Annotated in this window: 99 protein-coding genes, 2 pseudogenes and 1 riboswitch (2 of these 102 cut by a window edge); of the genes and pseudogenes, 63 read left to right on the top strand and 38 right to left on the bottom strand. The window is 69.8% G+C overall.

Annotated features, from left to right (window positions below):
* Nucleotides 1-610 carry the start of an MFS transporter gene (locus tag AC3ENX_RS06615; RefSeq protein ID WP_434811072.1) on the bottom strand. 824 nt of this gene lie to the left of the window's left edge, so the window shows 610 of its 1,434 coding nt (coding positions 1-610); its start codon is at nt 608-610; the stop codon falls past the left edge of the window.
* 4 nt (nt 611-614) lie between these two features.
* A complete protein-coding gene (locus AC3ENX_RS06610; RefSeq protein WP_434811071.1) occupies nt 615-1,928 on the bottom strand; it encodes a peptide synthetase in 1,314 nt (437 codons plus the stop codon).
* A 51-nt stretch (nt 1,929-1,979) separates the two neighbouring features.
* Between AC3ENX_RS06610 and AC3ENX_RS06605 the strand changes: the two genes are divergently transcribed.
* The 6 genes from AC3ENX_RS06605 (at nt 1,980) to AC3ENX_RS06580 (ending at nt 9,230) form a co-directional block, all read left to right on the top strand.
* Complete coding sequence (locus AC3ENX_RS06605; protein ID WP_434811070.1) at nt 1,980-3,524, top strand: alpha/beta fold hydrolase; 1,545 nt, start codon at nt 1,980-1,982, stop codon at nt 3,522-3,524.
* A 94-nt stretch (nt 3,525-3,618) separates the two neighbouring features.
* On the top strand, nt 3,619-4,746 hold the full coding sequence (gene menC / locus AC3ENX_RS06600) for an o-succinylbenzoate synthase (RefSeq protein WP_434811069.1): 1,128 nt from the start codon (nt 3,619-3,621) through the stop codon (nt 4,744-4,746).
* Nucleotides 4,747-4,939: 193 nt separating this feature from the next.
* The gene (locus tag AC3ENX_RS06595; protein WP_434811068.1) at nt 4,940-6,274 is read left to right on the top strand and encodes an ABC transporter substrate-binding protein; all 1,335 of its coding nucleotides are present in this window, start codon (nt 4,940-4,942) and stop codon (nt 6,272-6,274) included.
* 63 nt (nt 6,275-6,337) lie between these two features.
* Entirely contained in the window at nt 6,338-7,180 is an 843-nt protein-coding gene (locus AC3ENX_RS06590) for a carbohydrate ABC transporter permease (protein ID WP_434811067.1), read from the top strand.
* Nucleotides 7,177-8,013, top strand: coding sequence for a carbohydrate ABC transporter permease (locus AC3ENX_RS06585; protein ID WP_434811066.1), 837 nt, complete (start codon nt 7,177-7,179; stop codon nt 8,011-8,013). The genes AC3ENX_RS06590 and AC3ENX_RS06585 overlap by 4 nt, the downstream gene beginning before the upstream one ends.
* A gap of 50 nt (nt 8,014-8,063) precedes the next feature.
* Nucleotides 8,064-9,230, top strand: coding sequence for a LacI family DNA-binding transcriptional regulator (locus tag AC3ENX_RS06580; RefSeq protein WP_434811065.1), 1,167 nt, complete (start codon nt 8,064-8,066; stop codon nt 9,228-9,230).
* On the opposite strand, the gene AC3ENX_RS06575 is transcribed toward AC3ENX_RS06580, so the two are convergent.
* The gene (locus tag AC3ENX_RS06575) at nt 9,143-9,769 is read right to left on the bottom strand and encodes a YesL family protein (protein WP_434811064.1); all 627 of its coding nucleotides are present in this window, start codon (nt 9,767-9,769) and stop codon (nt 9,143-9,145) included. The two genes, AC3ENX_RS06580 and AC3ENX_RS06575, sit on opposite strands and share 88 nt — an antisense overlap.
* A gap of 59 nt (nt 9,770-9,828) precedes the next feature.
* Complete coding sequence (locus AC3ENX_RS06570) at nt 9,829-11,307, bottom strand: SPFH domain-containing protein (RefSeq protein ID WP_434811063.1); 1,479 nt, start codon at nt 11,305-11,307, stop codon at nt 9,829-9,831.
* A 209-nt stretch (nt 11,308-11,516) separates the two neighbouring features.
* Here AC3ENX_RS06570 and AC3ENX_RS06565 point away from each other — a divergent pair, with 209 nt between their 5' ends.
* Nucleotides 11,517-12,905: a glycine--tRNA ligase gene (locus AC3ENX_RS06565; protein ID WP_434811062.1), complete on the top strand. Its 1,389-nt coding sequence runs from the start codon at nt 11,517-11,519 to the stop codon at nt 12,903-12,905.
* A 177-nt stretch (nt 12,906-13,082) separates the two neighbouring features.
* Here AC3ENX_RS06565 and AC3ENX_RS06560 read toward each other — a convergent pair whose 3' ends face one another.
* A complete protein-coding gene (locus AC3ENX_RS06560) occupies nt 13,083-13,508 on the bottom strand; it encodes a DUF1801 domain-containing protein (protein ID WP_434811061.1) in 426 nt (141 codons plus the stop codon).
* 3 nt (nt 13,509-13,511) lie between these two features.
* A complete protein-coding gene (locus AC3ENX_RS06555; RefSeq protein WP_434811060.1) occupies nt 13,512-14,087 on the bottom strand; it encodes an HhH-GPD-type base excision DNA repair protein in 576 nt (191 codons plus the stop codon).
* 146 nt (nt 14,088-14,233) lie between these two features.
* Between AC3ENX_RS06555 and AC3ENX_RS06550 the strand changes: the two genes are divergently transcribed.
* The 6 genes from AC3ENX_RS06550 (at nt 14,234) to AC3ENX_RS06525 (ending at nt 18,271) form a co-directional block, all read left to right on the top strand.
* The gene (locus AC3ENX_RS06550) at nt 14,234-15,637 is read left to right on the top strand and encodes a protoporphyrinogen/coproporphyrinogen oxidase (protein ID WP_434811059.1); all 1,404 of its coding nucleotides are present in this window, start codon (nt 14,234-14,236) and stop codon (nt 15,635-15,637) included.
* 89 nt (nt 15,638-15,726) lie between these two features.
* Nucleotides 15,727-16,092: a hypothetical protein gene (locus AC3ENX_RS06545; RefSeq protein ID WP_434811058.1), complete on the top strand. Its 366-nt coding sequence runs from the start codon at nt 15,727-15,729 to the stop codon at nt 16,090-16,092.
* Nucleotide 16,093: 1 nt separating this feature from the next.
* Nucleotides 16,094-16,504, top strand: a complete 411-nt coding sequence (locus AC3ENX_RS06540) for a phage holin family protein (protein WP_434811057.1) — start codon at nt 16,094-16,096, stop codon at nt 16,502-16,504.
* The gene (locus tag AC3ENX_RS06535; RefSeq protein ID WP_434811056.1) at nt 16,494-16,766 is read left to right on the top strand and encodes a hypothetical protein; all 273 of its coding nucleotides are present in this window, start codon (nt 16,494-16,496) and stop codon (nt 16,764-16,766) included. Before AC3ENX_RS06540 ends, AC3ENX_RS06535 begins: the two co-directional genes overlap by 11 nt.
* A gap of 185 nt (nt 16,767-16,951) precedes the next feature.
* Nucleotides 16,952-17,758, top strand: coding sequence for a uroporphyrinogen-III synthase (locus tag AC3ENX_RS06530; RefSeq protein WP_434811055.1), 807 nt, complete (start codon nt 16,952-16,954; stop codon nt 17,756-17,758).
* Nucleotides 17,759-17,818: 60 nt separating this feature from the next.
* Nucleotides 17,819-18,271 carry a hypothetical protein gene (locus AC3ENX_RS06525; protein ID WP_434811054.1) on the top strand — a complete coding sequence of 151 codons (453 nt, stop codon included), beginning with the start codon at nt 17,819-17,821 and terminating at the stop codon, nt 18,269-18,271.
* A 23-nt stretch (nt 18,272-18,294) separates the two neighbouring features.
* Here AC3ENX_RS06525 and AC3ENX_RS06520 read toward each other — a convergent pair whose 3' ends face one another.
* Entirely contained in the window at nt 18,295-19,125 is an 831-nt protein-coding gene (locus tag AC3ENX_RS06520; RefSeq protein WP_434811053.1) for an ABC transporter permease, read from the bottom strand.
* Nucleotides 19,122-20,315, bottom strand: a complete 1,194-nt coding sequence (locus AC3ENX_RS06515; RefSeq protein ID WP_434811052.1) for an ATP-binding cassette domain-containing protein — start codon at nt 20,313-20,315, stop codon at nt 19,122-19,124. Before AC3ENX_RS06515 ends, AC3ENX_RS06520 begins: the two co-directional genes overlap by 4 nt.
* A gap of 91 nt (nt 20,316-20,406) precedes the next feature.
* Between AC3ENX_RS06515 and AC3ENX_RS06510 the strand changes: the two genes are divergently transcribed.
* From AC3ENX_RS06510 to AC3ENX_RS06500, 3 genes are all read left to right on the top strand, one after another.
* Complete coding sequence (locus AC3ENX_RS06510) at nt 20,407-21,471, top strand: enoyl-CoA hydratase/isomerase family protein (protein ID WP_434811051.1); 1,065 nt, start codon at nt 20,407-20,409, stop codon at nt 21,469-21,471.
* 3 nt (nt 21,472-21,474) lie between these two features.
* Nucleotides 21,475-22,395: a DnaJ domain-containing protein gene (locus tag AC3ENX_RS06505; protein WP_434811050.1), complete on the top strand. Its 921-nt coding sequence runs from the start codon at nt 21,475-21,477 to the stop codon at nt 22,393-22,395.
* A gap of 222 nt (nt 22,396-22,617) precedes the next feature.
* Nucleotides 22,618-24,213, top strand: coding sequence for an SLC13 family permease (locus tag AC3ENX_RS06500; RefSeq protein ID WP_434811049.1), 1,596 nt, complete (start codon nt 22,618-22,620; stop codon nt 24,211-24,213).
* Between the two features lie 151 nt (nt 24,214-24,364).
* On the opposite strand, the gene AC3ENX_RS06495 is transcribed toward AC3ENX_RS06500, so the two are convergent.
* Complete coding sequence (locus AC3ENX_RS06495; RefSeq protein ID WP_434811048.1) at nt 24,365-25,738, bottom strand: D-alanyl-D-alanine carboxypeptidase family protein; 1,374 nt, start codon at nt 25,736-25,738, stop codon at nt 24,365-24,367.
* A 37-nt stretch (nt 25,739-25,775) separates the two neighbouring features.
* A riboswitch (TPP riboswitch) is annotated at nt 25,776-25,887 on the top strand.
* Here AC3ENX_RS06495 and AC3ENX_RS06490 point away from each other — a divergent pair.
* From AC3ENX_RS06490 to AC3ENX_RS06480, 3 genes are all read left to right on the top strand, one after another.
* Complete coding sequence (locus tag AC3ENX_RS06490; protein WP_434811047.1) at nt 25,878-26,513, top strand: ECF transporter S component; 636 nt, start codon at nt 25,878-25,880, stop codon at nt 26,511-26,513. (Overlaps the previous riboswitch by 10 nt.)
* Nucleotides 26,514-26,515: 2 nt before the next feature.
* Nucleotides 26,516-27,979 (top strand): ABC transporter ATP-binding protein, encoded by a 1,464-nt coding sequence (locus tag AC3ENX_RS06485; protein ID WP_434811046.1) that lies wholly within the window; start codon nt 26,516-26,518, stop codon nt 27,977-27,979.
* On the top strand, nt 27,976-28,770 hold the full coding sequence (locus AC3ENX_RS06480; protein WP_434811045.1) for an energy-coupling factor transporter transmembrane component T family protein: 795 nt from the start codon (nt 27,976-27,978) through the stop codon (nt 28,768-28,770). Before AC3ENX_RS06485 ends, AC3ENX_RS06480 begins: the two co-directional genes overlap by 4 nt.
* 194 nt (nt 28,771-28,964) lie before the next feature.
* Here the strand turns inward: AC3ENX_RS06480 and AC3ENX_RS06475 are convergent, their stop codons facing one another.
* Nucleotides 28,965-29,690 (bottom strand): phosphotransferase, encoded by a 726-nt coding sequence (locus AC3ENX_RS06475; RefSeq protein ID WP_434811044.1) that lies wholly within the window; start codon nt 29,688-29,690, stop codon nt 28,965-28,967.
* Nucleotides 29,691-29,870: 180 nt separating this feature from the next.
* On the opposite strand from AC3ENX_RS06475, the gene AC3ENX_RS06470 reads away from it, so the two are divergent.
* Genes AC3ENX_RS06470 through AC3ENX_RS06460 form a run of 3 tightly spaced genes read left to right on the top strand, consistent with a single transcriptional unit; the run spans nt 29,871 to nt 32,267 of the window.
* Nucleotides 29,871-30,632: an SDR family NAD(P)-dependent oxidoreductase gene (locus AC3ENX_RS06470; protein WP_434811043.1), complete on the top strand. Its 762-nt coding sequence runs from the start codon at nt 29,871-29,873 to the stop codon at nt 30,630-30,632.
* A gap of 7 nt (nt 30,633-30,639) precedes the next feature.
* Nucleotides 30,640-31,410: an enoyl-CoA hydratase/isomerase family protein gene (locus AC3ENX_RS06465; protein WP_434811042.1), complete on the top strand. Its 771-nt coding sequence runs from the start codon at nt 30,640-30,642 to the stop codon at nt 31,408-31,410.
* 26 nt (nt 31,411-31,436) lie between these two features.
* Nucleotides 31,437-32,267 carry an SDR family oxidoreductase gene (locus AC3ENX_RS06460; protein WP_434811041.1) on the top strand — a complete coding sequence of 277 codons (831 nt, stop codon included), beginning with the start codon at nt 31,437-31,439 and terminating at the stop codon, nt 32,265-32,267.
* Here the strand turns inward: AC3ENX_RS06460 and AC3ENX_RS06455 are convergent, their stop codons facing one another.
* Nucleotides 32,268-32,834: a dihydrofolate reductase family protein gene (locus AC3ENX_RS06455; RefSeq protein ID WP_434811040.1), complete on the bottom strand. Its 567-nt coding sequence runs from the start codon at nt 32,832-32,834 to the stop codon at nt 32,268-32,270. It abuts the gene before it with no gap.
* A gap of 75 nt (nt 32,835-32,909) precedes the next feature.
* Here AC3ENX_RS06455 and AC3ENX_RS06450 point away from each other — a divergent pair, with 75 nt between their 5' ends.
* Entirely contained in the window at nt 32,910-33,479 is a 570-nt protein-coding gene (locus AC3ENX_RS06450; protein ID WP_434811039.1) for a TetR/AcrR family transcriptional regulator, read from the top strand.
* Between the two features lie 6 nt (nt 33,480-33,485).
* Here AC3ENX_RS06450 and AC3ENX_RS06445 read toward each other — a convergent pair whose 3' ends face one another.
* Nucleotides 33,486-34,316 (bottom strand): hypothetical protein, encoded by an 831-nt coding sequence (locus AC3ENX_RS06445; protein WP_434811038.1) that lies wholly within the window; start codon nt 34,314-34,316, stop codon nt 33,486-33,488.
* A gap of 24 nt (nt 34,317-34,340) precedes the next feature.
* Nucleotides 34,341-35,216: a Cof-type HAD-IIB family hydrolase gene (locus AC3ENX_RS06440; protein WP_434811037.1), complete on the bottom strand. Its 876-nt coding sequence runs from the start codon at nt 35,214-35,216 to the stop codon at nt 34,341-34,343.
* A gap of 151 nt (nt 35,217-35,367) precedes the next feature.
* Here AC3ENX_RS06440 and rlmN point away from each other — a divergent pair, with 151 nt between their 5' ends.
* From rlmN to AC3ENX_RS06425, 3 genes are read left to right on the top strand one after another with little or no spacing between them, the layout of a single operon-like run.
* Nucleotides 35,368-36,651, top strand: a complete 1,284-nt coding sequence (gene rlmN, locus AC3ENX_RS06435; protein WP_434811036.1) for a dual-specificity RNA methyltransferase RlmN — start codon at nt 35,368-35,370, stop codon at nt 36,649-36,651.
* A gap of 39 nt (nt 36,652-36,690) precedes the next feature.
* Nucleotides 36,691-37,704 (top strand): aldo/keto reductase family protein, encoded by a 1,014-nt coding sequence (locus AC3ENX_RS06430; protein WP_434811035.1) that lies wholly within the window; start codon nt 36,691-36,693, stop codon nt 37,702-37,704.
* Between the two features lie 12 nt (nt 37,705-37,716).
* Entirely contained in the window at nt 37,717-38,196 is a 480-nt protein-coding gene (locus AC3ENX_RS06425) for an NUDIX hydrolase (RefSeq protein ID WP_434811034.1), read from the top strand.
* Between the two features lie 9 nt (nt 38,197-38,205).
* On the opposite strand, the gene AC3ENX_RS06420 is transcribed toward AC3ENX_RS06425, so the two are convergent.
* Nucleotides 38,206-38,733 carry a ribonuclease H family protein gene (locus tag AC3ENX_RS06420; protein ID WP_434811033.1) on the bottom strand — a complete coding sequence of 176 codons (528 nt, stop codon included), beginning with the start codon at nt 38,731-38,733 and terminating at the stop codon, nt 38,206-38,208.
* A 101-nt stretch (nt 38,734-38,834) separates the two neighbouring features.
* On the opposite strand from AC3ENX_RS06420, the gene AC3ENX_RS06415 reads away from it, so the two are divergent.
* The 8 genes and pseudogenes from AC3ENX_RS06415 to AC3ENX_RS06380 form a co-directional block, all read left to right on the top strand.
* On the top strand, nt 38,835-39,206 hold the full coding sequence (locus AC3ENX_RS06415) for a VOC family protein (protein ID WP_434811032.1): 372 nt from the start codon (nt 38,835-38,837) through the stop codon (nt 39,204-39,206).
* 101 nt (nt 39,207-39,307) lie between these two features.
* A complete protein-coding gene (locus AC3ENX_RS06410) occupies nt 39,308-39,937 on the top strand; it encodes a GntR family transcriptional regulator (protein ID WP_434811145.1) in 630 nt (209 codons plus the stop codon).
* Nucleotides 39,934-41,460, top strand: a complete 1,527-nt coding sequence (locus tag AC3ENX_RS06405; protein WP_434811031.1) for an MmgE/PrpD family protein — start codon at nt 39,934-39,936, stop codon at nt 41,458-41,460. Before AC3ENX_RS06410 ends, AC3ENX_RS06405 begins: the two co-directional genes overlap by 4 nt.
* Nucleotides 41,460-42,359, top strand: coding sequence for a methylisocitrate lyase (prpB, locus tag AC3ENX_RS06400; protein WP_434811030.1), 900 nt, complete (start codon nt 41,460-41,462; stop codon nt 42,357-42,359). Before AC3ENX_RS06405 ends, prpB begins: the two co-directional genes overlap by 1 nt.
* A 16-nt stretch (nt 42,360-42,375) precedes the next feature.
* Nucleotides 42,376-43,557 (top strand): bifunctional 2-methylcitrate synthase/citrate synthase, encoded by a 1,182-nt coding sequence (locus AC3ENX_RS06395; protein WP_434811029.1) that lies wholly within the window; start codon nt 42,376-42,378, stop codon nt 43,555-43,557.
* A gap of 3 nt (nt 43,558-43,560) precedes the next feature.
* Nucleotides 43,561-44,733 (top strand): thiolase family protein, encoded by a 1,173-nt coding sequence (locus tag AC3ENX_RS06390; RefSeq protein WP_434811028.1) that lies wholly within the window; start codon nt 43,561-43,563, stop codon nt 44,731-44,733.
* Nucleotides 44,734-44,888: 155 nt separating this feature from the next.
* Entirely contained in the window at nt 44,889-51,089 is a 6,201-nt protein-coding gene (gene pulA, locus AC3ENX_RS06385; protein WP_434811027.1) for a pullulanase-type alpha-1,6-glucosidase, read from the top strand.
* 46 nt (nt 51,090-51,135) lie between these two features.
* Nucleotides 51,136-51,271 (top strand): annotated as a pseudogene (locus AC3ENX_RS06380) (TauD/TfdA family dioxygenase); the annotation flags it as partial.
* A gap of 65 nt (nt 51,272-51,336) precedes the next feature.
* Here AC3ENX_RS06380 and AC3ENX_RS06375 read toward each other — a convergent pair.
* Nucleotides 51,337-54,777: a choice-of-anchor I family protein gene (locus AC3ENX_RS06375; protein ID WP_434811025.1), complete on the bottom strand. Its 3,441-nt coding sequence runs from the start codon at nt 54,775-54,777 to the stop codon at nt 51,337-51,339.
* A 206-nt stretch (nt 54,778-54,983) separates the two neighbouring features.
* On the opposite strand from AC3ENX_RS06375, the gene AC3ENX_RS06370 reads away from it, so the two are divergent.
* Together AC3ENX_RS06370 and AC3ENX_RS06365 are read left to right on the top strand one after the other, a co-directional pair.
* Nucleotides 54,984-56,141 carry an acyl-CoA dehydrogenase family protein gene (locus AC3ENX_RS06370; protein ID WP_488184907.1) on the top strand — a complete coding sequence of 386 codons (1,158 nt, stop codon included), beginning with the start codon at nt 54,984-54,986 and terminating at the stop codon, nt 56,139-56,141.
* Between the two features lie 19 nt (nt 56,142-56,160).
* Nucleotides 56,161-56,937 (top strand): enoyl-CoA hydratase, encoded by a 777-nt coding sequence (locus tag AC3ENX_RS06365; RefSeq protein WP_434811021.1) that lies wholly within the window; start codon nt 56,161-56,163, stop codon nt 56,935-56,937.
* 6 nt (nt 56,938-56,943) lie between these two features.
* Here AC3ENX_RS06365 and AC3ENX_RS06360 read toward each other — a convergent pair whose 3' ends face one another.
* A complete protein-coding gene (locus AC3ENX_RS06360; RefSeq protein WP_434811020.1) occupies nt 56,944-57,462 on the bottom strand; it encodes a MarR family transcriptional regulator in 519 nt (172 codons plus the stop codon).
* Nucleotides 57,463-57,565: 103 nt separating this feature from the next.
* Between AC3ENX_RS06360 and AC3ENX_RS06355 the strand changes: the two genes are divergently transcribed.
* From AC3ENX_RS06355 to AC3ENX_RS06345, 3 genes are read left to right on the top strand one after another with little or no spacing between them, the layout of a single operon-like run.
* On the top strand, nt 57,566-58,342 hold the full coding sequence (locus AC3ENX_RS06355) for an electron transfer flavoprotein subunit beta/FixA family protein (protein ID WP_434811019.1): 777 nt from the start codon (nt 57,566-57,568) through the stop codon (nt 58,340-58,342).
* Between the two features lie 11 nt (nt 58,343-58,353).
* Nucleotides 58,354-59,343 carry an electron transfer flavoprotein subunit alpha/FixB family protein gene (locus AC3ENX_RS06350; RefSeq protein ID WP_434811018.1) on the top strand — a complete coding sequence of 330 codons (990 nt, stop codon included), beginning with the start codon at nt 58,354-58,356 and terminating at the stop codon, nt 59,341-59,343.
* On the top strand, nt 59,343-61,052 hold the full coding sequence (locus AC3ENX_RS06345; protein WP_434811016.1) for a cytochrome b/b6 domain-containing protein: 1,710 nt from the start codon (nt 59,343-59,345) through the stop codon (nt 61,050-61,052). Before AC3ENX_RS06350 ends, AC3ENX_RS06345 begins: the two co-directional genes overlap by 1 nt.
* A gap of 73 nt (nt 61,053-61,125) precedes the next feature.
* Here the strand turns inward: AC3ENX_RS06345 and AC3ENX_RS06340 are convergent, their stop codons facing one another.
* On the bottom strand, nt 61,126-61,632 hold the full coding sequence (locus AC3ENX_RS06340; RefSeq protein WP_434811015.1) for a GNAT family N-acetyltransferase: 507 nt from the start codon (nt 61,630-61,632) through the stop codon (nt 61,126-61,128).
* Between the two features lie 131 nt (nt 61,633-61,763).
* On the opposite strand from AC3ENX_RS06340, the gene AC3ENX_RS06335 reads away from it, so the two are divergent.
* Together AC3ENX_RS06335 and AC3ENX_RS06330 are read left to right on the top strand one after the other, a co-directional pair.
* Nucleotides 61,764-62,324, top strand: coding sequence for an acyl-CoA thioesterase (locus tag AC3ENX_RS06335; protein ID WP_434811014.1), 561 nt, complete (start codon nt 61,764-61,766; stop codon nt 62,322-62,324).
* A 41-nt stretch (nt 62,325-62,365) separates the two neighbouring features.
* Nucleotides 62,366-63,694 carry a hypothetical protein gene (locus AC3ENX_RS06330; RefSeq protein WP_434811013.1) on the top strand — a complete coding sequence of 443 codons (1,329 nt, stop codon included), beginning with the start codon at nt 62,366-62,368 and terminating at the stop codon, nt 63,692-63,694.
* Between the two features lie 380 nt (nt 63,695-64,074).
* Here AC3ENX_RS06330 and AC3ENX_RS06325 read toward each other — a convergent pair whose 3' ends face one another.
* Together AC3ENX_RS06325 and AC3ENX_RS06320 are read right to left on the bottom strand one after the other, a co-directional pair.
* Entirely contained in the window at nt 64,075-64,626 is a 552-nt protein-coding gene (locus AC3ENX_RS06325) for a hypothetical protein (protein WP_434811012.1), read from the bottom strand.
* Nucleotides 64,627-64,634: 8 nt separating this feature from the next.
* Nucleotides 64,635-65,324: a hypothetical protein gene (locus AC3ENX_RS06320; RefSeq protein ID WP_434811010.1), complete on the bottom strand. Its 690-nt coding sequence runs from the start codon at nt 65,322-65,324 to the stop codon at nt 64,635-64,637.
* A gap of 101 nt (nt 65,325-65,425) precedes the next feature.
* On the opposite strand from AC3ENX_RS06320, the gene AC3ENX_RS06315 reads away from it, so the two are divergent.
* The 4 genes from AC3ENX_RS06315 (at nt 65,426) to AC3ENX_RS06300 (ending at nt 70,876) form a co-directional block, all read left to right on the top strand.
* A complete protein-coding gene (locus tag AC3ENX_RS06315; RefSeq protein WP_434811009.1) occupies nt 65,426-69,157 on the top strand; it encodes a proline dehydrogenase family protein in 3,732 nt (1,243 codons plus the stop codon).
* A gap of 89 nt (nt 69,158-69,246) precedes the next feature.
* A complete protein-coding gene (locus AC3ENX_RS06310; RefSeq protein ID WP_434811007.1) occupies nt 69,247-69,684 on the top strand; it encodes a hypothetical protein in 438 nt (145 codons plus the stop codon).
* Complete coding sequence (locus AC3ENX_RS06305; protein ID WP_434811006.1) at nt 69,684-69,902, top strand: helix-turn-helix transcriptional regulator; 219 nt, start codon at nt 69,684-69,686, stop codon at nt 69,900-69,902. The genes AC3ENX_RS06310 and AC3ENX_RS06305 overlap by 1 nt, the downstream gene beginning before the upstream one ends.
* Nucleotides 69,899-70,876, top strand: a complete 978-nt coding sequence (locus tag AC3ENX_RS06300) for a quinone oxidoreductase family protein (RefSeq protein WP_434811004.1) — start codon at nt 69,899-69,901, stop codon at nt 70,874-70,876. Before AC3ENX_RS06305 ends, AC3ENX_RS06300 begins: the two co-directional genes overlap by 4 nt.
* A 255-nt stretch (nt 70,877-71,131) precedes the next feature.
* On the opposite strand, the gene AC3ENX_RS06295 is transcribed toward AC3ENX_RS06300, so the two are convergent.
* Complete coding sequence (locus AC3ENX_RS06295) at nt 71,132-71,848, bottom strand: hypothetical protein (protein WP_434811003.1); 717 nt, start codon at nt 71,846-71,848, stop codon at nt 71,132-71,134.
* Between the two features lie 152 nt (nt 71,849-72,000).
* On the opposite strand from AC3ENX_RS06295, the gene ddaH reads away from it, so the two are divergent.
* Genes ddaH through AC3ENX_RS06280 form a run of 3 tightly spaced genes read left to right on the top strand, consistent with a single transcriptional unit; the run spans nt 72,001 to nt 74,861 of the window.
* A complete protein-coding gene (ddaH, locus tag AC3ENX_RS06290; protein ID WP_434811002.1) occupies nt 72,001-72,888 on the top strand; it encodes a dimethylargininase in 888 nt (295 codons plus the stop codon).
* A complete protein-coding gene (gene rocD, locus AC3ENX_RS06285; RefSeq protein ID WP_434811001.1) occupies nt 72,885-74,111 on the top strand; it encodes an ornithine--oxo-acid transaminase in 1,227 nt (408 codons plus the stop codon). The genes ddaH and rocD overlap by 4 nt, the downstream gene beginning before the upstream one ends.
* 6 nt (nt 74,112-74,117) lie before the next feature.
* On the top strand, nt 74,118-74,861 hold the full coding sequence (locus AC3ENX_RS06280; RefSeq protein WP_434811000.1) for a sulfite exporter TauE/SafE family protein: 744 nt from the start codon (nt 74,118-74,120) through the stop codon (nt 74,859-74,861).
* A 443-nt stretch (nt 74,862-75,304) separates the two neighbouring features.
* Here AC3ENX_RS06280 and AC3ENX_RS06275 read toward each other — a convergent pair whose 3' ends face one another.
* Nucleotides 75,305-76,657, bottom strand: coding sequence for an HNH endonuclease signature motif containing protein (locus AC3ENX_RS06275; protein WP_434810998.1), 1,353 nt, complete (start codon nt 76,655-76,657; stop codon nt 75,305-75,307).
* A 288-nt stretch (nt 76,658-76,945) separates the two neighbouring features.
* Between AC3ENX_RS06275 and AC3ENX_RS06270 the strand changes: the two genes are divergently transcribed.
* From AC3ENX_RS06270 to AC3ENX_RS06245, 6 genes are all read left to right on the top strand, one after another.
* On the top strand, nt 76,946-78,391 hold the full coding sequence (locus tag AC3ENX_RS06270; protein WP_434810997.1) for an alpha-N-arabinofuranosidase: 1,446 nt from the start codon (nt 76,946-76,948) through the stop codon (nt 78,389-78,391).
* Between the two features lie 64 nt (nt 78,392-78,455).
* Nucleotides 78,456-79,463: a LacI family DNA-binding transcriptional regulator gene (locus tag AC3ENX_RS06265; RefSeq protein WP_434810996.1), complete on the top strand. Its 1,008-nt coding sequence runs from the start codon at nt 78,456-78,458 to the stop codon at nt 79,461-79,463.
* Nucleotides 79,464-79,564: 101 nt separating this feature from the next.
* The gene (locus tag AC3ENX_RS06260) at nt 79,565-81,235 is read left to right on the top strand and encodes a circularly permuted type 2 ATP-grasp protein (protein ID WP_434810995.1); all 1,671 of its coding nucleotides are present in this window, start codon (nt 79,565-79,567) and stop codon (nt 81,233-81,235) included.
* On the top strand, nt 81,229-82,161 hold the full coding sequence (locus tag AC3ENX_RS06255; RefSeq protein WP_434810994.1) for an alpha-E domain-containing protein: 933 nt from the start codon (nt 81,229-81,231) through the stop codon (nt 82,159-82,161). The genes AC3ENX_RS06260 and AC3ENX_RS06255 overlap by 7 nt, the downstream gene beginning before the upstream one ends.
* Nucleotides 82,158-83,003 (top strand): transglutaminase family protein, encoded by an 846-nt coding sequence (locus AC3ENX_RS06250; RefSeq protein WP_434810993.1) that lies wholly within the window; start codon nt 82,158-82,160, stop codon nt 83,001-83,003. The genes AC3ENX_RS06255 and AC3ENX_RS06250 overlap by 4 nt, the downstream gene beginning before the upstream one ends.
* Nucleotides 83,004-83,014: 11 nt before the next feature.
* Entirely contained in the window at nt 83,015-83,398 is a 384-nt protein-coding gene (locus AC3ENX_RS06245) for a VanZ family protein (protein ID WP_434810991.1), read from the top strand.
* A 109-nt stretch (nt 83,399-83,507) separates the two neighbouring features.
* Here AC3ENX_RS06245 and AC3ENX_RS06240 read toward each other — a convergent pair.
* The 7 genes and pseudogenes from AC3ENX_RS06240 to AC3ENX_RS06210 all read right to left on the bottom strand — a co-directional run bounded on the left by AC3ENX_RS06240 (nt 83,508) and on the right by AC3ENX_RS06210 (nt 91,084).
* Nucleotides 83,508-84,484 (bottom strand): annotated as a pseudogene (locus AC3ENX_RS06240) (NAD(P)H-dependent flavin oxidoreductase).
* Between the two features lie 110 nt (nt 84,485-84,594).
* Nucleotides 84,595-84,939, bottom strand: a complete 345-nt coding sequence (locus tag AC3ENX_RS06235) for a hypothetical protein (RefSeq protein ID WP_434810990.1) — start codon at nt 84,937-84,939, stop codon at nt 84,595-84,597.
* A gap of 59 nt (nt 84,940-84,998) precedes the next feature.
* The gene (locus tag AC3ENX_RS06230) at nt 84,999-86,420 is read right to left on the bottom strand and encodes a rhamnulokinase (protein WP_434810989.1); all 1,422 of its coding nucleotides are present in this window, start codon (nt 86,418-86,420) and stop codon (nt 84,999-85,001) included.
* Between the two features lie 118 nt (nt 86,421-86,538).
* On the bottom strand, nt 86,539-88,575 hold the full coding sequence (locus AC3ENX_RS06225) for a bifunctional aldolase/short-chain dehydrogenase (protein ID WP_434810988.1): 2,037 nt from the start codon (nt 88,573-88,575) through the stop codon (nt 86,539-86,541).
* Between the two features lie 43 nt (nt 88,576-88,618).
* Nucleotides 88,619-89,539, bottom strand: a complete 921-nt coding sequence (locus AC3ENX_RS06220) for an alpha/beta hydrolase fold domain-containing protein (RefSeq protein WP_434810987.1) — start codon at nt 89,537-89,539, stop codon at nt 88,619-88,621.
* A gap of 1 nt (nt 89,540) precedes the next feature.
* Nucleotides 89,541-90,707, bottom strand: coding sequence for an L-rhamnose isomerase (rhaI, locus tag AC3ENX_RS06215; RefSeq protein WP_434810986.1), 1,167 nt, complete (start codon nt 90,705-90,707; stop codon nt 89,541-89,543).
* Nucleotides 90,704-91,084, bottom strand: coding sequence for an L-rhamnose mutarotase (locus AC3ENX_RS06210; protein ID WP_434810985.1), 381 nt, complete (start codon nt 91,082-91,084; stop codon nt 90,704-90,706). The genes rhaI and AC3ENX_RS06210 overlap by 4 nt, the downstream gene beginning before the upstream one ends.
* 134 nt (nt 91,085-91,218) lie before the next feature.
* On the opposite strand from AC3ENX_RS06210, the gene AC3ENX_RS06205 reads away from it, so the two are divergent.
* Entirely contained in the window at nt 91,219-92,217 is a 999-nt protein-coding gene (locus AC3ENX_RS06205; RefSeq protein ID WP_434810984.1) for a LacI family DNA-binding transcriptional regulator, read from the top strand.
* Nucleotides 92,218-92,232: 15 nt separating this feature from the next.
* On the opposite strand, the gene AC3ENX_RS06200 is transcribed toward AC3ENX_RS06205, so the two are convergent.
* The gene (locus AC3ENX_RS06200; protein ID WP_434810983.1) at nt 92,233-92,559 is read right to left on the bottom strand and encodes a hypothetical protein; all 327 of its coding nucleotides are present in this window, start codon (nt 92,557-92,559) and stop codon (nt 92,233-92,235) included.
* A 199-nt stretch (nt 92,560-92,758) separates the two neighbouring features.
* On the opposite strand from AC3ENX_RS06200, the gene AC3ENX_RS06195 reads away from it, so the two are divergent.
* The 4 genes from AC3ENX_RS06195 to AC3ENX_RS06180 all read left to right on the top strand — a co-directional run bounded on the left by AC3ENX_RS06195 (nt 92,759) and on the right by AC3ENX_RS06180 (nt 96,459).
* Nucleotides 92,759-93,025, top strand: coding sequence for a hypothetical protein (locus tag AC3ENX_RS06195; protein ID WP_434810982.1), 267 nt, complete (start codon nt 92,759-92,761; stop codon nt 93,023-93,025).
* A gap of 67 nt (nt 93,026-93,092) precedes the next feature.
* The gene (locus AC3ENX_RS06190; protein WP_434810981.1) at nt 93,093-93,797 is read left to right on the top strand and encodes a TetR/AcrR family transcriptional regulator; all 705 of its coding nucleotides are present in this window, start codon (nt 93,093-93,095) and stop codon (nt 93,795-93,797) included.
* Between the two features lie 11 nt (nt 93,798-93,808).
* On the top strand, nt 93,809-94,795 hold the full coding sequence (locus tag AC3ENX_RS06185) for an ABC transporter ATP-binding protein (RefSeq protein ID WP_434810980.1): 987 nt from the start codon (nt 93,809-93,811) through the stop codon (nt 94,793-94,795).
* Nucleotides 94,792-96,459, top strand: coding sequence for an ABC transporter permease (locus AC3ENX_RS06180; RefSeq protein ID WP_434810979.1), 1,668 nt, complete (start codon nt 94,792-94,794; stop codon nt 96,457-96,459). Before AC3ENX_RS06185 ends, AC3ENX_RS06180 begins: the two co-directional genes overlap by 4 nt.
* Nucleotide 96,460: 1 nt before the next feature.
* Here the strand turns inward: AC3ENX_RS06180 and AC3ENX_RS06175 are convergent, their stop codons facing one another.
* On the bottom strand, nt 96,461-97,789 hold the full coding sequence (locus tag AC3ENX_RS06175; RefSeq protein ID WP_434811144.1) for an MFS transporter: 1,329 nt from the start codon (nt 97,787-97,789) through the stop codon (nt 96,461-96,463).
* Between the two features lie 5 nt (nt 97,790-97,794).
* The gene (locus AC3ENX_RS06170) at nt 97,795-98,256 is read right to left on the bottom strand and encodes a MarR family winged helix-turn-helix transcriptional regulator (RefSeq protein WP_434810978.1); all 462 of its coding nucleotides are present in this window, start codon (nt 98,254-98,256) and stop codon (nt 97,795-97,797) included.
* A 61-nt stretch (nt 98,257-98,317) separates the two neighbouring features.
* Here AC3ENX_RS06170 and AC3ENX_RS06165 point away from each other — a divergent pair, with 61 nt between their 5' ends.
* Genes AC3ENX_RS06165 through AC3ENX_RS06155 form a run of 3 tightly spaced genes read left to right on the top strand, consistent with a single transcriptional unit; the run spans nt 98,318 to nt 101,212 of the window.
* Nucleotides 98,318-99,205 (top strand): alpha/beta hydrolase, encoded by an 888-nt coding sequence (locus tag AC3ENX_RS06165; protein ID WP_434810977.1) that lies wholly within the window; start codon nt 98,318-98,320, stop codon nt 99,203-99,205.
* 16 nt (nt 99,206-99,221) lie between these two features.
* Nucleotides 99,222-100,271: a lipoate-protein ligase LplAB gene (lplAB, locus tag AC3ENX_RS06160; RefSeq protein ID WP_434810976.1), complete on the top strand. Its 1,050-nt coding sequence runs from the start codon at nt 99,222-99,224 to the stop codon at nt 100,269-100,271.
* Entirely contained in the window at nt 100,268-101,212 is a 945-nt protein-coding gene (locus AC3ENX_RS06155; protein WP_434810975.1) for a DNA-methyltransferase, read from the top strand. Before lplAB ends, AC3ENX_RS06155 begins: the two co-directional genes overlap by 4 nt.
* Here the strand turns inward: AC3ENX_RS06155 and AC3ENX_RS06150 are convergent.
* The 4 genes from AC3ENX_RS06150 to galT all read right to left on the bottom strand — a co-directional run bounded on the left by AC3ENX_RS06150 (nt 101,175) and on the right by galT (nt 105,117).
* A complete protein-coding gene (locus AC3ENX_RS06150) occupies nt 101,175-101,813 on the bottom strand; it encodes a YdcF family protein (protein ID WP_434810974.1) in 639 nt (212 codons plus the stop codon). The genes AC3ENX_RS06155 and AC3ENX_RS06150 overlap by 38 nt on opposite strands.
* 47 nt (nt 101,814-101,860) lie before the next feature.
* A complete protein-coding gene (locus AC3ENX_RS06145; RefSeq protein WP_434810973.1) occupies nt 101,861-102,697 on the bottom strand; it encodes an alpha/beta fold hydrolase in 837 nt (278 codons plus the stop codon).
* Between the two features lie 144 nt (nt 102,698-102,841).
* Nucleotides 102,842-104,017 (bottom strand): galactokinase, encoded by a 1,176-nt coding sequence (galK, locus tag AC3ENX_RS06140; RefSeq protein WP_434810971.1) that lies wholly within the window; start codon nt 104,015-104,017, stop codon nt 102,842-102,844.
* Nucleotides 104,014-105,117, bottom strand: coding sequence for a galactose-1-phosphate uridylyltransferase (gene galT, locus AC3ENX_RS06135; RefSeq protein ID WP_434811143.1), 1,104 nt, complete (start codon nt 105,115-105,117; stop codon nt 104,014-104,016). Before galT ends, galK begins: the two co-directional genes overlap by 4 nt.
* A gap of 222 nt (nt 105,118-105,339) precedes the next feature.
* On the opposite strand from galT, the gene AC3ENX_RS06130 reads away from it, so the two are divergent.
* On the top strand, nt 105,340-106,299 hold the full coding sequence (locus AC3ENX_RS06130; RefSeq protein WP_434811142.1) for a LacI family DNA-binding transcriptional regulator: 960 nt from the start codon (nt 105,340-105,342) through the stop codon (nt 106,297-106,299).
* A 260-nt stretch (nt 106,300-106,559) separates the two neighbouring features.
* Here AC3ENX_RS06130 and galE read toward each other — a convergent pair whose 3' ends face one another.
* The 3 genes from galE to AC3ENX_RS06115 all read right to left on the bottom strand — a co-directional run.
* Entirely contained in the window at nt 106,560-107,537 is a 978-nt protein-coding gene (gene galE, locus AC3ENX_RS06125) for a UDP-glucose 4-epimerase GalE (protein ID WP_434810970.1), read from the bottom strand.
* Between the two features lie 254 nt (nt 107,538-107,791).
* Entirely contained in the window at nt 107,792-114,049 is a 6,258-nt protein-coding gene (locus AC3ENX_RS06120) for a rhamnogalacturonan lyase family protein (protein ID WP_434810969.1), read from the bottom strand.
* A 554-nt stretch (nt 114,050-114,603) separates the two neighbouring features.
* On the bottom strand, nt 114,604-115,051 hold the 3' portion of the coding sequence (locus AC3ENX_RS06115; protein ID WP_434810968.1) for a serine hydrolase domain-containing protein. It continues 521 nt past the right edge of the window; the window shows 448 of its 969 coding nt (coding positions 522-969); its start codon lies off the right edge, out of view; the stop codon is at nt 114,604-114,606.

Below are 115,051 nucleotides of genomic sequence, written 5' to 3'. Positions count from 1 at the left end.
AGCGGCCCGCGGTGCGCAGCACACTCACCGGCACGATCCACAGCACGAGGGCGAACACGACAGCGCCCATGCCGGCCGCCATCCAGAACAGTGCGTGCCAGTCGGCGTACTGCGTGACGAGCGCTGACAGCGGCATCCCGAGTGCACCGCCGACGCCCATCGTCGCGCTGATGAGCGCGATCGCGCTGTCGACGCGGTCGCTGTGCAGCACGTCCCGCAGGATCGAGATGCCGAGGGGCACGACGCCGGTGACGGCGCCTTGCAGTGCGCGGCCGATGATGACCCCGACGATGTCGGTCGACAGCGCGGCGATCACCGAGCCGACGACGAGCACTGCGAGCAGCACGAGCACGATGCGCCGTTTGCCGTACATGTCGCCCAGGCGGCCCGAGATCGGGGTGATGACCGCTGCGGCCAGCAGTGTCGCGGTGACGACCCACGCGGTGTCTTCGCGGCTCGCGTGCAGCAGTTCGGGCAGTTTCGCCTGGATCGGCACGACGAGCGTGAACATGAACGACGACGCGAGCCCGGCGATCGCGAGCACGGCGACGATGGCGCCCTGGGGCGGTACCCGGGTGAGTCTGCTGCGCTCGTCGTCCGGGTGTCCCACTGCCTCAGGCTACCGGCGTGACAACCCCCCGAGGGCCGAGCCGGGCGGCCTCCTGCAGGGCGGCGGTGACGGCGTCGAGCCAGCGGCCGACGTGCACGCGGGCCTCGGAGGTGTCGGGGAAGCGGATGCGAAGGTGCAGCCCGTCGTCGCCGGCGAGGAACCAGATCATGACCCCGTCGGTCTGCGTCGCCGCCGACACCCACTGCACCTCGGTCGCGCCCGGCACCTCGATCGGGATGCGGCGGGCGTCCAACCACGACACGGCGAACATGCCGGGGGTCGCCGGCATCCCTCCCCACGGCGCGAGGATCGGGGCGAGCGGATGCGAGCCGAGCGCGAGCGCACGCTTGACGGCCGCGGCACCGGATGCCGGGTCGTCGGCGTCGCAGTCGATCACCGCGTTCGTGATGAACCATCCGACGCCCTCGTGCCACCGCGGCTCGAACCGACTGTGCACGGGGAAGACGGCGCGCAGCGGGGCATCGGCGACGCGACGGGTCACTTCGGTCAGCAGCGAGACCGCGAGGGCGGCCACACGCACACCCGCGGCGTCGGCGCGCGCACCGAGTCGGGCATAGCCGTCGGCGTCGAGCACGTCGCGCACCACGACGATCTCGTCGCGCGGCGAGGAGAGGTCGCCGAGCGGCAGCGGAAAGACGGGCATGAGTCCGCCGCCGTCGGCCATGATCCGCTCCCACTGCGCCGTGACGTCGGCGGGGGCGGGCGGCGCGGCCTCGAGGAGGCGTGTGTGCTCGGCGAAGGCGGGCGCCTCCGCGAGCGGGCCGCTGTTTTTCAGGGCATCAACGAGATCGCGGGCGAGGATGAGCAGTGACCACATGTCGAGGTGGGAGTGGTCCGACGCGATCACCACCACGGGCGGTTCGTCGCCGGTCTCGAGCAGCGCGACCCGGTGGCTGGGTGCACCGAACGGCCGACATGCGGCATCCAGCACGCCACGCAGCACCGCCCGCGGGTCGTCGGTGATCGCGTGCTCCTGCCACTCGGGATCGCCGGGCGTCGCCTCGTGCAGGGTCAGGCCGTCGGCATCCGCCGAGACGACCGTGCGGAGCGTCCCGTGGCGCGCGACGACGGCCGCCCATGCCCGCCCGATCGCCTCGCGCTCAACCGGGCCCGGCAGGCGGAACGACAGGGCCATCCACGACCCGGCGCGGTCGCCGGCTTCGAGGTGCCGGCGCTGGTCGAACGAGATCGGCAGCGGCCGCCGCGGGTCGGGCGTCAGGGGAATCGTGCACGTCGACAGGCGCCCCGTCGAAGCGCCTTCGGGCAGCGCCAGCTGCAGCACATGTGTCAGTCGCATTGCGCCGTAGTGTAGGGCCACGGGATTTCCACTCTGCGACAGGGAGGCGTCGTGCACACACTCGACCTCGGCACCGCGCAACTCGCCTACGATCTCGCCGGCGAATCCGGCCCGCTCGTCGTGCAGCTGCACGGCCTCACCTCCAGTCGTGAACGCGACGCGCTGCTGGGCCTCGACCTCGGCCGGTCGCTGCGGTCGCACCGCATCCTGCGCTATGACGCGCGGGGTCACGGCGCTTCGACGGGCAGCCCGGGTGCCGCCGACTACGGCTGGGACCACCTCGCTGACGACCTGCTGGCCTTGCTCGACCACGTCGCGCCGGGCGAGAAGGTGCACGGGGTCGGCGCATCGATGGGCGCTGCCACGCTGCTGCACGCCGCGGTGAAGGATGCCGGGCGCTTCGCGACGCTCACCCTCGTCACGCCGCCGACCGCGTGGAAGACCCGTGCCGCGCAGGCCGGGCACTACCTCGAGGGCGCATCGCTCATCGAGGCGAAGGGCATCGCCGCGTTCGAAGAGATCGGCAGCACCGCACCGGTACCGCCGGCCCTCGCCGATGCACCCGCGACCCGGCCCTCCGTGGCCGAAGCGCTGCTGCCCACGGTGCTGCGCGGAGCCGCGGCGACGGACTTTCCCGCGGCCGATGCGGTGCGCGGCATCCGCGTGCCGACGCTCATCCTCGCGTGGGCGCAGGACCCCACCCACCCGCTGCGGACGGCCCGGCGCCTGGGCGAACTGATCGACGACAGCAACGTCGTCGTCGCCCGCACCCCGTACGGCGTGACGGCATGGCCCGGACTATTCGCCGAGCACGTGCTGACGGTCGGTGCCGGCGCACCCGAGACGGGCGCGATCGCGCTGCCCGGCGCGGTGTCGCAGGCCGCCATCCCAGCGCCGGGTTCGGGTGAGATCGAGATCCGCCCACTCGACACGGCAGACCTGTGCGCTGCGGGGGCGGCGGTGCTCGACGCGGTGTGGTCGGATCGCGGTTCGATGCCCGCGAACCTGCTGCGCGCGCTCGAACACTCCGGCAACTATGTCGTCGGACTGTTCGACGGCGACCGCATGATCGGCGCCTCCGCGGCGTTCTTCGCCGGCCCCACAGAGCGGTCGATGCACTCGCACATCACCGGCATCCTGCCCGGCTACCAGGCGAAGGGCCTCGGGCGCGTGCTGAAGCAGCACCAGCGCGAGTGGGCCCTCGCGAGGTCGGTCGGACACATCACCTGGACCTTCGATCCGCTCGTGGCCCGCAACGCGCACTTCAACCTGATCGTGCTCGGCGCGCGTGCCACCGAGTACCTCGTCGACCACTATGGGCCCATGACCGACGGCGTCAACCGCGGCGACGAGACCGACCGGCTGCTCGTGTCGTGGGCGGTTGCCGCCGCACGCCCGCACACCCCCGCCGAAAGCGACATCGTCGACACCGTGCCGCTGCCGCGCGACATCGAAGCGCTGCGGCGCACCGACCAGGCCGAGGCGGAGGTGTGGCGGCGACGCGTGCGCGAACGGTTCCAGCAGCTGTACGCCGAGGGCCTCGTCGTCGGCGGCTACCGCGACAACGCAGGCTACCTGTTCGTCCGCCGGGCATGATCGGCGCGCGTGAGGGCAGTGCGGCATCCGCGGTGAGCGTGCGCGACGGGGTCTCCATGCCGCCATCCTGACCCGCCGTCGCTAGCCTGGCGGCATGCCGATCACGAGTCCCGCTTCCGCCGTCCGCCTCGAGGGCTTCGAGCTGCTCGTGCTGCACCTGCCGCTCGTCTCACCATTCACGACCTCGTTCGGCACCGAGACGGTGCGAGAGGTCATCGTCGTGCGGGCGCGCACGGCCGACGGCGACGGGTGGGGCGAGATCGTGACACAGCAGGCCCCCCTTTACTCCAGCGAATACACGCAGGGCGCGTGGGACGTCGCGCAGCGCTTCCTCGCGCCGGCGCTGCTCGACCGCGGCACGGTCGCCCCGCATGAGGTCGCGGGCGTGCTCGAACCGTTCGTCGGCCACCGCATGGTCAAGGCAGGTCTCGAGCTGGCGGTTCTCGACGCCGCGCTCCGCGCCGACGGCATCTCACTGGCGACCCACCTCGGCGCGACGACCGACCGCATTCCGAGCGGGGTGTCGGTCGGCATCCAGCGCGATCCTGCGGCACTCGTCGACGCCGTCGCCGGCTACCTGGATGCCGGGTACGTGCGGATCAAGATCAAGATCAAGCCCGGTCGTGACGTCGACGACACCGCGGCGGTGCGGGCCGCGTTCGGCGAGATTCCGCTGCAGGTGGATGCGAACTCGGCGTACACACTCGCCGACGCCGACACGCTCGCCGAACTCGACCGGTTCGACCTGCTGCTGATCGAGCAGCCGTTGCAGGAGGATGACATCGTCGACCACGCGACGCTCGCGAAGCGCCTGCAGACGCCGGTATGCCTCGACGAGTCGATCGTCTCGCGCAAGGCCGCGGCCGACGCCCTCGCACTCGGGTCGGCGTCGATCATCAACATCAAGGCCGGCCGGGTCGGCGGATACCTCGAGGCCGTCGCGATCCATGACCTCTGTCGTGATGCAGGGGTGCCGGTGTGGTGCGGCGGCATGCTCGAGACCGGCATCGGCCGGGCCGCGAACGCCGCGCTCGCCGCCCTGCCCGGCTTCACACTGCCCGGTGACGTCTCGGCATCGGACCGCTTCTACACGCGAGACATCGTCACCGAGCCCGTCGTGCTCGAGGACGGCCACGTCCGGGTGCCGACCGCACCGGGCCTTGGCGTCGAAATCGATTCCGACGCGTTGGAGGGGTTCACGGTCGAGGCCGTCACGGTGTGATTTCGCCCTGAAATCAAGGGTTTCAGCCTCATCGGGCAGACACGCCGTCGGTGCGTGTTGCATCTCGCTCCATGTCGAGCGTATGATCGCGCTCGGAAGCGAACGGAATCGTTTCCGGAACCCGAATGCAAGGCCGAACAGCGATGTCGTGCCTGCACGTGTCCTCGATCCAATGAAGGAAGGCCCCAGGACCATGAACAAGCGCAGGATGGCGACCGTCGTCGCCGCCGGCATCACCGTGACCGCGCTCGCCGGCGCACTGACCGCATGCGGCACCACCGAGGGTGGCACGGGCGACGCTGACGGCAAGGTCTACTACCTCAACTTCAAGCCGGAGCAGGCGGAGGACTGGGTGGCGCTCGCCGAGCAGTACACCGATGAGACCGGTGTCGAGGTCGAGGTGCAGACGGCAGCTGCCGGCACCTACGAGACGACGCTGAAGTCGGAGATGGCCAAGAGCAACGCCCCCACCCTGTTCCAGGTGAACGGCCCCGTGGGGCTCGCCAACTGGAAAGACTATGCGGCCGACCTGACTGAGACCGCCATCTACGAGCACCTCAACGACCAGTCGGTCGCGCTCACGGGTGACGACGACGCCGTGCTGGCGATCCCGTACGTGCAAGAGACCTACGGCCTGATCTACAACAAGAAGATCGTCAACGACTACATCGCCCTGCCGGGCGCGGCAGTGTCGTCGATCGAAGAGATCACGAACTTCGACACGCTCAAGGCCGTCGTCGAAGGCATCCAGGAGAACAAGGACGAGCTCGGCATCGACGGCGCGTTCACCTCTGCTGGGTTCGACCCGTCTTCGGACTGGCGCTTCAAGACGCACCTCGCGAACCTGCCCCTGTACTACCAGTTCCAGGCTAATGGCGTGACCGGGCAGCCCGAGACGATCACCGACGAGTACCTCGACGGCTACCAGCGCATCTTCGACCTGTACATCGACAACTCCACCACCGAGCGCACGCTGCTCTCAAGCAAGACCGGTGAAGACGCCAATGCCGAGTTCGCGCTCGGAAAGGCCGCGTTCTACCAGAACGGCACGTGGGCGTACAACGACATCAAGGGCCAGGCCGTCGCCGACGAAGATCTCGGCATGCTGCCGATCTACATCGGCGCCGAAGGTGAAGAGAACCAGGGTCTGACCACCGGTTCGGAGAACTACTGGGTCATCAACAACGAGGCTTCGGACGCGGACCAGCAGGCGACGCAGGAGTTCCTCGAGTGGGTCATCTCGTCGGACGAGGGCCGTGACAGCCTCGCCAACACCATGGGATTCGTGACGCCCTTCGACACGTTCGCCGACTACCTGCCTTCGAACCCGTTCATCCAGGCTGACGCGGAGTACACCGCGGCAGGCAAGACCGCGGTCACGTGGAACTTCACCGTCATGCCTTCGGAGGAGTGGAAGAACGGCGTCGGCCAGGCGCTGCTGCAGTACGCACAGGAGACCGGTGACTGGAGCGGCGTCGAGACCGCCTTCGTCGACGGCTGGGCCAGCGAGTACGCGCTGACGCACTGATCCAATCGGTGTGCCGTGGGGACGTGACGTCCCCACGGCACACCGCTGTCGAGGAGCATCCACATGAAGAAGTCACTCCGCCGCTGGGGCTGGCTGTTCACCGGTCCGACGGTGGCGGCCTTCATCATCGGATTCATCGTTCCCTTCGCGCTCGGCGTGTACCTGTCGTTCACGGAGTTCCGTACGGTCACGCGAAGCGAGTGGGTCGGCCTCGACAACTACGTCGCGCTGTTCTCCGATGCGACGTTCCTGCATTCGCTCTGGTACACCGCAGCGTTCGCGATCGTCACGACGATCATCATCAACGTCGCCGCGTTCGCGATCGCGTACCTGCTGGTCAAGACGTTCCGCGGGCGAAACCTGTTCCGCTCCGTGTTCTTCATGCCGAACCTGATCGGCGGCATCGTCCTCGGCTACATCTGGCTGCTGCTCCTGAACGGTGTGTTGGGGATGTGGGCGCGCTCGATCACCTATGACGCCTCATACGGGTTCTGGGGCATGGTCATCCTCATGTGCTGGCAGCAGATCGGCTACATGATGGTCATCTACATCGCCGGGCTGCAGTCGATCCCGTCCGAGTTGATCGAGGCTGCCGAGATGGACGGCGCTTCGCGCGCCCGCAGTCTGCGCAGCGTGATCATCCCGCTGGTCATGCCGTCGATCACGGTGTGCACGTTCTTGACCATCACCAATGGCTTCAAGATGTTCGATCAGAACCTTGCGCTCACGAACGGTGCGCCGGCTCGTGAGTCCGAGTTGCTTGCGCTGAACATCTTCAACACGTTCTACGGTCGCGCCGGCTTCGAGGGTGTCGGGCAGGCGAAGGCCGTGATCTTCTTGATCATCGTCGCGATCATCGCGCTCGTGCAGAACCGCTACGCGCGCTCGAAGGAGTCGATCTCGTGAACGACAACCCGCGTCGCCCCTGGCTGTGGACGACCGTCTTCACGGTCATCGCGCTCGCCTACCTGTATCCGATCGTTCTCGTTGTCATCAACTCCTTCAAGAACAAGGTCTACATCGCGTCGGAGCCGTTCGCGTTCCCGACGGCGGAGTCGTTCGTGGGGTGGGAGAACTACGTCCGCGGTATCGAGCTGACCGACTTCATCGCGTCGTTCATGTGGTCGCTCGTGATCACGGTGGGAGCTGCCGCGCTCATCCTCGCCGGAACGTCGATGACGGCGTGGTGGATCGTTCGAGCCGACAACCGCTACGCGAAGACGCTCTACACGACGTTCCTGTTCAACCTCGTCGTGCCGTTCCAGATGGTGATGTTCACCCTGTCGTGGCTCGCCGATTACCTCGGTCTCAGCAACCCCTTCGGACTGTGGATCATCTACCTCGGGTTCGGGGCGGGGCTGGCCGTGTTCATCTTCACGGGCTTCGTGAAGGGCATTCCGTACGAGATCGAAGAAGCGGCGACAATCGATGGATGCGGCCCGGTCCGCACCTTCTTCCTCGTTGTGCTGCCGATCATGAAGCCGGCGGTGATCACGGTCGCGATCCTCGAGGTCATGTGGCTGTGGAACGACTACCTGCTGCCGTATCTCACCCTTGATCTGAAGGATTTCAAGACCATTCCCATCGCGGTCCAGTACCTCAAGGGCGGCTACGGGTCGGTCGACATGGGAGCTATGATGGGCGTGCTCGTGCTCGCCATGGTTCCGGTCATCGCTTTCTACCTGGTGAGCCAGAAGCACATCATCAAGGGCGTCGTTGCCGGCGCGGTCAAGGGATAGCTTCGCGTTCGGCGGCAGTATCCCCATCCGCGGGCAAGGAGGCTCGTTCGGTGTCCGAGATCACCATCAAGGAACTCGCTCGCATCTGCGGGGTGGCCGTGTCGACGGTCTCTCGCGCGATGAACGACCGCTCCGATGTGAACCCTGCGACGCGTGCGCGGATCGTTGCTGCGGCGCAGGCGCATGGGTATGTGCCGAACAGCATGGCTCGACGGTTGAAGATCGGTTCCAGCGACACGATCGCGGTGTTCATCCAGGGTGAGTTCGGTCAGATGCTCATGGAGATCTTCGAGCGTCTCGAAGTCGAGCTGGGCAAGCGCGGTTTCGACACCACGATCGCGCACATCTCCGAACAGCAGCACGATCATGCGTCGGCCGTCGAGCGGGTCGTGCGCGGTGGACGGTTTGCGGGTGTCGTGTTCCTGGGTCGCTACGGCAGCGCTGACCGCGAGGCCTCAGCGCAGCTCAGCCGAAGGCTGGCCGAGATCGATGTTCCGATGGTCTTCTGCACGACGTCTGACTATTCCGGTGTCGAGGTGCAGCGATCGTGGGTGTCTGTCGATGACGCGTCGGGGGCGCGCGACCTGACGGCGCATCTCATCGCGCGCGGTCATCGAAGGATCGGCTTCATCGGCGCGGGTCGTGAACGTGATCACGAACACGCATGGGCGTTGCGTCTTTCGGGCTATGGGGCTGCCCTTCGTGATGCCGAGATCGAGAGCGATGATTCGCTCATCGTCGAGTCGGTGATCGAGTCGCAGGTGTACACGATGCGCAATGGCTATGAGTCGTTGCGACGTTGGCTTCGTCGTGACCCTGATTCGGCACGGGGCGTGACCGCGTTCGTGGCGGCGTGTGACGCGGTGGCGATCGGTGCCGCACGGGCGCTCGACGAGGCGGGGTTGTCGGTGCCGGGCGATGTGTCGCTCGTCGGTTTCGATGGGCTGGATGTCGCAGAGTATTCGCGGCCGCGGCTGACAACGCTCGAGCAGCCGATTGAGGCGATCGCCCAGACCACGGCGCGACTCCTGGTCGAGACGATCAGATCGCCGCGCCGACACGTCGAGCAGGTGTGGATTCGTGGGCGGTTGATCGAGCGCGAGTCAGTTCGAACGATCGATGACGACGTTCAGGCGACGCTGTCCGCTTCGGTCGGCAGCAGCGGTGAGATCGCACGCTCCAAGAGCGGTGACGCCGCGAACACTACGAGCGCGTAGCCGAGGAGCAGCAGAAACGCGACCGCCTGCGGCAGATAGATCCAGGTGGCGACGATCACCGCGGCGACCACGACCTGAATGAGGGCGACGCCTGCGGTGTAGGGGAGGCGCCCGATGGCGATGATGGCTGCATTGCGCAGTGTGCCTGCGACGGAGTTCTCGAAGCGAGCCTGCAGCACCCACACGTACGGAAAGACGAGGGCGTAGACAATCGTGAGCAGAACCTTCAGCACGACGAGTTCTTCTGCGCGAACGAACAGCCAGGTTGAAAGGATCGCTGCGCCGACCAGCCCGACGATGAGCCAGAGGGCTGTCGCCTGCTTGAAGTTCGTGCGGAACGACGTCCAGAACAGGCGGGCGGCGCCGGAGTCGTCGTCTTGAAGGCGTCGAGCCGTGTCGTACGCGGCGGTGAGTCCCGCGCCGAAGGTCACGATCGGAATGGCCGAAAGCACGAGCAGGACGTTGACGACGATGATGTCGCCCAGCGTCTCGGCTGCCCGCCACAGTGGCGCAGCACGATCGAACAGGCGCGAGAACACGTCTCAAGGCTACGCGGCTCCGGCGCTGGTCAACGCCGGAGCCGCGGAACGAGGGTCGATCAGGCCTGCGCGCCGTCGCCGGCGGCGAACTCCTGGCCGATCTCGACGGCACGCGCCACCGACGCGTCGGCGACGGGCTCCTCCGCGGATGCCGAGGCAGTCGCGGCGCGACGCGACGCGCGGGTGGGTGCGGGCTCGTCCTGCAGGCCCTGCGCCATGCCGCGGCCGGTCGCCTGGCCCTGGATGATCTGGCGCAGGTCGATGCCGGTGGCGGCCTCGACGGCGTCGAAGGTGGCGCGCATGCCGGATGCCGACTCCGACGCGATGTGGGATGACGCACCCTCGCCGCCGAGCACCGTGATCGACCCGACCTTGTCGAAGCCGCGGGCGAACTCGGTCATCATCGGCACGAGCGCTTCGAGGGCGCGCTGGGCGAGGAGGGCCTGCTGGTTGCGCGAGAGCGCGTCGGCTTCGGCCTCGATCGCCGTCGCACGGGCTTCACCTTCGACGCGCACGGCGTCGGCGTCGGCCTGGGCGCGAAGGCGCGTGGCCTCTGCTTCCTGTGCCGCGATCTGTGCGCGCGCCTCGGCCGCCTTCACCTGGGCGTAGGCCTCGGCGTCGGCGGCGCGCTGGCGCTGGTACAGGTCGGCGTCGGCGACCTTCTTGATGTCGGCGTCGAGTCGGGCCTGCTTGTTCTCGGCCTGCTGCAGCAGCACCGCCTGCTCGCGCTCTGCGCGGGCCAGGGCTTCGGCCTGCTCGGCCTCGGCGCGGGCGCGGCCGACCTCGGCGGAGGCGGCTGCGGTGTTCTTGTCGTACGCGGTCTGCTCGATGAGGGTCGCCTCGTCGGTCGCGATCTGGCGGGCCTTGACCTCGCGGGCCGCGTTGATGCGGGCGACGTCGGCCTCACGGCGCACACGCTCGACCTCGCTGGCGCCCAGCGCGTCGATGTAGCCGTTCTTGTCGGTCACACCCTGGATCTGGAACGAGTCGAGGATGAGGCCCTGCGAGAGCAGGTCGCTCTTGATGCCTTCGGCGATCTGGTCCGACAGCTTCTGCCGGTCGTTCATGAGCTGCTCGACCGTCAGGGTCGCGACGACACCACGCAGGGCGCCTTCGAGCTGTTCGGTGGTGAACTGCTCGATCGCGCCGTCCTGCGAGAGGAATCGCTCCGCGGCGCGGCGCACGAGCTCGGGCTCGGAGCCGATCTTCACGAGGGCGACACCGCTGACGTTGACCGTGACACCGGTCGAGGACTGCGCGGTCGGCTCCATCTTGATCTGACGTGCGCGCAGCGAGATCATCTCGGCGCGCTGCGTGAGCGGGTTGACGAGTGCGCCGCCGCCGGTGATGACCGAGATGCGAGACGATTCGCCGCTCGCGTTCTTCTGGCTCTTACCGACGATCACGAGTGCCTGGTCGGCCTTGGCGACCTTGTACCAGGCGCGCACGACGATGAGCGCGATGACGAGAACGATGACCAGCGCCACGACGCCGACGCCGATGAGCACGAACAATCCGCCGGCAGTGAGGATATCCACTCCGAACCTGCTTTCCCCTGAGTTGTGGATGACCCTTCGACCGTATCGTGCGGTGACACCGGCCGATGCGCGTCCGAGTTCGAAGCGCACCCTGCAGGCGGTCGCTCAATCCGGCGCCCGACAGCGGCACGACTAGACTGGACGGATGCCGGGGTCTCCGGCATCCGCGCCATCGCGCACCGCACGAAAACGACCATTTGGAGCCACCTGTGGCCGAGCAGTCTCGCCTCGACAAAGTCATCGCCCTCGCCCGTCACCGCGGGTTCGTGTTCCAGGCCGGTGAGATCTACGGCGGATCGCGGTCGGCGTGGGACTACGGCCCCCTCGGCACTGAGCTGAAGGAGAACATCCGCCGCCAGTGGTGGCAGACGTTCGTCCGCGGACGCGGCGACATGGTGGGGCTGGACTCGTCGGTGATCCTGCCCAAGCGCGTGTGGGAGGCGTCGGGCCACGTCGCGACGTTCAGCGACCCGCTCGTGGAGTGCCTGCAGTGTCACAAGCGGTTCCGCGAAGACACGCTCATCGAGGACTTCGAGGCGCGCAAGGGCCGAAAGGCCGAGAACGGTCTCGGCGACGTGCCGTGCCCGAACTGCGGCACGAAGGGCCAGTACACCGAGCCGAAGGCGTTCTCGGGCCTCGTGAAGACCTACCTCGGCGTCGTCGACGACGAGTCGGGCCTGCACTTCCTGCGCCCCGAGACCGCGCAGGGCATCTTCGTGAACTTCTCGAACGTGCTCACCGCGAGCCGCAAGAAGCCGCCGTTCGGCATCGGGCAGGTCGGCAAGGCGTTCCGCAACGAGATCACCCCAGGCAACTTCATCTTCCGCACGCGCGAGTTCGAGCAGATGGAGATCGAGTTCTTCACGCCGCCGGCAGAGGCCGGCGAGTGGTTCGAGCACTGGGTGCAGGCGTGCTGGGACTGGTTCATCGAGCTCGGCATCGACCCCGAGAACATGCGCCAGTTCGACGTGCCCGAAGACGAGCGTGCGCACTACTCAGCGGGCACGATCGACGTTGAGTACCGCTTCGGCTTCCCTGGCAAGGAGTGGGGCGAGCTCATGGGCATCGCCAACCGCACAGACTTCGACCTGTCGAGCCACATCGAGGCCTCGGGCCAGAAGCTCACGTACTTCGACCAGGCATCCGGCGAGACGTACGTGCCGTACGTCATCGAGCCCTCGTTCGGCCTCACCCGGTCCATGATGGCGTTCCTCGTGGATGCCTATCGAGAGGAAGAGGTGCCCAACGCCAAGGGCGGCACCGACACCCGCACCGTGCTGAGTCTCGACCCACGCCTGGCGCCGGTGAAGGTCGCGGTGCTGCCGCTGTCGCGCAACGAGCGCCTGTCGCCGCTTGCGCGTGAGACCGCCGACCGCCTGCGCGGCCGCGGCTGGAACGTCGACTTCGACGACGCCGGCGCGATCGGCCGCCGTTACCGCCGTCAGGACGAGATCGGTACGCCGTTCTGCGTCACGGTCGACTTCGACTCGCTCGACGACAACGCCGTCACCATCCGCGACCGCGACGCGATGGCCCAGGAGCGCGTCGGCCTCGACGCGCTCGAGACCTACCTCGCCGAGCGCCTGCGCGGCGCCTGAGCGTCGCGCGACCGGCGCGACCGTCTCGAGCGGGCGCCGGTCGCGTTCAACATTCAGGCTCCGCGGCATCCGTTCGGGGACCGTCCCGCGGGATTCCGGGCGGGCGCGGCGCGCCGCGCAGCGCGCAGACTGAATATTGAACGGCGCCGTCCGCGACGGGAGTCCTGGACGGCGCCGTCAGTCGGTGACGGTGATCTTCGCGTAGTCGTTGCCGCCGCCGAGCGTGAAGTCGTACGCCTTCTGCACGATCGTGCGCAGCACGTCGTGGTCGACGAGTTCGACGTCTTTGATGTAGACGCAGCCGACGCTCGCGGTGTGCGGGCCGAGCCGGGCGAGTTCGGCCGGGTGCTCGCCGGTGCCGTCGAGCACGTAGAGGGTGGATGCCGCCTTCCTCGGCGCGAACGCGATGAGCGGCATGTCGCCCTCATTGCCCGTCGGGTAGCGGTAGTGGCAGCTGCCGAAGCCGATGATCGTGCCCCACAGTTCGGGCTCGCGACCGCTCACGTCTCGCATGAGTGCGATGAGCGTCTCGGCATCCCGCCTGCGCTTCGCTGGGGTCACTCCGGCGACGAATGCGGCGACGCTGCCTCCGGTGGGTTCCATGGTTCAGCCCTTCGCAGCTTTTGCAGCGGCTTTCGCGGCCTTCTTGTACTCCCGCACCTTCGTCAGCGACTCGGGCGAGACGATGTCGGCCACCGAACGGAACGAGCCTTCGTCGCCGTACAAGCCGGCGGCCTCGCGCCAGCCCGCGCCGGTGTACCCGTACTGTTTGCCGAGCAGCGCGAGGAAAATCTTCGCCTTCTGCTCGCCGAAGCCGGGCAGCGCCTTCAATCGCTTCAGCACGGTGGCGCCGTCGGGGTCGCCCTGCGTCCAGATGGCGGATGCGTCGCCGCCCCAGTCGTCTGCGATCGCGGTGCACAGCGCCTGCGTGCGCGCGGCCATCGATCCGGGAAAGCGGTGGACGGCGGGCGTCTGCGAGAACGCGGCCGCGAACTGCTCCGGGTCGTACCCGCCGATCGCGGCCGCATCGAGCGTGCCGATGCGGTCGGCGATCTTCAAGGGACCTGCGAACGCGGTCTCCATCGCCACCTGCTGGTCGAGCAGCATACCGATCAGCAGCGCCAGCGGGTCGTCGGTGAGCAGCTGGTCGGCGGCCGGGTCGTCGGTGATGCGCAGCGTCATAGCACCAGTGTTCCACTTCGCCCCCGTGTATAACGTCGCACATCCGCGCCGGATCGGGCCGCGCACGCCGATTCCGCGCCGCAGTGGCGCGGATCGGCGACGTTGTGCACGGGTCATCGACAGGTGCCGGGTGAAAGGATGAAGGCATGTCCGACGCGCCCGACCTCGTCCGCCACGCCCGAGAGACCCGCATCGCGGTGATCGGCGGCGGCATCGCGGGGCTCGTCGCCGCGTACGAATGCGCGAAGGTCGGCGTCTCGGTGACGCTGTTCGAGGCGTCCGACCGGCTCGGCGGCACGATCGACGCTGCTGAGTTCGACGGCATCCGCGTCGACGCCGGCGCCGACCGTTGGGCGGCATCGTCCGAAGTGATGCGCGAACTCGTCGACCACCTCAGCCTCGCGGGCGAGGTCGTTGCACCATTGCCGGGTGGGCGGTGGATCGCGGGCCTGCCCTCGACGCCGAATGCCGCGCCGCTGCCGAGTGACAGCGTGCTCGGCATCCCCGCGAACCCGTGGGGCGACGACGCCCGACGCTTCATCGGCTGGTCGGGTGCATGGCGCGCCTACCTCGACCGGCTGCGTCCGCCGCTCACGATCGGGCACGCGCAGGCGCTCGGCGAGTTGGTGCGCGGTCGCATGGGAGCGAAGATCGTCGACCGCATGGTCGCGCCCCTGTCGCTGGGCGTGTTCGGCGTGCACCCCGACGACATCGACGTGCAGGACGCGGCGCCGGGCCTGAGCTCAGCCCTCACCCGCACCGGATCCCTCGCCGGCGCCGTCGGCGAGCTCGGGTCGCAGACACCCGACCCGGCCGTGCTGTCGCTGCGCGGCGGGCTCGTGACACTCGTCGACGCGCTCGCCGCGGCCCTCGACGACCTCGCCGCCGACGTCCGGCTCGGCGCGCCCGTCACGGCGCTGCACGCCGACGGCGACCGGTGGCGACTCGAGGTCGGTGGCGAGACGGCCGAGACGGCCGAGGCGGATGCCGTGATCGTCGCCGCCGACGGACCGTCGGCCCGGTCGCTGCTGCACGGCATCGTCACCCTGCCCGCATCGCACCATGGCGATGAGCTCGACGTCACGACGCTGCTCGTCGACGCACCCGCTCTCGACGATGCGCCGCGCGGCCACGAGGTGCACGCGTTCGACGGCTCGGCATCGGTCGTGCACGCCACGGCGGTGTGGGAGTGGCTCGCCGGCGCGCTGCCCGCGGGACACCACGTGCTGCGCGTCACCCTGCCCGCTCAGCGCGCCGGCGGCGACCGGACCGAGCGGGCTCGGGCCGCGGCGGCGGCGCTGCTCGGTGTCGAAGAACTGCGCGTCGTCAGCGCCGCCTCCGCACGCCGATACCGCGCCGCGCCTGCGGCAGTCCGCGGCCACGCGCAGACCGTCGATACGGTCCGGGCGGCCCTCGAACCCCACCCGACCCTCGCGGTCGTCGGCGCCTGGATCGCCGGCAGCGGGCTCGCGCGCACTGTTGCCGCCGGCATCCGCACGGCCGACTCGGTACGCAGCCGCGCGCTGTGGAGCGACTCGGGAGCGGTGTGACCCCTCGATGTCAACCCCGGATGCCGGAATCGGAATATGCGGCTACCCTGGACGGACAGCGACACCGACAACGAGCGTGAGGAGACCCCATGAAGGGGAAGATTGGCATCGTCGTCGGACTCGCCGCGGGCTATGTGCTCGGCGCGCGGGCCGGCCGTGAGCGCTACGAGCAGATCAAGACCGGCTTCTTGAAGGTCTGGAACACCGACCCCGTGCAGCACCAGGTCGACAAGGTCAAGGACCTCGGCAAGTCGGCCGCGCTCGCGCTGCCGAGCGCTGTCTGGGACGGCGCCGTCAAGGTCACCAAGGCGGCAGCGAAGAAGGGCGCGACGCCCGGGCAGAAGCTCGACGCGGCGATCAAGGCCGGCAAAGAATCGGCCGACGACGTCGCCGAGGCTGCCGACAAGACCGCCGACGGCGTGAAGAAGGCCGTCGACGACGCGAAGAAGAAGTGACATGAGCACGCCTCGCGGCTTCCGCGATCGCAACGACGACAGCCTGTTCACGCTGCTCGGCGAAGTGCCCGAGCTGGTGCGCAACCTCGTCGTCGCAGAGATCGACTCGGCCAAGAAGTGGGCCAAGAGCGCCGGCAAGGACGTCGGCATGGGCGGCGTCTGGTTCATCGTCGCGCTGTTCTTCTTGTTCTGGTTCATCCCGGCCGCCGGTGCGTTCACCATCATCGGGCTGTCGTCGTGGATGCCGGCCTGGCTCGCCTCGCTCATCGTCGCGGGCATCGGGCTGCTGCTCGCGGTGATCTTCGCGCTGCTGGGCGTCGCCCGCATCCGACACCTCTCCCGTTCCGAGAACCCGGCGAAGGCGCTCAGCACCGACGCCGCCATCGTGAAGGACGTCGCCGATGAGTTCTGAGCTTCCCGTTCCCCGCACCGCCGTGCCCGTCGGCATCACCGACCCGGTCGAGAAGGCCCGCGCCGAATTGAAGGCGGCGCTGTTCGCGATCGAAGAGAAGGCGAACGTGCCCAAGCGGGTCGCGGTCGCTGCCGATCAGGGCATCACGAGTGCGCGGCGCTTCAGCCGCGAGAGCCCCGCGATCGCAGCGGCTGCCGTCGTGGGCGTTGCCGTCGCGGTGGGCGCAGCCGTCTGGGGCATCGTCCGGCTCTACACGCGCTGATCCGCTGCCCCCGCCGCCGCCGGCACCGCCGCCCGGGGGTATGCTCGTCTGCAAGCAGCGGCAAAGACGCAGACGCTGCCGATGACGTTTCTCGCACCTCGTCGCCCCGGTGACGAGTGGGGAGGGCGTGCATCGGTTGCTCGAACGCCGGGCGACCGATGATGCAGCATCACGAGAGTCGACCCATGAACACAAAGCCCCTCGCTTCGGACCAGAAGGCCAAGCCCCTCAAAGGCTGGCGCGTCCTGGTGCCCCGCGGCGGCCCCTGGGGTGACGGTGTGGCGGCGACCCTGCGTGCGCAGGGAGCGACGCCCGTCATCGCACCGCTCATCAACTTCGCACCGTCTCGTGATCAGGCGACGCTCGAGCAGTCGCTCGCCGACCTCGCCGCAGGCGCCTTCGACTGGCTGACCGTCACCAGCGCGACCACTGTCGACGTGCTCTACGCCTACCGGGCCGTGATCCCCGCATCCACGCAGATCGCCGCCGTCGGTGAGACCACGGCCGCCGCGCTCACCGCCGTCGGATACCGCGTCGATCTGGTGCCCGAAGACGACAACTCCGCCGCGGGCATGGCTGCGCAGCTCATCGCGCTCGAGTCCGAGCCCCGCCGCATCCTCACGCTGCGCAGCGAGATCGCCAAGCCCGTGCTCACCCGAAAACTCAGCGAGGCCGGGCACGATGTGCGCAGCGTCGTCGCCTACCGCACCGTCGGCGTGCCCGCGACCGAGCGCATCGCCGAAGACGTCCGCTCAGGTCGCATCAACGCGATCCTCGTCACGAGCGGCTCGGTCGCCGAACAGGTCCACGCGCAGTTCCCCGAGATTCCCACCGAGACCGTCATCGCGGCGATCGGCCCGCGTACCGCGAAAGACGCCCGCAAGGCGGGCCTGGGCATCAAGGTCATTGCCCGTGAACAGACCGTCGACGGGCTCATCGAAGCGGTCTCGCGCTTCGCGTTGCCCCACGCGAGCGACGAATTCGCGATCTGACACCGGATCGTTGCCGCACGGTGACCGTCTCGTGAGGCCGACGCTGGCAGACTGAGGGCCATGGTCACCTTGCTGCTCGACTCGACCCGACTCGAAGTGCGGCTCTCGGTGACCGAGCGCGCCCTGTCGCTGCACCGAGGCGACGTGCACGTCGAACGCTCCGGCATCCGAAAGGTGCAGCTCGTCGACGATGCGTGGACGTGGCTGCGCGGCGTCGCGAGCCCCGGCACGCACCTGCGGGGCGTGCTCGCGATGGGCACGTGGAAGTCGGCCGCCGGGTCGGACTTCGTGATCGTCCGACGCGGCCGCCCAGCTGTCGTCATCGACATGGCCGAGGATGCGGAGTTCTCGCGTCTCGTGCTGTCGACCCGCCACGGCCTCGCACTCGTGCAAGCCCTGCGGGTCGATGCCGCAGGGGAGCCGACCGATGTGGTCTCGCTCGCGACGGGGGCTGTTCCGGTGCACCGCCCGTCGCCGGCACCGGCACCGGCACCGCGACCCGCGACGGCGTGACCGGGCCTGCCGCGTGACCGGCGTCAGTTGACGTCGCGCCGCCAGCTCACCAGGTGGCCGAGTACGACGAGCACGACGCCGTAGCCGAGCAGCACGAGGCCGCCGATCCACCACTCGAGGGCCGCGACGTCTGTGGTCGCACCGGTGAGGCCGGTGAAGATGCTCGCGCCGACGAGCGCGTCGGAGGCGGCGCCCGGCAGATACTGGGTCGCCTCGGACACGCCGTCGACGAACCCACCGATCATCCGCAGGATCGGTTCCAAGAACTGTGTGAAGGCGATCACGCCCACGACCGCGGCGACCTGGTTGCGCACGAGGGTTCCGATGCCGAAGCCGACGATCACCCAGATGATCATGGCCAGCAGCATCCGCCCGATCATCGCCCACGTCTCGGTTTCGCCCAGCAGCGGGTCGACGCCGAATGCGGCCAGGAGCGCCGCGCCGGGTCCGACGGTGATGACGACGGAGATCACGCCGTACAGCGCCCCCATGACGACACCGGCGAGCAGCTTGCCGCCGAGCGCGATGCCGCGCCGCGGCACGGCGAGGAACGTCGGGGTGAGCGTGAGGTGACGGAACTCGCCCGTCACCAGCAGCGTGCCGATCAGCAGGGGGAAGACATAGCCGATCGCGGTCGCGAGGCTGTAGACCATCGCCGGCAGCATGTCGGCGGGCAGCGGCGGCATGCCGCCGCCGGCCTGGTCCAGCGACCCGTCGACGTTCAACGCGAACACGGCGGCAAGACCCGCCGCGGTCGGCCCGATGTACACGACGAGCACGACCGCGAGAATCCACCACATCGACGTCGTGAACTGCTTCGTCAGCTCAGACCGGGTCGCACGTGCGAGGCTCATGCTCGTCCCCCTTCGTCGTTGTCGTCGAAGTCGGGCGGGATCACGAAGATAGCCTCGGTGATGGCCGGCTCATAGGGCTCGTCGTGCGCGGCACCCGGCGCGGCGGTCCGGGCCGTGGGCGCCGCGGGCTCGAGTTCGGCGGGCGCTGCGGTGCCGGCATCCGCCGTTGCGGCAGGTTCGGATGCCGGGGTCGCCGCGGGCTCGGTGGCGGCGTCGTCGGTGCGCAGCGCGGGTGCGGCCTCCTGATCTCCGCCATCGGCCTCGGCACCGGCATCGGCGTGCACCGACGCGTGCACACGGACGCCGTTGACGAGGTCGAGGAACACCTCCTCCAGCGCCGGACCGCGACGCTGCAGCGTCGACAGCGCGACCCCGGCGGCCGCCGCGACCGCACCGACCGTGGCGGTGTCGGCGCCGTGCACCGTGAGCCCTGAGCGCATCGCATCGTGCGACAGGTCGGCGTCGGTCAGCGCCGTGATCAGGGCCGCGCGGTCGGGCGCGTCGACGACGGTCGCGAATTCGTCGGCATCCGTCAGTTCGTGCAGCGCACCCTGAAAGACGAGGCGGCCACGACTGATGATCAGCAGGGCGTCGACCGACTGCTGGATTTCGGCGAGGATGTGCGACGAGACGAGCACGGTGCGGCCCTCCGACGCCAGCTGCCGCAGGAACCCCCGCATCCATTTGATGCCTTCGGGGTCGAGCCCGTTCGACGGTTCGTCGAGCACGAGCACGCCGGGGTCGCCCAGCAGCGTGTAGGCGAGGCCGAGGCGTTGGCGCATGCCGAGCGAGAAGCCGCCCACCTTGCGCCCGGCGGCATCGGCGAGCCCGACCTGTCCGAGCACCTCGTCGACCCGCGAGCGTGCGATGCCGGCGGCCTGCGCGTACACCGTGAGGTGGTTCGCCGCGGTGCGTCCGGGGTGAAAGCTCGAGGCTTCGAGGGCTGCCCCGACCGACTGCAGCGGAAACCGCAGGTCGGCGTAGCGCTGTCCGCCGATCGTGGCGCTGCCCGATGTTGCGCGCACGAGCCCGAGCAGAATGCGCAGGCTCGTCGTCTTGCCGGCGCCGTTCGGACCGAGGAAGCCGGTCACCACGCCCGGCTGCACCTCGGCGGTGAGCCCGTCGACGGCCGTGATGGCGCCGAATCGCTTGGTGACGTCGGTGAAGCGAAGGACGTGTCCCTCGGGCATTGCGCGGCCTCTCGTCGTCGGGCGGTCCTCACCATCCTGACGGACGAGACCCGTCCGCGCCGCCAGCAACGCCGCAGGGGATAATGACGGAATGAGCAGTGCGCCCCCGTCGTCCCAGGTCATGGTCCGCACCGAGGGGAGCGTCGGCAGGCTCACGCTTGACAGGCCCAAGGCCATCAACGCGCTCGACCTCGGCATGATCCGAGACCTCGCCGCTGCGCTCGATCGCTGGGAGCATGACGCTGACGTGCAGATCGTGCTGCTCGACGGCGCCGGCGACCGGGGACTGTGCGCCGGGGGAGATGTGCGTGGCCTCTACGACCTCATCGTCGATGGGCGGGCAGACCAGACCGGCGAGTTCTTCCGGGCCGAGTACGCACTCAACGCGCGCATCGCCGAGTATCCGAAGCCGGTGGTCGTCTTCGCCGACGGCATCACGATGGGTGGTGGCATCGGCCTGGCCGGGCACGCCGCCGTCCGTGTCGTGACCGAGCGTTCGAAGCTCGCCATGCCCGAGACCCGCATCGGATTCACCCCCGATGTCGGCGGCACCTGGCTGCTCGCACATGCACCGGGCCGCCTGGGGGAGTACCTCGCGCTGACGGGGGCGACGATGGATGCCGCCGATGCGATCGCCACCGGATTCGCCGACCACATGGTGCCGTCGGATCGGCTCGACGACCTGCGCGACGCGCTCGTGACCCGCGCCGACCCGCAGACGCCGACCGAGCTCGTGCTGCTGTTCGACGAGACGCCCGAACCGTCGCGGCTCATCGCGCAGCGTGCGTGGATCGACGACGCGTTCGCCGCCGACTCCGTCGCCGAGATCATCGCCCGGCTCGACGCACGCAGCGAACCCGAGGCGCACGCCGCCGCCCAGACCCTGCGCGAGCTGTCGCCGACGGGTCTTGCCGTGACCCTCGCCGCCGTCCGCGCTGCCCGCGACCTGCCGAACCTGCGCGCCGCGCTCGAGCAGGAGTACGGCCTCGTCATGTGGTTCGCGACGAGCCGGCCCGACCTCGTCGAAGGGATCCGCGCGCAGCTGGTCGACAAGGATCGCAACCCGGCATGGCAGCCGGCATCCGTCGACGACCTGCCCGACGGACTCGGCGCCGAAGCGCTCGCCGCGACGCCCTCGACCCCGCTCTGGAGCTGACGCGTGTTCGACAGTCCCCTGTCGGCGTCGGCCTACGAGGTGCTCACCGTCGCGCCCGACGCCTCCGACGAGGAGCTGCGCCGCGCCTACCGGCTGCGGCTGCGTCAGACCCATCCCGACACCGGCGGTGACGCGGCGCTGTTCGTGCAGGTGCAACGGGCGTGGGAGCTCGTCGGCACGCCCGAGGCCCGTGCCGCCTACGACCGTGGGCACGGGTTCGGCGCATCGTACGAGCCCGACACCCCGCAGTGGCGCCCACCGCACGCGCCGAACGACACCCGCCCGCGCGCCCGCTCGTTCGGTCAGCCCGGCGGCTGGCGTCGCGAGCGGTACCTCACCCTCATGCGCGAGTGGAGCGGTCGCGGCACGACGCTCGAGAACCCCTACGACCCGGCGCTCGTGCGGCGTGCGCCCCGCGAGATTCGGCGGCTGCTGGCAGACGCGATCGCCGAGGAGGCGACGGCACGCATCGTCGGCGAACTCGGCATGGGCTACACGGTCTGGCACGACGTCGCCGTCGACCCCCGAGACCCCGACGCGAAGCTCGATCACATCGTGCTCGGCCCGAGCGGGCTCTACGGGCTGCTGTCAGAAGACGTCGGTGGGCCGATCCGGCTGCGCCGCGGTGAGATCATCGGCGACGGCGTCGACGGCACACCGGTGGCGACCCTCGTCGCACGCACTCGCGCGATGGCGCGCTTCGCCCGTGTGAAGTTCAGCGGTGTCATCGTCGTGGTGCCCGACGACGACATCGCCACGGCGATCGAAGAACTCGGCAAGGTCAAGGGTGTGCCGGTCGCGGTCGTCGCGCAGTCGGCGCTGTCGACCGTGTTGCGCCGCGGCGTCGCCGGCGCCCGCGACATCGGCGGCAACGAACTCTTCGACATCCGCACCCGTCTGCAGCAGGTCGTGCAGTTCGCCTGACCGGGCCTCCCCGCCGCCGCCACCCTCTTGCCGCCCCTGCCGTCCGGGTTGTGCACAACTGCGGGGATGCGGGGCGACACGCCGCCGCATCCGGTCGTCGGCCCGGCGTGTCGGGTGTCAGGCCCGCAGTTGTTCACGGGCTTGGACTATGGACACGGGCGGAGATGGGGTGACAGTGGGGTGGGGTCGGGTGACCCCGCCCGGGGTCACTAGGGTGGGACCATGGACCCCGCGGTGTGGACTTTCATCGTGCTGGGGCTGGCGATCTTCGCGTTCGTCAGCAACCGCGTGCCGCTCGCGGTGATCGCGGTCGGCGTCGTCCTGGCGCTGTGGGCGACGGGCACGCTCACCCTCGCGCAGGCGCTCGCCGGATTCGGCGATCCGACGGTGCTGTTCATCGCGTCCCTGTTCGTCGTGAGCGAGGCGCTGGATGCCACGGGCGTGACGGCCTGGGCGGGTCACCAGGTGATCAGCCGGGCCGGCACCGACCGGCGGCGGCTCACCGCCATCATCGCCCTGCTCGCCGCCGCACTGTCGGCGTTCATCAGCATCAACGGCGCCGTCGCGGCCCTGCTCCCCGTGGTCGTCGTGGTCGCCGTGCGTGCCGGCCTCGTCCCGTCGAAGCTGCTGATCCCGCTCGCCTTCGCCGCGAGCGCGGGGTCGCTGCTCACCCTCACCGGCACGCCCGTGAACATCGTCGTCTCGGATGCCGCCGCCGCGGCCGGCGGTCGCGCCTTCGGGTTCTTCGAGTTCGCCCTCGCCGGCATCCCGCTGGTCGCCCTCACGGTGCTGGTCGTCGTGCTGGGTGGCGACCGGCTGCTGCCGGACCGGGTGCCCGACCGGGTCGCCGACGTCGCGCCCGACCCCCGCGCGCACGCCCGCGCCCTGCGGGAGAGCTACGCGGTGAGCCTCGACACCGGGGTGCTGTTCGGCGCACGCGACGGCGCGGCCGAGGTGCTGGTCGCACCGCGCTCGGCCCTCATCGGCACCACCGTCTGCGCGGGCATGACCACCAGCGACGAGAGCATCGTCATCCTCGCGGTGCGCCGCGGCGCCGAGGCGCCCGACCCGGCGCATCCCGCCCGCGACATCGCCGGTGCCCTCACCCTGCAGGCCGGCGACGCCCTCCTCGTGCAGGGCCCCTGGGAGTCGCTCACCCGCTACACCGCCTCGCCCGACGTGATCGCCGTCACCTCGCCGCAGGCGCTGCAGCGGGCGGTCCCGCTCGGCCGCGGTGCCCGCCGAGCCCTCGTGATCCTCGGCGTCATGGTCGTGCTGCTGGCGACCGGGCTCGTGCCCCCGGCGGTGGCGGGACTGCTCGCCGCCGGTGCGCTGATCGTCACCCGCGTGCTGACGGTGCCGCAGACCTACCGCGCGATCTCGTGGACCACCGTCATCCTCATCGCCGGCATGATGGCACTGTCGGCCGCCTTCACCTCCACGGGAGCCGCGGACCTCGTCGCCGACGGCGTGCTCGCCCTCATCGGCCGCGCGTCGCCGCACCTCGCGCTGCTGGTGCTGTGCGTGCTGACGATGGTGCTCGGGCAGTTCATCTCCAATGTCGCCACCGTGCTGGTGGTCGCCCCCATCGCGGTGGCGATCGCCGCCACGCTGGACGTCAGCATCCAGCCGTTCATGATGGCCCTCACCGTCGCCGGGGCGGCGGCCTTCCTCACCCCGGTCGCCACGCCCGCCAACGTGATGGTCATGCAGCCCGGCGGCTACCGCTTCGGCGACTACTGGCGCCTCGGGGCCCCGCTCACGGTCGGGTTCCTCGCCGTCGCGGTGCTGTACGTGCCGGTGATTTGGCCTTTCTAGCCCCTGGCGCCGCGCGCTCGGGAGGAACTCTGCACTCGGGAGGCTGATCGCCGCCGCCGCGGCCCTCCCGAACGCCGTTCCCCTCCCGAACGCGCGCCGAACCGTGCGCTCGAAGGATGCCGGGAGCCGGCGCTCAACTGCACCCCGGCACTCACCCCAGCCCGAACAGCTCGAGCGGGTGGGTGAGTCGCCACCACCCGTCGGGGTCGGTGATCGTCGCCGTGAGCGCAAGCGGTGCCGTCTGCGCGTTCACCGGACCCTCGAATGACACGGTCCCGGCCGGGTCGCCGTCCTCGCGATCGGCCGCCGCCTCGCCCAGGTCGAGCGCAGGGGTGGATGCCGCAGACGCGCCGTTCCACGCGAGCACCGACACGTCTTCGGTGGTGACGATGTCTGCTGAGTCGCCCCAGAGGGTCGTCACAGAACCGGCGACCGTTCCCGCAGGAAGGGTGACCGGGGTCTCGGCTTCGGCGACGACCTCATCGAGCAGCCGCTCCGCTTCGTCGAAGCGGGCGTCGTTGCCGATCTGGCCGAGCACGACGGCGTAGACGGTGACGACCGCGTCGGTGGCGTCGATGTCGCGGGCCGCGAGCAGGTTGTAGTCGCCGTACAGGGTGCCGGTCTTGAGCCCCACCGCGCCGTCGTCGAGCAGTTCGTTCGTGTTCTCGACCTCGCCGGCGCCGGGCAGCTCCACCGATTCGGTGGCGACGATCTCGGCGAGTACCGGATTGTCGAGGGCGGCTTCGCCGAGGTCGATGAGCGCGGCAGGTGTCGCAACGTTCTCCTGGCTGATGCCACTCGGGTCGACCACGACGATGTCGTTCAGGCCGTTGGCGTCGAGCCACTCGGTCGCGGCGGCGGAGAACTCGGCATCCGTCGGCCAGGTGTCGGCGGTCAGCAGCTCGGCGTAGTTGCCCGCGGAGCCCATGAGCATGCCCTGCAGCAGCTGGTAGGTCGTGAGGGTGCCGTCGACGGGCACGTCGAGCGCCGACTCGCCGCGCGCAAGGTACTCCCAGTAGCGGTAGCGATCGGCCCACGTGATCTCGCGCTCGGGACCCTGCTCGCCAACCTCGAGCGGCGTCTCGTCGAGCACCATGAGTGCGGTCACGAGCTTCGTGATGCTCGCCATCGGCACGGCCTCGTCATCGGATGCCGCGACCGTCTCCAGCCCGTCGACCCCGACCGCGGCGCTGCCGTTCTCCGGCCAGCTGACGGCGGTCTCGGGTGCCGCCACGGTCGCGATCTCGGCCGCCGTCACGGTGGGCTGCACGTTGTGCAGCGGCCACAGCAGTGCTGCGCCGGTGTACGCGCAGGCCAGCACAAGCACCGTCGCGATCGGCACGAGGAAGAACGTGGGTGGGATCCGTCGTCGCGGCCGACGGGCCAGCAGGTCGGGCGCGCGTCCGCGAGCGGGCACGGTGGGCTGGGCGCCCGACATGATGCGTTCCTCGTCCACCCACGCGAGCGCCGTCGTGCCGGTCGAGGGGTTGCGAGGTGCGCCGTCGGGGTCGCGCGCATCATCCACGCGACAAAACTACCGTGACCGTCGGCGCTATACTCGACGCGACAACCACGGGAGTCCGGTGAGCCGGGCTGAGAGGAAGCGAACCACGCTTCGACCGTCGAACCTGATCCGGGTCATGCCGGCGCAGGGAGGAGTAGATATGCACGCGTCCGCGTCGTCCACCACCGTCCGTTCTGCCACCGCGAATCGCTTCGCGTGGCGCCCCGTCGACATCATCGTCGCGAGCGTCCTGGGTGTCGCGATCGGTCTGGTCTTCTCGGGCTGGAACACCGTCGGGTACGCCTGGTGGGGTGCGATGGATGCACTCACCCCGGGCCTCGGCGGCGTCGCGCTCGGCATCTGGCTGCTCGGCGGCGTCGTGGGCGGGCTCGTGATCCGCAAGCCCGGCGCGGCGCTGTTCGTCGAGCTCGTCGCGGCGACCGTCTCAGCGCTGCTCGGCAACCAGTGGGGCGTCGGCACGATCATGTCGGGCCTGGCGCAGGGGCTCGGCGCCGAACTGGTCTTCCTCGCCTTCTTCTACCGTCGCTTCACGCTGCCGGTCTCGATCCTCGCCGGTGTCGGCGCGGCACTCGGCGCAGTGGTGCTCGAGCTGTTCTACGGAACGACGCCGAACATCCTCAAGACCCTCGAATACAACCTCATCTACCTCGGCGTCGCGGTCGCCTCGGGCATCGTGCTCGCCGGCATCGTCGGCTGGCTGCTGGTTCGGGCGCTGGCGGCGACCGGCGCGCTGAGTCGCTTCGCCGCCGGACGCGAAGCCCGCACCGAGGTCTGAGCGTGCACCGTCCGACACGTGTCACGGCGTCGGGCTGGGGGTGGCGCTACGCCGGCCGGCGCGCCGCGGCCGTGACCGATGTGACCTTCACGATCGAGCCGGGTGAGCGTGTGCTGCTGCTCGGCGCCTCGGGTGCGGGCAAGTCGACGCTGCTCGCCGGTCTCGCAGGCCTGCTCGGCGGCGCCGACGAGGGGGAGACCACCGGCGAGATCCGCCTGGACGGCCAGGCGCCCGATGCCTGCCGCGGGCAGGTGGGCCTCGTGCTGCAAGACCCAGACGCCGGCGTCGTGCTGTCCACGGTCGGCGACGACGTCGCGTTCGGCTGCGAGAACTTGGGCGTCCCGCCGAGCGAGATCCCGAGCCGCGTCGCTGCCGCCCTCGACGCCGTCGGTCTTGACGTACCCCGCGATCGCCCGACGAAGCACCTCTCCGGCGGGCAGAAGCAGCGGCTCGCGATCGCCGGCATCCTCGCGATGCAGCCGGGACTTCTGCTGCTCGACGAGCCGACGGCGAACCTCGATCCGGCCGGTGTCGGCGAAGTCCGGCGCGCGGTCGAACGGGCAGTCGCCGGTCGAGGTGCGACCCTGATCGTGATCGAGCACCGCACCGACGTGTGGGTCGACCTCATGGACCGGGTCATCGTGCTGGATGCCGAGGGCGGACTGCTCGCGGACGGCCCGCCCGCCGAGGTCTTCACCTCGCACGGCGTCGCACTCGCCGCCGCGGGTGTGTGGGTGCCCGGTCGCGCCATCGACCTTCCGGCATTGCCGCGGGGTGGCGGTGGCAGCGATGTGCTCCGGGCGCGCGGGCTCGCCGTCTCGCGCGACGGGCGCAATGCGGTGCAGACTCGCCTCGGCCTGGCGGTGCCGAGCGGGGCCGCCACGGTCATCACCGGCGTGAACGGCAGTGGAAAGTCGACGCTCGCGCTGACGCTCGCCGGGCTGCTGCCGGAGCTTCGCGGCGTCGTCGAGGCCGCGCCGGCGCTCGCCGGTCGCAAGGGTCGTCGCCCGGCGAAGTGGACCTCACGCGAGCTCCTCAGTCGGATCGGCGTGGTCTTCCAAGACCCCGAGCACCAATTCCTGGCCAAGACGGTGCGCGACGAGCTCGCCGTCGGCCCGCGCGCTGCGGGCTTCGACTTGGCGCGGATGGCGATCGTTGACGAGCTGCTCGAGCGCCTGCACCTGGCACCATTGGCGCGCGCGAATCCGTTCACCCTCTCGGGGGGCCAGAAGCGGCGGCTGTCGGTAGGGACGGCGCTCGCGACGGCGCCGCCGGTCCTCGTCCTCGACGAGCCCACCTTCGGGCAGGACCGTCGCGGGTGGATCGAACTCGTGCAGCTGCTGCAGGAGCAGATCGCCGGCGGCGGCACGGTGATCGCCGTCACGCACGACGCCGACGTGGAGAGTCATCTGGGCGGCCACCGCATCGAGCTGTCGCTGCCGCACGCCGGGGAGGTCGCAGCATGAGCGTGCTGCAGCGCACCGAGCCGGCCGTCACCCGCACCGCGTGGCTCGACGGCGTGAACCCCGCCACCAGACTGCTGCTGGCCGTGCTGCTGTCGCTGCCGCTGTTCGCCTCGATCGACGTGGTCAGCGGCATCCTCGCGGTCGTGCTCCAACTGCTGTGCCTGCCGCTGACGGGCCTGCGCCTGTCGACGGTGCTGCGACGACTCCTGCCCGTGCTGCTGGTCGCACCGATCGCCGGGATGAGCGTGCTGCTGTACGGCAAGCCCGGCGGCGAGGTGTACTGGACGTTCGGGCTGGCTACGATCAGCGACGCCTCGATCGCGACTGCGGTGGCCGTCGGCATCCGGGTGCTCGCCCTCGCGGTGCCGACCGTGCTGCTGTTTGGTCGCGTCGACCCGAACGAGCTCGCGGCAGCGTTGGCGCAGATCGTGCGCCTGCCCACGAACTTCGTGTTGGGGGTGCTCGCCGGCACCCGCACGCTCGGGCTGTTCGTCGACGACTGGCGGTCGATGACCCTCGCACGTCGCGCGCGTGGCGTGGGCGATCGCGGCGCGCTGCGCAGGTTTTTCTCGATGGCGTTCGTGCTGCTGGTGTTCGCCGTGCGTCGCGGCACGAAACTGTCGATGGCGATGGAGGCCCGCGGGTTCGGGGCGCCGGGGGAGCGTACCTGGCTTCGCCGGTCACGGCTCACGTCGCGCGACGCCGTCGCCGTCGTCGGCGCGCTCGCGATCGTCGCCGTGGCCCTCGGTACCGCCGTCGCCGTCGGGTTGTTCCGCTTCGTCTGGTCCTGACGCCGCCGTCCCTGGAGCCGCCGTCCCCGGAGCCGCCGTCCCTGGAGTCGCCGTCCCTGGAGCCGCGGTCCCTGAAAAGGGGGACGCGTATCGTCGCTTCGAGCGCGCCGCGACGACAACATGCGTCCCCTTTTCCGCCAGCTCGTGCCGATGCCGCGGCAGCGGATCGTCGTCGTCGAACATCTGCGGGTAGCTCATGTCGCGTTCCAGAGGTCGCGGTAGAAGGAGAGGCGCTCCCGATCGGGCTCGACGCCGTATGCGGCGATGAGCTCGTCCTCCCAGCCGGGGCCGTAGTTCCACTCGGTGCTCATCGACGCGACCGCGATGTCGGCCCAGCGGTCGGCGACGCCCAACGCGCCGAGGTCGACGTGGGCGGACCACCGGCCGTCGTCGCCGACCAGCGTGTTGGGGCAGCACGCATCCCCGTGGCAAACGACGAGGCGGTCGATCGGCGGCGTCTCGTGCCGGCGCACGTCGACACGGATGCCGCGGGCTGCCGCGTTCCGGATGCGACCCGGTACGCCCCAATCGAACGGGCAGTCCGCGACGGGGAGCGCATCGTGCAGCGCCCGCAGCCCTTCGCCGACCGCGCGCACCGCGACGGCGGGCTCGGCGATCCAGCGCGGATCCACCGCAGAGCGTCCGTCGAGGGTCGCTGTCACGAGCCATTCGTGGGTCGCGTCGGCACCAGCATCCAGCACCTGCGGCACCCGTGTGAACCGGCCCGCCCACCGCAGCCGTTCCGCCTCGTCGGCCATCGAGGTCTCGGTGTTGCGGGGTCCGTATTTGATGTGCCGGCCGTCGTCGGCGCGAAAGGTCACGCCGCCGAGCTCGTTGCGCCACACCGGCGTGAGCGCCGCGCCGCCGGCGAGCGCCCGCACCGTCGCCGGGACGTCGAGATCGGCCGCCGGAATGCTCATGCGAGCGCCCGGAACCCATCGTCGGGGGCGGGCTCGTTGTACACGCGTCGCAGCCGGAGATCCATCCCGAACAGTCTGCCGCGCGCGAGCGGCCGCCGGTAGCCTGGACGCGTCCCGGTTCGCGACTGGCACGCAGTGCCGCGTATGGTGGGACGCAGGACCAGTTCGAAGGAGAACGCAATGGACATCGCAGGAGCGTCCGCCCTCGTCACGGGCGGTGCCAGCGGCCTGGGTCTCGCCACCGCGCGACGGCTCGCGGATGCCGGTGCGCACGTCGTGATCGTCGACCTGCCGACCTCGGCCGGCGCCGACATCGCCGCCGAGCTCGGCGGCACGTTCGCGCCCGCAGACGTGACCGACGCTGACCAGGTCGCCGCCGCCGTGCAGGCAGCCACCGCGGCCGGTCCGCTGCGTGTCGTCGTCAACTGCGCCGGCATCGCCCCGCCCGCAAAGGTGCTCGACCGTGACGGCACCCCGTCGCCGCTCGCCGGGTTCGAGAAGATCATCCGCATCAACCTCATCGGCACCTACAACGTCATCGCACAGGCCTCCGCCGCCATCGCGCAGACCGAGCCGACGGCATCCGGCGACCGCGGTGTCATCATCAACACCGCCTCCGTCGCCGCGTTCGACGGACAGATCGGCCAGCCCGCCTACTCGGCCAGCAAGGGTGGCGTGCACGCCATGACACTGCCGATCGCCCGCGAACTGGCCCGCTACGGCATCCGCGTCTGCACGATCGCCCCCGGCATCATGGAGACCCCCATGCTCGCGGGGCTCCCCGAAGCGGCGCAGGCCTCCCTCGGCGAGCAGGTGCCCTACCCGGCACGCCTCGGCCGCCCCGACGAGTACGCGTCGCTGGCCCTGCACATCATCGACAACGGCTACCTCAACGGCGAGACGATCCGCATGGACGGCGCAATCCGCATGGCCCCGAAGTAAGGAACCCATGAGCGACACGATCCTGCTGCAGCGCGACGGCGCCCTCGCGCGGCTCACCTTCAACCGTCCCGCGTTCCTGAACGCGATGGACTTCGAGATGGGCACCCGCTGGCGCGACCTCGCGCACGAGCTGACCGCCGACCCTTCCGTCGGAGCGATCATCCTGGATGCCGCGGGCCCCGCGTTCTGCGCCGGCGGCGACGTCGTCGCGATGGCCTCGTCGGGTGCCGGTGGCGACGCGATCACCGAGATGGCGCACACGATCCACGACGGCATCCGCACGTTCGTCACCTCCGACAAGCCGATCGTCGCGGCCGTGCAGGGCGCGGTCGCCGGCGGTGGCCTCGGGCTCATGCTCGCCGCCGACTACATCGTCGCCGCGCCGCAGGCGAAGTTCGTCAGCAAGTACGCCAACATCGGCCTCACCCCCGACCTCGGCGTCTCGACCCTGCTGCCCGCCGCAATCGGGGAGCGCCGTGCGCTGCGGATGCTGCTGCAAGACGTCACGATCGACGCCGACACCGCGCTGGACTGGGGGCTCGTCAACGAGGTCTCCGACGACCCCGCCGCGCGCACCGCAGAGGTCGCCGCGTTCTGGCTCGAGAACGCGACCGCCGCATTCGGGCAGGCCAAGCGCCTCGTCCGCACCGGCGCCGAACGCTCCTTCGCCGACAACCTCGCCGACGAGGCGCGCACGATCGGCGCCGCCTTCGGCACCGACGCGTCGAAGGTGCGCGTCGCCGCTTTCGCCGCGGCATCCCGCAAGTCCGCCCGCTGACCCCCTACGTCCAACCTGGAGGCACCATGTCCCTCGCCGGCAAGACCATCCTGATGTCGGGCGGCAGCCGCGGCATCGGCCTCGCGATCGCCCTGCGCGCCGCGCGCGACGGCGCCAACGTCGCGCTGCTCGCCAAGACCGACACCCCGCACCCGAAGCTCGAGGGCACCGTGCAGTCCGCGGCCGAGCAGATCCGCGCGGCCGGTGGTCAGGCGCTGCCGATCGTCGGCGACGTGCGCAACGACGACGACATCACCGAGGCCGTGCTGACGACCCAGGGTGAGTTCGGTGGCATCGACATCGTCGTCAACAACGCCTCCGTCATCGACCTGTCGGGTTCGCTCGACCTCGCCGCGAAGAAGTACGACCTCATGCAGGACGTCAACGTGCGTGGCACGTTCATGCTCTCGCGGGCTGCCGCGCCGATCCTGAAGGATGCCGAGAACCCCCACATCCTCTCCCTCTCGCCGCCGTTGAACCTCTCGCCGAAGTGGCTCGGTGCGCACACCGGCTACACGATGGCGAAGTACGGCATGTCGATGGCGACGCTCGGCATGGCCGCCGAATTCGCGAAGGACGGCATCGCGGCCAACACGCTGTGGCCGGCGACGACCATCGCGACCGCCGCCGTGCAGTTCGCGCTCGGCGGCGACCGGATGATGAAGGTCAGCCGCACGCCCGAGATCTACGCCGACGCCGCCTACCAGGTGCTGCTGCAGCCGGCCGCGTCGTACACCGGCCAGACGCTCATCGTCGAGGACGTGCTGGCGGCCTCCGGCGTCACCGACTTCTCGGGCTACGCCGCGACCCCGGGCACCCCCGACAACGAGCTGTACCCCGACATCTTTTTGGACTGATCACCCGCGCGCGTACTCGCTGATCACGACACCCGACTCGAACGTGCGGGTGCGCTCGTGCGCGAACGGCACGACCCGATAGGGGTGGTGACCGAACAGCGGGATGCCGGTGCCGAACGCCATCGGGTTGCGCTTGATGACGAGTTCGTCGATTTCGTCGATGAGCTGACCGGCGAGATCGCCACCGCCCGCCAGGTAGATGTCGAGGCCGTCCTCCGCCTTCAGTGCCCGCACGGTCGTGAGGGGATCGTCGGTGAGCTCGATCTCGTCGGGCACGTCGCGCGCGGAACGGCTCGCGATCACCTGGCGCAGATGTGCGTAGGGGCTGGGGAAGCCGGCATCCAGGCCCGGCAGATAGGTGTTCCAGCCCATGACGACGGTGTCGAACCGCTGCGGGGTGTCGGGCAGCCCGACCGCCTTTCGGAACTCGCTCGGGATGGCGTCGCCGAACTCCCCGAACAGCACCGTGGCGTGGTCGCCCTCGGCGAGGAACGCGTCGAACTGGTGCCCGGGGCCGGCGATGAAGCCGTCGAGGCTGACGGCGACGTAGTAGACGAGCTTTCGCATGGACTCTCCCATTCACGACAGATGTAGTGGTTCTTGAGAGTACAACATGTGTCGTGGTTATGCCATGGTGGCGGTATGGCGAAGAACGACGACCGGCGTACCGCGCTCGCCGATGCCGGGCTGCGGGTGCTCGCGACCGAGGGTGCTCGCGGGCTCACCCACCGGGCAGTGGATGCCGCGGCCGACGTCCCGAAGGGCACGGCGTCGAACTACTTCGCCTCACGCGATGCGCTGATCGACGCCCTCGTCACGCGTATCGGTGAGCGGCTGACGCCCGATCCCGCCGTGCACGCCGCCCTCGCCGAGCGTTCGCCAGACCGCGCCCTGTTCGCCGACTACACCCGCGACATCGTGCGCCGACTGCTCGCGGCGCCCGACGTCACGCTCGCGCTCATCGAACTGCGGCTCGAAGCAGCCCGCCGCCCCGCCGTCGCCGAGCGACTGGGCGCGTGGTTCCGGGCCGGTTTCGCCGCCGACGTCGCCTTCAATGCCGCGGCCGGGCTGCCCGGCGGGGCCGACGAGATCGCTCTGCTCCACTACGCGATCGACGGTCTCGTGCTCGATGCCCTGACCGTGCGCATCGACCCGGACCGCGACATCGAGGCGGCCGCCGACGCCCTCGTCGAACGACTCCTGCCGCGCTGAAGGCGCCTACTGCACGATCGGCGCCCGGATGACGTACACCGACGCGTCGCCGGTCCACCAGAAGCCGAGCCGTTCGTCGACGGTCATGCCCTCGGGTCGTTCGGCTTCGGGGATGAGCTCATACGGCAGTGTCGCGACGAGGGCGCTCTCACCGCGCAGCACCGCGACGACGCACCGCCCGCGCGCATCGCCGTCGCGTTCGATGACGATGCACTGCTCCGGCTGCAGGGCGCCGTCGGCATCCGCAATCCACACGTTCCAGCCGTACAGCGTCGCGAGGTGTCGGGCGACCCTGATCTCGCCGCTCGTCGGAAATCTCGGCACGAGCGCACCGTCCGCAACGTCGACGTCTTGCCAGCCGTGTTCGACGGGTATGCGCTGCAGCACCTCGCCGCCGGAGTGGGCGAGACTGTAGGCCTCGCGCGTCGTGGTCTCGGTGAGCGTGCCGGATGCCGTGTCGACGAGTCTCAGCACGAAGAACCCGATGGCGACCGCGAGGACGACGGCGACGATCGCAGTCCACACGGCACGGCGACGACGCTTCGGCGAGGACCGCAGCGGAGACGGGGCGGAAGCGGCCTGCGCGTCGACGGATTCGGTGGGCTTGGGCTCGGGCTCCGGTACGGGTGGCGGTTCAGCGAAGACCTCCGGCGGTTCAGTGAAGTCGGCCGCGGGTCGCGCAAGCGTCCGCGCAGCCGCGGCGACGGCTTCGCGCTCCCGGTGGGCCATCTCTTCGAGCGCACGCAGGCGCGCGACATCGGCCGCGGTCAGCGCCGCGTCGTCGGCGTAGGCACGGCGGCGAAGCTCGTCGAGCTCAGCCTGCTCCGCGGCGTGCATGGCGCCACGGTACCGCCCGCGCGCTCAGCCGTCGATGAGGCCGAGGCGCACGAAAGCGTTCCAGACGCCGTCGTCGAGGACGGCCGTCGTGACCATGTCGGCGCGCTCCCGCAGCGCAGGGTCGGCCTGCCCCATCGCGACCGATGTGCCCACGACGTCGAACATCTCGCGGTCGTTCCAGCTGTCGCCGATGCCGATCGTGTCGGCGGCGTCGGCCCCCAGGTGGGTGAGCATCCCGCGAATGCCACTGCCCTTGTCGGTGCCGAGCACACTGATCTCGCCGTTGGAGCCGCCGGGGAGCGGCATGCTTCCGGGGATCACGAGGTAACGGTCGCCGAGGTCGCGCTGGGCGATGTCGAGGCTGTCGGAGGCGGTGCTGATGAAGACGGCTTTCGCGACGGCGTCGAGGTCGGCCTCCTCGACGGGCCGGTACTTCGCGTCGAGCACGGCGACCGCGACGTCGTCGGTGATGCCGAGCTTCTGCATGTCGGCGGCGTGCTGCGCACGGCGATGGGCCAAGAAGTCGGCGGCGAACGCGCGGATGCCCGCGCTGGCGAACACGGCCTCGTGCGTCTGCAAGAAGTAGTGCAGGCCGTGCTGCCCGAAGTAGGCGACCAGATGCTCGGCGGCATCCCTCGGCATGGGTTTCGACACGACGAGGTCGTCGCCGTCGGTCGCGAACGCCCCGCCGTTGGTGATCGCGCCGTCGACGCCGATCGCCCGCACGTCGGGGTGGATGTCGCCGTCGGCGCGCCCCGTGCACAGATACACGCGGTGCCCCGCCGCGCGGGCCGAGCGGATGGCCGCCACGGTCGAAGGCGCGATGACCGAGCCGTGCTCGAGGATCGTCCCGTCGACGTCGATGAACACGATGCGCTGCGCGAATGCCGGTGAACTCACGCATCCATCCTCCCCCGCCGCGGCTGTGCGCTGACCGGCCAAGAGAGGACGCGTGCTGTCGCATCAGGCACGGCGACACGGCAACACGCGTCCCGTATTCGCCGCGCCGCGGCTCGGCATCCGCCCAGCGGTGGGGCTCTACCCTGGATGCATGACCGAATCCACTCCCGTGCGCGCCACCAAGCCGCGCCAGGCGCGCCCCGCCACGGCGCCCGCGGCCTCGAGCGCGCCGCAGGTGCGCCCTCGGACTGAGGGGTGGACGCAGGCGAAGGATGCCGAGGGGCGTCCGCTGCTGCAATTCGCGAGCCCGAAGCGCGGCAAGCCGCCGGTGCACCTGGCCGACCTGACGTCGGAACAGCGCGTCGAGAAGGTGAAGGAGCTCGGGATGCCGGGGTTCCGCGCCAAGCAGCTCGAGAAGCACTGGTTCACGCACTACACCGACGACCCGGCCACGATGACCGACCTGCCCGCCGCCGGTCGTGAGGAGCTCGTTGCGGGCCTGCTGCCGCCGCTGCTCACCGAGGTGCGGCGCCTGGAGACCGACCGCGGCGACACGATCAAGTTCCTGTGGAAGCTGCACGACGGCGCGCTCGTCGAGTCGGTGCTCATGCGCTACACGGGCCGCATCACACTGTGCGTGTCGAGCCAGGCCGGCTGCGGCATGAACTGTCCGTTCTGCGCCACCGGCCAGGCGGGCCTCACCCGCAACATGTCGGCCGCCGAGATCGTCGCGCAGGTCATCGCCGCCAACCGCCTCATCCGCGACGGCGGCTTGAAGGATCCGCGCAAGGTCGGTCACGCCGATGAGCGCGTCACGAACATCGTGTTCATGGGCATGGGTGAGCCGCTCGCGAACTACGCCCGCCTCATGCAGGCCGTCCGCGTCATGGTCGACAAGGACCACGGCATCGGCATGAGCGCGCGCGGCATCACGGTCTCGACGGTGGGTCTCGTGCCGGCGATCCGCAAGCTCGCCGACGAAGAGATCCCGGTGACGTTCGCGCTGTCGCTGCATGCACCCGACGACACGCTGCGCGACGAGCTCATTCCGGTGAACTCGCGCTGGAAGGTCGACGAGGCGCTCGATGCCGCCCGTGCGTACTTCGACAAGACCGGCCGCCGGGTGTCGATCGAGTACGCCCTCATCAAAGACATGAACGACCACGCCTGGCGCGCCGACCTGCTCGCAGACAAGCTCAATGCGCGCGGCCGTGGCTGGGTGCACGTCAACCCGATTCCGCTGAACCCGACACCGGGGTCGATCTGGACGGCCTCCGAGGTCGACGTGCAGAACGAGTTCGTCCGCAGGCTCAACGACGCCGGCATCCCGACGACCCTCCGCGACACCCGCGGCAAAGAGATCGACGGCGCCTGCGGCCAGCTCGTGGCGACCGAAGAGGATGCCGCCGCCGCGACCGCGATGCCTCTTCCCTGAGGCGGCCCCGGGTCGTTCGCCCGCCGGTAGCGTTGAGACATGGTCAACTATCGCTACCTCGGCAACAGCGGCTTCAAGGTCTCGGAGATCACCTACGGCAACTGGGTGACCCACGCGTCGCAGGTCGACGACTCGGCCGCGATCGCGACCGTGCACAAGGCGCTCGACCTCGGCATCACGACCTTCGACACCGCCGACACGTACGCGAACACGGCGGCTGAGGTCGTGCTCGGCAAGGCCCTCGACGGGCAGCCGCGCGAATCGCTCGAGATCTTCACGAAGGTCTACTGGCCGATCGGTCGCAAGGGTCCGAACGACGTGGGACTGAGCCGCAAGCACATCTTCGACGGCATCCACGGGTCGCTCAAGCGGCTGAACGTCGACTACGTCGACCTGTACCAGGCGCACCGCTACGACTACGAGACCCCGATCGAAGAGACGATGCAGGCGTTCGCCGACATCGTGCGACAGGGCAAGGCGCTCTACATCGGTGTGAGCGAGTGGACCGCCGAGCAGCTGCGCGAGGGCCACGCGCTCGCCAAGGAGCTCGGCGTGCAGCTCGTGTCGAACCAGCCCCAGTACTCGGCCCTGTGGCGGGTCATCGAGGGCACCGTCGTGCCCACCTCGCAGGCGCTCGGCATTTCACAGATCGTGTGGTCGCCGATGGCGCAGGGCGTGCTCAGCGGCAAGTACCTGCCCGGTCAGCCCGTGCCTGCGGGCTCGCGCGCGACCGACGACAAGAGCGGCGCGAACTTCATCAAGCGCTTCATGGAAGACGACGTGCTCACGGCCGTGCAGAAGCTCACGCCGATCGCCGCTGAGGCCGGGCTCTCGATGCCGCAGCTCGCGATCGCCTGGGTGCTGCAGAACCCGAACGTCGCTGCCGCGCTCGTCGGCGCCTCGCGCCCCGAGCAGCTCGAAGACAACGTGAAGGCCTCCGGCGTCGTGCTCGACGCCGACACGATGGCCGCGATCGATGCAGCCCTGTCGCCGGTGGCGGTCACCGACCCGCAAGAGACCTACAAGGTCTCGCCGGCGGCGCGTCCCGCCTGAGCCGGTGATGTCATGGGGGTGACGAGCGCCGGCATCCTGCTGTTCCGTCTTGCGGACGGCAACGTCGAGGTGCTCGTCGCCCACATGGGCGGCCCGTTCTGGGCGTCGAAGGATGCCGGGGCGTGGTCGATCCCGAAGGGCGAGCTCGACGCTGACGACGAGGGCGCACTGGATGCCGCCAAGCGAGAGTTCACCGAAGAACTCGGCCTCACGCCGCCCGATGTCGACTACGCCGAGCTCGGCACGTTCGCCTACTCGTCGGGCAAGCGGGTGACGGTCTTCGTCGCCGATGGCGCCGGGTTCACGGTCGACGGGGCCACGTTCGGCGAGTTCGAGATGGAGTGGCCGCCGCGCTCTGGCACGCGACAGTCGTTCCCCGAGGTCGACCGCGTCGAATGGATGCCGCTCGCCGACGCCCGCGAATGCCTCGTCGCCGGCCAACGTCCAGCCCTGGATCGCCTCGCCGAGCACCTCGACGCAGTGACCGGCTGAGGCTCCGCGTCAGCGCTTCTTCGACGGTGCCGCGGAGACGTCGAGCACGGGATGGGTGCCGCCCAGCGACGACCAGGCGCTCTCCTTACCGGCCGCGGCGTGCTCGGAGGCGCGGACGGCGCGCTCGTCGGCCCACTCGTTGAGCACGTGGCCACGGTGACCGCGGACGTGCTCGAGCACGACATCCGGCATCCCCGCCTCGCGGCGGGCGTCGCGCACCTCGATGAGCTGCTCGAGGATCTCGCGGTTCTTCGTGGGGGAGCCGGTCGAGGTCTTCCAGCCGCGGCGACGGTGCCCGTCCATCCACGACTGGTAGGTGTCGATCGCGTACTTCGAGTCGGCCTGCACGATCAGTTCTTCGACGTCGCGGTGGTCGTCGATCGCGTGCAGCAGTCCGAGCAGTTCGCCGATGTTGTTCGTGCCGCTCGGCAGCGAACCCGCCGCCCACTGGCCGTCTTCGCCGACCCAGGCCCAGCCGGCCGGCCCGGGGTTGCCCTTGCAGGCGCCGTCAGTTGCCACGACATAGCGATCCGTCACCCTCCGACGCTACCCGCTCGACGGGCACCATTCATCGCCGTCCCCGTTGTGCGTGTCGGAGGGGAGGGTGAGACTGGGCGCACAACCGGAAGGAGCGCACCATGGCGCACGGAGACATCACCCACATCGACATCCCGGTCAGCGACTTCGGACGCGCGACGGAGTTCTATTCGAGCCTGTTCGGGTGGCAGATCGCCGAGATCCCCGGCTTCGAGGGCTACCCGATGTGGCAGGCCCCAAACAAGATCTCCGGCGGCGGGCTCGCACCCCGCAGCGACGGCTTCACCCACCCGCGCTCGTACGTCGAGGTCGACTCGATCGACGACACCGTCGCGAAGGCCACGGCGGCCGGTGCCGAGGTGCTGATGGAGAAGTCGCCGATCACCGAGACGAGTTGGTGGGCGGTCATCAGCGACCACGACGGCAATCCGATCGGGCTGTACGAGGGGACGACCGACCCCGAGGGCGCCTGACGCGCTTGTATACCAAAGAGGGGTAGCCCCGCACTCGGTCGCACTAGAACGCGCTTTATGTATACAATAGGCGCGTTCGAGGGCGACGAGGAGGTGCGATGATGAGAGCCGGTGACCGCGCCTACACCACCCTCCTCGATGAGATCCAGTCCGGCGCACTCGCACCCGGCACAGTGCTCGGCGAGGTCGAGCAGTCGACCCGCCTCGGTGTCAGCCGCACGCCGCTGCGCGAAGCGCTCGGCCGCCTCGCCGCCGACGGCCTCGTCGCACAGGCATCCCCGCGCGTCACGGTCGTGACCGACATTGACGCAGGCGACATCCGCGAACTGTTCGAGGTGCGCCGGGCCCTCGAAGAGTCCGCCGCGCGCCTGGCCGCCGCCCGCGGGGACGACACGGTGTTCGCCGCGCTCGCCGCGGAGTTCGCAGGGATCGCGCCGGGTGAGGATGCCGACGGCTACTACGCACTCATCGCCCGCTTCGATGCGGCGCTCGACGCCGCCGTCGCGAACGACTACCTCACCCAGGCGCTGCGCAACGTCCGCACCCACCTCGTGCGGGTGCGCCGTCTCGCGCGCGACAACCCCGACCGGCTCGCGGCATCCGTCGGCGAGCACCGCGTCATCGCATCCGCGATCGCCGCCCGCGACGCAGACCTCGCCGCCCACGCCACCCACGTCCATCTGCACAACGCTCTGACGAGCATCCTCGACTCCCTGGAGGCCTCCGCATGACCGTCACCCACCACGTCCGCGTGTACCGCAGCGAAGAAGAGCTCGCCCGTGAGGACCAGCTCGCCTACAAGATCGCCCAGGTCGCCATCGACCCGGTCGCGGTCGACGCCGACGTCGTCGACATGATCATCAACCGCATCATCGACAACGCGTCGGTCGCGGCGGCATCCCTCACCCGCGCACCCGTCAGCGCCGCGCGCTCGCAGGCGCTCGACCACCCCGTCTCCCGTGGAGGTGCCGGTGCGACCGTCTACGGCGTCGACAACGCCGAGACCACCAGCCCCGAATGGGCCGCCTGGGCCAACGGCGTCGCGGTGCGCGAACTCGACTACCACGACACGTTCCTGGCCGCGGAGTACTCCCACCCCGCCGACAACGTGCCGCCGATCCTCGCGGTCGCCCAGCACACCGGTGCCGACGGCGCCGCGCTCGTGCGCGGACTCGCGACCGGCTGGGAGATCCAGATCGACCTCGTGCGTGCCATCTGCCTGCACAAGCACAAGATCGACCATGTCGCCCACCTCGGCCCGTCGGCCGCTGCCGGCATCGGCACACTCCTCGGTCTCGACGTCGACACGATCTACCAGGCCGTCGGTCAGGCCCTGCACACCACGACCGCGACCCGCCAGTCGCGCAAGGGCGAGATCTCCACCTGGAAGGCGCACGCCCCCGCCTTCGCCGGCAAGATGGCCGTCGAAGCCGTCGACCGTGCCATGCGCGGCGAGACCTCGCCGAGCCCCATCTACGAAGGCGAAGACGGCGTCATCGCCTGGATGCTCGACGGCAAGGATGCCTCGTACGACGTGCCGCTGCCGGCGGCGGGGGAGTCCAAGCGCGGCATCCTCGACTCGTACACGAAGGAGCACTCCGCCGAGTACCAGGCGCAGGCGTGGATCGACCTGGCCCGCAAGCTGCACGGTGAGCGGCCCGAGCTGGCAGACCCCGCGAACATCGAGAAGATCGTGCTGCACACCAGCCACCACACCCACTACGTGATCGGCTCGGGCGCGAACGACCCGCAGAAGTACGACCCGACCGCCTCGCGCGAGACGCTCGACCACTCGATCCCGTACATCTTCGCCGTCGCGCTGCAGGACGGCGGCTGGCACCACGTCGACTCGTACACCCCCGAGCGCGCCGGCCGCGAAGACACCGTCGCGCTGTGGCACAAGGTGACCACGGCAGAGGATGCCGAGTGGACGCGCCGCTACCACTCCGAAGACCCGAACGAGAAGGCCTTCGGCGGTCGCGTCGAGATCTCACTGACCGACGGTTCGACGGTCGTCGACGAGATCGCCGTCGCCGACGCCCACCCGCTCGGTGCCCGTCCCTTCGCCCGCGAGGACTACATCCGCAAGTTCCGGCTACTCGCCGATTCCGTGCTCGAGCCGGCCGAGATCGAGCGGTTCCTCGAACTCGTCCAGCGCCTGCCCGAACTGACCGCCGCCGAGGTGCGTGAGCTGAACATCGTCGCGAAGGCGGGTGTGCTGGCATCCGCCCCCGCCCCGAAGGGCCTGTTCTGATGCTGTACAGCCAGACCCCGGCGGCCGAGAAGCGGCGCCTGTTCCGCGAGCGGCTCGCCTCGGGTGAGCTGCTGCGGTTTCCCGGCGCGTTCAACCCGCTGTCGGCGCGGCTCATCGAACGCAAGGGCTTCGAGGGCGTCTACATCTCGGGTGCCGTGCTGTCGGCCGACCTGGGGCTGCCCGACATCGGCCTCACCACCCTCACCGAGGTCGCTGGCCGCGGGCAGCAGATCGCGCGCATGACCGAGCTGCCGGCGATCATCGACGCCGACACCGGGTTCGGCGAGCCGATGAACGTCGCCCGTACGATCCAGACCCTCGAAGACGCGGGCCTTGCCGGCACGCACATCGAGGACCAGGTCAACCCGAAGCGGTGCGGGCACCTCGACGGCAAGGCCGTCGTCGACGAAGACACCGCCGTCAAGCGCATCCGCGCCGCCGTCGACGCCCGCCGCGACCCGAACTTCCTGATCATGGCGCGCACCGACATCCGTGCGGCAGAGGGTATGGATGCCGCAGTCGACCGCGCGAAGGCGCTCGTCGACGCGGGGGCCGACGCCGTCTTTCCCGAGGCGATGCGCACCCTCGAAGAGTTCGAGGCGATGGCATCCGCCCTCGACGTGCCGATCCTGGCGAACATGACCGAGTTCGGCAAGAGCGACCTGTTCTCCACCTCCCAACTGCGCGATGCGGGCGTGAACATCGTCATCTGGCCGGTGTCGATGCTGCGGATCGCGATGGGTGCGACCGGGCGTGCGCTCGATACGCTGACCGAAGAGGGGCACCTGACCTCGCAGCTGGACCAGATGCAGCACCGTGCCGACCTGTACGACCTCATCGACTACGAGGACTACAACCACTTCGACACGAACGTCTTCAACTTCCACATCTCCCGGTGACGCGAAGGAGCACACCATGACCGACATCAAGAAGGGCCTCGCCGGGGTCATCGCCGACGAGACCGCCATCTCTAAGGTCAACCCCGAGACCAACTCGCTGCTGTACCGCGGCTACCCGGTGCAGGAGCTCGCCGCGACGCAGTCGTTCGAGGCGGTCGCCTACCTGCTGTGGCACGGCGAACTGCCCATGGCCGATCAGCTCGGCGAACTGCGCGCGATCGAACGTGCGAACCGGGCGCTGTCGGAGTCGGTCGTCGCGCTCATCGACGCGCTCCCGGTCGACGCGCACCCGATGGACGAGGCGCGCACGGTTGTGAGTGCCATCGGCGCGACCGAGACCGCCGGCATCCTCAACGTGCTCGATGCTGCAGGCACCCACGCCGAGAATCTCGACCGCAGCATGCGGCTGTTCGCGGTGCTGCCGGCGATCGTCGCGTACGGCCAGCGTCGTCGCCGCGGCGAGGCGATGATCGAGCCGCGCGAAGACCTCGATTACGCCGCGAACTTCCTCTGGATGACCTTCGGCGAAGAGCCCGATCCGGTCGTCGTCGACGCGTTCAACCGCTCGATGATCCTGTACGCCGAGCACTCGTTCAATGCGTCGACGTTCACCGCGCGCGTCATCACGTCGACCCTCAGCGACCTGTACTCCGCGGTCGTCGGTGCGATCGGCGCCCTGAAGGGGCCGCTGCACGGCGGTGCCAACGAGGCCGTGCTGCACATCTTCGACGAGATCGGATCCGCCGAGAACGTCGTGCCCTGGCTCGACGAGGCGCTCGCCGCCAAGCGCAAGATCATGGGCTTCGGCCACCGCGTGTACAAGAAGGGCGACTCGCGCGTGCCGACGATGAAGAAGGCCCTCGACACGCTCGTCGAGCACTACGACCGGCCCGAGGTCGCCGCCCTCTACGACACCCTCGAGTCAGAGTTCGTGCAGCGCAAGGGCATCTACCCGAACCTCGACTACCCCTCGGGTCCGGCGTACAACCTCATCGGGTTCGACACGCTCACCTTCACGCCGCTGTTCATCGCGGCGCGCGTGACCGGCTGGACGGCGCACGTCATGGAGCAGCAGGCATCGAACGCGCTCATCCGCCCGCTGTCGGCCTACAACGGTCCCGACGAGCGTCACATCGACGGCTACGAGCCGGATGCCGCCGATCTTGAGGCGCTCGAGCGCGCCGAAGAGGCGGGCTGAGCCATGCTCCGCACCGCCGTCATCGTCGACGCGGTCCGGACCCCGTCGGGGCGCGGCAAGCCCGGCGGCGCGCTGAGTGAGGTGCACCCGGTCGACCTCGCGGCGTACACGCTGCGGGCCGTCCTCGAGCGCAACGGGCTCGAGTCCGATCAGATCGACGACGTGCTGCTGGGCTGCGTCAGCCAGGTCGGCGAGCAGACGTTCAACATCGCGCGGCAGGCGGTGCTGGCTGCGGGGTTCGACGAGTCGGTTCCCGGTACGACGATCGACCGGCAGTGCGGGTCGAGCCAGCAGGCCGCGCACTTCGCTGCCCAGGGCGTGATCGCGGGGCAGTACGACATCGTCATCGCGGGCGGCGTCGAGTCGATGAGTCGCGTGCCGCTGGGTGTTTCGGCATCCGTCGCGGGGTCGCCCTTCTCGGAGGCGATGCTGGAGCGCTACCCCGAGGGGCTCGTGAATCAGGGAGTCTCGGCCGAGCTGATCGCGCAGCGGTGGGGCTTCGACCGTGAGACCCTCGACGCATTCGCCGCGCAGTCGCACGCCCGCGCTGCGACAGCCCAGGATGCCGGCGCGTTCGCCCGCGAACTCCTGCCGATGGCCGGCGTGGAGGCCGACGAGACCGTCCGCGCGGGCACGACGGCTGAGAAGCTCGCGGGCCTTCCGGCGTCGTTCCGCACCGATGCGATGGCCGCGCGGTTCCCCGATCTCGATTGGCGGATCACGCCCGGCAACTCGTCGCCGCTGACTGACGGCGCATCGGCGGTGCTCATCATGAGCGAGGAGAAGGCGAACGAACTGGGCCTCACCCCGCGGGCTCGATTTCACGCCTTCTCGGTCGTCGGCGATGATCCGCTGCTCATGCTGACGGGGCCGATCCCGGCGACCCGCCGCATCTTGGAGCGCAGCGGCCTGTCGATCGACGATCTCGACGCCTACGAGGTGAACGAGGCGTTCGCGCCGGTGCCGCTCGCGTGGGCGGCGGAGGTCGGCGCCGATCTCGCGAAGCTGAACCCGTGGGGTGGGGCCATCGCGCTCGGTCACGCGCTCGGCTCATCGGGCACGAGGCTCCTCGGCACCCTGTTGTCGTACATGGAGGCGACCGGCGGCCGGTACGGCCTGCAGGCGATGTGCGAGGGCGGCGGCATGGCCAACGCCACGATCATCGAACGTCTCTGACCTCGCCCGCGGGGTCGTTCGCGGCCACGCTCCGGTCGCGCGGTGAGATTTCGCTCATCCATCGTTGCAAGCGGTTGCGCAGTCGGGCTCGAACCCGCTAACGTCTGCGGTACCCCGGGCACATTGCTGTGCCGTCACACATCCCAGGAGCGCTCGTGTCACAGCCGACCCCCGCCCCCTTCCGCCGCGCAGCTGCCGCGGCGGTCTCAGCCACGCTCGTCGTCTCGGGTGGCATCGCCCTCGCGGCGACGCCGGTGGCTGCCGCCGATCACACCTATGCGATCGTCGGCAGCCTGCAGGACGAGCTCGGCTGCTCTGACGACTGGCAGCCCGAGTGCGCCGCGACCGAACTGGTCGAGACGGAGACGGCGGGCGTCTTCGCGGCAGAGTTCGAGGTGCCCGCAGGCACCTACGAGTACAAGGTCGCGCTCGACGACACCTGGGACGTCTCCTACGGCCTCGACGGCGGCGGCGACAACATCCCGCTGACGGTCGCCGGCGACGCGACGCTGCGCTTCGTCTTCGATTCCGCGACGAACCGCGTCGGACTCGAAGCGATCGACCTGGCCGGCGGCTACGAGGACGCCGATGCCGCGCTCCTGGCGGACCCGGTGCGCCAGGCCGGCGACGGCGAGCAGTTCTACTTCGTCATGACCGACCGCTTCGCCAACGGCGACACGTCGAACGACGAGGGCGGCCTCACCGGCGACCGCCTCGCGACCGGCTTCGACCCCACAGACAAGGGCTTCTTCAACGGTGGTGACCTGGCCGGTCTCCGCGAGAACCTCGACTACATCGAAGGTCTCGGCACGACCGCCATCTGGCTGACCCCGAGCTTCAAGAACAAGCCCGTGCAGGGCACCGGAGCCGACGCCAGCGCCGGCTACCACGGCTACTGGGTGACCGACTTCACGCAGATCGACCCGCACCTGGGCACGAACGCCGAACTCGAGGCGCTCATCGCCGACGCCCACGACCGTGGCATCAAGGTCTACTTCGACATCATCACCAACCACACCGCCGACGTCATCTCGTACGAAGAGGGCGAGTACGCCTACATCGACCAGGCGACGTCTCCGTACACCGATGCCGACGGCACCGCGTTCGACCCGAGTGACTACGCAGGCACGGGAGACTTCCCCGCGCTCGACGCCGCGACCTCGTTCCCGTACACGCCCCAGGTCGACGAGAGCGAAGCCGACGTCAAGGTGCCGGCGTGGCTCAACGACGTCACGCTGTACCACAACCGCGGTGACTCGACCTACAGCGGTGAGTCCACCACCTACGGCGACTTCTCGGGCCTCGATGACCTGATGACCGAGCACCCCGACGTCGTCAGCGGGTTCGTCGACGTGTACCAGGACTGGATCGACCTCGGCATCGACGGCTTCCGCATCGACACCGCCAAGCACGTGAACTTCGAGTTCTGGCAGGAGTGGTCCACCGAGGTGCTCGACTACGCGCACGCCGCGGGCAAGCCCGACTTCTTCATGTTCGGCGAGGTCTACGACGCCGACCCGGCGCTGCTGTCGCCGTATGTACGCAAGACCGACATGAGCTCGGTGCTCGACTTCGCGTTCCAGTCGGCGGCGACGAGCTTCGCCAAGGGCGGCAAGTCGACCGTGCTGCAGAACCTGTTCGCAGGCGACGACCGCTACACGACGCCCGACTCGTCGGCGACCGCCCTGCCGACCTTCCTCGGCAACCACGATATGGGCCGCATCGGCTATTACCTGAAGGATGCCGACAACGCCGAGGCGCGCGACCTCCTGGCCCACGAGCTCATGTTCCTCACCCGCGGCCAGCCGGTCGTCTACTACGGCGACGAGCAGGGCTTCACCGGCGTTTCGCCCGGCAACGACAAGAGCGCCCGCCAGACGCTGTTCGCCAGCCAGGTCGAGGAGTACCAGAACCAGACGCTCATTGATGGCGAGACCGTCGGCTCTGTCGACCGGTTCGACACAGACACGGCGATCTACACCCGCATCGCCGAGCTGTCGCAGTTGCGCGAGCAGCATCCCGCGCTCGTTGACGGCGCGCAGATCGAACGCCTCGCGGGCGACGGCGTGTACGCCTTCTCACGGGTCGACCGCGACGAGCAGGTCGAGTACCTCGTCGCGCTCAACAACACCGACAGCGAGCAGACGGTCGACGTCACGACGCTGACGGCCGACGCCTCGTTCAGCCCTGTCTACGGCGGCGGCGCTGCGACCGAGTCCGGTGCGGATGCCATCGCCTCCGTCACCGTGCCCGCACTGGGTGCGGTCGTGCTGCGGGCCGACGCGACCGTCACGGCGCCCGAGACCGCGGCCGAGCTGGCCGTGACCGTGCCCGAGGCAGGTGCCGGGCTCAGCGGTTCGGTGGCCGTCGCCGCGACCGCCGACCAGGCCTGGCGCGAGACCAGCTTCTCTTGGCGCGTCGTCGGCGACGACGAGTGGACGCCGCTGGGCACTGCCGAAGACACCGAGCCGCGCGTCTTCCACGACGTCGACGGCCTGGCCGCCGGAACGCTCATCGAGTACCGAGCCGTGTCGACGGATGCTGCGGGCAACCGCTCTGCCGCCTCGACCTACGCATCGGTCGGCAACCGCGTCGCAGTGGCTGCCGAGGCCGAAGAGCCGGAAGAGCCCGAAGAGGTCACGAACTACGACGCCGTCAGCATTCCCGGCAGCCTCAACTCCGAGATGGGCTGCGCCGGAGACTGGGCGCCCGATTGCGACCAGGCGCAGATGACCCTCGTCGACGGCATCTGGACCCTCACGGTCGACCTGCCCGCGGGCGACTACGAATACAAGGTCGCCACCGAGCGCAGCTGGGACGAGAACTACGGCGCCGGCGGCGTCGCGGGCGGTTCGAACATCGCGCTCAGCCACGAGGGCGGCCCCATCACGTTCTACTTCGACCCGCGCACCAAGCTCGTGCAGTCGACCGCAGACGGCCCCATCGTGACCCTGCCCGGTTCGTTCCAGGCATCGCTCGGCTGTGCCGGCGACTGGGCGCCCGACTGCCTGCGCAGTCTCATGTTCGACGGTGACGGTGACGGCGTCTACGAGTTTTCGACCAGCAGCATCCCGACCGGCTCCTACGAGCTGAAGGTCGCGCACGGACTCAGCTGGACCGAGAACTACGGTCAGGACGGTGCGCGTGACGGCGTGAACATCGCGTTCAGCGCCACCGAGGGCGAGCGTGTCGTGTTCCGCTACACCCTCGAGACCCACGTGCTCGAGATCGAGGTCGCCGACCCGCCGCTGGAGGGTATCGGCGAGTCGCGCGCGCACTGGATCGACGCAGACACCATCGCCTGGCCCGCCGACCTCGGCGAGGGCACGGCGTGGCAGCTGTACGGCTCGCAGGCGGCCGAACTGGCGATCGCCGACGGCGATGTCGCGGGCGGCGAGCCGGTCGAGCTGACCGTCGTCGACGGCGGTCTGAGCGACGAGCAGAAGGAGCGCTTCCCGGCGCTGGCGTCGTACACGGCGCTGCGCGTCGACGGGCTCGACCGTGCCGCCGTCGCGGAACTGCTGCGCGGCCAGCTGATGGTCGCCCAGCGCGCCGACGACGGTTCGCTCACCGCCTTCACGGGCGTGCAGGTGCCGGGGGTGCTCGACGACCTCTACGCCGACGCCGTCGCCGACACCGACCTCGGTGTCACGTTCAAGGGCAACAAGCCCACCTTCCGCCTGTGGGCCCCGACCGCGCAGCAGGCGACCCTGCTCACGTGGGACGCCGGTTCGGAGGGCGACCCGCAGCGCCACGAAGCCGCCTTCGATGCCGCATCGGGTGTGTGGGCTGTCGCGGGCAAGAACGCGCTGAAGGGCGACGAGTACCGCTGGGAGGTCGTCGTATACGCGCCGTCGACCGGTGCGATCGAGACGAACGAGGTCACCGACCCGTACTCGCTGGGTCTCACCGAGAACTCGGTGCGCTCGGTCGCGATCGACCTCGACGACAAGGCGTGGCAGCCGGAGCAGTGGCGCAAGACCGAGTCGCCCGAGGTGGCCCGTCCGGTTGACCGTGCGATCTACGAGCTCAACATCCGCGACTTCTCGATCACCGACGAGACGGTGCCCGAGGAAGAGCGCGGCACGTACCTGGCCTTTACGCGCGACAGCGCCGGAACCGAGCAGCTGCGCGAGCTGGTGGATGCCGGCATCAACACGGTGCACCTGCTTCCCTCGTTCGACATCGCGACGATCGAAGAGAACCGCGCCGCGCAGGCGACCCCCGACTGCGACCTGGCCTCGATGGCGCCCGACAGCGACCAGCAGCAGGCGTGCGTCGAAGCAGTCGTGGATGCCGACGGCTTCAACTGGGGCTACGACCCGTACCACTTCTCGACCCCCGAGGGCTCGTACGCGACCGACCCCGAGGGCGGGGCGCGCGTGGGCGAGTTCCGCTCGATGGTGGGTGCACTGCACGACATGGGCCTCCAGGTCGTGCTCGACCAGGTCTTCAACCACACGGCGCAGTCCGGTCAGGGTGAGAAGTCGGTGCTCGACCAGATCGTGCCCGGCTACTACCACCGCCTCAACGCCGCCGGCGCCGTCGAGACCTCGACGTGCTGCGAGAACGTGGCGACCGAGCACAAGGTGGCTGAGAAGCTCATGGTCGACTCCGTGGTCACGTGGGCACGCGACTACAAGGTCGACGGTTTCCGGTTCGACCTCATGGGGCACCACTCGAAGGAGAACATGCTCGCCGTCCGCGAGGCGCTCGACGAGCTGACGCTCAAGAAGGACGGCGTCGACGGTTCGCAGATCTACCTGTACGGCGAGGGCTGGGACTTCGGCGAGGTCGCCGGCGGCGCTCTGTTCGAGCAGGCGACGCAGGGCAACCTCGGCGGCACCGGCATCGGCACCTTCAGCGACCGGCTGCGCGACGCCGTGCACGGCGGCAGCCCGGTCGACAGCGGGTCGACGTTCGTACAGGGCTTCGGCACCGGCCGCGGCACCGACCCCAACGGCGACCCGATCAACGGCACGGCCGAAGAGGCGCTCGAGGCGCTCGGTCACCAGACCGATCTGGTCAAGCTGGGTCTTGCCGGCAACCTCAGCGGGTTCTCGCTGACCGATCACACCGGCGCCGAGAAGACGGGCGCAGAGCTCGACTACAACGGCCAGTCGGCCGGCTACGCCGATCAGCCTGACGAGGTCATCACCTACGTCGACGCGCACGACAACGAGACGCTGTACGACCTGTCGGTGCTCAAGCTTCCGCGCGAGACCTCGATGGCCGACCGTGTGCGCATGAACACGCTGTCGCTGGCGACCGCGACCCTGTCGCAGACCCCGTCGTTCTGGCACGCGGGCACCGAGCTGCTTCGCTCGAAGTCGCTCGACCGCAACAGCTACAACTCGGGAGACTGGTTCAACCGCATCGACTGGACCGGGCAGGAGTCGACCTTCGGGTCGGGTCTGCCGCGCGAGGCCGACAACGGCGAGAAGTGGTCGATCATGCAGCCGCTGCTGGCCGACCCGGCGCTGAAGCCCGCGGCATCCGACATCGCCACGGCCGAGGCGCAGGCCCTCGACCTGCTGCGCGTGCGCTCCGAGGTGGGGCTGCTGCGTCTGGGATCGGCCGACCTCATCGGTCAGAAGGTGTCGTTCCCGAACAGCGGCACCGACGCCACCCCGGGTGTCATCGTGATGCAGATCGACGACACCGTAGGTGTCGATGTGGATGCCGAACTCGACGGCGCACTCGTGGTCTTCAACGCGTCGCCCGAGGCGACGACGCAGCAGATCGACGCGCTCGCCGGTCGCGAGTTCGCCCTCACCCCGGCGCTCGCCGGTGGCAGCGACGACGTCGTGCGCGAGACCGAGTGGGCGACCGCTTCGGGCACGATCACGGTGCCCGCGCGGACCGTCGCGGTGCTCGTCGAGAAGGATGCCGACGGCTCCAGCGACGGCGGCGATGGTGATGGCGACGGCGACGGCGACGGTTCTGGCGACGGCGACGGCGCGTGGGCGTCGATCGACGTCGGCTCGGGTGTCGTCGAGCAGGGCGGCACGCTTCAGGTGACCGTCTCCGGTCTCACGCCCGGCCAGCAGATCGCGGCGACGCTGTACAGCGACCCGATCGTCGTCACCGGCATCCCCGCCGCAGACGCCGACGGTCGTGTGACGTTCGCGATCGACATCCCCGACGACTTCGAAGTCGGCGATCACACCCTCATCGTGCGCACGGCCGGCGAATCGCCGCTCAGCGCCGCGGTCGAGGTCGTCGAGGCGGGCAGCCTCGCCTCGACGGGTGGCTCGTTCCCGGTCGGCTTCGTCGTCGTCATCGGCGCCGCACTGGTCGCGTTCGGCCTCGTCACGCAGTTCCGCCGCCGACCCCGGGTCGACGCGGCGGCTTGAACCCCTTGCCGGGTCGCGGGTGTGTCGTCCCCGTGGCCCGGCGATGGTTGCGGTGCCTGCGTACGGCGGTGAGACGCTCATCGCCTCAAGCGCGGGCGCATACGCCGCTGCCCACCGAGTTGCGCGACTTCGCCCACAAGCTGTGGGCGGTGCACACCAACGACTACGACTGTGCCGTGCCCGACCTCAAGAACGCGACGGGGCCCGGATGCCGATCGGCATCAGGGCCCCGTGTTCGTGCGTGCGGTCAGGCGGTCTGTCGGCGACGGATCGCCAGCAGCGCACCGGCCACGATGAGCGCGAGCGCTGCGACCGTGACGAACCCGATCGGGAACTCGCCACCGGTCACCGCGAGCTCGCCCTTCGTGCCGTCACCGTCGTCGCCGCCGGCGACCGGTGTGGTCGGCTCGCTGGGCTCGGTCGGCTCAGTCGGCTCGGTCGGCTCAGTCGGCTCAGTGGGCTCGGTGGGCTCGTCGTCGGCGATGGCCGCGCGACCGAGCGGGGCCGGGTCGACGACGTCGTGGGCGGCGAAGTACGCCACCGACGCTGACAGGTCGATCTGCCCCGTGTCGGTGCGGTCCGTGCCGTCGGCGAAGGTGATGAAGTTGTCACCGCCGGCGGCGAGGAACGAGTTCGTCACGACCGTGAAGGTGTCGCCGGCAGCGACCGCCTCGCCCTGGAACGTCATCGAGACGATGCGCTCGCCGGCCGCGGCATCCGGGTCGTACTCGTAGGCAAAGCCGTCGGAGACACCGAGGTGCAGCTTGGGGCGCGAGGACCCCTCGGGCTGCCACTGCTCCTCGAGGATCTGCTGCAGCTGTGCCCCCGTCAGCGTCACCGTGACGAGCGTGTTGGCGAACGGCTGCACGTTCGCGACGTCGCGGTAGGTCACCGTGCCATCCTCGCCGTACAGCAAGTCGGCACGCAGGCCGCCCGGGTTCATCAGCGCGATCTGCGCAGGCGTGCCCGCGTAGTCGTCGTTCGACGTCGCCCACAGGTACATGTCGGCGACGAGGTTGCCGAGCGTCGACTCGACGCCGCGGTCTGCGCCCGCCGGCTCGCCGCCGCGCAGGATGTCGGCGCTCACGGCGCCCACCTCGACGGCACCCTGTTCGTCGGCGACCACCGTGGCGTTCGCGACGATCTCGGCGACGACCGGGTCGGCCTCGAAGGCGGCGACGCCGTCGACGACGAGCGGCACGAGGCTGCCGGCGATCGAGACGAGCTCCTTCGAGTCGGTGTCGACCGTGATGTCGAGCTTGCCGAGCGTCGTGCCGTACTGGTGCGCCTGGATGACGGTGCGTTCGGTCTCGGTGCCGTCCACCGGCACCTGACAGCTGTACGACTGGTGGGTGTGGCCCGACACGATCGCGTCGATGTCGGCCGAGGCGCCGCGGATCAGCTCGCCGTACGCGGTGGCATCGGCGGCGACGGCGGTGCAGTCACCGGTCTCCGACCCCTCGTGGGTGAGGAGGACGATGACGTCGGCGAGGTCCTGCGAGACGAGGTCGTCAGCCACGCGGTTCGCCGCTTCGAGCTGGTCGCCGAACTCGATGTCGGTGATGCCGGCGGGGCTCACCATCGCCGCGGTCTGCTCGGTCACGGTGCCGATGAAGCCGACCCGCACGCCGTCGACCGTCTGCACCGAGTACTCGGGCAGCGCGGGCGTGTCGGTGCCCTTCAGGTACACGTTCGCGCCGAGGCCGAACGCGGTGTCGCCGAACGACGGCAGCACGCGGCCGGTGAGGTCGTCCCAGCCCTGGTCGAACTCGTGGTTTCCGACGGCGCCGAGGTCGAGACCCGCTGCGACGAGCGCGTCGATCGTGGGTTCGTCGTCCTGGATGAACGACGTGAACGTCGACGCGCCGATGGTGTCGCCGGCCGACACGAACAGCGTGTTGGGGTTGTCGGCTTCGAACGCGTCGACGGCGCCGGCGAGCACGGCTGCGCCGGCTTCACCGTTGCCGAGGTTCTGCTCGATGCGACCGTGGAAGTCGTTGATCGTCAGCACCTGGATGTCGGTGGTCGCAGGCGCCAGGCGGTCATCGATCGCGAAGACCGTCGTCGTGCCCGAGACCTCGTTGCCGACGGCCAGCAGGGGCTCGCCGGTGGGGGAGTCGGCTGCCGCGATGAACGCGATCGACTCGGGGCCGAGGTCGCCCGCCGTCGCAAGGTCGCCGCCGTCTTCGACCGACTGCGAGAAGTCGCGGTTGTTGATGTAGGTGACGAACGACGGTGCGGATGCCGAGGTGATGTCGTACACGGCGACACCGCCGACCCGCTCGAAGCCGACGAACGCGTAGGTGCGTCCGCTGAGCTCGCCGATCGTGACCGACTCGGGCTCGGGGCCCTTGTCGTCGCTGCGGCCCTCGAGGTTCGACTCGGAGTGGTTCGAGTTGAAGAACTCAGGCGCGGCCGCCGCGGTGACCTCTTCGAACGACGACCCCGAGTCCCAGACGAGCTCGCCTGCGGTCGTCCAGATCGAGAACGAGCGGCCGCCGAAGGCGTACAGCTCGTTGTAGCAGCCGGCGGTCTCATCGAAGCCGTTCTCGATCGTGACGTTCAGGCGACCGAGGTCGGCGTCGCCGAGCGAGCCTGCGAGCGCACTGTCGGCGCAGACGGGGCCGTAGCCGTCGTCTTCGAGGTCCTTCACCCGCGAGGCCTCGACGTAGTCGCCCCATTCGCGAGCGTCGCCCTCGTTCGCGGTGACGAGGTAGGTGGTGCCGCCGCTCGTGTACGAGTCGATCGCGTCGGGCATGTAGATGCCTTTGAGTCCCTCGTAAGAACGCTGCTCGATCGTGTCGTCGCGGTCGCTCGGGTCGAGGGTCGCGGCGCTGTAGTCCTTGAAGCCGAGCGGGTGGATGCCGGTGACCGACGCCGAGTCGAGGTCGACGACGGCGATCGCGTTCGCCTCCTGCAGCGTCGCGAAAGCGGTGCCGTCCTCGACGGTGATGTACTCGGGCTCGAGGTTGCGGCTGACCGGGTTGCCGTCGCCGACCGTCGGCCCGAACACGCGCACGTCCGCGGGCAGTGCGCCCTCCGCCTCGAAGGCGTGGAAGTCGGCGATGCGCACGGCGTCCTGCGCCGGGGCGGCGACGGTGCCGGGCAAGGTCACGACCGCGATCGAACCCTCGGGGTCGACGCTGAAGTCGTCTGCCGGTTCACCCTCGTTCGCGACGACGGCATACGCGCCGTCGGTCGAGATGGAGACCATGTCGGGCAGCGCGCCGACGGTCACCGTGCCGAGCACCGCGGCATCCGCCGAGGTGGCATTCGCGTCAAAGAAGACGAGGTGGCCGTCCGAGACCTTGTCGGGCGCTTCGAACGCGATGACGCCGAGGCCGTCGTCGCGGATCGCGACCGAGTTCGCGACACCGGTCGACGAGACCGCGAACAATTCGGTGATCGCGGTCGGGTCGGCGTTGTCGAGCACGCTCAGCGACCCGGCCTGCGCGTTGACGACGAACAGGCGGTCGCCGTGGGCCTGCACGATCTCGGCGGCAGACTCGTCGAAGACGCCGGTCTCGTACGAGCCGATGGCGCTGAGGCTCAGGGCGGCCTCGGGCGCGGAGCTGGTGGGCGGGGTCGGGACGACGGCGGCCTGCGCCATGCCAAGCGGCGTGAGCGTCAGGGCACAGGCGACCACGGCGGCCGCGGTGGCGGCCAGGGGGCGGGTGCGGGAATGCATCGATGTCCTCGTCGGATTCGGGGTGCGTCGGGATGGGAAGGCGCGCACGAAGGCACGCCAGTCCTGCCTATTGGGCTCCGATGGCCGCAGGGTGAACGGGGGAGGAATTCTGCGCGCGACAGCCGCGGGAACGCGCACTGCCATTTACTAGGACGTCCATGTAAAATGATCACGATGCCAACGATGGCCCACAAGGCCGGAACAGGATGCCCAAGACGATGACGTCGATCATGACCATCACGACCGAAGAGCGCGAGGCCATCCTCGGCGCCGTGAAGGACTTCGCCGAGAACCGGCTCGCCCCGCACGCGCTCGAGTGGGATGAGCAGCACCACTTTCCCCGCGACGTGCTCGCCGAGGCCGGTGAGCTGGGGCTCGGCGGCATCTACGTCAGTGAAGATGTCGGCGGCAGCGGGCTCTCGCGCAGCGACGCGGTCGCGATCTTCGAGCAGCTCGCGATGGGTGACCCGACGATGGCTGCCTACATGACGATCCACAACATGGTCGCCTGGATGATCGATACCCACGGCGACGACGCCCAGCGTGAGGAGTGGCTGCCGCGACTGGTGACGATGCGCGACCTGGGCGCCTACTGCCTCACTGAGCCCGGTGCCGGCTCCGATGCCGCCGCCATCACCACGTCCGCGATCGCCTCCGGCGACGAGTACGTGTTGACCGGTGTGAAGCAGTTCATCTCGGGCGGCGGCGAGGCGGCCGTCTACGTCGTCATGGCCCGCACCGGCGAGCCCGGCGCCCGCGGCATCACCGCGTTCCTCGTGCCGGGGGATGCCGAGGGGCTCTCGTTCGGCGCAGCCGAGAAAAAGATGGGCTGGAACGCGCAGCCCACCCGCCAGGTGATCCTCGACGAGGTGCGGGTGCCAGCATCCGCGATCCTCGGTGGGCTCGGCGGCGGATTCAAGCTCGCGATGAGCGGCCTCAACGGCGGCCGCATCAACATCGCGGCGTGCTCCCTCGGCGGTGCCCAATGGGCGCTCGACGGGGCTGTGCGCTACGTGCACGAGCGGTTCACGTTCGGTGAGGCGCTCGCCGAGAAGCAGTCGGTCGTGTTCGCGCTCGCCGACATGGCCACTCAGCTGCGCGCCGCCCGTGCGCTCGTGCGCGACGCCGCGCAGGCGCTCGACGAGAAGGCACCGGATGCGGCGATGCAGTGCGCGATGGCCAAGCGATTCGCGACCGACGCCGGGTTCGAGATCGCGAACCAGGCGCTGCAGCTGCACGGCGGCTACGGCTATCTGCACGACTACGGCATCGAGAAGGTCGTCCGCGACCTGCGCGTGCACCAGATCCTCGAGGGCACGAACGAGATCATGCGCGTCATCATCGGCCGTCACCTCCTCGGCTGAGATCTGAGAGGCTGACCCCATGACGCACTACTCCACGATCCTGGTCGACACCCGCGGACGCGTCGGGTGGATCACCCTCAACCGTCCCGAGGCGCTCAACGCGCTGAACTCGACACTGATCTCCGAACTCGCCGACGCCGCGATGGCGTTCGATGCCGACGAGGGCATCGGCTGCATCGTCGTGACCGGTTCGGCGAAGGCCTTCGCCGCGGGCGCCGACATCAAGGAGATGGAGTCGAAGACGCCGCGCGACATGGACCTCGACAGTCCGTTCACCGGCATGGAGGCGTTCAGTCGCGTGCGTACACCCGTCATCGCCGCCGTCGCAGGCTACGCGCTCGGCGGTGGATGCGAGCTTGCCATGGCGTGCGACATCATCCTCGCCGCCGACACCGCGAAGTTCGGGCAGCCCGAGATCAACCTCGGGGTCATCCCTGGCCTGGGCGGCTCGCAGCGCCTGCCGCGCGCGGTCGGCGTCTACAAGGCCGCCGAGCTCGTGCTCACCGGACGCATGATGGATGCCGAAGAAGCCGAGCGGTCCGGCCTCGTCTCGCGCGTCGTCCCCGCCGACGACCTGCTCGACGAGGCGGCCAAGACGGCCGACACGATCGCCGCGAAGTCGCTGCCGGTCGTGTACGCGGCCAAAGAGTCTCTGCGCGCGTCGCTCGAGACGCCGCTGGCTGAGGGGTTGCGGCTCGAGAAGCGCATCTTCACGTCGCTGTTCGCGCTCGACGACCAGAAGGAGGGGATGGCGGCGTTCCGCGAGAAGCGGGCGGCATCGTTCACACACCGCTGACCGGGTTCAGTCCGACTCGGTCACATCTCCGGCGCTTGTGCGCAGTCGTGTGACGATCGCCGCGAGCCGCGACGCGTCGTCGCTGCCGATGCCGACGTCGCGGAATACCTCGCGGTTGAGGGCCGCTGTCGCGTCGGCCGCGAGCGCCCGCCCGGGGTCGGTGAGCACGACCAGCGTCGTGCGGCCGTCGGTCGGGTGCGGTTCGCGGCGCACGTGACCAGCGGCTTCGAGTCGGTCGACCGTGTTAGTGACACTCGTGGGATGCACCTGCAGGCGGCGCGCGGCCGACGACAGCGGCATCCGCCCCTCCCGGCTGAAGCTCAACAGTGTGAGCAGCTCGTACCGGGCGAAGGTGAGGGCGAACGGCTTGAGGGCTTCGTCGACGCGCGCGAGCAGGATCTGGTGGGCCCGCATGACGCTGGTCACCGTGGTCATGCCGTCCGCGGCATCCACCCATCCATGGGCGACCCACTGACGGCGCGCCTCGGCGATCGGATCGAGCGCGATGGGTTTCACGCGAGCCACAAGGCACCTCCTGCCGTCGATGCCAACGCTAGTCGGTTTCCTCCTCCGGGCTGGGGCGCGGACCGTGTCGCTGAATAGACTCGTGCGTGAATGAGGAGGTCTGATGAGGATCGTCGTCCTGGTCAAGGAAGTCCCGGATACCTACGGGGACCGCAAGCTGAATCTCGAGACCGGTCTAGCTGACCGTGGCGCGTCCGATCGCGTCATCGATGAGATCGGCGAACGCGCACTCGAAGTAGCGCTGTCGTACGCAGACGCGCACGAGGGCACCGAGGTGGTCGTCGTGTCGATGGCCCCCGATGCAGCCGCCGGTTCGGTGCGCAAGGGACTCGCGATGGGTGCAGGTTCGGCCGTGCAGGTCGTCGACGACGCCCTCGCCGGTGCCGACCTCGGCGTGACCGCCCGCGTGCTGGCGGCGGCCGTGAAGCACACCGGCTTCGACCTCGTCATCACCGGCAACCTCTCCACCGACGGTTCGGGCGGTGTGCTGCCCGCGATGCTCGCAGAGCACCTGGGTGTGCCGCAGGCCACCGCACTGTCGAGTGTCGAGATCTCTGAGGGGTCGGTCACCGGTACGCGCGCGTCGGATGCCGGCACCGCCACCGTCACGGCCACCCTGCCCGCCGTCATCTCGATCACCGAGGCGCTGCCCGACGCGCGCCTGGCAAGCTTCAAGGGCATCCGCGCCGCCAAGACCAAGCCGTTCGAGACGCTGTCGCTCGCCGACCTCGGCGTCGACGTCGACCCGGCGGTGGCGCCGCAGACGATCATGACCGCCGTCAGCGAGAAGCCCCCGCGCGGCGCGGGCGTGAAGATCACCGACGAGGGCGACGCGGGCGAACAGCTCGCCGCGTTCCTCATCGAGAACCGACTGGCGTGAGGGAGCCGACGATGACCGACTTCGCTGCAGATTCCATCCTCGTCCTGCTGGACGTCACCCCCGCGGGTGAGCTCGCCTCGTCGTCGGCGGGCCTGCTCGGCGCCGCCGCCGGTATCGGCACCCCCGTCGCACTCGTGGTCGCGGGCGACGACCGTCACGCCGCGCTCGCCGAGGCGGCGGCCGGTCTCGGCGCCGCTGCCGTGCTCACCGCCGGGCTCGGCGGGGCAGACACCGCGCTCACCGTGCCGATCGTGGATGCGGTGGCCGCGGCAGCCGACCTCGTCTCACCCGACGCGATCCTCATCTCGAACTCGATCGAGGGCCGCGATGTGGCCGGACGTCTCGCCGCCCGGCGTTCGCTCGCGCTCTCGATCGACGCCGTCGGTGTCGCGCGCGATGACGAGGGCGTGCTCGCGCAGCACTCCGTCTACGGTGGCGCGTACAACACGACCAGCGCCCCCACCTTCGGCACGCCCGTCATCACGGTGCGCCAGGGCGCGGTCGATGCCCGCGCCGAGGCGCAGCCGGTCGCAGCCACCGCGCTCGAGGTCGCGGCATCCGGTGCCGCCGCCGCGACGATCGACGCGTTCGAAGCCGCCACGGTCAGCTCGACCCGCCCCGAACTTCGTGGCGCCGCCAAGGTCGTCTCGGGCGGTCGCGGACTCGGGTCCGAAGACAAGTTCGCCCTCGTCGAGCAGCTCGCCGACACCCTCGGTGCTGCGATCGGCGCTTCGCGTGCCGCCGTCGACGCCGGGTACGTGCCGTATTCGTATCAGGTCGGGCAGACCGGTGTCTCGGTCTCGCCGCAGCTGTACGTCGCGCTCGGCATCTCGGGCGCGATCCAGCACAAGGCGGGCATGCAGACGGCCAAGACGATCGTCGCGATCAACAAGGACGGCGACGCGCCGATCTTCGAGATCGCGGACTTCGGCGTCGTGGGCGATCTGTTCACGGTCGTGCCGCAGCTTATCGCCGCGCTCGAGGCGAAGAAGAAGGCCTGATGGCGACGCTTCGTCGTGGACTGCCCCGCACGCCCGGCGGTGACGCCTGGCCTGCGGCCGGCGAGGTCGCCGCGCCCGACGGTGCGGCCGACGTCGTTGATTCGCGCCCAACTGCTGACCCACCGGCGCCCGACGCGCAGTTGGGCGCGAACGAATCGGCAGCGCCCGCTGCGCCTCCCGCGGCCCTCGATACCGGCGAGGTCGTCGAGCCTGCCGCCGCCGCTGCCTCGGCGTCGCCCGCGGGCGTCGCGCTGCGACGCGGCCTGCCCCGTGCGCGGGGCGGCGAGCCCTGGCCGCCCGCCACGGCATCCGGTACCCCCGCCGTTCGTTCGCGCGAAACTGCTGTCTCCGAGGCGCCGAGAGAGCCGTTCGGCGCGAATGAAGCACCCACGCCCACCGTTGGTTCGCGCCGAACTGCTGCCTCAGAGGTGCAGACGGAACACTTCGGCGCGAACGAAGTCCTGGCAAGCCCTGCCGAAGGCGCCGAGCTGCGTCGGGGGCTACCCCGCACGGCCGGGGGCGACGGGTGGCCGCCGGCCGGCACGGTTGCGGCATCCGCCGTGCCAGCCGCCGCTCCTGCCACTCGCGTCACGGAGCCCGCCACTGAACCTGCTGCCGCGCAGGTGGATGCCGCCCCCGCAGCGCCGGCGCCCGCAGCCGCACCTGTTGCTGCACCGGCGGCGGAGGTCGCGAAGGTCGACGGCCCGCGTGCGCCGCTGACCCTGCCGCGCACCGTGTGGCCGGGGCGTGCGGCATCCGTCCGTCCGCAGCAGACCGAGCCGCAGCGCATCGGCCCGTTCACGAAGCTGCAGTGGGCCGGGGTGACCGTCGTCGGCGGCGCCGTGCTGCTGCTGCTCGCGGGCATGGCGGTCGCGGTCGTGCGGGTGGTGCTGAGCCTCGAGTTCATGCAGGACTTCATCGAGACATACCCGGGCGAGTACCACTTGCCCGAGACCGCACCCGTCGGCATTCCGGCGTGGCTGGGCTGGCAGCACTTCTTCAACGTGTTCCTGATGGTGCTCGTCATCAAGACCGGGCTCACGATCCGCGGAGAGAAGCGTCCGACCGCGTTCTGGGCGCCGAAGAACAACCCGCGCGGCAAGACGAGCCTCACGATCTGGACGCATCAGGCGCTCGACATCCTGTGGCTCGTCAACGGCGTCGTCTTCGTCGTGCTGCTGTTCGTCACGGGGCATTGGATGCGGATCGTGCCGACGAGCTGGGAGGTCTTCCCGAACGCGTTGTCGGCGGCCCTGCAGTACGTGTCGCTGGATTGGCCGACGGAGAACGGCTGGGTCAACTACAACTCGCTGCAGCAGCTCGCGTACTTCACGACCGTGTTCATCGCCGCCCCGCTGGCTGCGATCACCGGCTACCGCATGAGCGGGTTCTGGCCGAAGAACAACAAGCAGCTCAGCAAGGCGTACCCGATCGAGTGGGCCCGCAAGGTGCACTTCCCGGTGATGCTGTACTTCGTGGCGTTCATCATCGTGCACGTCGCGCTCGTGTTCGCCACCGGAGCGCTGCGCAACCTCAACCACATGTACGCGAGCCTCGGCTCGGAGGGCGGCATCCAGTACGCAGAGAACTGGACCGGCTTCTGGATCTTCTTCGCGTCGCTCGTCGTCATCGCCGGCGGCGTCGCGGTCGTGCGCCCCATGCTGGTCGCACCGGTCGCGCGCCTGTTCGGCACTGTCAGCGGGCGCTGACCGCAGCGCCTCGACCCACGAGAACGGCGCCGGACCCCATCGGGATCCGGCGCCGTTTCGTCGTCGCGTGCGGTCAGCGCACGAAGCGCACCTCGGTGAGCGTCTCGCCGAGGAACGGTTCGGTGTGCGTCGCCCCGTCGAGTGCGAAGCCGTTGCGCGTGTAGAAGCGGTGCGCGCGGGGGTTGTCTTCGGCGACCCACAGGTACGCGCCTTCGCCCTCTTCGATCGCCGCGTCGAAGAGGCGCTGGCCGATGCCGGTGCCGTGGAACGCGTCGAGCAGGTAGATGAAGTACAGCTCGCGGAAGCGCGGGGCGTCCTTGTCGCGGGCGGGACCCGAGCCGACGAAGCCGACGATCTCGCCGTCGGCGAGGGCGGCGAACATCTTGAAGTCCTCGCCCTGCACGGCCCAGTGGGTCCACAGTTCTGCGAGGCGCTTCGGCGACACGTTCTCGAGGGCGGCCCTGCTGATCAGGTGGTCGTAGGTCTCGTGCCAGCACGTCGCGTGCACGCGCCCGAGGGCCTCGGCATCCACGTCGCGAACGGGACGGACGACGATGTCGGTCTTGAGTTCGGCTTCCATGCGCCGACTCTACGCTCGGCTCGCCGACGCACGAAATCGAGGGAGGCCGTGACAATCCGGCCACCTCGGACTGTCGGCCTTCGACAAACGATTCCGCGAACAGCATGCGGTGATGGCTAGCATCGGCCCTCATGAACGTGTGGTGGCGGACCCTGCTGACGATCATGCGCGCCAAGGTGATGCTGCGCCGGCGCGGACCGATCGCGCCGCGCAGCGTGGGTCGCATCAAACTGCGGACCCTGCCGACCGACATCGACCTGCTGATGCACATGAACAACGGCCGGTACGCGTCGCTGTTCGACCTCGGCCGGTTCGATTTGCTCATCCGCACGGGCATCTGGGATGCCATGGCCGAGCGCGATTGGTACGCCGTCGTCGCGCACGAGACGGTGACGTTCCGCAAGTCGCTGCAGCTGTGGCAGCGGTTCACGGTCGAGTCCCGCCTTATCGGTCACGACGACAGGGCGGTCTACCAGATGCACCGCGCCGTCGTCGACGGCGAGGTCTACTGCGAGATGATCGTGCGGGCACGGTTCCTGCGCAAGGCCGGCGGTGTCGTCAACACCGAGGAGCTGTTCGAAGCGCTCGGTCGCCCCGACGATCTGCCGCCGCTGCCGGACTGGATCCAGACGTGGGTCGCCGGCGCGAGCCTGCCACCCACGAAGGCATCCGCCCCCAGCACCTGGGACTGACCTGCAGGGTGTTCGGGTGCTGATCGCGCTACGGTAGCCCCGTGCTGACCGTCATCGCCCACACTGCGCGCTTGTGGTTGCGGCATTGGCCAGCGTTGATGGCATGGATGCTCGGCGGCACGATCGCCAATTACCTCATCCTGCAGGGAGCGGCCCAAGTTGGCGCGCGCACGGCGCTCGGCGGGATCCTCCTGCTCCCGCTGGCGGCGCTCGCGCTGCTCGTGGCATACGTCGCCATGCTTCTCGTCCTGCGAGAGGGGATGCCGCGACTCGGCGAGCGCGCGCCGCTTCCCGAGACGGCCAAGGAGCGCCGGATCGCGTTCCTCGACGCCGTGCTGGGCGGCATCCTGCCCTTCGTGCTGTTCTATGCCGCCTGGGGGTTCATCGCGGAGGATGTGTCCGCGTATCTGAATCAGGCCTTTGAGCTGCAGTTCTTCTGGGGCATCGAAGCTGCGGTCAGTGGCGCCGAGTACGACACGGCCGGCACGCGAGATGACCTCGGTTTCAATCCGCTGACGGTCGGTGTGCTGGTGACGGCGTACCTCGCGCGCTGGGTGCTGAAGAAGTTCCAGTCGAAGCTGCCGAAGTGGACCGGAATCATCGCCGTCTACCTCGAGGCGCTCTGGGTGTACCTCGCTGCATACCTCGTCGCCGACGCGCTCGCGTTCGTCAACGAATGGGTGCAGTCGCGCGTCGCGATGGTGTGGCTCGCCGACATCCGCGAGAGCCTTGTCGGCGTGCTCGCGCCGTTGGGGTTCCTGTGGGACGGTATCGAATGGCTGCTGGGGGAGGCCGCTGGGATCATCCTCCTGCCGGTCGCGTGGCTGACGATCGCCGGTGTCATTTACGGCCAGGCGGTGAAAGCGGAGGCGCCGGAACTCTCCGGTCGCGTGCCGAAGCGTCTCCGGGGTCGCTACGCCCGTCTGCCGGAGCTGGTTCGCAAGCGGCTGAGCGACTGGGGTGCGAGCATCACCGCCAAGTTCCGCCCAATCGGTGCCGCGCTGCTCCTGATGTGGCGGGCAGGCCCTGTGCTCATCGGCGGGTACATCCTCGCGGTGACAGTGCTCACAGCGGGCGAGGAGTGGTTCATCGCCATCGTCGCGCGCGTCATCGGACCGTACGAGTACCGGATGCAGTTCATCATCGTGGCGGGCCTCGTCGTGGTCGCATCGGTGCTCGTCGAGCCGGTGCGGATCGCCGTCATCTCAGCTGTCTACGATCGCACGCTCGGGCGGCTGTCGTCGTCAGTCGTCGACCCCGAGCCGGATATCGGTGGCGCCATCGACGCCGGTCGTGAAGACGACGGCCTCGAGTCGATCCGCGTCAGCGGGGACGAAGACCATCGAGACGAGATCGACCGGCGCTCGTGACTCAGTCGGGCAGAGCGACGTCTCGCCCTCGCCCGGCATCCACGTGCCCGACGGCGACGAACGATAGGTCTTGCCGGTGTCGGCATCTCGCAGTGTGGGCGCGACGCAGCTGACCTTGTCCTTGCCGGGGTCCAGGCGCACGGAGATGATCATGAGCGTGCGGCCCGGTGGCACGTCGATCTCGTCGTCCTGATACGGGCGCACGGTCGCGGGGCCGAACTCCCAGTCGCCGTATTCGGTGACTTGTCCAGGCGCGACATCCCGTTCACCGTTGCGGACGGCGCCGACCTCGATCGAAGAGAACGATGCGATCGAGAACGGGATGAGCACCGCGAGCACCATGAGCGCCAGAAGGTTCGTCCGCCACCATCCCCGAGCCATCAGCGCACCCACTCCGTCGCGTCGAGCGTGAGGGTTTCGACACGGTCGACCTCGGCCAAGTCGACGGGGATCTCGATGACCGAGTCGCCGAGAAACAGCGTGTCGACGTCTGACGTGCCGTTGAGGCCGAGGCGCAGCGTGCCGCGCGCATCGGCCGCATCGGCTGGGAGCTCGAATGCGATCCTGCCACGTGTCGCCACGTCGATGAGCGGGAACGCTCCAAGCATCGAATCGCCGCGCTCGCTCGCTGTGAAGGTGCGGTCGCCAAGCTGCAACGCTGCGGCGTTGAAGGTCGCGCCGGGCTCGGACTCGATGGCCCAGACGTCGAGGTCGACGACGAGCCACGTCCCCTCCGCGGACCAGATGTCTGCTTCGACCCGCTCGGCCAGTGCGAGTGCATGGACCTCGATCCCCACGTTGCGGCCTTCGGCAGGTTCACCGACAGTGGCCGAAACTGAGAACGGCTCGCTCGCCAGGTCGGCGCCCTCAGGGGTCTGCCCGGATACGAACCAGGCGGCGACGATCATCGCTAGGCCGACCGCCCAAGCCACCGCTGGCTTCACTGGGCATCACCCGCCCCGGCGTCCTCGAGTTCGATCGTCGCGATCGCGGCTGGCACGGGTTGCCCGCGATACTCGCCCGAGAACAGGATCACACCGGTCTCGACTACAGGGTCGAGCAGCGTCACCTCGAGCGTGTCGCCCTCGGCATAGCGATCCGCGGGCACGGTCCACGTGAAGGCGAGCGGCACCGGCACGTCAGGCTGCAACGTCGGAGATGTCGTGAGGTCATCTTCGCGGACGATGGCAGCCGCCGCTCGCTCATCATCGACCAACCGGATGGTGTTCTTGATGTCGGAGACGATGCCCGTGCCGACGGGACGGTCCCACAGGTTCTCGACACGGGTGAGCAGGACGAGGAGGCGTTCGCCTTCCGCCGGCGTCGCGCCGCTGCCTCTGAGCTCGTCGATGAGCACAGCACGGTCTATTTGAAGTGACAGGTATTCGCTGACGTGCGCCTCGCCTGCGCCCACATCGGCGAGCGCGACCACCTCTTCGGGAGCCGATCCCAGTCCGCCGAATGCTGCGGTCGCCGCCAGAAACAACCCGGTTCCGATCGCCGCGAACCACTTCGTGGGGACGCGATCGCTCGCTTTGCGCAACCTGCTGAACCGCGACGTGCGCGCGGCCTTCGCCGCGGTGGCGGATTCGCCGGACGCCGGCTGTGCGGGGTCGGCGGGCGAGGTCACAGCCGCAGTCTAGGAGGATGCCGCGTTCGCCGGTGCGATCGGCAGACGAAACGGCTCGAGACCACCGTCGCTCGGGACACCCGCCGACGTAGTCTGAAGCCATGCCAGCCTCCTCCTCTGCGGCGCCACAAGCGCCCACGGGCGACCTGGGCCGTCGGGCGATCGAGCTCGCGCGCCGCTGGGTCGACGAATCCGCCGACACCGATGTCGATGCCTCCGCCGAACGCCTCGCGGGCGTGCTGAAAGACCCGAACGGGCTGCCGTTCACGATCGGGTTCGTCGACGGGGTGATGCGCCCCGAGAGCGCGGTGGCCGCGGCATCCCGGTTGCAGCGGGTCGCGCCGCTCGTGCCCGACTTTCTGCCCTGGTATCTGCGCGGTGCGGTGCGCGCCGGTGGTGCGATCGCGCCGGTGCTGCCGGTGCCGACGGTGCCGATCGCGCGGCGGGTGCTTCGCGAGATGGTCGGTCACCTGATCGTCGACGCCCGCCCCGACAAGCTCGGCGAGGCGATCGCCCGCATCCGTGCGTCCGGCGCCCGGCTCAACCTGAACCTGCTGGGTGAGGCGGTGCTGGGCGAGACCGAAGCGAAGCGTCGACTCGACGGCATCCACGACCTCGTCCGCCGCGACGACGTCGACTACGTGTCGGTGAAGGTGTCGGCGATCATCAGCCGCATCACGATGTGGGCGTTCGATCAGGTCGTCGACGACGTCGTCGAGCGGCTGCTGCCGCTGTATCTCAGCGCCGCCGAGGACGGCACCTTCATCAACCTCGATATGGAGGAGTACCGCGACCTCGACCTGACGATCGCGGTGTTCACCCGTCTGCTCGAAGACCCGCGCCTGCAGGGCCTCGAAGCCGGCATCGTGCTGCAGGCCTACCTGCCCGACGCTCTGCCCGCATTGCGCGAACTCACCGCCTGGGCGCAGGGTCGTGTCGCCGCCGGCGGCGCGCGCATCAAGGTGCGGCTCGTGAAGGGCGCGAACCTCGCGATGGAACGCGTGGATGCCGTCATGCACGACTGGCCGCTCGCCACCCACGCCAGCAAGCTCGACACCGACGCGAGCTACATCGCGTGCCTGCGCGAAGCGCTGCAGCCCGAGCACACGGCCGCCGTGCGCGTCGGCGTCGCGGGGCACAACCTGTTCGACGTCGCGTACGCCTGGGAGCTCGCGCGCGATCGCGGCGTCACCGACGACATCGAGTTCGAGATGCTGCTGGGCATGGCTCAGGGCCAGGTGCAGGCGGTCGCCCGCGAGGTCGGCCACGTGCTGCTGTATGTGCCGGTCGTTCGCCCCGACGAGTTCGACGTCGCCATCAGCTACCTCGTGCGCCGGCTGGAGGAGAACGCGTCGAGCGAGAACTTCCTCTCCGCCGCGTTCGACCTCGATGAAGATCCCGCCCTGTTCGACCGCGAGCGCGACCGGTTCATCGCATCGCTCGAGCGCGCCGACGATCCGTCGCTGCCGGTCGGCCCGAACCGCACACAGGACCGCACCGCGACCGCGTTCGCACCCGAGCCGGCCTCGCGTCGTCTCACGCGCGACGCCGATGACGACGCCGCGCTCACGCAGGCCGTGCTGGGCATCGCCCGCTCGCAGGCGGTCGATCCCGAAGAGACGCAGCCGCTCGAACCCGCCGCCGAGCAGCTGCTGTTCGGCGGCCAGCCCTACGTCGAGACCGCCGTGTTCGCGCCACGTGAGCGCGACGCGCACGCCAGCGGCGCACCCGGGTTCCGCAATGCCGCAGACTCCGACCCGGCGTTGCCCGCCAACCGCGACTGGGCCCACGGCATCCTCGCCCGCGTCGAGTCGTCGACAGCGGGGGATGCCACGATCGCAGCGGCCCGCATCGACGACGCCGAGGTGCTCGAAGAACGCATCCGCTGCGTGCGCGAAGCCGCCGACGCGTGGGGTTCGACCCCGGCGACCGACCGCGCCGCCGTGCTGATGGCCGCCGCCCGTGCGCTCGAAGCGCGGCGCGGCGAGCTGATCGAGGTCGCCGCGTCCGAGACGGGCAAGGTGTTCGCCGAGGCCGACGTCGAAGTGTCAGAAGCCGTCGACTTCGCCGCCTACTACGCCGCGACAGCGCGCGAACTCGACCGCGTGAGCGGCGCCGTGTTCGTGCCCGCCCGACTCACGCTCGTGACACCGCCGTGGAACTTTCCGGTCGCGATTCCGGCCGGCGGGGTGCTGGCAGCGCTCGCCGCAGGATCGGGCGTCGTCTTCAAGCCGGCCCCGCAAGCGCGCCGGTGCGCCGCCGTGGTGGCCGAGGCGCTGTGGACCGCGTTGGATGCCGCCGGCGTCTCGCGCGACCTGCTGACCCTCGTCGACATCGACGAGGGCGAGCTCGGGCAGCGTCTCGTCTCGCATCCAGACGTGGACCGCGTCATCCTCACCGGCGCGTGGGACACGGCCGCGCTGTTCCGGTCGTGGCGCACCGACCTGCCGCTGCTTGCCGAGACCAGCGGCAAGAACGCCATGATCATCACCCCGTCGGCCGACCTGGATCTCGCCGCGGCAGACCTCGTGCGCAGCGCCTTCGGACATGCGGGGCAGAAGTGCTCGGCGGCATCCATCGCGATCCTCGTCGGTTCGGTGAGCCGTTCGGAGCGGTTCTCGCGGCAGCTGCTCGATGCGGTCTCGTCGCTGCACGTGGGGCTGCCGACCGATCCGCGCACCGAGATGGGGCCGGTCGTCGAGCCGCCGCGCGGCAAGCTCGAGTGGGCACTCACGACCCTCGACGAGGGCGAACGCTGGCTCATCGAACCCCACCGCGTCGAGACGACGCCCGAGTACGAAGGGCGATTGTGGTCGCCCGGTGTGCGTGTGGGCGTGCAGCCGGGGTCGCGCACGCACCTCGAGGAGTTCTTCGGCCCGATGCTCGGCATCTTGCACGCGCCGAACCTGACCCGTGCGATCGAACTGCAGAACGCCGTCGCGTACGGGCTGACCGCGGGGCTCTACACGCAGAACCCCGACGAGCTGGCGCAATGGCTCGACGAGGTGCAGGCGGGCAACCTGTACGTCAATCGCGGCATCACCGGCGCGATCGTGCAGCGCCAGCCGTTCGGCGGCTGGAAGCGCTCGTCGGTCGGCCCCGGCACGAAGGCCGGGGGCCCGAACTACCTCGTCGGGCTCGGCTCGTGGCGGGCGTCGTCGGGTGCCGCGCCCTCGTCGACCCTGCATCTGCGCGGACTCGACACCCGCATCACGACCGTCATCGAGGCGGCGCAGCCGACCCTCGACTACGCCGCGTTCGACTGGCTGCGCCGCGGCGCCCTGTCGGACGCGCTCGTGTGGGATCGCGAGTTCGGCCAGGTGCGCGACGTCTCGCAGCTCGGGGTCGAGCGCAATCTGTTCCGGTACCGCCCGGTGCCCGTCGCGATCCGCGCGACGAAGGATGCCACGTGGCACGGTCTGCTGCGTGTCGTCGTCGCGGGTGTGCGCGCCGGAGCGCGGTTCACCCTCAGCACGCCGGTAGGGCTGCCGGCAGAGGTGCGGCATGCGCTCGGCGAGCTCGACGTGCCGGTGTTCCTCGAGTCCGACGACGAGTGGCTGCAGCGCATCAGTGGGCGCGCCACGCCTGTCGAGGGCGAGACGGCGGAGCCGCGTGCGACCCGCGTGCGGCTGGTCGGCTCGACCGAGTCGGTCGCCGAGACGCGGGCCCGCATCGCCGAGGCGACCTCGGGCGACCCCGACCTCGCCGTCTACGACAACGAGGTGACCACCGCCGGACGCCTCGAACTGCTGCCGTTCCTGCATGAGCAGTCGATCACGATCACCGCGCACCGCTTCGGCAACCGCGACGACTGGAGTGCCGAGGTCATCTGAACCACTCACCGGTGTAAAGAATACTTGACACGCAGCGAGCAGCGCGCGTACGCTCCGATGTAAAGAATCCTTGACATCGGAGGTGGGGCGTGAACATCGGATACGCCGAACGGATCACGTGGTCGCAGCTCATCGCGAGCCCGATCGCGATCACGGTCTACCTCGTGCTCGTGCTGCCGCAGCTCTCGCGCGGCATCGAGCGCGTCGACTGGGTGGCACCCATGCTGTGGGCGATCGGCGTCGGCATCGTCGTCTCGATCGCGCTCAGCATCGCCTGGGGCATCGTCGCCGGCATGCGTGACGCCGGTGAGCAGCACGTGATGGATCAGCGCGACCGTGAGATCGAGCGCTTCGGCGACCGCGTCGGGCAGGCGTTCCTGGTGCTCGGCGGGCTTGCCGGCCTGGCGCTCGCCATGCTCGACGCCGCGTCGTTCTGGATCGGCAACGCACTGTTCGCGGGCTTCTTCGTCTCGGCCTTCGTCGGCACGATCGCACGATTGGTCGCCTACCGCCGAGGGTTCCAGTGATGGTGCGCCCCACTCGCGTCACGAACATCATCCGTGCCCTTCGTGAGGATGCCGGCATGACCCAAGCCGACCTCGCGGGCCGGATCGGGGTCACCCGGCAAACCCTCATCGCACTCGAGCAGGGCAAGTACTCGCCGACGCTCGAACTCGCCTTCCAGATCTCGCACGCGCTCGGGCGCCCGCTCGACGCCGTCTTTCAGTACCCGGAGGAACCATGACCGACACGATGACCGCCTGGACGCAGGACGCCTACGGCGGCCCAGACGTCGTGCAGCCCCGCGAGGTCCCCGTGCCGACGCCGGGGGCCGGAGAGGTGCGTATCGACATCGCCGCGACGGCATTGAACTCGGCCGACGTGCGCATCATGCGCGGCGAGCCCCTGATCGTGCGCGCAGCCTTCGGCCTCACGCGTCCGAAGACCCCCGTCCCAGGTCGCGATGTCGCAGGTCGCGTCGCGGCACTCGGGCCCGACGTCACCGGCTTCCGGGTCGGTGACCGGGTCGTGGGGGAGTTGCCGGGCGGGGGACTGGCGGCATCCGTCGTCGCGCGCGCCGCGTCGCTCGTCGCGATACCCGACGGCGTCTCCGACGAGACGGCGGCCGCGCTCCCGCTCGCGGGCGGCACGGCCTGGCAAGCGCTCGAGAAGGCGGCGGTCGAACGCGGCGACCGGGTGCTCGTGCTCGGCGCGGGCGGCGGTGTCGGTCTCTATGTCGTGCGGCTCGCGGCGCTGCGCGGCGCGCACGTGCACGCGCTCACCCGGCCCGACGCGATGGATGCCGCGGCAGCACAGGGCGCCGCCGAAACCGGTGACCGCGATCAGAACCTCACGAACTGGCCGCGCGACGCGTGGGATGCGATTATCGTGCTCGGCGGTGACGCGCCACTGCCGGTGCTGCAGCGACTGCTCCGCGACGGCGGCACCATCGTCAGCGTCTCGGGTGGCACCGGTCGCGTGCTCGGACCGCTCGGGCGGATGCTGCACGGCGCGATCCGGTCGAACCGTCGCCGACGCATCCGCGCGCTCGCCGCGACCGCGAAACCCGAGGTCACCGAGCGGCTGCTGCACCTCGCAGCCGACGGGCAGCTCCGACCGCACATCTCGGCGACCTGGCCGCGCTCGCGTGCCGGAGCGGCGCTGCGCGCGATGGATGCCGGCGGCGTCACCGGCAAGCTCGTCGTGACGGCGGAGTGAATCGGGTCTCGATACACCGCGCCTGCGGCGCGGCACTCGACCATTGGGTGGCACGACCACCGGGGCCCGAAGAAAAACATCTTATCTTTCTGGCATCCAGGTGCGGCCTGCCGCCACCATGGGAGGGACGCAGGGGAGCGTCACAAGGAATTCAGGCGGGTCGCCGTTCCAGCACTCTCGACCGCCGAGCCTCACCCGAGAACCCGAGCGACATCGCCGCTGGGGTCGGAGACATTCGGCCCCGGGGCGGGTCGTCTAGTCGCGCGGTGCGTCGGGCACCATGAATTCGTTGACGAGTGCGCGCACGCCCAGTGCGAACAGCGTCCAGGTGCCGTCCGGCGCTTCGTCTTCAGCGGTGAACGTGTAGGTGGGATGCTCGATGCCTTCGAGCGCCCGCACCGCGAACCCTTCTCCCAGCGCCGCCATCGCCTCGGTGAAGTCATCGAGGGTGAGCGGCTCGCGCATTCGAAGGCCGTACGACTTCATGAGCAGGCTGTAGAACTCCGCGTAGGCGGCGGTCGACTCGTAATGTCGCTCGCGGCTGGCCTCGGTGAGTTCGGGCCACGTGTGCGCGGTCGTGCGCAACGCCAGCGCGATGAGGAACGCCTGCGAGTCGAGCGGGTTGTCGCCCGCGGCATCCGCACCCGTCGCGCTGCGCACGTGCGATGCGGCGGCGGCGCGGATGACGTCGTCACCGGGTGCGCCCGATTCGATGAGCTCCTTGACGGCCGCCATGACCGCGTCGGCAGGTGATGCGGCACGCAGTTTGACCATCGCGACGGCGAGGTCGCGCTGGTAGTCGGTCTGGTCGGCCCACAGCCGGTAGGCAGCGCCTGTGGTCAGTCCGGCGCGGCGCAGCACGTCTTGCAGACGGATGTGCTGCACGCCCGCGCTGACCCCGCGTTCGAGCAGCATCTGCATGCCGATGCGGATCAGCAGCTCACGCGTCTGGTCGCCGGTGCGTCGCGTCATGCTCTCAGACTGGCAGAATCGGCCGCTTCACGCCCAGGGCTGGGCACGGATGCCGTGACACAATGGTCGAGGCGTGCCCGGACAGTCGGCTCTTCGGCAGCTCCGCCGGGCCCCTGGACAGCGTCCGCCGTCCGCCCCAGATCAGGAGCGAAATGTCCTCGCAGCAGCCCGTCGCGGGCCTCGACGCACCCGAGCGCGTCGCGCACCGACGCCGGTATCTCATGTGCCGGCCCGAGCACTTCACGGTGCGGTATTCGATCAACCCGTGGATGGAGCCTGCTCGCCCCACCGACACCGCAAAGGCCGTCGCGCAGTGGCAGGAACTGTACGACACCTACCTTCGGCTCGGGCACACGGTCGAGCTGATCGACCCGGTGCCGAGGCTGCCCGACATGGTCTACACCGCCAACGGCGGCTTCGTGATCGACGGTGTCGCGCTCGGCGTGCGGTTCCGCGTCGACGAGCGCCGCGGTGAAGAGCAGCCGTTCATGGAGTGGTTCGCAGACCACGGCTTCGACGTCGTGCGCCCGACAGCGGTGCAGGAGGGCGAAGGCGACTTCCTGCTCGTAGGCGACGCGATCCTCGCCGGCACCGGCTTCCGCTCGTCGACGGGCGGCCACGAAGAGGTCGCCGCCGTGTTCGGCCGCGACGTCATCTCGCTCACCCTCGTCGACCCCCGCTTCTACCACCTCGACACCGCGATCGCCGTGCTCGACCCCGTGCAGGGCGTCGGCGGGGTGGATGCCGCGAACATCGCCTACCTGCCCGCCGCATTCGACGAGGCATCGCAGCGGGTGCTCGCGGAGCGGTTCCCCAACGCGATCCGCGTCTCAGACGCCGACGGGGCCGTGTTCGGGTTGAACGCGGCATCCGACGGGCGTCACGTCTTCATCTCGCCGCGCGCGACCGACTTCGCCGAACAGCTGCGCGCCCGCGGCTACGTTCCCGTGCCGATCGACCTGTCCGAGCTGCTGCTCGGCGGCGGCGGCATCAAGTGCTGCACGCTCGAACTGCGTGATCGTCCGGAAGGAATCCGATGACCGTCCACACCCCGCAGCCCGCGACCGCCGCCATCGGCATCATCGCGTCCGAAGCAGACCATGTCGCACGCAACTATTCGCCGCTGCCGGTCGTCCTCAGCCGCGGCGAGGGCGCATGGGTCACCGACGTCGAGGGCAAGCGGTACCTCGATCTCCTGTCGGCGTACTCCGCCGTGAACTTCGGCCACCGGCATCCCGCGCTCATCGCCGTCGCGAACGAGCAGCTCGGCCGCCTCACCCTCACCAGCCGCGCGTTCCACAACGACAAGCTCGGCGCCTTCGCGACGGCGCTCGCAGGGTTGTGTGGAAAGGACCTCGTGCTGCCGATGAACACGGGCGCCGAGGCCGTCGAGACCGGCATCAAGGTGGCGCGGGCGTGGGCGTACCGGGTCAAGGGCGTCACGGACGGTGCCGCGAACATCATCGTCGCCAACGGCAACTTCCACGGACGCACCACCACCATCGTGGGCTTCAGCGACGACCCCGTCGCCCACGACGACTTCGGACCGTACGGGGCCGGGTTCCGCTCGGTGCCGTTCGGTGACGCGGCGGCGCTGGAAGCCGCGATCGACGACGATACCGCCGCCGTGCTGCTCGAGCCGATCCAGGGCGAGGCCGGTGTCGTCATTCCGCCGGAGGGCTACCTGCGTGCCGTGCGCGAGATCTGCGACCGCCGCGGCGTGCTGATGATCGCCGACGAGATCCAGTCGGGACTCGGCCGTGCAGGCACCACGTTCGCGTGCGATCGCGAGGCCGTCGTGCCCGACGTGTACCTGCTCGGCAAGGCGCTCGGCGGCGGCATCGTGCCGCTGTCGGCAGTCGTCGCCGACGAGGCCGTGCTCGGCGTGCTGCGACCGGGCGAGCACGGCTCGACGTTCGGCGGCAACCCGCTGGCCTGTGCGATCGGCACGCAGGTCGTCGAGATGCTCGCTTCGGGTGAGTTCCAGACGCGCGCGCAGGCACTCGGCGAGCACCTCGAGGCGAAGCTCGAGGGACTCATCGGCTCCGGCGTCACCGCCGTGCGTGTCGCCGGGCTCTGGGCCGGCGTCGACATCGACCCTGCCGTCGGCACGGGGCGCGACGTCGCCGAGAAGCTGCTCGGACGCGGCGTGCTCGTGAAGGACACCCACGGGCAGACGGTGCGCATTGCGCCGCCGCTCGTGATCCGTGCGACCGAGATCGATTGGGCCGTCGAGCAGCTGCGCGTCGTGCTCGCCGGCTGAGCCGCCATGCCCGACCTCGGGGTACTGGGGTGGGCGGCGCTCGCCGTCGCCGCCCTCGTCATCGGGATGTCGAAGACGGCGCTGCCGGGGGCCGGAACTGTTGCGGTCGCGCTGTTCGCCGCGGTGCTGCCCGCCAAGCAGTCCACCGGCACGATTCTGCTGCTGCTGATCCTCGCTGACGTGTTCGCCGTCGTCGCCTACCGGCGGCACGCTGACTTCCGCGCGCTGCTGCGCCTCGCACCGGCGGTGATCGTCGGAATGCTGGCCGGCATCGCGTTCCTGGCGGTCTCCGATGACCACCTCGTGCGCATCGTGATCGCCGGCATCCTGCTGTTGGTCATCGCGATCACCCTGTTGCGTCGACACATGCGACGCGTCGTGGAGGGGGAGGGGTCGCACCGCGTCGCGGCCGGCGTCTACGGCACGCTCGGCGGGTTCACGACGATGGTCGCCAACGCGGCAGGGCCGGTCATGTCGATGTACTTCCTCGCGGCGCGGTTCTCGGTGAAGGAGTTCTTGGGGACGGCCGCCTGGTTCTTCGCGATCGTGAACGTCGCGAAGGTGCCGTTCCTCGTCGGCCTCGGCATGATCACCCCGACCGGGCTGCTGATCGACGCCGTGCTCGCACCGCTCGTCATCGTGTCGGCACTCGCTGGTCGGTGGGTCGCCTCGCGTATCGATCAGACGGTGTTCGAGCGGCTCGTCATTGCGCTCACGGTCGCCGGCGCGATCTATCTGCTCGTCGCCTGACCCGGGATTCCGCGATCCCCTCGAGACCTCCGTCTCTCGGATGGTCATGTCGCAGAACAACTTCACGACCTCGACGGCGGTCGGCCTCTCCCACCGTGGGTGGCAATTCGGTCGCGACCGGCATGGCGACGATCGCGCTGGGGCGTTCGCTGGTGGATGCCGGGCTGTCGACGTCGCGTATTCCTGTCGCGTTGTGAGCGGGGCGGGGCGCGCGGGCTGTCGGTGCGATTGCTGGTTGCGTCGTGGGGCGTGGGCGTGTCACGGTGACGTCATGAGCAGTCGTTGCGAGCAGTGTCGGGCGCGGTTGCGAGACGGTGGGCACCGGACGAGCACGCGGGTGCTGTGCGCGGATTGCTATGCGTCGTTCGCCGGGTTGGCTGCGGGGTACATGGCGGGCGGCACGGTCGAGCAGGCGATCGCGACGGAGGGGTGGTTCAAGCGCCTCAGAAGGGCGGGGGATCGGCGCGAGTCGTGATGCCGGTGGGGCTCGTCCAGACCGGGTCGTCGGTTGCGGGATCTCGTGCGAGCCGCCAGAGGGTTTCGTCTTTGATGCGGTGATGCGATTCGCACAGCGGGTCGAGGTTGTGTCGGTCGGTGGCGCCGCCGTGTTCGACTCGCTGGCGATGGTCGATGTCGCAGTCGTGGGCGGAGCGGCCGCAGCCGGGGAAGATGCAGGTGCCGCGGCGGACGGCGAGCCAGCGGCGCAGGCGCTTGGGGATGCGGCGGCTGCGTCGGTCGACGTCGATCGTGCTGCTGGTGATCGGGTCGGTGAGTACCCGAACCCAGTCCTTTGATCCGGCGGCGAGGCGCCGTGCGGTGTCGAGGTCGATCGGGCCGTATCCGTCGAGTGTTGCGGGCTGGTCGTCGTGGCCGAGCAGGGTGAGCGCGGGGATCGTGATGAACACGGTCGCGTTGATGTTGTCCTCACCACCGGTGAGCAGGTCGGCGAAGATATCGGCGCGCAGTTCGGCCAATGATCGCGTTTCGCCGGGTGCGTGCTGGAGTTCGCGGGCGCGAGTGTCGAGCGCACGTTCGATCGCCTTCACCTGTACGGCGGGCAGGAGCGCTGTCACGCTGCCCATGCCGTCGAGTTCGGGGGCGACCCATACGTCGCGATCTGCGGCGGCGCGCGTGTGCCGGGTTTCGAGGGACTCTGCGTACACGCGCTCGCGGGCCGCGCGGGCGCGGGTCTTGAATCGTGCCGGTGTCAACGTGGTGGCTGCGGCGGACACGGCCGCGTCAAATGCGGTCCAGGTGTGCGGCTCGTCGGCGGGAAGTGAATCGGCGAGGGATGCGGCGGTCGTCGCATTCTGTTCCGAGATGTCGCCGGCGAGGTACCCGCGCCACGTCAGCGGGAGGCGAGTCGACAGGACTGCGGCTCGGTGTGCCCGTGAGCGGATCGTGGTCTCTGAGAGCCGAACGCGTGTGGCGAGGTCGGCGGCCGCTGACCGCACCGCGAACTCGCGTCGCTCCCGTCGGACGGCGCCGATCGTTCGCCCACGCGGGTCGGACCAATCCGGGTCACCGGTCGGGTCGGGTCCCACCCAGGCGTCGGGGGAGTCGGCGGCTTCGTCGAGCACCGTGCGGAACAACTGATCCTGCTCGGCGGCGAGGGCGCGGGAGCGGCGTGCCAGGTTCTCGACATGTCGGTCTGTGCGCTGCGGCTCGTCATCGGGAAGCTCGTCGAGGAGCTCGGGAAACTCTCCCGCGAAGACACGCTCAGCCAGCTCCGCGAAGGACAGCTCGACGACGGCGTCCGGCAGATCCAGCTCTGCGCCACTCGTCGAAATCTTCATACTTTGACACTACGCAGGGGTTCCGACATTGGGATATTCGGACGCATCTGTCGGGTTGATACGAGCCCGCGAGCGAGTGTGCGAGTAACCGAGCTGGAGAAGCGCCTCGATCGAGTCGAGAGTGAACTCGCGATTCGTAACATGTCGCGTGGAAAGCATGTATCGATACAATATCGAGCAGGTTCCTGGGCCATGGAAGGACCCGAGACTCTGTCAACGCCGACAGGAGAACAGGCCGCCGCCTGACCGAACCGACCGCACGACCAGACCGAAAGGCCTCACCCACCCATGATCCGCATCGACGCCGCCACGGCGACGCACCAGATCGACCGTCGCATCTACGGCCAGTTCGCCGAGCACCTCGGCCGCTGCGTGTACGAGGGATTGTGGGTGGGTGAGGACTCACCGATCGCCCATCACAACGGCATCCGCACCGACGTGATCGCGGCGCTCCGCCACATCAAGGTGCCGCTCGTGCGTTGGCCCGGCGGCTGCTTCGCCGACGAATACCACTGGCTGAAGGGTGTCGGCGACGACCGGCAGCCGATGGTGAACACCCACTGGGGCGGAGTCGTCGAACCGAATACGTTCGGCACCCACGAGTACTTCGAACTGCTGAACCAGCTCGATGCCGAGGCGTACATCAACGGCAACGTCGGCAGCGGCACGGTCGCCGAGATGCACGACTGGATCGAATACATGACGCTCGACAGCACGGCGCCGATGGCCGAGCTGCGCAAGCGGCACGGGCGTGAACAGCCGTGGAAGGTGGAGTTCTTCGGCGTCGGCAACGAGAGCTGGGGATGCGGTGGCAACATGCTGCCGCTGCACTACGCCAACCAATACCGGCAGTACCAGACGTACGTGCGCAAGTACGGCGCCGAGCCCATCGCGAAGATCGCGTGCGGGGCCAACTCGGACGACTACGAGTGGACCGACGTGCTCATGGCCCGCGCCGCCGACCACATGGACGGCCTCAGCCTGCACTACTACACGCTGCCCACAGGGGAATGGTCGGTGAAGGGCGCGGCGACCGGCTTCGACGACCACGCCTGGCACGAGACACTGCGCCAGACCCGTCGCATGGACGAGCTCATCACGCGGCACAGCGGCATCATGGACCGCTACGACCCGGCAAAGCGCGTCTCGCTCATCGTCGACGAGTGGGGCACTTGGTACGACGTGGAGGAGGGTACGAACCCGGGCTTCTTGTACCAGCAGAACACGCAGCGCGACGCGCTGGTCGCCGCGATCAACCTCAATATCTTCCACCGCCACGGCGACCGGGTCCGCATGGCCAACATCGCGCAGATGGTCAACGTGCTGCAGGCGATGATCCTCACCGACGGTGCCGCCATGGTCACCACGCCGACCTACCACGTGTTCGACCTGTACACCGATCACCAGGACGCGACCTTCATCCCGACCGCGCGCGGCGCCCTCGGGGCCGACGGCGAACTGACGGTGTCGGGCAAGGACGGCGCGATCACCCTCAGCGCCGCCAACACCTCGCTCACGACCGAGATCGAGGCCGAGTTCGAGTTCACCGAGCCGGTCGACGAGGTGCTGCGAGCGCAGCTGCTCGCCCCGGCCGCGCCCGGCGACCACAACACCTTCGAGACACCGGATGCCGTCGCACTCACCGACCTCACCGTCTCGGTCGATGGGCGCCGCGTCTCGTTCACGCTGCCGCCGCACGCTGTCGCGACCGTCCGGGTGCGCCCGCGTGGGTGAACCCGGCCGGGGCGTGTCACGATAGCGAGGCGTGTCACGATAGCGGGGTGAGGGGAGCGACGCCATGACCACGATGCAGGACGTCGCCCGGCACGCCGGCGTCTCGGTCATGACCGTCTCGAACGTCGTCAACCACCACCCTCACGTACGGGATTCGACGCGCGAGAAGGTGCTCGCCTCGATCGCCGCGCTCGGCTATCACGTCAACGCCGCCGCGCGCAGCCTCCGCCAGGGGCGCACCGGTGTCATCGGCCTCGCCGTGCCCGAGGTCGACCGCCCGTACTTCGGCCTGCTCGCGACCCTGCTCATCGAACGCGCCGCCCGCGACGGGTTCGAACTCGTCATCGAACAGACGGGCGCCCGACGCGACCGCGAACTGGATGCCATCACCCGGTCGCGTCTGCGCAGCTACGACGGCCTCGTGCTGCACGCCGCCGAACTGCACGACGACGACGCGACACTGCTGCGCGGCGACTTTCCGATCGTCGTGCTGGGGGAGCGCGGGTACACGTCGCCGCTCGACCACGTCGAGATGGCCAACGCCAAAGGCGCGGCGCTCGCCAGTGAACATCTGGTCTCGCGCGGCTCGCGCCGCATCGCGATGCTCGGCGGACGCGTCGGCGACCCCGACGACATCGACGTCGCCACCCTGCGCACAGGCGGGTACCGTGAGGCGCTCGCCGCCGCCGGCATCCCCTTCGACGCGGCGCTCGTGCGCGCTGCGGCCTACACCTTCGAAGGCGGGCGGGATGCGGCGGGGCTGCTCATCGACGAGATCGCCGACGTCGACGGCATCCTGTGCGCGACGGACGTCGTCGCGATCGGCGCCATGCGCGCCCTGCGCGAACGTGGCCTGCGCGTGCCCGAAGACGTGCGCGTCATCGGGTTCGACGACGTGCCGCTCGACGCATTCCTCACCCCCTCGCTCAGCTCGATCGCACCCGACCACGAAGCCATGGCCGACGCTGCGATCAGCATGCTCACCGAACGCATCTCGGGCACCAGGGCGCCCGGCGAATACCGCTCCTTCGTCGCCGACGTGCGGCTCATGGCGCGCGAATCCACCGCCTGATCGCCGCTGCGCGCGACGCGCGTCGTAACCGACATTCGTCGGGTGCGCAAGGCCCCGAACGGGAAACACCGTCGCAACACCTGGGCCGTTAGGCTCGTCGCATGGGTGACCTGTTCGACGGATACGGATCCACGGCGGCGCCGCGCAAAACCGCTTCAGGTGTGCCGGCGTTCGACGAGATGTTCAGCACGCCCCCGACTTCGCGCGCGGCCTATCGGGAGCTCTACCAGGCGTTGGCGCAGATGACGCAGGAAGAGCTGCGTGGGCGCACCGATTCGCTCGCCAGCTCGTATCTGGCGCAGGGCGTCACGTTCGACTTCGCCGGCGAAGAGCGGCCCTTCCCGCTCGACGCGGTGCCCCGCATCATCCCGTTCGATGAATGGTCGCAGGTCGAGAAGGGCGTGCAGCAGCGCGTGCGGGCGCTCGAGGCGTTCCTCGACGACGCGTACGGGCACCAGCACTGCGTCCGCGACGGCGTGCTGCCCGCGAAGCTCATCGCGTCGTCGCAGTACTTCTACCGGCAGGCCGCCGGCATCCACTCCGCCAACGGCGTGCGCATCCAGGTGTCGGGCATCGACCTGATCCGCGACGAGCACGGCGAGATGCGCGTGCTCGAAGACAACGTGCGCGTGCCCTCGGGCGTCAGTTACGTCATCTCGAACCGTCGTGTCATGGCGCAGACCCTGCCCGAGCTGTTCGTCTCGATGCACGTGCGACCCGTCGGCGACTACCCGAACAAGCTGCTGCAGGCCCTGCGCGCATCGGCCCCGCCCGGCGTCGACGACCCGAACGTCGTCGTACTCACCCCCGGTGTCTACAACTCGGCGTACTTCGAGCACACGCTGCTCGCGCGCCTCATGGGTGTCGAACTCGTCGAGGGCCGCGACCTGCTGTGCCAGGGCGGCAAGGTGTTCATGCGCACCACCCGCGGCCCCCGCCGGGTCGACGTCATCTACCGCCGCGTCGACGACGACTTCCTCGACCCGCTGCAGTTCCGCGCCGACTCGATGCTCGGCGCCCCCGGCCTCATGCTCGCCGCACGCCTCGGCAACGTCACGATCGCCAACGCGGTCGGCAACGGCGTCGCCGACGACAAGCTCCTCTACACGTACGTGCCAGACCTCATCCGGTACTACCTGGCCGAAGAGCCCATTCTCAAGAACGTCGACACGTGGCGGCTCGAAGAGCCCGACGCGCTCGAAGAGGTGCTCGACCGGCTCGACGAACTCGTCGTCAAGCCCGTCGACGGCTCGGGCGGCAAGGGCCTCGTCGTCGGCCCCGACGCGTCGCGCGGTGAGCTCGACGAACTGCGCAAGAAGCTGCTCGCCGACCCGCGCGGCTGGATCGCGCAGCCGGTCGTCATGCTCTCGACCATCCCGACGCTCGTCGAAGACGGCCTGCAGCCCCGCCACGCCGACCTGCGGCCCTTCGCCGTCAACAACGGCGACGAGGTGTGGGTGCTGCCCGGCGGACTCACCCGCGTCGCCCTCCCCGAAGGCCAGCTCGTCGTCAACTCGTCGCAGGGCGGCGGGTCGAAAGACACCTGGATCGTCGGCGGATCGGCGCCCGGTCGCCCCGAGTACGGACAGCGCCAGCAGCCCGACGTCGCCGGCATCGTCGAAGAGCAGGCCGCCGTCACCGAGGCGATCTCGATCATCTACGACCCGCAAGAGCTGCAGGTGCATTCACCGCAGGACCAGCCGGCCGGCCGCTCCGAACAGGAGCAGCAACAACAGCAGGGCCGTGACGAGGGAGGTGCGTCGACATGCTGAGCCGCATCGCCGAATCGCTGTTCTGGATCGGACGCTACATCGAGCGTTCCGACGGCACCGCCCGCATCCTCGACGTGCACCTGCAGCTGCTGCTCGAAGACCCGTGGATCGACGAAGACACCGCATGCCGCTCGCTCATGGGCGTCATGGGCTCCTTCCCGCCGGCCGACACCGAGCGGGTGACGCGCAGCGCCGTGCTCACCCACCTCGCCGTCGACCGCACGAACCCGTCGAGCATCGCCTACGCCGTGCAGGCCGCCCGCGAGAACGCACGCCGCGCCCGCGAGATCGTCTCCACCGAACTGTGGGAGACCCTCAACACCACCTACTCGCGTATGCCCCGTCGCCTCAACGACGAGAAGGTGCACGAGTTCTTCCAGTGGGTGCGTGAGCGTGCCGCGCTCGCCGTCGGCATCACCGACAACTCCACGAGCCGAGACGAGTCGTGGCAGTTCTTCACGCTCGGTCGCGCGATCGAACGCACCGACATGACGGCGCGGATGCTGGCGACCCGGTCGCTCACCGAGGCATCCGGTCCGTCGTGGACGACCATCCTCCGCTCCTGCGGTGCGTACGAGGCGTACCTGCGCACCTACCGCGGCATGCCGAGCGCGTCGAACGCGGCAGAGTTCCTGCTGCTCGACCGGCTGTTCCCGCGGTCGATCATCCACTCGATCCAGATGGCCGAGCAGTGCATGAGCGCGATCGACCCCGTCGCCGACCGCGTCGGACACTCCAACACCGTGCTGCGTGCGCTCGGCCGCATCCGCAACGACCTCGAGTACCGCCCCATCGGCGAGATCATCGACGACCTGCCCGAGCACATGGACCAAGTGCAGAAGGTGACGCGCGAGGCGAGCGAGGCGATCCGCGGAAGATTCTTCCCCACGCACGCCGAGCCGAGCTGGATCGGAGAGACCTCATGAAGCGCCTGCGCATCGAGCACGCCACCGGCTTCACCTACCCGGGTGATGTCGGTGCGAGCTACAACGAAGCCCGCATGACGCCGAACTCAACCGACAGCCAGTTCGTGCTGAGCGCGCAGCTCGATCTCGAACCGTCGACCGGTGTCAATTACTTCACCGACTACTTCGGCACCCGCGTCGCCTCGTTCGACGTGCTCGCCGCCCACTCCGCGCTCATGATCACGGCGCGATCACTCGTCGAGGTGCGTCCGCGGCCCGTCGAGCACGCCGAGGTCACCTGGGACGAGCTGGCGGAAGACGCCGTCGGCTCGGTCGCGACCGTCGAGATGATGGGCCAGACCGCTCGCACCGCGCCGCACGCAGAGGTCGCCGAGCTCGCCACGCGCATCGCCGCCGAGCACGCGAACCCGTCCGAAGCGGCACTCGCGATCGCCCGCGCAGTGGGCGATGCCGTCGACTACATGCCCGGCGTCACCGGCGTGCACTCGACCGCGGCCGAAGCATGGACCGAACGCAAGGGTGTGTGTCAGGACATCGCGCACATCACGCTCGGCGCACTGCGAGCCGTCGGCATCCCCGCCCGCTACGTGTCGGGCTACCTGCATCCCAACCCGGATGCCGAGGTGGGCGTCGCCGTCACCGGTGAGTCGCACGCGTGGATCGAGTGGTACGACGGTTCGTGGCAGGGCTTCGACCCGACGAACAACGTCGAGATCGGCGACCGCCACGTGCTCGTCGGCCGAGGCCGCGACTACAACGACGTGCCCCCGCTGCGCGGCGTGTACGCCGGCGGCCACAAGGGTGAGCTGCTCGTGAAGGTGACCATCACTCGCGAGGCGTGAGCGGGGCCGGCGTGGGTTCGGAGCCTCTCGCGCGCGACCGATGGCGAACCGCCGCGTGGGTGCTGTTCGCGCTCGCGTGCGCCGCGAACCTGTACGGTCTGTTCGCGCCGTCGCAGCCGGGGCCGGGGCTGCCGGGCGGTCTCGACAAGGTCGCGCATGCGGCGAGCTTCGCGTCGATCATGATCACGGGCATGTTCGCCGGCATCCGGGCGGTGCCGCTCGCCATCGTGCTCACGGTGCACGCGATCGGGTCGGAGCTGCTGCAGGGCTGGCTGCTCGCCGATCGCGCCGCCGACCCGTGGGATGTCGTCGCCGACCTCATCGGGGTGGGGCTGGGCTGGGCCGCGATCTGGCTCTCGGCGCGAGGTGCGGCGCGGCGACGCGCGGGCGGGTAGCCGCGCTGGTCGCGTTCGCAGCGCAGGAGAAATCACCAGGACAGGATGATCCGGCGCGAAACGTCCTGTTGCGGTGATTTCTCCTGTTGCGGTGCGGGATGCCGGGGCGTCAGGCCCGGGGCAGCCCGGCGGCGAGTTCGGCGAACACCTCGGCCGCCGTGTCGAGGCGGGCGAGCGGGGCGGACTGGCCCGACCACAGCGACTGCAGGTCGCCTTCGCCGACACGGTTCGCCTCTGTCCGCAGGGCCCCGACCACCCACGCCTGCGCCGGGAACGGCGCGATCGGGCCGGACTCGACCGTCTCGATGAGGGTGTTGCGGATGCCGCGGGCCAGCCGCCCCGTCGCCGCCCGGGTGAGGACCGTGCCGGCGTCGGTGACGGCATCCAGTGCGGCGCGGTGCGCGGCGCTCGCCGCCGACTCGCGGGTGCGCAGGAACCCGGTGCCGACCTGCACCGCGTCGGCGCCGAGCGCGAACGCGGCGGCGACCCGCGCCGGTCCGCGATGCCGCCCGCCGCGATCACCGGGATGTCGACGGCGTCGACGACCTGCGGCACCAGCGAGAACAGGCCGACGAGCGACCGCTCCGCCGGTTGCAGAAAGCTCACCCGATGCCCGCCGGCCTCGAAGCCGCTCGCGACGACGGCATCCGCCCCGGCCGCCTCGACCTCGCGTGCCTCGGCGACCGTCGTCGCCGCACCGACGACCCGGGTGCCGCGCTCGTGCGCCGCGTCCACCCACGCGCGCGGCGGCATGCCGAACACGAAACTCGTGACCGCAGGGGCGGCCTCGAGCACCGCATCCAGTTGCGCGTCGACGTCGGGCGCCGACGGGATGCCGGAGGGGAGAGGGATGCCGAGCCGTTCGTACAGCGGCGCGACCGTGCGCAGCGGCTCGGTGAGGTCGACCTGGTCGGCGGGGACTTCGTCGCCGGCGGGCACCCAGAGGTTCACGGCGAACGGGCGGTCGGTTGCCGCGCGCAGGGCGGCCACCGTCTCGTGGATGCGCTCGGGGGAGTAGCCGTACAGCCCGAACGACCCGAGCCCGCCCGCCTCGCTCACCGCCGCGGTCAGCGCGACCGACGACATGCCGCCGAACGGGCCGAGGACGATCGGGCGGTCGAGTTCGAAGAGCGTCATGCCTCCAGCATGCCGCGCTGGGAGCTTCCGCGGGGGGGGGGGGGGGGGGCGTCGCGCCCTCAGCGTGCCGCGGCGCCGAACGGGCAGGCGGGTGGTTCCGCCATGCCGAGCCAGTGCGTTCCGGCCGCGTCGACGGCACCACGGAATCCGCCGACGCCGATCGGTTCCCGCAGTTCTTCAGCGAACGCCTGGCCAGACGACTCGGGATCGTCGGGCGCTGCGTGCGGCGGGAACGTGAACCGCCCGCCGAGGATGAGCTCGGGATCGATCGTGCGCCGGTATACGACGCAGATCGACGTGTCGGATTCGACCCATGCCCCTAAGACCTCGACATCGTCTCGGAAGTACCGCAACACGTCGAGAAGCGTCGCATCGAGTACACGTTGCGCGTCGGATCGTCCCATGCCCCGATTCTCGCAGGCCACGCGCCGGTCGTTGAGCGAGCGCAGCGAGACGAAACGTGTCAGCTACGCGGTTCGAAGCGCTGCAGGTCGACCGACGCCCGCACCGCGGCACGCAGGGTCTCGAGCGTCGCGTGCTCGCCGAACCAGCCGTGGGCGCGGGCCTGCACGAGCACATTGCCGAGGGCAGTCGCCTCGACCGGGCCGGCGAGCACCGGCAGACCGGTGCGGTCGGCGGTCGACTGGCACAGCAGCCGGTTCAGCGACCCGCCGCCGACGACGTGGACGACTTCGAGCGTGCGTTCACTGAGGGATGCGGCGGTGGCCACGGCATCCGCGAACGCCGCCGCGATCGACTCGACGATCACCCGGGCGAACCCGGCGCGCGTCTCGGGCACCGGTTTGCCATCCCGCCGCAGCAGCGCGGCGATGCGTGCGGGCATGTCGCCCGGCGCCGACAGCGACTCGTCGTTCGCGTCGAACACGGCAATGTCGCCCTCGACGGCAGCGGCTTCGGCGAGCAGCGCGGGCAGGTCGATCGTCTCGCCGGACTCGGCCTCCCACGCGCGCACCGACTCACTCAGCAGCCACAGTCCCGTGACGTTGTGGAGGAACCGGATGCGGCCGTCCACGCCGCCCTCGTTCGTGAAGTTCGCTTCGCGGGCGGCGTCGGTGACGACCGGCTCGTCGAGCTCGACCCCTACGAGCCCCCACGTGCCGCATGAGATGTACGCGGCGGTCGCGGCATCCGACATCGGCACCGCGACGACCGCCGACGCCGTGTCGTGCGACCCGACCGCGATGACCGGCACCTCGGCGCCGACACCGTCGTGGCCATCGGTCCGGGTCGTGCCGAGCGCGGCGCCGGGGTCGACGAGCGGGGGCAGCAGGTCGGTGCGGATGCCGAGGCGCTGCGCCAGGTCGGCATCCCACGCGCCTGTCGACACGTCGAGCAGGCCGGTCGTCGACGCGTTCGTGCGCTCGGCGGCGACCGCGCCGGTGAGCAGCCAGGCGACGAGATCCGGGATCAGCAACACGCCGTCCGCGGTGTCGAGGCCGCGCTCGACAGCGAGCTGGTACAGCGTGTTGAACGGCAGGAACTGCAGGCCATTGCGGCGATACAGCTCGTCGAACGGCACCTGCGCGTGCACCGCCTCGACCCCTGCCGTGGTGCGCTCGTCGCGGTAGTGGAACGGCTCGCCGCGCAGCTCGCCGCCCTCGATGACGCCGTAGTCGACGGCCCACGAGTCGATGCCGATCGACGCGATGCCCGGCTCACGGCGCAGCGCCTCGCGCAGCCCCGCGACGATGTGCCCGCGGAGCGCCGAGAAGTCCCAGTGCAGCGAGCCGTCGGCATCCGCGACCGGCCCGTTCGGGAACCGCGCCACCTGCTCAAGCTCGAGCACGCCATCGCCGACCCGCCCGATCATGACCCTCCCACTCGTCGCGCCGAGGTCGACGGCCGCGACGACGCCGCCGGTCATGAGGTCGCTCCTCGCCACGTTTCGTCTCGCTGCGCTCGCTCAACGACCGGTTGGGACATCTCGGTCGCCCCGCGAGGAGCGAAGCGACGAGACGAAACGCGCAACGCCGCGACGCTGTTCATCGCAGGAACGCGGCGGCGACACCGGAGTCGACGGGGATGTGCAGTCCCGTGGTGCGGCTCAGCTCGGGGCCGGTCAGCACGAACACGGCGTCGGCGACGTTCTCGGGCACGACCTCGCGCTTGAGGATGGTGCGGTTGGCGTAGAACTGGCCCAAGTCCTCCTCGGCGACCCCGTAGGTCGCGGCGCGGTTGGCGCCCCAGCCCGACGCGAAGATGCCGGAGCCGCGGACGACGCCGTCGGGGTTGATGCCGTTGACGCGGATGCCGAACTCGCCGAGTTCGACGGCCAGCAGCCGCACCTGGTGGGCCTGGTCGGCTTTGGCCGCCGAGTACGCGATGTTGTTGGGGCCGGCGAACACCGAGTTCTTCGACGAGATGTAGATGATGTCGCCGCCGAGCTGCTGGTCGATGAGGATCTTCGCGGCCGCCTTCGACACCAGGAACGAGCCCTTCGCCATCACGTCGTGCTGCAGGTCCCAGTCCTTCTCGGTCGTCTCCAGCAGCGGCTTGCTCAGCGACAGGCCCGCGTTGTTGATCACGAGGTCGACGCCGCCGAAGGCGAGGACCGCGGCATCCAGCGCCGCCTGGATCGCGTCGGCATCTGCGACGTTCGCCGCGACGCCGATCGCGACATCCGTGCCGCCGAGGTCGGCAGCGGCGGCCTGCGCCTTCTCGAGGTCGAGGTCGGCGATGACGACGCACGCGCCCTCTGCCGCCAGGCGCACCGCGATGGCCTTGCCGATGCCCCCGGCGGCGCCGGTGACGAACGCGACGCGGCCCTGGTGGGTCTTCGGCTTCGGCATGCGCTGCAGCTTCGCCTCTTCGAGCGCCCAGTACTCGATGCGGAACTTCTCGGCATCCGAAATGGGCGTGTACGTCGACAGCGCCTCGGCGCCGCGCATCACATTGATCGCGTTGACGTAGAACTCACCCGCGACGCGCGCGGTCTGCTTGTTCGCGCCGTAGCTGAACATGCCGACCCCGGGCACGAGCACGATGAGCGGGTCGGCGCCGCGGATCGCGGGGGACTCGGCGGTCGCGTGGGCGTCGTAGTACGCCTGGTAGTCCTCGCGGTACGCGGCGTGCAGTTCGTGCAGGCGGGCGATCTGGTCCTCCACCGATGCCGTGGCCGGCAGGTCGAGGATGAGCGGCTTCACCTTCGTGCGCAAGAAGTGATCGGGGCAGCTCGTGCCGAGCGCCGCGAGGGCGGGCGCCTGCTCGGATGCCAGGAACTCGAGCACCGCATCGCTGTCGGTGTAGTGGCCCAGCATCGGCTTGTCGGTCGACGCGATCCCGCGGATTGTCGGCGCGAGTGCCGCAGCACGGGCGTGGCGCTCGGCCTCGGGCAGCGCCTCGAAGCCGGCACGCACGCCGCCGAACGGGTCGGCCTTGCCGTGCTCTGCGATGTAGGCCGCGGCCGTGTCGATGATCCACAGCGAGTTGGCCTCCGACTCTTCGCTCGTGTCACCCCACGCGGTGATGCCGTGGCCACCCAGGATGCACCCGATCGCCGCGGGGTTCTGCGCCTTGATCTCGGCGATGTCGAGCCCGAGCTGGAAGCCGGGGCGGCGCCACGGCACCCACACCACCTTGTCGCCGAAGATCTTGGCGGTGAGCTCCTCGCCGTCGGCGGCGGTCGCGATGGCGATGCCCGAGTCGGGGTGCAGGTGGTCGACGTGCGCGGCATCCACCAGTCCGTGCATGGCGGTGTCGATCGACGGGGCGGCGCCTCCCTTGCCGTGCAGGCAGTAGTCGAACGCGGCGACCATCTCGTCCTCACGGTCGACACCCGGGTAGACGTCGACCAGCGCGCGCATGCGGTCGAGGCGCAGCACCGCGAGCCCCTCGGGCTTGAGCGTGCCGAGGTCGCCGCCCGAGCCCTTGACCCACAGCAGCTCGACGGGCTCGCCGGTGACCGGATCGGTCTCGGTGCCCTTGGCCGACGTGTTGCCGCCGGCGTAGTTCGTGTTCTTGGGGTCGGCGCCCAGGCGGTTGCTTCGCGCGATCAGCTCAGCGGCGGTGGGGTTCGTCATGGTGGGTTCCTTCAGGGGGTGGTCTGTGTCGGCTGCTCGCCTGTCACGATCCGTGGATCGAGGGCGACGATTGCGACAGGTGAGCGGCGGGGGTGGGGGTGAGGGTCGTGTCGGCCAGCGTTGCGAGGCGGGCGCGGATGCGCGTGATGGATGCCGCGAACGCGGGAGCTTCGGGACGGTTCAGGTGCCCGTGCTGGGTACCGGGCTCGAGTTCGACCTCGACGTCGACACCTGCTGCGGCCAGCGACGCGGCGAACGCCTCGCCCGAGACGCGCAGCTCGTCGACGTCGCCGTTGATGACGTACGTGCGGGGGAACCCTTCGAGCTCGGCCGTCGAGGCGAGCCCGGGGATGGCGTAGACGTCGGCGCCGACCACCGGTCCGCCGAGGTAGTTCTCGTACATGCCGAGCACCGCCGCCGGGCCGAATCGATCGGCTTCGGGGTCGGCATCCAGCGCCGCGCGCAGGTCGGGCGACGGGGTCGCCTGCACCGCGTGCAACGTCGGGTAGGCGAGGATCACGAGGTCGGGGAGCGTTTCGGTCCCACCGTTGCGAGCACCGTGCAGCAGGCACAGCGCGGCACCGGCGGCGAGGTTACCACCGGCCGACGTGCCGCCCAGGGCGAGCGAGCGGATGCCGAGGTCATCCGCGTTCGCGACCGTCCACTGCCACGCCGCGACGAGGTCGTCGGACGCCGCCGGGTAGTGCACGCCGTCGTGCTGCGGCACGCCTGCAGCCGCCGCCCACGCGGCCGGGGTCGGTGCGAGCCGGTAGTCGACGCTCACGACGGTCGTGCCCGATGCCGCGAGCGCGCGGGCCACGGCATCCGATTCGGCCATGTCGAGGTCGCCGCCGGCGAACCCGCCGCCGTGCGCCCATACGAGCCCCGTGCCGTCCGGTTCGCCCGCCGGGTACACGCGCACGAGCCCGTCGGCCGCGGCATACGGCTGCGCGACGGACGTCATTTCAGGCGCCCCAGCCGGCCTGGGTGCCGCCCACGCGGTCGGCTTCGAGCTGCTGTTGGTGGCCCGATGCCGCGTAGGCGGCCATCGGGTCTTCGGGCAGGCCGCGCGAGGCGCGCCACTCGGCAAGGGCGGGGCGCACGTCGGTGTAGAAGGCATCCATGAACACGGCCTGCGCGCCGAGCACGTCGTTCGCCGACTGCGCGGCGGCGAGGGCGTCACGGTCGACGAGCAGAGCGCGTGCCGTCATCTCCTGCACGTTGAGCACCGAGCGGATCTGGCCCGGGATCTTCGCCTCGATGTTGTGGCACTGGTCGAGCATGAACGCCACGTCGGGGTTGTTCAGTCCGCCGCCGCGGACGACCTCGAACAGGATGCGGAACAGCTGGAACGGGTCGGCGGCGCCCACGATCAAGTCGTCGTCGGCGTAGAAGCGCGAGTTGAAGTCGAACGATCCGAGCTTTCCGAGGCGCAGCAGCTGCATCACGATGAACTCGATGTTCGTGCCGGGGGCGTGGTGCCCGGTGTCGAGGCACACCATCGCGCGGTCGCCGAGGGTCGCCACCTGTGCGTACGAGGTGCCCCAGTCGGGAACGTCGGTGTGGTAGAACGACGGCTCGAAGAACTTGTACTCGAGCACGAGGCGCTGGTCGCCGGTCAGACGCGCGTAGATCTCGCGGAGCGAGTCGTTGAGGCGGTCCTGACGGGCGCGCATGTCGGTCTGGCCCGGGTAGTTCGATCCCTCGGCGAGCCAGATCTTCAGGTCGCGGGAGCCCGTGGCATCCATCACGTCGACGCACTCGAGGTGGTGGTCGATGGCCTTGCGGCGGATGCGGTCGTCTTCGTGCGTGAGGGCGCCGAACTTGTAGTCCTCGTCCTGGAAGGTGTTCGAGTTGATCGTGCCGAGCTTCACGCCGAGGTCTTCGGCGTGACGGCGCAGGTCGTCGTACGAGTCGACCTTGTCCCACGGAATGTGCAGCGCCACCGACGGGGCGAGACCGGTCAGCTCGTGGACCTTCGCGGCATCGGCGATCTTCTCGAACGGGTCGCGCGGGGTGCCCTCGGTCGTCCACACGCGGAAGCGCGTGCCCGAGTTGCCGAAAGCCCAACTGGGCAGCTCGATGCCCTGCCCGGCGAGCTGGTCTTGGATCTGGGGGGAGAGGATGCTCACGATGCGTCGCTTTCAGGGGTGGTGGTCGGGCCGGCGGCGCTGGATGCCGCCAGTTGGTCGTACAGGTTGAAGACTTCGGTGAGGGGGGTGGCGGCCTGGTCGGGGCGGCCTTCGAGGCCGACGAAGAAGCGGGCCATCTCGGCCTCCCAGCGGGCGGCGACGTCGGACGCGGCCAGGTAGCGCTGGGCGGCCTCGTCGTCGTCGGTCTCGTAGTAGCCGATGAGCCGGCCGCCGTCGCCGAGGAACAGCGAGTAGTTGCGACGCCCGGCCGCGGCGATCTCGGCGAGCATCTCGGGCCAGACCGGGGAGTGACGGGCGATGTACTCGTCGAGCAGGTCGGGGTGGATCTGCAGCTGGAAGCAGACGCGGGTGGTCATGTCGCACTCCTTCGTGGGACCGATCGCGGGTTCGAGGGGATCGTTCAAGGGGCCATCTGTTCAACGATTCAATGAATCGTTTCAAACTTTAGACCCTCCGATAGGCTCGCGTCAACAACCAACAAGGGGGACCGATGGCGGTCAGCGTTCGAGACGTCGCACAGGCGGCATCCGTCTCGGTGGGCACGGTCTCGAACGTGCTCAACCACCCCGACAAGGTCGCCCCGGCCACCGTCGAGCGCGTGCAGGCGGCGATCGCCGAACTCGGTTTCGTGCGCAACGACGCCGCCCGTCAACTGCGCGCCGGACGCAGCCGCAGCCTCGGACTGGTCGTGCTCGACGTCGGCAACCCGTTCTTCGCCGAGGTCGCCCGCGGTGCCGAAGAACGCGCGGCCGCGCAGGGCATCTCGGTGCTGCTCGGCAACAGCGACCAGGACGCCGATCGCGAGCAGGCCTACCTCGACCTGTTCCGCGAGCAGCGCGTCAATGGCGTGCTCCTCACGCCCAACCAGCTCGACCCCGACCGCATCCAGCGACTCCGCGCCGCCGGCGTGCCCGTCGTGCTCGTCGACGCCGAAGACGGGCAGACCCCGTCGGTGTCGGTCGACGACGTCGAGGGCGGCTATCTTGCCGTCTCGCACCTGCTCTCCCTCGGGCGGCGGCGCATCGCTTACGTCGCGGGCCCGCTGTCGATCCGGCAGGTCGCCGACCGTCTGGATGGTGCCCGCCGCGCCGTCTCAGAATTCTCAGACGCGACGCTCGAAGTGCTCGAATCGACGGCGCTCGACGTGCTGCAGGGGCGCGAAGCCGGCGAAGCGCTCGCACGACGGGATGCCGCAGACCGACCCGACGGCGTCTTCTGCGCCAACGATCTGCTCGCCGTCGGTGCGCTGCAGGGCCTGTCGATCCTGTCGAGTGTGCGCGTGCCCGACGACATCGCGCTCATCGGTTACGACGACATCGCGTTCGCCGCCGCCACCGTCGTGCCGCTCAGCTCGATCCGCCAGCCCGCGCGCGAGATCGGCTCGACCGCCGTCGAACTGCTCTTCGAGACCCTCGACGCCCCGGATGCTCCCGCCCGGCAGGTGCACTTCCGTCCCGAGCTCGTCGTCCGCGCCAGCACCGCGGGCTGACGCGAGCAGGTCTGGCTAGGACGCCGCGCACGGCTCCCCGGCAACGTGGTCGATCGAGTACTCGGTGATGATGTAACTCTCGCCATCCCAGTCGATGACGAATTGGCCGAGCTGTACGCCGTCGTCGCTCACGGCGGGCACGACCACGAGGCTGGTCGGGGATGCGTTCGCCTCTACCCGGGGCAGCGAGTTCAAGGCGGCTTCGATCGTCAGGATCACATCTTCCGGCGTTGAGCGCTCGTCGGCAGGTCCGGGCGATTCGCGGAGACGCTCGTGTCCGCGAAGCATTCCCTCCAGCACCTCACGCCGTGACGCTTCACCGCCACCAGGTTCCCACGTCATGAACGCGAACGTGCCGCATTCGGCTGCATCGGATGTGCTGCCTGTCGGGGTCGCCGGAGAGGAGGGAGATGCGCAACCCGTCAGAGCGGCGACCACCAGCGTGGCGGCGAGGGTGAGCCGAACTGCTTGTCGATCACCCATCACAGCAGGGTACGACGCCGAGTCGAGCAGGAACAGTCGGGTTCAGTACGATGCGGGCATGACGAACAGTGTGCAGGTGGATGCCGACCTCAAGCCGATCCGGACCCTGCGGAAGCTGACGATCGCCGCCTGGATCATCGAGGGACTGTGCGTGCTCGGGGCCGTCCTCATCATGCTGATGAACGGGCACATCGGGGGTCTGGCCGTCGCGGGAACCTTCCTGCCCGTCGCGTTCATCGTCACAGCGATCAACGAGCACGCGAAGGTGAATGCCGCGATCGCCGGCCGGACGCGAGTGGTGGAGCCGCAGCTCGACGAGCGGTAGGTGGCGCCGCCTGTCGAGCAGGGCGCCCCCTTGCGCGCGCGGTGAACACGTGATTACCGTGGTGAACATGAGTTCACCATGGGGAGGGACGCGGCGACACCGGGCGACCGAGGCCGATCTGACGACGCGGGCGCGCATCCGGCGAGCGGCGATCGCGCGGTTCGGGCGCGACGGGTTCGACGCGAACCTGCGGGCGATCGCGGCGGATGCCGGGGTGACCGCGCCCGCGATCATCAAGATCTTCGGATCCAAGGACGGCCTGCACGCCGCGTGCGACGCGCACGTGTTCGAGATCATCCGCGAGAACAAGAGCGCCGTCGTCGGCGGCGCCAATCCGCCCGGCGCGCTGCTCACACAGATGGCCCGCGCCGCCGAGTACCGGCCCATGATCCTGTACGTGCTGCGCTCGTTCCAGGCCGGCGGCGACACCGCCCGCGCGTTCGTCGACCACATGACCGACGACGCCCTGGCCTATATGGCCGAAGGCGTCGCATCCGGCCTGATCGTCCCCAGTCGCGACGAACGGAACCGCATCCGGTTCCTCGTCGGTGCGACGCTCGGCAACCTGCTGCTCGAAGTGCTCTACGCTCCCGACTCCGACGCCGTCGACAGCGAAGCGTTCTGGGATGCCGCGCTGCAGCGCCTCGGCCTCGCGGGCCTCGAGCTGTACACCGAGGGTCTGCTCACCGACCACTCGATGCTCGACAAGTACCTGCAGTACATCTCCGATCCGCCGATGGATGCCGCCGCCACCGCATCCACCACCGACTGAAGGAGAACACCATGTCCACCGCACCCACCACCCGCCGCGCCGCTCGCACCGGCACCGATGCGCCCGCCATCGAGATCGCAGGGCTCCGCAAACACTTCGGCTCCGTCGTCGCGCTCGACGGCCTCGACCTCGTCGTCGACCGCGGCGAAGTCCACGGCTTCCTCGGCCCGAACGGCGCCGGCAAGTCCACCACGATCCGCATCCTGCTCGGCCTGCTGCGCGCCGACGGCGGCACCGTCCGCATCTTCGGCGACGACCCGTGGACCGACGCCGTGGCGCTGCACCGGCGCCTCGCCTACGTGCCCGGCGACGTCGAACTGTGGCCGAACCTCACCGGCGGCGAGGCGATCGACCTGCTCGGTCGGCTGCGCGGCGGCATCGACCGCGCCCGCCGCGACGAGCTCGTCGACCGGTTCGACCTCGATCCGCGCAAGAAGGGCCGCACCTACTCGAAGGGCAACCGGCAGAAGGTCGCGCTCATCGCCGCGCTCGCCAGCGACGTCGACCTGCTGCTGCTCGACGAGCCGACCGCCGGGCTCGACCCGCTCATGGAGGCCGTGTTCCAGGCCTGCATCCGCGAAGCGGTGGATGCCGGGCGCACCGTGCTGCTGTCGAGCCACATCCTCGCGCAGGTCGAGGTGCTCGCCGACCGCATCTCGATCATCCGGCAGGGCGTCGTGGTCGAAACCGGGAGTCTGCGGGAGATGCGTCACCTCACCCGCACGAGCTTCACGGTGCTCACCGACCGTCCCGCCGACGCGCTGGCGAACCTGCCGGGCGTGCACGACGTGCGCAGCGAGGGCGACCAGGTGCGGTTCGAGGTCGACGGCGAGGCGCTGCCCGCCGTCGTGCGCGACCTCGCAGCGCTCGGCGTCTCAGGCCTGACGGCGACCCCGCCGACCCTCGAGCAGCTGCTGCTGCGCCACTACGGCGATGAGCTCGCCGAGCACCGCGCCAGTGCGGCGTTGGACGGTGCGGCGCTGGACGGTGCGCGATGACCGCCGTCGACACCCGGGTACGGCGGAGCGCTCAGCCCGCGGCATCCCGCCCCGGCGGTGCACTCACCGGCTACGGCAACATGCTGCGGTTCATGCTGCGGCGCGACCGCATCCGGTTCCCGTCGTGGACGCTCGGCCTCACGATGCTGCTGGCGTACTTCTCCACCGTGCTGCCGATCGTCTTTCCCGAGGCCTCCGACCTCGAGGCGTTCGCGGTGCTCAGCAGCAACCCGGCCGCGGCGCTGCTCATGGGTCCCGGCTTCGCGGGCTACGACCTGTCGCTCGGGCTGTTCTTGGCGGGCACCTACGGCCTGTACCTCATGATCGGCGCCGCGATCATGAGCATCCTCACGATCGCCCGTCACACCCGCGTCGAAGAGCAGTCGGGCCGCGCCGAACTCGTGCGGGCGAGCGTCGTCGGCCGCCACGCGCCCCTGAGCGCCGCGCTCACCGTCGCCGCACTCATGAACATCGTCATCGCGGTGCTCATGGGGGCGATGCTGGTCGGTCTCGGCTTCGACCCGGCAGGGTCGTTCGCGCTCGGCGCCGCCGTGGGCGCTGCGGGGCTCGCGTTCGCCGGCATCACCGCGGCCTGCGTGCAGCTCACGGCGTTCTCGCGCACCGCATCGAGCATCGCGGGTGTGGTGCTCGGCGCTGCATTCGTCGTCCGCGGGCTCGGCGACATGGCGCAGGCGCAAGACACCGACGCCGCATGGCTGTCGTGGCTGAGCCCGCTCGGCTGGTCGCAGAAGGTCGTGCCGTTCGGCGCGGACGACTGGATGCCGCTGCTGCTGTCGATCGCGTGCTTCGTCGTGTTCGCGGTCATCGGCTTCGCGCTCGCGGACCGCCGGGACCTGGCCGCCGGGCTCGTGCCGCCGCGCCGCGGGTCGCCGCATGCAGCTGCCTGGTTGGCATCTTCGTTTGCGCTCGCGTTCCGGTTGCAGCGCGCCGCGATCATCGGGTGGACGGCATCCATGCTCGCGATGGGGCTCGTGTACGGGTCGTTCACGCAGGCGATGATCGACGGGTTCTCCGACGCGCCACCAGCCGTGCTCGCGCTGTTCGGCGGCGAGGACGACATGCTCACCGGCTACCTCGGCATGATGGGGCTGCTGATCGGCATGATCACGGCGATCTTCGCGATCCTGTCGGTGCAAGGTCTGCGCTCGGAGGAGGACGACGGCCGCAGCGAACCCGTGCTCGCCGCGGCCGTGTCGCGGCCGGGGTGGCTCGGATCGTGGCTCGGCGTCGCAGCCCTCGGCATCGTCGTCCTGCTGCTGGCGGGCGGCTTTGGTGAGGCGCTCGGCGTGGTGCTGTCGACCGGCAGCGGCGACCTGTTCTGGCAGGTGGTGTGGGGGCACACGGTGCACGCGCCCGCGGCGTGGGTGGTGCTCGCCGTCGCAGGTCTGCTCTACGGCGCCGCGCCGCGCTGGCTCGGGCTCGCGTGGATCCTGTTCGGGTTCTCGTTCTTCATGGGCTTCTTCGGGCAGATGCTCGACGTGCCCGAGTGGGTCGAGAACCTGTCGCCGTTCGCGCACATCGGCCGGTACCCCGGAGGGGAGGTGTCGGCTGTCGCGATCGTCGTGCTCACCGGCATCGCCGCGGTCATCGCCGCCCTCGCCCTCGTCGCGTACCGGCGCCGCGACCTGCGCGGCGGGGCCTGAGTCAGCGCGTGGCGCGGGGAGTGTCCGGCAGCCGGATCGGCGTGGTCTGCGCGATCTGGTCGCTGAACTCTTCGGGTGCCGCCACCGCGATCGGCCGCGTCTCGTCGAGCGAGAGGCGGAACCGGCGCGACTGGTGGCGGTGCAGCCGCCCCGACACGATGAGCCACGTGAGGCCGACCGCGAAGGCCAGGAACGCCGAGCCCGCGCCGAGCAGGATCGCCGCGCGCGGCCCGAAGGCATCCGCGACCCAGCCGACGATCGGTGCGCCGATCGGCGTGCCGCCCAGCAGGATCGCCATGTACAGCGCGAGCACGCGACCGCGCAGCGGCGGGTCGGTCGTCGTCTGCACGTAGCCGTTGGCGGTCGTGAGCGTTGTGACCACCGCGAAGCCCGTGAACATGAGCGTGAGCGCGTACAGCCAGTAGCTCGGCATGAACGCCGAGACGAGGGCCGCGGCGCCGAACATGCCGGTGCCCACGATCACCATGCGGATGCGGGCGCGATCGCGGCGGGCGGCCATCAGGGCGCCGGCGAGCGAACCGACCGCGAGGATCGAGCTCAGCAGGCCGTAGCCGTCGGCCTCCTGGCCGAACTCCAGCGCCATCGTCGAGGCGAAGATCGGAAAGTTCATGCCGAAGGCGCCGAGGAGGAACACCATGACGAAGGTCACGACGAGGTCGGAGCGGCCGGCGACGTAGCGGAAGCCGTCGGCCAGGCGTGATGCGCCCGTTGCCTTCGCGCGGGGGATGAGCTCGTCGGTGCGGATGAGCCCGAGCGCCACGATCATCGCGAGGAAGGTGATCGCGTTCAGCAGGAACACCCAACCCGTGCCGACCGCGACGATCACGAGGCCCGCGACGGCGGGGCCGATCATGCGGGCGCCGTTGAACGACGCGGCGTTGAGCGCGACGGCGTTCGACGCGAAGTCACGCGCGACGAGGTCGCTGACGAAGGCCTGCCGGGCCGGATTGTCGAACGCGGCGATCACGCCGAGTACGAGCGCGAACGTGTACATGAGCGGCAGCGTCATGACGCCCGCGAGCAGCAGCACCCCGATCGCGGCGCCCAGCAGCAGCAGCGCCGACTGGGTCACCATGAGCAGCTTGCGTCGTTCGAAACGGTCGGCGACCCAGCCCGTGACGCCGACGAGCAGCAGCGGCGGCGCGAACTGCAGCGCCATCGTGATGCCCATCGCGCCCGCGTCGTTGTCGGTCAGCTCGGTCAGCACCACCCAGCTGAGCGCGGTCGCCTGCATCCAGGCACCGACGTTGGAGACGAGCGCGCCGATGAACCAGACGCGGTAGTTGAACGACGCGAACGAGCGGAACATGTTCTTCATCGGGCGGCCACCCCCGTCATGATCTCGGCGGCGGATGCCAAGGTCGCCCGCTGCTCGTCGGTGAGTTCTGCCAGCGCGTGTTCGAGCCAGGAGTCCCGGCGGCGCACCGTTTCTTCGACGACGTCGCGGCCGGCATCCGTGAGGTCGATGTTGACCTTGCGGCGGTCGTCTTCGTCGGGGGTGCGAGAGAGGTAGCCGCTCTCTTCGAGGCAGTTGACCGTGCGGTTCATCGACGGCGCGGAGACGCGCTCCCGATCGGCGAGTTCGCCCAGGGTGTGGGGGCCGTGGATCTTGAGCGCGGCGAGCACGGCGAACTGGCCGTCGCTCATCGTGTCGACCGCGCGCTGCGAGCGCAGGCGGCGGGCCAGGCGGAAGGTGGCCATGCGCAGGTCGGCGGCAGCGCGCGCGTCGTCGGTGGGGGAGAGCGGTGTTGCGGGGGAGGATGCGGCGGTCTTCATGCGAATACTTAGCATAGCTCATTAGTCATGCTAAAGAAAGCGGCGGCCTTAGACTCAGCGCATGCCCTCGACCCCCGACAGCGCAGTCACCGCCGGCGAGCACAGCTACATCGACGCCCACGGCATCGAGATCGTCTACGACGTCTACCCCGCGCAGGGCACCCCGCGCGGCGCGGTGCAGCTGCTGCACGGCGTCGGCGAGCACGCCGGCCGCTACGCCGCCCTCGGCGAGGCCCTCAGCGCCGCCGGATTCCACGTCTACGCCGACGACCACCGCGGCCACGGCCGCACCGGCATGGGACAGCACGACGACGACGCCACCCGACTCGGACGACTCGGGCCCGGCGGCATCCCCGCCACCCTCGAGGCCTGCTGGCAGTTCACGCGGCTCATCAGGCAGCAGCATCCAGACCTTCCGCTCGTGCTCATCGGGCACTCGTGGGGATCCTTCCTGTCGCAGATGCTGCTCAACGACCACCCCGACGCCTACGACGCCGTCGTGCTCTCCGGCTCTGCGCTGCGCTGGCCCGGGTCTCTCAACGCAGGCGACCTCAACGCCCGTTGGAAGGCACCCGACGCCATGGGCACCGAATGGCTGGCGAGCGACCTCGAGGTCGGGCGCGCGTTCCTCGACGACCCGCTCACGACCTCGACCCCGCTGCTGCAGCTGTTCGGGCCGATCGACGCCGCGCGCCTCTACGGCCGCCCGCGCAAAGACCTCGGCCGCGACGTGCCGGTGCTGCTCATGGTCGGCCGCGACGACTCCGTCGGCGGACCCCGCAGCGTACACAAGCTCGCCGCCGCCTACCGCGACCGCTCGCGGCTGACCGATGTGACCACGTACGTCTACCCCGACATCCGCCACGAGATCTTCAACGACGTCTCGCAGGCCGAAGTGCGGGCAGACCTGCTCGCGTGGCTCGATGCCCGCATCCCCTCACGCCCCTGAAGCCTAGGCTGGAACCATGCACGGTGAGTACAAGGTTCCGGGCGGAAAGCTCGTCGTTGTCGACCTCGAAGAACGCGACGGCAAGATCGCCGAATTCCACCTCGCGGGTGACTTCTTTCTCGAGCCCGACGACGCCCTCCTCGACATCGACGCCGCCGTCAACGGGATGCCGGTGACCTCCGACGTCGCCGCGATCGCCGCAGCCGTCCGCGGCGCGCTGCCCGAAGGCGCACAACTGCTCGGCTTCACGCCCGAGTCGGTCGGCACCGCCGTGCGCCGCGCACTCGTCACCGCCCCCGGCTGGAGCGACTTCGAGTGGGAGGTGCTGCACGAGAAGGCCGTCTCGCCGCGCATGAACCTCGCGCTCGACGAAGTGCTCACCACCCGCGTCGGCGACGGCCGCCGCAAGCCGACACTGCGCATCTGGGAATGGGACGAGTCCGCCGTCGTCATCGGCTCGTTCCAGTCGTATCGCAACGAGGTCGACCCCGACGGTGCCGCCCGGCATGGCTTCGACGTCGTGCGCCGCATTTCGGGCGGCGGCGCCATGCTCATGGCCGCCGGCTCGATCGTCACCTACTCGCTCTACGTGCCGGGCTCACTGGTCGCCGGCATGACCTTCGCGGACTCGTACGCGTTCCTCGATGACTGGGTGCTGCAGGCGCTGCGCTCGCTCGGCATCGACGCCGTCTACCAGCCGCTCAACGACATCGCCTCCGCCCACGGCAAGATCGGCGGCGCCGCACAGAAGCGGCTCGCGAACGGCGGCATCCTGCATCACGCCACCCTCAGCTACGACATGGACGGTCAGGTCATGACCGAGGTGCTGCGCATCGGCCGCGAGAAGCTCAGCGACAAGGGCACCACCTCTGCCGCAAAGCGGGTCGACCCACTGCGCAGTCAGACGGGCCTGCCCCGCGAGCAGATCATCGAACGGTTCATCGAGACCTTCTCGACCCTCTACGGCGCTGAACCCGGCACCATCAGCGACGACGAGTACGCCGAGGCCCAGGCCCTCGTCGACGCGAAGTTCTCCACCGACGCGTGGCTGCACCGGGTTCCGTGACCGGGCAGGTTTCGCCCGTCCCGCCCGCGCCGGCGAGTGTTGAGATCCACCAGGGCGACAACCTCGAGATCGCCCGCACGCTGCCCGCCGGCTGCGCGACCCTCGTCTACCTCGACCCGCCGTTCAACACCGGTCGCCCGCAGGGTCGTGCCATCGAGTCCGCCGTCCGAACTCCTGAGTTTCTGTCACGGGAGGCGTCCGAAGCGGCGGTTTCGGGTGGTCCGGTGCAAGAACTCAGGAGTTCGGCACCGTCGGATCGGGCGCGCCCCGTGAAGGGCGGGTTCCGCGGCACGGCGTACGCCCGCACGCGCGGTGCGCTGCGCACCTACGACGACCGGTTCGACGACTACTGGGACTTCCTCGAGCCGCGGCTGCGCGAGGCGTGGCGGCTGCTCGCCGACGACGGCACGCTGTACCTGCACCTCGACTACCGAGAGGCGCACTACGCGAAGGTGATGCTGGATGCCGTGTTCGGCCGCGACTGCTTTCTCAACGAACTGATCTGGGCGTACGACTACGGCGCCAAATCACGCAGCCGCTGGCCCACGAAGCACGACACGATCCTCGTGTACGTGAAAGATCCCAAGGGGTATTGGTTCGACAGCGACGCCGTCGACCGCGAGCCGTACATGGCGCCCGGTCTCGTGACGCCCGAGAAGGCGGCGCGCGGCAAGCTGCCGACCGACGTGTGGTGGCACACGATCGTGCCGACCTCGGGGCGCGAGAAGACCGGCTACCCGACCCAGAAACCCGAGGGCATCCTGCGGCGCATCGTGCAGGCATCCTCGCGCCCGGGTGACCTCGTCGTCGATCTGTTCGCCGGCAGCGGCACCACCGGCGCGGTGGCCTCGGCGCTCGGGCGTCGCAGCATCCTCGTCGACCACAGCTCCGAGGCGATCGCGGTCATGCGGCAGCGGATGCCGCACGCGACGCCGGCGTGACTGCGCGCGCCGCATCGCGCCGATCCGCGACGCGGCGGGCGAGCAGGTTGTAGACCGTCAGCACCGGCCGGAACGGCCCGAGTTCGAGCGGGCGGAAGTCGGCCGTCGGCGCGAGCCGCGCCCACAGGTGCGGTTCCGACGCCCGCAAGTACCCGCGTGCGCGGCGCGCGTGGTGGGTGTCGGAGGCGATGCGGATGCTGCGGGCGTCGCGCAGCCACGGCATTGACAGCGCGAGGTTCTCGCGCGTGGTCGTGGCGCGGGTCTCGCGGGCGATGCGGTCGGGGGTGAGTCCCAGCCGTTCACCGTACGCGGCCATGACGACCGCCTCGGGAATCTCGCCGCGCACGGCGCCCCCGGTGAAGACGTAGAGCGGATCGGCCGGTGCCGAGCGGCGGGCGATGCGGGTGCGCCACCGCTGCAGCAGCCCCGCCCGGCCGTCGCGGCGCGACGGGTACCCGAGCACGAGCACGACGTCGTCGCCGGGCCCGTCCACCCGCTGCGCCGGATAGTCGGCGCGCGCCGTGCACCACGCATCCACCTCCGCCCACACGACGACCGCCGCAACCAGCCCCGCCAGCACGCGAAACTTCACAAATGTCACGGTTTCGCGCCCAGAACGTGACATTCGTGACGTCTCGCGGCGACCGCTCACGAGCGCAGGAAGGCGAGGAGTGCTTCGTTGACCTCGGCGGCGTGGGTCCACAGCAGGCCGTGCGGGGCGCCTTCGATCTCGACGTAGACGGCGTCGGGGAGGAGGTCTTTGAACTTTCGCGCCGTCTTGTCGATCGGCAGGATGTTGTCGGCCGTGCCGTGCACGATGAGCGCCGGCACGGTGATCTCGGGGATGTCGGCGCGGAAGTCGGTCGGCCAGGTGAGCGGCGCCGCTGCGATCGCGATGTTGCCGGCGTGGTTCGCGACGGCGACGCTCGCGTCGACCGCCTCCTGCGAGATGCGCTCGCCGAGCAGGTCGTCGAGGTTGTAGAAGTCGCGGAAGAAGCCCGTCAAGAACGCGTAGCGGTCATCGCGGACGGCGGCGGCGGTGCCGTCGAAGAAGGCCTGGTCGCCCGCGCCGTCAGGGTTGTCGTCGGTGATGAGCAGGAACGGCTCGAGCGAGCCGAGGAACGCGGCCTTCGCGATGCGCGCCGAGCCGTACCGGGAGAGGTAGCGGGCGATCTCGCCGGTGCCCATCGAGAAGCCGACGAGCACCGCGTCGGTCACATCGAGCTCTTCGAGCAGTGCGTGCAGGTCGGCTGCGAACGTGTCGTAGTCGTACCCCGACCCGGCCTTCGTCGAGGCCCCGAACCCGCGGCGGTCGTACGCGATGACGCGATAGCCGGCATCCAGCAGGGCCGCCTGCTGCTTGCCCCACGACTCGCCGTTCAGCGGGAACCCGTGGATGAGCACGACCGGCTGCCCCGATCCCTGATCGGTGTAGAAGAGGTCGATGTCGACCGAGTTCTCGGTCGCGACGGTCACGTATGCCACGGGATGCTCCTTTCGGGCGCACGGCCGGTTTGCCGGTGCCGCACTCGACGTTACGGCGACGGCGCGGCCGCTTCCAGGACTTGACAGTGCCGTCATCGGATGTTCACGCCGGCACGCGGCGCAAACGGAGCTCCGCCGGCGCTCTCAGTCGCGGCCGGCGCCCGCCGACGGGGCGACGGTGAACAGGTGCGGGGCGGAGTAACCGGCCTCGTCGAACGCGTTCTCGACGGCGACCGAGACCTCGGTCACGGCGTCGCGCTCGACGAGCGCGATCGCCGCGCCGCCGAACCCGCCGCCGGTCATGCGGGCGCCGATCGCACCCGCGGCGCGCGCAGTCTCAACGGCGAGGTCGAGTTCGGGCACCGAGATCTCGAAGTCGTCGCGCATCGAGGTGTGCGAGGCATCCAGCAGGCCGCCGATCGCCCGCGGGCCTTGCTCGCGCAGCGTGCGCACGGCATCGAGCACGCGCTGGTTCTCGGTGACGACGTGCTTGACGCGGCGGAAGGTGACGTCGTCCATCAGCTCGGCGGCGCGCGCCAGGTCATCGACCGAGAGATCGCGCAGCGCGGGCACGCCCATGAGCTCGGCGCCCCGCTCGCACGCGGCACGGCGCTCGCCGTAGCCGCCGGTGGCGTGCGAGTGCTTGACGCGCGTGTCCATGACCAGCAGCTCGAGTCCCGCGGCGGCGAAGCCGAGGTCTGTGACGACGGCATCCAACGATCGGCAGTCGAGGAAGATGCCGGCATCCGCACGGCCGAGCATCGACGCCATCTGGTCCATGATTCCGGTCGGGGCGCCCACGGCCTCGTTCTCGGCGCGGCGCCCGGCCTGCGCGAGCGCGACGCGGTCGAGCTCAAGCCCCCACGTGTCGTTCAGCGCCGACGCGGTCGCGCCCTCGATCGCCGCCGACGACGACAGCCCCGCGCCCACCGGCACGTCGGAGGCGAACGCGAGGTCGACGCCCGTGACGGATGCCGGATCGGTGCCGGTCGCCTGCAGCAGCGCCCACGCGACACCCAGCGGATAGCGGGCCCACTCGACGATCTCGTCGCGGCGGGCCGGGAACAGCGCGTCGAGGTCGGCGAGGGCGACCTCGACCGGCTCGACGTCGAACGTCGAGACGACGCGGATGCGGCCGTCCTCACGTTCGCCGAGCGCGACGTGCGTGCGGTGCGGCGTCGCGAACGGGAACACGAACCCGTCGTTGTAATCGGTGTGCTCGCCGATGAGGTTCACGCGCCCCGGCGCCGACCAGGCGCCCGCGGCTGCGGCACCGGTGAGCGAGACGAACAGATCGGATGCGGCGGATGCTGCACTCACAGCGTGACTCCTTCGATGGCTGCGCGGATCCGCTCAGCGGCGGTCTCGGGCGGAACGTCGCCGATCCAGGCGCCCATGGCCGCCTCGGATCCGGCGAGGAACTTCAGCTTGTCGGCCGCGCGGCGCGGGCTCGTCAGCTGCAGATTCAGACGCACACTGTCGCGGCCGACGTGCACGGGTGCCTGATGCCACGCGGCGATGTACGGCGTGGGGGTGTCGTAGAGGGCATCCACGCCGCGCAGCAGCCGCAGGTAGAGGGGCGCGAGCTCGTCGCGCTCGGCATCCGTCAGCCCCGCGAAATCGGGCACGTGGCGGTGGGGGAGCAGGTGCACCTCGATCGGCCAGCGAGCGGCGAACGGCACGAACGCGGTCCAGTGCTCGCCCTGGAGCACGACACGGGGGCCGTTCTGCTCGAACTCGAGGATGCGCTGGAACAGGTCGGGGCCCGTGCGGTCGACCGAGTCGAGCAGTCGCTGCGTGCGCGGCGTGACGTAGGGGTAGGCGTAGATCTGCCCGTGCGGGTGGTGCAGGGTCACGCCGATCGCCTCGCCGCGGTTCTCGAACGGAAACACCTGCTCGATCCCGGGCAGTGCCGACAGCGCCGCGGTGCGGTCGGCCCACGCCTCGATGACGGTGCGGGCACGCGTGACCGACTGGGTGCCGAAGGAGCCGGCGTGCTCGGGTGAGAAGCACACGACCTCGCAGCGGCCGACGCTCGTGCGGGTGCGTCCGAGGCCGAGGTGCGCGAGGTCGTCGAGGCCGCGCGGCGCGTCGCTCGCGGCGGGGTGGATGCCGTCGGCTTCGGCGAGGGCCGGGCCGAACGACGGCGACTTGTTCTCGAAGACCGCGACGTCGTACAGCGACGGGATCTCGGACGGGTTCGTCGGGGTCTGCGGGGCGAGCGGGTCGAGCTCGGCAGGCGGCAGGAACGCGCGGTTCTGCCGCGCCGCGGCGACCGAGACCCAGTCGCCGGTGAGCACGTCCTGCCGCATCGTCGCGGTGGCGGGGCGGGGGTCGAGCGTGCGGGCATCGACGCCGCGCTCGGCACCGAGCGTCGTGTTCGGGTCGTCGAAGTAGATGAGCTCGCGGCCGTCGGCCAGCCGCGTGGGGCGCTTGACGACGCCGGCGCCGAGGGTGACGGCCGTTGGGGCTGCGGCATCCGTCGCGGGCGTCGCTTCGGGTGCGTTCTCCGGAATGTTCACGTCAACACGGTACTCGCAGACCGTGTTATCGTCAACACGTACGGATTCTCAGGAGTTCGGAGCCGCGCCGACCGACGCGGTGGACGCTCAGGGAGGTGCGGGATGCAGAAGCGCGTGTCGATGGCGGACGTCGCCGCCGCCGCCGGGGTGTCGGGCCAGACCGTCAGCCGCGTCGTCAACGAATCGCCCCGCGTCGACCCCGAGACCCGGCGTCGCGTCGAGCAGGCCATGACCGACCTCGGCTACCGGCCGCACCGCGCTGCCCGGGCCCTGCGCACCGGCCGCACCCAGGCCATCGGCCTCGTCGTGTCGACGCTGGCATCCGTCGGCAATTCGCGCATGCTGCAGGCGATCGCCGATGCCGCCGCGACCCGCGGCTACACCCTGACCGTCGTCACGTCCGCGGCCGGGGACGACATCGCCGACGCGTTCGAACGGCTGCATGACCAGGGCGTCGACGGCGCGATCGTGCTGAACGAGGCCACCGCCCGTGCCCGCGGTGCGTCGGTGCCGGCGGGGCTCGCGGTCGTCGTCGTCGATTCGCCTGCCGACTCGCGGTTCTCGGTCGTGCAGACCGACCACGCCGGCGGGGCCCGTGCCGCCACGGCGCACCTGCTCGAACTCGGACACCCGACCGTGCACCACCTCGCCGGTCCGGCCGGATCGTTCGCCGCCGATGAGCGCGCGCGCGGCTGGCGCGAGGCGCTGCACGCGGCCGGTGCCCCCGAACCCGAGGTGCTTCGGGGCGAGTGGACCGCGGCATCCGGTTACGCCGCCGCAGCGGGCCTCGACCCGGCCGCGACCGCCCTGTTCTCGGCCAACGACCAGATGGCGCTCGGTGCGCTGCGGGCCCTCGCCGACGCCGGCCGCGACGTGCCGGGTGCGGTCAGTGTCGTCGGGTTCGACGACGTCGCGGATGCCGCCGACTACCGCCCGCCGCTGACCACCGTCCGCCAGGACTTCGACGCACTCGGCGCCGCTGCCGTCACCGCCCTCGTCGCCGCCATCGACGGCGAGGGGAGCAGCGTCGAGACGTTGCCGGCGACCCTCGTCGTGCGCGCGAGCACCGCCCGGCGCTGAGCGTCGCCGTTCACGGAGCCCGGCGGTTCGTCGTGCCCGCCATGCACGGTGCACCGCCGTTCGCGGAGCGTCGCCGTTCGCGGAGCGTCGCCGTTCGATATTCAGTCTTTGCGGCCACGTCGGCGCTGCCGCCCCGCGGAATCTCGCGGCGCGTGACGGGTGGCACGGGCTACGGGACTGAATGTTGAACCGGCTCCGCGCGAACCGTGGCCGCAAATGGCCGAAGGCGGCGAGCCCGAGTACTGAACGGGGACGGGCCGTCAGAGGGCGGCGCGGCGGGCCTCCCAGCCGGTGCGGACCATCTCGTCGACGGTGTAGCGGTTCTGCCAGTCGAGGTCGCGGGCGGCGAGTTCGCCGGTGGCGACGATGCGGTCGGGGTCGCCGGGACGGCGCGGCCCGATCTCGGGGGTGAAGTCGATGCCGGTGACCCGGGCCATGGCGTCCATGATCTGCTTCACCGACAGGCCGTTCTGCGACCCGAGGTTGTACGCGGCCTCGACGGGCTCGCCGCCGGCGAGGCGCTGGGCGGCCACGACGTGGGCGGCCGCGATGTCGCCGACGTGCACGTAGTCGCGCACATTGGTGCCGTCGGGGGTGTCGTAGTCGTCGCCGTTGATGCGCGGCGTCTCGCCCGCGATGAGCTTTTCGAACACGATCGGAAAGAGGTTGTGCGGGCTCGTGTCGTAGACGGCCTTGTCGGACGAGCCGACGACATTGAAGTACCGCAGCGACGTGTGCCGCAGGGGCGCGTCGGATGCCGAGGTCGCGACGGCCTGGTCGCGGATGAGCCATTCGCCGATGAGCTTCGACTCGCCGTACGGGGAGGCGGGGCGCTTGGGCAGGTCTTCGGTCACGAGCGGGACGTCGGGCGTGCCGTAGACGGCCGCGCTGGAGGAGAACACGAGGTTCGTGACACCGGCATCCGCCATCGACTGCAGCACGATACGCGTGGCGTCGACGTTCTGCTCGTAGGTGTGGAGGGGGCGCTGCACCGAGACGCCGGCGTACTTGAACCCGGCGACGTGGATGACGCCGGTCACGCCGTGGTCGCGAAGCGTCGAGGTGACCAGGTCGCGGTCGAGGATCGTCCCCTGCACGAACGGCACGCCCTCCGGCACGAACGCCGCGTGGCCGCTGGAGAGGTCGTCGATGACGACGGGGCTCATGCCCGCATCTCGCAGTGCGCGGACGATGTGTGCGCCGATGTATCCGGCGCCTCCCGTGACGAGCCAGCTCATGTCGTTCCTTCGTTCGCGATCGCGCGGTGTGTTGACGTAAACATGCTATCAGTTCGATGCGAACCGGCGGCAACACACTCCCACCTCCCACCACTCAACAGGGGAACCGCGCCGAGGCGCAAACGGCGCTCGTCATCTTCGCGACCGCGTCGAGCCACGTCAGCGTTCCGACGACCGGTACACGACCGACGGCCAGTACACGACAGAAGCCCGCCGGAAGCAGGAGCTTCCGACGGGCTTCGTCTCGGGAATCGTCAGCGCACGGTGACCGTGACCGGCTTCGAGCTGGTCTCGCCCGCGGCGTTGGCGAACACGGCGACGTACTCGTACGTGCCTGCCGCGCGGCCGGTGACCGCGGTCTTGGCCTGCTGCGCGCTCGGTGAGGCGGCGACGAGCTGCTGCTCGTCGATCAGCGTGCTGTTCTCGTAGAGGCGGTACGAGGTGGCGTTCGTGCCCCACCACAGGTTCGACGTCAGGGTGTAGGCCCCGTCCCGGTCCCAATTGTCGTGCGAGAGCACGGGGGTGGCCGGTGCGGCATCCTTCACCTTCACCGTCACGGAGGTCGTCTTGGTGACGCCCACTGCGTTGATGAGCTCGCCCGTGTAGACGTACGTGCCGTTGGAGCGGCCCGCGACGTCGACGGTCTTGACCTGCGCGTTGGGTGAGTTCGCATCGAGCAGCTGCGTCGAGATCAGCTCACCGTTCTCGTACAGGCGGAACACCGAACCGTTGACACCCCACCAGAGGTTCATCGACACCGTGAACGAGCCGTCGGGCAGACCGTCGTGGCCGCTGTCGGTCGACAGGGTGCCGCGGGCGGGTGCCTTCGTCGCCCCCTCGTCCTCGAACACCGTCAGCTGTGCGGAGGCCTGGGCCACGACACCGTCGTGGTTGACCGCCGTCACCGAGACGGTGTGGATGCCGGCGACGAGATCGATCTGCTGACCGGGCGCCACCGCCTCACCGTCGAACGCGATGTCGAGGTTTCGCACACCCGACTCCGGGTCTTCCGCCGTCACCGCGACCGTGTAGGTCGCCGAGTCGGGCAGGAGGGTGCCGTCTGCCGGGAGTCCCGAGATGACCGGGGCGGTCGTGTCGCCCTCGCCCGCTGCGCCGGTGACGGCGATGGACGGCAGCGGGGCTGCATCCATGCCTTCGCCGATGAAGAACGACGGGTGCGGAGGCTGGTTGTATCCGGTGTTCTGCCAGGCCACCGCGACGCGGTACTGCATGTCGTGCATGAGCGTCGGGATGCGGTACTCGGTGACGTCGGTCGTCGAGTAGATGCGCAGCTCGGACGAGTCCGCCGAGCGCCACGCGATCTCTTCACGCCAGTCGCCGAACAGGTCGGCCTGCAGGTTGGGTGTGCCCTTCGTGCCGTTGTTCGACCGGGCGCCCTCGTCGGCCAAGATGACCTCTTCGGTCTGGGTCTCCCAGTTCCACTTCGACACCGTCGGCGATCCCCAGTACTCCTCCTGGTTGAAGGAGTGGTCGACGATTTCGCGCAGCGGGTCGCCGTCGAACCAGGCGAGGAAGTTCGCCGCCGGGATGACGTCGCCGATGCGCTCACCGGACGCCGACATGAGGGAGCCCTCGCGGGAGTTCCAGGCGGCGTCGCCACCAACGGCCCAGCCCTCGGCGCCCTCGTAGCGCGGGTCGATGTCGCCTGCGGCGGCACGACCCGTGTCGACGGTCGCGGGGATCTCCCACAGGATCTCGCCGGTGCGGGCGTCGCGGAACGTGGCGCCGCGGTTGCCCGAAGCCGACATGTTCTCGTGGGCCGAGAAGATCTCCAGACCGGGGCGCGACGGGTCGAGGTCCGACACGTGCTGCGCGTCGCCGTGGCCGAGGCCCGTGGCGTAGAGCAGCTCGCCGTCGTCGTCGATCGTCGCCGATCCGAAGATCACCTCGTCCTTGCTGTCGCCGTCGACGTCGGCCACCGACATCGAGTGGTAGCCCTCGCCGTACAGGCCGGCGGCATCCGCTTCGTTCGAGTCGATCACCCAACGGCTGCTCAGCTCGGAACCGTCGAAGTCGTATGCGGCGACGACAGCGCGCGTGTAGTAGCCGCGGCTGAAGATCGCGCTCGGGTGCTCACCGTCGAGGTAGGCGACCGACGCGAGGAACCGGTCGACACGGTTGCCGTAGGTGTCACCCCACGCGCCCACATCGCCGCGCGGCGGGATGTAGTCGACCGTGTCGATCGCGGCACCCGACTGCCCGTCGAAGACCGTCAGGAACTCCGGTCCCTGCAGCACGTAGCCCGAGCTGTTGCGGTGGTCGGCGCTGGCGTTGCCGATGGGCTGCCCGACACCGTCGATCGTGCCGTCGGCGGTGCGGGTGATGAGCTCTGCCCGCCCGTCACCGTCGAAGTCGTAGACCATCAGGTCGCTGTAGTGGGCGCCGGCACGGATGTTGACACCCAGGTCGATGCGCCACAGCTTCGTGCCGTCGAGGCGGTAGGCGTCGACGTAGACGTTGCCCGTGTAGCCGGCCTGCGAGTTGTCCTTCGCGTTCGACGGGTACCACTTGACGATCAGTTCGTACTGCCCGTCACCGTCGACATCGCCCACGGAGGTGTCGTTGGCCGAGTACGAATACGGCTGGCCGTCCTTCGTGTAGGCGTCGGCCGGCTTGTCGAGCGGCACCGACAGGTAGGCGGCGGTCCGCACCCCGAACGGGTCGGTCTCGGTCGTCTCGACGTCTCCCAGCACCTTCGTGACGAAGTACTCGCTGTTCTCGGTGCCGTCGGCGTCGAGCAGGTTCGTCGAGTCGGTGATCGGCTCGTCGGTGATGCGCTCGCCGTCACGGTAGACATGGAAGGCCACGGATGCCGGGTCGGTGCCGAGCAGTCGCCAGGTCACCAGCACACCGTCGTCGGTCTGCACGGCAGACGGGGCGCGATCGAGGTACTCGGCCTGCCGCTGCAGCACCGTGACCGCCTCGGTCGCGAGCTGGTCGGATGCCGGGCCCGTGCCGCCGGCGTTGACGGCGACGACCGAGTAGAAATACGGGATCGTCGTCAGCACGCCGGTGTCGGTGTAGCGGCCCGTCGGCGCGATGCCCACCAGCTCGCCCTGCTCACCTGCCACCTCGGAGCGGAACACCAAGAAGTACTCCGCGCCCAGGGGGCTTGCCCACGAGATCTCGACCTCGCGCGCCTCGATGCGTTCGACCGTCAGGTCTTGCGCCGCGGTGGGCTCGTCGACGTCGGGGTCGACGAGCGACACCTCGACCGTCTCGGACGGCACCGACTCGAGGTCGGTCTGATCGACTGCGGTCACGTGGTAGCTGTAGTCGAGCCCGACGCGCGCGCCGGTGTCGACGTAGGCCGGCTCATCGGTCGTGCCGACCAGCTGCGGTGCCGCGTCGAATGGTGACTGGCGGTACACGTTCCAGGTGAGACCCGACTCGGCATCCCACGCCAACGAGACGGCGGGAGCGGAGGGATCGGCATCCACCGACGTCACCTCGAGTCCGGTCGGGCCGAGGAGGATCGGCGTGACCTCGAGACCGTTGAAGCGGCTGCCTGCGGCATTGCCGTAGGCCTCGACGTTCAACTGCCCGTCGGTGACGAGGAACGGACCGCGCAGGGTCGCGTTGACGCTGCCGCGCCCCGCGTTGCCCGAACCGGCAGCCAGCCCCTCGATGCGGAAGCTGGTCGAGCTGGTGCCGATCCAGTCGCCCGAGTACGTCTTCACCGAGTAGGTGCCGTTGGGCACGTCGAGCGAGAACGTCGACGACGAACCAGGCAGCATGAAGTCGCGCACCAGGTCGTTCGCGGCGCCGTCGGCAGCGCCGCGGTCGCGGCCGGCGTTCGCCGCCAGCGGCACCTCGAACCCGAAGCCGCGCTCGGCGGTGTAGCCCATGTCGGGGGTCACCTCGGTGTACCCGGCCATGAGCGGGTTGCCCGACAGCTGGAAGTCGAACTTGTACAACGCCTGCTTCGTCGTGAAGGTGACGACGCTGCTCGGCTCGGACTCGCCGCGACCGTTGACGGCCGTGACCTGGTAGCGGTACCCGGTGCCCTCGAGCAGTCCCTGCACGATCGAGCTGGTCTGGGTGACCATGCCCACGAGTGTCCACTCCGGCTCGGGGTCGGCGACCGCCTGCCGGTAGATCTTGTAGATGTCGGCCGTCGGCGACGCATCCCACTGCAGTGTCGCGCCACCGTTGCTGATGGCACCCGCCACCAGGTTCTGCGGGGCGACCGGCACCTCGGCGGGCGGCTCGATGTCGGCCACCTCGGCGGCCAGCGGGTCGTCGAGCTCTGCGACGTCCTGCGCGATCAGGCGGGCCATCTGAATGGCGCCGTACTCCTGGAAGTGCGTGTCGTCGACGGTGCCGGCGGGGCGGTTCGGGAACACACCCGGATCGACGTGCAAGAACACGGCCTTGGCCGCCTCCGGCCCGATCTCGTTCAGGTAGGCGCGGCTGGATGCCGACAGGTCGACCAGCAGCACGTCCTCTTCCACGGCGAGCTCGGTCATCTTCGCGACGTACTCGGGGAAGCTCACGTTGAACTGACCCGTCTCGGCGTTGAAGCTGCGGCGGCTCACCGGGGTCACGAGAATCGGGGTCGCGCCGCGCTGACGCGTGCCCTCGACGTAGGTGCGCAGATACTCCTTGTAGTCCTCGGGGCTCGCATACCGGTCATCCACGCCCTGTGTGGCGTCGTTGTGGCCGAACTGGATGAGGTGGTAATCGCCGGGGCGGATCGCGCGCAGGATCTCATCGAGACGCCCCTGCGTGATGAAGTTCTTCGACGAGCGGCCGCCGATCGCGTGGTTGGCGAAGGCGATGTCGTCGGCGAAGAACCGGTCGATCATCTGGCCCCAGCCGGCCTGCGGCGCGTAGGCGATCGGGTCGTAGGTCTGCACCGTCGAGTCGCCCGAGATGTAGGCGGTCGTGATCGCGCCGGCGACGCGGTCGGGCAGACGGGTGATCGTCAGGGCGTTGAGGGCCGCGGCATCCCCACCGACCTGCAGCGTCAGCACCCCGTCGACGAGGGCGATCGGGAACGCCATATCGAGGTATGCGCCGGCGGCCTGCGGGTTGGCGAGCACCTTCGCGATCCCCTCCGCTGTCACGGTCGTCGTGGTGGCGTTCTCGGCGTCGCCCGAGACCAGCTGCACGGCGTAGTCGCCCGCGCCGAGATCGATCTCGAACGTGCCGCCTGCTGCCGCGACGAAGTCGCCGCGCAGGGCGTCGCCGCCGCGGTCGACGTCGGCATCGGTGGCGGTCGGTGCGGTCGAGAATCCGTAGCCCCACGCGTCGTCGAGCGCCGTGGCGCTCGTGACCGGGAGCGCGCCGTCGGCGACGGCACCGGGGCCGAAGTCGAAGGTGACGACATCGCCGTCCGGCAGGGGAGCGGGGGCGACGTAGGCCGCCGCATCCACGGTGGCCGGGTCGGAGGTGCCCGCCTGGTTGCGCGCGGTGACGCGGTAGGTCCACGCGGTCGAGGTGTCGACGGAATCGACGTGGCCGGGAGCGTCGACGACGGCGATCTCGGCGAAGTCGGTGCCGCCTGCGGTCGCGCGCTCGACGAGGTAGTCGGCGGCGTTGGGTACCGCCGACCAGCCGAGGGTCACGTTCGCGGCGCTGACGGTCGCCGCGAGGTCGGCGGGGGATGCCGGGGCGGCGAGCTCGGGGATCTCGCCGCTCGTGACCTCGGCCGACGGGTCGGAGTCGCGGTCGTACGAGCTGACGCCGACGACCCGGTACGCGTAGGAGCCGCCCACCTCGACGGCGCTGTCGCTGTAGGCGGGGTTGGTGAGACCCTCGGCCACGGTCGCGAACGTGCCGGTGGCGCCATCGGTCACGTCGGCGCGCTCGACGCGGTAGGTCGCGGCGCCGTCGGCGGCATCCCACGCGAGGTCCACGGCATCCCACGCGACGCGGGTGACGGCGAGGTTCTCGGGAGCGGTCGGGACGACGGGGGTGACGACGAGGCCGTTGACGTAGGCGCCGAGGCCGCTGCCGGTGAACCCGACGGTGAGCTGCCCGTCGCTGACGGTCGTGCGGAACGTCTCGGTTGTGGTGGCGCCGCGCGCCGTCGTCAGGCGGGTCTGCGCCTCGCCTTCGAGCGTCATCGTGGCGTTCGTGCTCGAGGTGCCCACGAGCGCGTCGCCGATGCTGAGGGTGACGTCGTACTCGCCCTCGGGCACATCGTCGAGCTGGAAGCCCCAGTTCGTGCCGGCGACGAAGTCTTCGGCGAGCGGGTCGGCCGGCGTGCGGTTGCCGGTGCGGTCGCGGTCGAACAGCGACGCGCCGTCGGGAAGGGTGATGCCCCACCCTTCGGTCTCGTCGTACAGCGAGGTGGTGAGCACCTGCTGGTGGTCATCGGCGACGGGGCTCGTCGCCGTGCCGAAGTCGAAGCGCCAGATGCCGTCGGCATCCGGTGCGAGCGCTGCCGACGCGGGGGCGGCGATCAGCAGCGCGCCGACGACGGCGCAGCTGGCGCCGGTCGCGACGATGGTGCGCGCGCGGCGTGGGGAGGGTTGGGTGGGCACGGTTTCTCCTCGGACATCACTGGCGAAGGGCGCGCGAGACCCCTGCAGCAGTGCAGAGGTGTCGTGCGTGTGTGCCGGACGTACGGACTCGCCGCGGCCGAACGGATGGGTGGTCTCCGGTGCAGATGCGGCTGTGGGGACAGCCACATCGGTTCCTACGCCGGAAAGCGCATTCCGTTCGTGTGCCGTCGATCCTGACACGGCTCCGCACCATTGCGCAAGAGGAGATTTGCACGTTTCAGTTTTTGCTTGTGCTCGGCGCGCGCAGCCGATACGGTGGCCCGGAAAAACGTTTTCGGATCCGTCGGCGCCACGTCGCGTCGACGGCGTCGAGAGCGCCCACAGACCCTCGCCGTCGGCGCGTCATACGGACCGCGCCGGCGGCGAGCTCCATGTCCGGGTGGTTCGGGGTTGGGTGCTCGTCGTCGGGGTCGCGGCATCCGGTGTTCGGTCGCGAGCGCTCCGCAGGAGTTTTCGTGACGGATGTGGCGGCCGACCCGTCTTCAGTCACACCCGTCACAGGATCTCCTGCAGACGGTACGGGCGTGCCGGGGTCAGCGCGCGGCGATGATGGCGTTGTCGAGTTCGTCGGCGTCGATGCCGTCGCGCATCGCGCGGGCCGTCAGCAGCACCCAGGCGATGCCGGCGGTCGGGTGCACCCAGAACTCCGTGCCCGCCCAGCCGCCGTGCCCGTACACGTCACGGTCGATGAGGCCGGGGGCGCGGGTGCGCAGGTTCCAGGTGAAGCCCCAGTCCTGGCCGCGCTCGGCCGGGTACGGTTCGAGCCGGGGGATGCCGCCGGTCAACGGACGCAGCATCATCTCCAGCGTCGCGGGCTGGACGATGCCGCCGGTCTTGCCGCCCCCGATCTGCAGCAGTTCCGTACCGAGGCGCAGCAGATCGTCGGCGCGACCGGCGAGCCCGGCGCCGGGGTTGCGCGCCGCGGCGAAGCGTTCCATGTCGACGCCGGCTGCAGCCGCGTCGACGACCGGATGCGCCGAC

The organism is Microbacterium sp. bgisy189, assembly GCF_057707225.1.
This window is presented reverse-complemented; position numbering and strand designations above follow the sequence as displayed.

Excerpts from the sequence above, each read along its gene's own strand:
- AC3ENX_RS06610 (WP_434811071.1), bottom strand. The coding sequence starts at position 1,928 with ATGCGACTGACACATGTGCTGCAGCTGGCGCTGCCCGAAGGCGCTTCG.
- menC (WP_434811069.1), top strand. The coding sequence starts at position 3,619 with ATGCCGATCACGAGTCCCGCTTCCGCCGTCCGCCTCGAGGGCTTCGAG.
- AC3ENX_RS06595 (WP_434811068.1), top strand. The coding sequence starts at position 4,940 with ATGAACAAGCGCAGGATGGCGACCGTCGTCGCCGCCGGCATCACCGTG.
- AC3ENX_RS06590 (WP_434811067.1), top strand. The coding sequence starts at position 6,338 with ATGAAGAAGTCACTCCGCCGCTGGGGCTGGCTGTTCACCGGTCCGACG.
- AC3ENX_RS06560 (WP_434811061.1), bottom strand. The coding sequence starts at position 13,508 with ATGGAACCCACCGGAGGCAGCGTCGCCGCATTCGTCGCCGGAGTGACC.
- AC3ENX_RS06555 (WP_434811060.1), bottom strand. The coding sequence starts at position 14,087 with ATGACGCTGCGCATCACCGACGACCCGGCCGCCGACCAGCTGCTCACC.
- AC3ENX_RS06550 (WP_434811059.1), top strand. The coding sequence starts at position 14,234 with ATGTCCGACGCGCCCGACCTCGTCCGCCACGCCCGAGAGACCCGCATC.
- AC3ENX_RS06545 (WP_434811058.1), top strand. The coding sequence starts at position 15,727 with ATGAAGGGGAAGATTGGCATCGTCGTCGGACTCGCCGCGGGCTATGTG.
- AC3ENX_RS06540 (WP_434811057.1), top strand. The coding sequence starts at position 16,094 with ATGAGCACGCCTCGCGGCTTCCGCGATCGCAACGACGACAGCCTGTTC.
- AC3ENX_RS06535 (WP_434811056.1), top strand. The coding sequence starts at position 16,494 with ATGAGTTCTGAGCTTCCCGTTCCCCGCACCGCCGTGCCCGTCGGCATC.
- AC3ENX_RS06530 (WP_434811055.1), top strand. The coding sequence starts at position 16,952 with ATGAACACAAAGCCCCTCGCTTCGGACCAGAAGGCCAAGCCCCTCAAA.
- AC3ENX_RS06525 (WP_434811054.1), top strand. The coding sequence starts at position 17,819 with ATGGTCACCTTGCTGCTCGACTCGACCCGACTCGAAGTGCGGCTCTCG.
- AC3ENX_RS06520 (WP_434811053.1), bottom strand. The coding sequence starts at position 19,125 with ATGAGCCTCGCACGTGCGACCCGGTCTGAGCTGACGAAGCAGTTCACG.
- AC3ENX_RS06515 (WP_434811052.1), bottom strand. The coding sequence starts at position 20,315 with ATGCCCGAGGGACACGTCCTTCGCTTCACCGACGTCACCAAGCGATTC.
- AC3ENX_RS06510 (WP_434811051.1), top strand. The coding sequence starts at position 20,407 with ATGAGCAGTGCGCCCCCGTCGTCCCAGGTCATGGTCCGCACCGAGGGG.
- AC3ENX_RS06500 (WP_434811049.1), top strand. The coding sequence starts at position 22,618 with ATGGACCCCGCGGTGTGGACTTTCATCGTGCTGGGGCTGGCGATCTTC.
- AC3ENX_RS06490 (WP_434811047.1), top strand. The coding sequence starts at position 25,878 with ATGCACGCGTCCGCGTCGTCCACCACCGTCCGTTCTGCCACCGCGAAT.
- AC3ENX_RS06480 (WP_434811045.1), top strand. The coding sequence starts at position 27,976 with ATGAGCGTGCTGCAGCGCACCGAGCCGGCCGTCACCCGCACCGCGTGG.
- AC3ENX_RS06475 (WP_434811044.1), bottom strand. The coding sequence starts at position 29,690 with ATGAGCATTCCGGCGGCCGATCTCGACGTCCCGGCGACGGTGCGGGCG.
- AC3ENX_RS06470 (WP_434811043.1), top strand. The coding sequence starts at position 29,871 with ATGGACATCGCAGGAGCGTCCGCCCTCGTCACGGGCGGTGCCAGCGGC.
- AC3ENX_RS06465 (WP_434811042.1), top strand. The coding sequence starts at position 30,640 with ATGAGCGACACGATCCTGCTGCAGCGCGACGGCGCCCTCGCGCGGCTC.
- AC3ENX_RS06460 (WP_434811041.1), top strand. The coding sequence starts at position 31,437 with ATGTCCCTCGCCGGCAAGACCATCCTGATGTCGGGCGGCAGCCGCGGC.
- AC3ENX_RS06455 (WP_434811040.1), bottom strand. The coding sequence starts at position 32,834 with ATGCGAAAGCTCGTCTACTACGTCGCCGTCAGCCTCGACGGCTTCATC.
- AC3ENX_RS06450 (WP_434811039.1), top strand. The coding sequence starts at position 32,910 with ATGGCGAAGAACGACGACCGGCGTACCGCGCTCGCCGATGCCGGGCTG.
- AC3ENX_RS06445 (WP_434811038.1), bottom strand. The coding sequence starts at position 34,316 with ATGCACGCCGCGGAGCAGGCTGAGCTCGACGAGCTTCGCCGCCGTGCC.
- rlmN (WP_434811036.1), top strand. The coding sequence starts at position 35,368 with ATGACCGAATCCACTCCCGTGCGCGCCACCAAGCCGCGCCAGGCGCGC.
- AC3ENX_RS06430 (WP_434811035.1), top strand. The coding sequence starts at position 36,691 with ATGGTCAACTATCGCTACCTCGGCAACAGCGGCTTCAAGGTCTCGGAG.
- AC3ENX_RS06425 (WP_434811034.1), top strand. The coding sequence starts at position 37,717 with ATGGGGGTGACGAGCGCCGGCATCCTGCTGTTCCGTCTTGCGGACGGC.
- AC3ENX_RS06415 (WP_434811032.1), top strand. The coding sequence starts at position 38,835 with ATGGCGCACGGAGACATCACCCACATCGACATCCCGGTCAGCGACTTC.
- AC3ENX_RS06410 (WP_434811145.1), top strand. The coding sequence starts at position 39,308 with ATGAGAGCCGGTGACCGCGCCTACACCACCCTCCTCGATGAGATCCAG.
- AC3ENX_RS06405 (WP_434811031.1), top strand. The coding sequence starts at position 39,934 with ATGACCGTCACCCACCACGTCCGCGTGTACCGCAGCGAAGAAGAGCTC.
- prpB (WP_434811030.1), top strand. The coding sequence starts at position 41,460 with ATGCTGTACAGCCAGACCCCGGCGGCCGAGAAGCGGCGCCTGTTCCGC.
- AC3ENX_RS06395 (WP_434811029.1), top strand. The coding sequence starts at position 42,376 with ATGACCGACATCAAGAAGGGCCTCGCCGGGGTCATCGCCGACGAGACC.
- AC3ENX_RS06390 (WP_434811028.1), top strand. The coding sequence starts at position 43,561 with ATGCTCCGCACCGCCGTCATCGTCGACGCGGTCCGGACCCCGTCGGGG.
- AC3ENX_RS06375 (WP_434811025.1), bottom strand. The coding sequence starts at position 54,777 with ATGCATTCCCGCACCCGCCCCCTGGCCGCCACCGCGGCCGCCGTGGTC.
- AC3ENX_RS06370 (WP_488184907.1), top strand. The coding sequence starts at position 54,984 with ATGCCCAAGACGATGACGTCGATCATGACCATCACGACCGAAGAGCGC.
- AC3ENX_RS06365 (WP_434811021.1), top strand. The coding sequence starts at position 56,161 with ATGACGCACTACTCCACGATCCTGGTCGACACCCGCGGACGCGTCGGG.
- AC3ENX_RS06355 (WP_434811019.1), top strand. The coding sequence starts at position 57,566 with ATGAGGATCGTCGTCCTGGTCAAGGAAGTCCCGGATACCTACGGGGAC.
- AC3ENX_RS06350 (WP_434811018.1), top strand. The coding sequence starts at position 58,354 with ATGACCGACTTCGCTGCAGATTCCATCCTCGTCCTGCTGGACGTCACC.
- AC3ENX_RS06345 (WP_434811016.1), top strand. The coding sequence starts at position 59,343 with ATGGCGACGCTTCGTCGTGGACTGCCCCGCACGCCCGGCGGTGACGCC.
- AC3ENX_RS06340 (WP_434811015.1), bottom strand. The coding sequence starts at position 61,632 with ATGGAAGCCGAACTCAAGACCGACATCGTCGTCCGTCCCGTTCGCGAC.
- AC3ENX_RS06335 (WP_434811014.1), top strand. The coding sequence starts at position 61,764 with ATGAACGTGTGGTGGCGGACCCTGCTGACGATCATGCGCGCCAAGGTG.
- AC3ENX_RS06315 (WP_434811009.1), top strand. The coding sequence starts at position 65,426 with ATGCCAGCCTCCTCCTCTGCGGCGCCACAAGCGCCCACGGGCGACCTG.
- AC3ENX_RS06305 (WP_434811006.1), top strand. The coding sequence starts at position 69,684 with ATGGTGCGCCCCACTCGCGTCACGAACATCATCCGTGCCCTTCGTGAG.
- AC3ENX_RS06300 (WP_434811004.1), top strand. The coding sequence starts at position 69,899 with ATGACCGACACGATGACCGCCTGGACGCAGGACGCCTACGGCGGCCCA.
- AC3ENX_RS06295 (WP_434811003.1), bottom strand. The coding sequence starts at position 71,848 with ATGACGCGACGCACCGGCGACCAGACGCGTGAGCTGCTGATCCGCATC.
- ddaH (WP_434811002.1), top strand. The coding sequence starts at position 72,001 with ATGTCCTCGCAGCAGCCCGTCGCGGGCCTCGACGCACCCGAGCGCGTC.
- rocD (WP_434811001.1), top strand. The coding sequence starts at position 72,885 with ATGACCGTCCACACCCCGCAGCCCGCGACCGCCGCCATCGGCATCATC.
- AC3ENX_RS06280 (WP_434811000.1), top strand. The coding sequence starts at position 74,118 with ATGCCCGACCTCGGGGTACTGGGGTGGGCGGCGCTCGCCGTCGCCGCC.
- AC3ENX_RS06275 (WP_434810998.1), bottom strand. The coding sequence starts at position 76,657 with ATGAAGATTTCGACGAGTGGCGCAGAGCTGGATCTGCCGGACGCCGTC.
- AC3ENX_RS06270 (WP_434810997.1), top strand. The coding sequence starts at position 76,946 with ATGATCCGCATCGACGCCGCCACGGCGACGCACCAGATCGACCGTCGC.
- AC3ENX_RS06265 (WP_434810996.1), top strand. The coding sequence starts at position 78,456 with ATGACCACGATGCAGGACGTCGCCCGGCACGCCGGCGTCTCGGTCATG.
- AC3ENX_RS06260 (WP_434810995.1), top strand. The coding sequence starts at position 79,565 with ATGGGTGACCTGTTCGACGGATACGGATCCACGGCGGCGCCGCGCAAA.
- AC3ENX_RS06255 (WP_434810994.1), top strand. The coding sequence starts at position 81,229 with ATGCTGAGCCGCATCGCCGAATCGCTGTTCTGGATCGGACGCTACATC.
- AC3ENX_RS06250 (WP_434810993.1), top strand. The coding sequence starts at position 82,158 with ATGAAGCGCCTGCGCATCGAGCACGCCACCGGCTTCACCTACCCGGGT.
- AC3ENX_RS06235 (WP_434810990.1), bottom strand. The coding sequence starts at position 84,939 with ATGGGACGATCCGACGCGCAACGTGTACTCGATGCGACGCTTCTCGAC.
- AC3ENX_RS06230 (WP_434810989.1), bottom strand. The coding sequence starts at position 86,420 with ATGACCGGCGGCGTCGTCGCGGCCGTCGACCTCGGCGCGACGAGTGGG.
- AC3ENX_RS06225 (WP_434810988.1), bottom strand. The coding sequence starts at position 88,575 with ATGACGAACCCCACCGCCGCTGAGCTGATCGCGCGAAGCAACCGCCTG.
- AC3ENX_RS06220 (WP_434810987.1), bottom strand. The coding sequence starts at position 89,539 with ATGACGTCCGTCGCGCAGCCGTATGCCGCGGCCGACGGGCTCGTGCGC.
- AC3ENX_RS06210 (WP_434810985.1), bottom strand. The coding sequence starts at position 91,084 with ATGACCACCCGCGTCTGCTTCCAGCTGCAGATCCACCCCGACCTGCTC.
- AC3ENX_RS06205 (WP_434810984.1), top strand. The coding sequence starts at position 91,219 with ATGGCGGTCAGCGTTCGAGACGTCGCACAGGCGGCATCCGTCTCGGTG.
- AC3ENX_RS06200 (WP_434810983.1), bottom strand. The coding sequence starts at position 92,559 with ATGACGTGGGAACCTGGTGGCGGTGAAGCGTCACGGCGTGAGGTGCTG.
- AC3ENX_RS06195 (WP_434810982.1), top strand. The coding sequence starts at position 92,759 with ATGACGAACAGTGTGCAGGTGGATGCCGACCTCAAGCCGATCCGGACC.
- AC3ENX_RS06190 (WP_434810981.1), top strand. The coding sequence starts at position 93,093 with ATGAGTTCACCATGGGGAGGGACGCGGCGACACCGGGCGACCGAGGCC.
- AC3ENX_RS06185 (WP_434810980.1), top strand. The coding sequence starts at position 93,809 with ATGTCCACCGCACCCACCACCCGCCGCGCCGCTCGCACCGGCACCGAT.
- AC3ENX_RS06180 (WP_434810979.1), top strand. The coding sequence starts at position 94,792 with ATGACCGCCGTCGACACCCGGGTACGGCGGAGCGCTCAGCCCGCGGCA.
- AC3ENX_RS06175 (WP_434811144.1), bottom strand. The coding sequence starts at position 97,789 with ATGTTCCGCTCGTTCGCGTCGTTCAACTACCGCGTCTGGTTCATCGGC.
- AC3ENX_RS06170 (WP_434810978.1), bottom strand. The coding sequence starts at position 98,256 with ATGAAGACCGCCGCATCCTCCCCCGCAACACCGCTCTCCCCCACCGAC.
- AC3ENX_RS06165 (WP_434810977.1), top strand. The coding sequence starts at position 98,318 with ATGCCCTCGACCCCCGACAGCGCAGTCACCGCCGGCGAGCACAGCTAC.
- lplAB (WP_434810976.1), top strand. The coding sequence starts at position 99,222 with ATGCACGGTGAGTACAAGGTTCCGGGCGGAAAGCTCGTCGTTGTCGAC.
- AC3ENX_RS06130 (WP_434811142.1), top strand. The coding sequence starts at position 105,340 with ATGGCGGACGTCGCCGCCGCCGCCGGGGTGTCGGGCCAGACCGTCAGC.
- galE (WP_434810970.1), bottom strand. The coding sequence starts at position 107,537 with ATGAGCTGGCTCGTCACGGGAGGCGCCGGATACATCGGCGCACACATC.